The sequence below is a fragment of the Paenibacillus pabuli genome (assembly GCF_039831995.1).
GTDB lineage: Bacteria > Bacillota > Bacilli > Paenibacillales > Paenibacillaceae > Paenibacillus > Paenibacillus pabuli_C.
The window spans coordinates 3633309-3748651 of record NZ_JBDOIO010000003.1 but is presented as its reverse complement, the minus strand read 5'-3'; the positions used below and the strand labels follow the sequence as shown (position 1 = coordinate 3748651).

At 48.6% G+C, this 115343-nt stretch carries 93 protein-coding genes, 3 rRNA genes, 2 pseudogenes and 1 riboswitch (2 of these 99 cut by a window edge); of the genes and pseudogenes, 62 read left to right on the top strand and 36 right to left on the bottom strand.

Annotated elements, in window-relative coordinates:
* Positions 1 to 402: the 5' portion of a CcdC family protein gene (locus ABGV42_RS18790; RefSeq protein ID WP_347382991.1), read on the bottom strand. Its footprint begins 84 nt before the window's first position; 402 of the gene's 486 nt are visible here — the first part of the coding sequence; it begins with the start codon at positions 400 to 402; its stop codon lies beyond the left edge, outside the window.
* 297 nt (positions 403 to 699) lie between these two features.
* On the opposite strand from ABGV42_RS18790, the gene ABGV42_RS18785 reads away from it, so the two are divergent.
* Positions 700 to 1833 (top strand): hypothetical protein, encoded by a 1134-nt coding sequence (locus tag ABGV42_RS18785; RefSeq protein ID WP_347382990.1) that lies wholly within the window; start codon positions 700 to 702, stop codon positions 1831 to 1833.
* Positions 1834 to 1928: 95 nt separating this feature from the next.
* Here the strand turns inward: ABGV42_RS18785 and ABGV42_RS18780 are convergent, their stop codons facing one another.
* From ABGV42_RS18780 to ABGV42_RS18770, 3 genes and pseudogenes are all read right to left on the bottom strand, one after another.
* Positions 1929 to 2321 (bottom strand): TetR-like C-terminal domain-containing protein, encoded by a 393-nt coding sequence (locus ABGV42_RS18780; protein ID WP_347383291.1) that lies wholly within the window; start codon positions 2319 to 2321, stop codon positions 1929 to 1931.
* Between the two features lie 51 nt (positions 2322 to 2372).
* Positions 2373 to 2501 (bottom strand): annotated as a pseudogene (locus tag ABGV42_RS18775) (TetR family transcriptional regulator); the annotation flags it as partial.
* The gene (locus ABGV42_RS18770) at positions 2498 to 3223 is read right to left on the bottom strand and encodes an MBL fold metallo-hydrolase (RefSeq protein ID WP_347382989.1); all 726 of its coding nucleotides are present in this window, start codon (positions 3221 to 3223) and stop codon (positions 2498 to 2500) included. The gene ABGV42_RS18770 and the pseudogene ABGV42_RS18775, both read right to left, overlap by 4 nt.
* Positions 3224 to 3641: 418 nt before the next feature.
* On the opposite strand from ABGV42_RS18770, the gene ABGV42_RS18765 reads away from it, so the two are divergent.
* Both ABGV42_RS18765 and ABGV42_RS18760 read left to right on the top strand, forming a co-directional pair.
* Positions 3642 to 4100 carry an Rrf2 family transcriptional regulator gene (locus ABGV42_RS18765; RefSeq protein ID WP_347382988.1) on the top strand — a complete coding sequence of 153 codons (459 nt, stop codon included), beginning with the start codon at positions 3642 to 3644 and terminating at the stop codon, positions 4098 to 4100.
* Positions 4101 to 4312: 212 nt separating this feature from the next.
* The gene (locus ABGV42_RS18760; RefSeq protein WP_347382987.1) at positions 4313 to 4939 is read left to right on the top strand and encodes a nitroreductase family protein; all 627 of its coding nucleotides are present in this window, start codon (positions 4313 to 4315) and stop codon (positions 4937 to 4939) included.
* A gap of 126 nt (positions 4940 to 5065) precedes the next feature.
* Here ABGV42_RS18760 and ABGV42_RS18755 read toward each other — a convergent pair whose 3' ends face one another.
* Positions 5066 to 5749 carry an S-layer homology domain-containing protein gene (locus ABGV42_RS18755; protein WP_347382986.1) on the bottom strand — a complete coding sequence of 228 codons (684 nt, stop codon included), beginning with the start codon at positions 5747 to 5749 and terminating at the stop codon, positions 5066 to 5068.
* 142 nt (positions 5750 to 5891) lie between these two features.
* A complete protein-coding gene (locus ABGV42_RS18750; RefSeq protein ID WP_347382985.1) occupies positions 5892 to 6743 on the bottom strand; it encodes an AraC family transcriptional regulator in 852 nt (283 codons plus the stop codon).
* Positions 6744 to 7009: 266 nt separating this feature from the next.
* Here ABGV42_RS18750 and ABGV42_RS18745 point away from each other — a divergent pair, with 266 nt between their 5' ends.
* The 6 genes from ABGV42_RS18745 to ABGV42_RS18720 all read left to right on the top strand — a co-directional run bounded on the left by ABGV42_RS18745 (position 7010) and on the right by ABGV42_RS18720 (position 14175).
* A complete protein-coding gene (locus ABGV42_RS18745; protein ID WP_347382984.1) occupies positions 7010 to 8065 on the top strand; it encodes a lactonase family protein in 1056 nt (351 codons plus the stop codon).
* A gap of 334 nt (positions 8066 to 8399) precedes the next feature.
* Entirely contained in the window at positions 8400 to 10208 is a 1809-nt protein-coding gene (locus ABGV42_RS18740; protein ID WP_431523658.1) for a rhamnogalacturonan lyase, read from the top strand.
* Between the two features lie 472 nt (positions 10209 to 10680).
* The gene (locus tag ABGV42_RS18735; protein WP_347382983.1) at positions 10681 to 11760 is read left to right on the top strand and encodes a sulfate ABC transporter substrate-binding protein; all 1080 of its coding nucleotides are present in this window, start codon (positions 10681 to 10683) and stop codon (positions 11758 to 11760) included.
* A 79-nt stretch (positions 11761 to 11839) separates the two neighbouring features.
* Positions 11840 to 12676, top strand: coding sequence for a sulfate ABC transporter permease subunit CysT (gene cysT / locus ABGV42_RS18730; protein WP_347382982.1), 837 nt, complete (start codon positions 11840 to 11842; stop codon positions 12674 to 12676).
* A gap of 162 nt (positions 12677 to 12838) precedes the next feature.
* The gene (gene cysW, locus ABGV42_RS18725; RefSeq protein WP_347382981.1) at positions 12839 to 13714 is read left to right on the top strand and encodes a sulfate ABC transporter permease subunit CysW; all 876 of its coding nucleotides are present in this window, start codon (positions 12839 to 12841) and stop codon (positions 13712 to 13714) included.
* A gap of 221 nt (positions 13715 to 13935) precedes the next feature.
* Positions 13936 to 14175, top strand: a complete 240-nt coding sequence (locus ABGV42_RS18720) for a YezD family protein (RefSeq protein ID WP_347382980.1) — start codon at positions 13936 to 13938, stop codon at positions 14173 to 14175.
* Between the two features lie 132 nt (positions 14176 to 14307).
* Here ABGV42_RS18720 and ABGV42_RS18715 read toward each other — a convergent pair whose 3' ends face one another.
* Complete coding sequence (locus ABGV42_RS18715) at positions 14308 to 15846, bottom strand: extracellular solute-binding protein (protein WP_347382979.1); 1539 nt, start codon at positions 15844 to 15846, stop codon at positions 14308 to 14310.
* 170 nt (positions 15847 to 16016) lie between these two features.
* A complete protein-coding gene (locus ABGV42_RS18710; RefSeq protein ID WP_347382978.1) occupies positions 16017 to 18326 on the bottom strand; it encodes an AraC family transcriptional regulator in 2310 nt (769 codons plus the stop codon).
* Between the two features lie 359 nt (positions 18327 to 18685).
* On the opposite strand from ABGV42_RS18710, the gene ABGV42_RS18705 reads away from it, so the two are divergent.
* Positions 18686 to 21397, top strand: a complete 2712-nt coding sequence (locus ABGV42_RS18705; RefSeq protein ID WP_347383289.1) for an S-layer homology domain-containing protein — start codon at positions 18686 to 18688, stop codon at positions 21395 to 21397.
* Between the two features lie 167 nt (positions 21398 to 21564).
* Here ABGV42_RS18705 and ABGV42_RS18700 read toward each other — a convergent pair whose 3' ends face one another.
* Positions 21565 to 22452: a hypothetical protein gene (locus tag ABGV42_RS18700; RefSeq protein ID WP_347382977.1), complete on the bottom strand. Its 888-nt coding sequence runs from the start codon at positions 22450 to 22452 to the stop codon at positions 21565 to 21567.
* Positions 22453 to 22563: 111 nt separating this feature from the next.
* On the opposite strand from ABGV42_RS18700, the gene ABGV42_RS18695 reads away from it, so the two are divergent.
* From ABGV42_RS18695 to ABGV42_RS18685, 3 genes are all read left to right on the top strand, one after another.
* Positions 22564 to 22989, top strand: a complete 426-nt coding sequence (locus ABGV42_RS18695; RefSeq protein ID WP_347382976.1) for a GNAT family N-acetyltransferase — start codon at positions 22564 to 22566, stop codon at positions 22987 to 22989.
* A 236-nt stretch (positions 22990 to 23225) separates the two neighbouring features.
* Positions 23226 to 23858 (top strand): NAD(P)-dependent oxidoreductase, encoded by a 633-nt coding sequence (locus tag ABGV42_RS18690; RefSeq protein WP_347382975.1) that lies wholly within the window; start codon positions 23226 to 23228, stop codon positions 23856 to 23858.
* 81 nt (positions 23859 to 23939) lie between these two features.
* Entirely contained in the window at positions 23940 to 25610 is a 1671-nt protein-coding gene (locus ABGV42_RS18685; protein WP_347382974.1) for an NAD(P)H-hydrate dehydratase, read from the top strand.
* Positions 25611 to 25755: 145 nt separating this feature from the next.
* Here the strand turns inward: ABGV42_RS18685 and ABGV42_RS18680 are convergent, their stop codons facing one another.
* The 4 genes and pseudogenes from ABGV42_RS18680 to ABGV42_RS18665 form a co-directional block, all read right to left on the bottom strand.
* Positions 25756 to 27408 carry a methyl-accepting chemotaxis protein gene (locus ABGV42_RS18680; protein WP_347382973.1) on the bottom strand — a complete coding sequence of 551 codons (1653 nt, stop codon included), beginning with the start codon at positions 27406 to 27408 and terminating at the stop codon, positions 25756 to 25758.
* A gap of 26 nt (positions 27409 to 27434) precedes the next feature.
* Positions 27435 to 28442: a BMP family lipoprotein gene (locus tag ABGV42_RS18675; protein ID WP_347382972.1), complete on the bottom strand. Its 1008-nt coding sequence runs from the start codon at positions 28440 to 28442 to the stop codon at positions 27435 to 27437.
* 404 nt (positions 28443 to 28846) lie between these two features.
* Positions 28847 to 30456, bottom strand: a pseudogene (locus tag ABGV42_RS18670) (gamma-glutamyltransferase family protein).
* A gap of 192 nt (positions 30457 to 30648) precedes the next feature.
* Entirely contained in the window at positions 30649 to 31548 is a 900-nt protein-coding gene (locus tag ABGV42_RS18665) for a glucose 1-dehydrogenase (protein WP_347382971.1), read from the bottom strand.
* 156 nt (positions 31549 to 31704) lie between these two features.
* Here ABGV42_RS18665 and fosB point away from each other — a divergent pair, with 156 nt between their 5' ends.
* Together fosB and ABGV42_RS18655 are read left to right on the top strand one after the other, a co-directional pair.
* The gene (fosB, locus tag ABGV42_RS18660) at positions 31705 to 32124 is read left to right on the top strand and encodes a metallothiol transferase FosB (RefSeq protein ID WP_347382970.1); all 420 of its coding nucleotides are present in this window, start codon (positions 31705 to 31707) and stop codon (positions 32122 to 32124) included.
* Positions 32125 to 32257: 133 nt separating this feature from the next.
* Positions 32258 to 34069 carry a S9 family peptidase gene (locus ABGV42_RS18655; protein ID WP_347382969.1) on the top strand — a complete coding sequence of 604 codons (1812 nt, stop codon included), beginning with the start codon at positions 32258 to 32260 and terminating at the stop codon, positions 34067 to 34069.
* A 96-nt stretch (positions 34070 to 34165) separates the two neighbouring features.
* On the opposite strand, the gene ABGV42_RS18650 is transcribed toward ABGV42_RS18655, so the two are convergent.
* The 4 genes from ABGV42_RS18650 to ABGV42_RS18635 form a co-directional block, all read right to left on the bottom strand.
* Positions 34166 to 35200: an aminoglycoside phosphotransferase family protein gene (locus ABGV42_RS18650; RefSeq protein WP_347382968.1), complete on the bottom strand. Its 1035-nt coding sequence runs from the start codon at positions 35198 to 35200 to the stop codon at positions 34166 to 34168.
* 17 nt (positions 35201 to 35217) lie between these two features.
* Positions 35218 to 36189 carry an SMI1/KNR4 family protein gene (locus tag ABGV42_RS18645; protein ID WP_347382967.1) on the bottom strand — a complete coding sequence of 324 codons (972 nt, stop codon included), beginning with the start codon at positions 36187 to 36189 and terminating at the stop codon, positions 35218 to 35220.
* 153 nt (positions 36190 to 36342) lie between these two features.
* Positions 36343 to 37374, bottom strand: coding sequence for a ribonucleotide-diphosphate reductase subunit beta (locus ABGV42_RS18640; protein ID WP_347382966.1), 1032 nt, complete (start codon positions 37372 to 37374; stop codon positions 36343 to 36345).
* A gap of 161 nt (positions 37375 to 37535) precedes the next feature.
* A complete protein-coding gene (locus ABGV42_RS18635) occupies positions 37536 to 39869 on the bottom strand; it encodes a ribonucleoside-diphosphate reductase subunit alpha (protein WP_183525542.1) in 2334 nt (777 codons plus the stop codon).
* Between the two features lie 752 nt (positions 39870 to 40621).
* Between ABGV42_RS18635 and ABGV42_RS18630 the strand changes: the two genes are divergently transcribed.
* Complete coding sequence (locus ABGV42_RS18630; RefSeq protein ID WP_095291795.1) at positions 40622 to 40948, top strand: MTH1187 family thiamine-binding protein; 327 nt, start codon at positions 40622 to 40624, stop codon at positions 40946 to 40948.
* Positions 40949 to 41096: 148 nt separating this feature from the next.
* Here ABGV42_RS18630 and ABGV42_RS18625 read toward each other — a convergent pair whose 3' ends face one another.
* The 3 genes from ABGV42_RS18625 to ABGV42_RS18615 all read right to left on the bottom strand — a co-directional run bounded on the left by ABGV42_RS18625 (position 41097) and on the right by ABGV42_RS18615 (position 43507).
* On the bottom strand, positions 41097 to 41624 hold the full coding sequence (locus ABGV42_RS18625) for a stalk domain-containing protein (RefSeq protein WP_347382965.1): 528 nt from the start codon (positions 41622 to 41624) through the stop codon (positions 41097 to 41099).
* A 312-nt stretch (positions 41625 to 41936) separates the two neighbouring features.
* The gene (locus ABGV42_RS18620) at positions 41937 to 43058 is read right to left on the bottom strand and encodes a PsbP-related protein (RefSeq protein WP_347382964.1); all 1122 of its coding nucleotides are present in this window, start codon (positions 43056 to 43058) and stop codon (positions 41937 to 41939) included.
* 47 nt (positions 43059 to 43105) lie between these two features.
* Positions 43106 to 43507, bottom strand: a complete 402-nt coding sequence (locus tag ABGV42_RS18615) for a helix-turn-helix domain-containing protein (protein WP_347382963.1) — start codon at positions 43505 to 43507, stop codon at positions 43106 to 43108.
* Between the two features lie 401 nt (positions 43508 to 43908).
* On the opposite strand from ABGV42_RS18615, the gene ABGV42_RS18610 reads away from it, so the two are divergent.
* The 4 genes from ABGV42_RS18610 (at position 43909) to ABGV42_RS18595 (ending at position 46979) form a co-directional block, all read left to right on the top strand.
* The gene (locus tag ABGV42_RS18610; RefSeq protein ID WP_192262833.1) at positions 43909 to 44013 is read left to right on the top strand and encodes a sporulation protein YjcZ; all 105 of its coding nucleotides are present in this window, start codon (positions 43909 to 43911) and stop codon (positions 44011 to 44013) included.
* A gap of 50 nt (positions 44014 to 44063) precedes the next feature.
* Positions 44064 to 44168: a YjcZ family sporulation protein gene (locus tag ABGV42_RS18605; protein WP_212677023.1), complete on the top strand. Its 105-nt coding sequence runs from the start codon at positions 44064 to 44066 to the stop codon at positions 44166 to 44168.
* Between the two features lie 242 nt (positions 44169 to 44410).
* The gene (locus tag ABGV42_RS18600) at positions 44411 to 44728 is read left to right on the top strand and encodes a hypothetical protein (RefSeq protein ID WP_347382962.1); all 318 of its coding nucleotides are present in this window, start codon (positions 44411 to 44413) and stop codon (positions 44726 to 44728) included.
* Between the two features lie 727 nt (positions 44729 to 45455).
* A complete protein-coding gene (locus tag ABGV42_RS18595) occupies positions 45456 to 46979 on the top strand; it encodes an HD-GYP domain-containing protein (protein WP_347382961.1) in 1524 nt (507 codons plus the stop codon).
* Here the strand turns inward: ABGV42_RS18595 and ABGV42_RS18590 are convergent.
* Positions 46972 to 47625: a phosphatase PAP2 family protein gene (locus tag ABGV42_RS18590; protein WP_347382960.1), complete on the bottom strand. Its 654-nt coding sequence runs from the start codon at positions 47623 to 47625 to the stop codon at positions 46972 to 46974. The two genes, ABGV42_RS18595 and ABGV42_RS18590, sit on opposite strands and share 8 nt — an antisense overlap.
* A 233-nt stretch (positions 47626 to 47858) precedes the next feature.
* On the opposite strand from ABGV42_RS18590, the gene ABGV42_RS18585 reads away from it, so the two are divergent.
* The 4 genes from ABGV42_RS18585 (at position 47859) to ABGV42_RS18570 (ending at position 51791) form a co-directional block, all read left to right on the top strand.
* On the top strand, positions 47859 to 49274 hold the full coding sequence (locus ABGV42_RS18585; RefSeq protein ID WP_347382959.1) for a sensor histidine kinase: 1416 nt from the start codon (positions 47859 to 47861) through the stop codon (positions 49272 to 49274).
* A 205-nt stretch (positions 49275 to 49479) separates the two neighbouring features.
* Positions 49480 to 50640, top strand: a complete 1161-nt coding sequence (locus tag ABGV42_RS18580) for an MFS transporter (RefSeq protein WP_347383288.1) — start codon at positions 49480 to 49482, stop codon at positions 50638 to 50640.
* A 23-nt stretch (positions 50641 to 50663) separates the two neighbouring features.
* Complete coding sequence (locus ABGV42_RS18575; protein ID WP_347382958.1) at positions 50664 to 51344, top strand: oxidoreductase; 681 nt, start codon at positions 50664 to 50666, stop codon at positions 51342 to 51344.
* A 72-nt stretch (positions 51345 to 51416) separates the two neighbouring features.
* A complete protein-coding gene (locus ABGV42_RS18570; protein ID WP_347382957.1) occupies positions 51417 to 51791 on the top strand; it encodes a RidA family protein in 375 nt (124 codons plus the stop codon).
* 110 nt (positions 51792 to 51901) lie between these two features.
* On the opposite strand, the gene ABGV42_RS18565 is transcribed toward ABGV42_RS18570, so the two are convergent.
* Positions 51902 to 52660 (bottom strand): tryptophan-rich sensory protein, encoded by a 759-nt coding sequence (locus ABGV42_RS18565; protein WP_347382956.1) that lies wholly within the window; start codon positions 52658 to 52660, stop codon positions 51902 to 51904.
* Between the two features lie 229 nt (positions 52661 to 52889).
* On the opposite strand from ABGV42_RS18565, the gene ABGV42_RS18560 reads away from it, so the two are divergent.
* Complete coding sequence (locus ABGV42_RS18560) at positions 52890 to 53837, top strand: arsenic resistance protein (RefSeq protein WP_347383287.1); 948 nt, start codon at positions 52890 to 52892, stop codon at positions 53835 to 53837.
* 27 nt (positions 53838 to 53864) lie between these two features.
* Here ABGV42_RS18560 and ABGV42_RS18555 read toward each other — a convergent pair whose 3' ends face one another.
* Genes ABGV42_RS18555 through ABGV42_RS18545 form a run of 3 tightly spaced genes read right to left on the bottom strand, consistent with a single transcriptional unit; the run spans position 53865 to position 57803 of the window.
* A complete protein-coding gene (locus tag ABGV42_RS18555; RefSeq protein WP_347382955.1) occupies positions 53865 to 54332 on the bottom strand; it encodes an AAA family ATPase in 468 nt (155 codons plus the stop codon).
* A 4-nt stretch (positions 54333 to 54336) separates the two neighbouring features.
* Positions 54337 to 55968, bottom strand: a complete 1632-nt coding sequence (locus ABGV42_RS18550) for a response regulator (RefSeq protein WP_347382954.1) — start codon at positions 55966 to 55968, stop codon at positions 54337 to 54339.
* A 5-nt stretch (positions 55969 to 55973) separates the two neighbouring features.
* Complete coding sequence (locus ABGV42_RS18545) at positions 55974 to 57803, bottom strand: cache domain-containing sensor histidine kinase (protein ID WP_347382953.1); 1830 nt, start codon at positions 57801 to 57803, stop codon at positions 55974 to 55976.
* 143 nt (positions 57804 to 57946) lie between these two features.
* On the opposite strand from ABGV42_RS18545, the gene ABGV42_RS18540 reads away from it, so the two are divergent.
* From ABGV42_RS18540 to ABGV42_RS18515, 6 genes are all read left to right on the top strand, one after another.
* Positions 57947 to 58828 (top strand): carbohydrate ABC transporter permease, encoded by an 882-nt coding sequence (locus tag ABGV42_RS18540; protein ID WP_347382952.1) that lies wholly within the window; start codon positions 57947 to 57949, stop codon positions 58826 to 58828.
* Positions 58829 to 59665: a carbohydrate ABC transporter permease gene (locus ABGV42_RS18535; protein WP_347382951.1), complete on the top strand. Its 837-nt coding sequence runs from the start codon at positions 58829 to 58831 to the stop codon at positions 59663 to 59665.
* Positions 59666 to 59973: 308 nt separating this feature from the next.
* Complete coding sequence (locus ABGV42_RS18530; RefSeq protein ID WP_347382950.1) at positions 59974 to 61272, top strand: ABC transporter substrate-binding protein; 1299 nt, start codon at positions 59974 to 59976, stop codon at positions 61270 to 61272.
* A 406-nt stretch (positions 61273 to 61678) separates the two neighbouring features.
* The gene (locus ABGV42_RS18525; protein ID WP_347382949.1) at positions 61679 to 62299 is read left to right on the top strand and encodes a TetR/AcrR family transcriptional regulator; all 621 of its coding nucleotides are present in this window, start codon (positions 61679 to 61681) and stop codon (positions 62297 to 62299) included.
* Between the two features lie 60 nt (positions 62300 to 62359).
* Positions 62360 to 64327: an alpha/beta fold hydrolase gene (locus ABGV42_RS18520; protein ID WP_347382948.1), complete on the top strand. Its 1968-nt coding sequence runs from the start codon at positions 62360 to 62362 to the stop codon at positions 64325 to 64327.
* A 117-nt stretch (positions 64328 to 64444) separates the two neighbouring features.
* A complete protein-coding gene (locus ABGV42_RS18515) occupies positions 64445 to 65392 on the top strand; it encodes an aminopeptidase (RefSeq protein ID WP_347382947.1) in 948 nt (315 codons plus the stop codon).
* Positions 65393 to 65745: 353 nt separating this feature from the next.
* Here the strand turns inward: ABGV42_RS18515 and ABGV42_RS18510 are convergent, their stop codons facing one another.
* Positions 65746 to 67725, bottom strand: coding sequence for a methyl-accepting chemotaxis protein (locus tag ABGV42_RS18510; protein ID WP_347382946.1), 1980 nt, complete (start codon positions 67723 to 67725; stop codon positions 65746 to 65748).
* A 296-nt stretch (positions 67726 to 68021) separates the two neighbouring features.
* Here ABGV42_RS18510 and ABGV42_RS18505 point away from each other — a divergent pair, with 296 nt between their 5' ends.
* The 5 genes from ABGV42_RS18505 to ABGV42_RS18485 all read left to right on the top strand — a co-directional run bounded on the left by ABGV42_RS18505 (position 68022) and on the right by ABGV42_RS18485 (position 74603).
* Entirely contained in the window at positions 68022 to 68465 is a 444-nt protein-coding gene (locus tag ABGV42_RS18505; RefSeq protein ID WP_347382945.1) for a chemotaxis protein CheW, read from the top strand.
* 219 nt (positions 68466 to 68684) lie between these two features.
* Positions 68685 to 71885 carry a DEAD/DEAH box helicase gene (locus tag ABGV42_RS18500; protein ID WP_347382944.1) on the top strand — a complete coding sequence of 1067 codons (3201 nt, stop codon included), beginning with the start codon at positions 68685 to 68687 and terminating at the stop codon, positions 71883 to 71885.
* 47 nt (positions 71886 to 71932) lie between these two features.
* Positions 71933 to 72700: a hypothetical protein gene (locus ABGV42_RS18495; RefSeq protein ID WP_347382943.1), complete on the top strand. Its 768-nt coding sequence runs from the start codon at positions 71933 to 71935 to the stop codon at positions 72698 to 72700.
* Positions 72701 to 73020: 320 nt separating this feature from the next.
* Positions 73021 to 73986, top strand: coding sequence for a M15 family metallopeptidase (locus tag ABGV42_RS18490; protein ID WP_347382942.1), 966 nt, complete (start codon positions 73021 to 73023; stop codon positions 73984 to 73986).
* A 215-nt stretch (positions 73987 to 74201) separates the two neighbouring features.
* A complete protein-coding gene (locus tag ABGV42_RS18485) occupies positions 74202 to 74603 on the top strand; it encodes a RidA family protein (protein ID WP_347382941.1) in 402 nt (133 codons plus the stop codon).
* Between the two features lie 125 nt (positions 74604 to 74728).
* On the opposite strand, the gene ABGV42_RS18480 is transcribed toward ABGV42_RS18485, so the two are convergent.
* Complete coding sequence (locus ABGV42_RS18480) at positions 74729 to 75805, bottom strand: copper amine oxidase N-terminal domain-containing protein (protein ID WP_347382940.1); 1077 nt, start codon at positions 75803 to 75805, stop codon at positions 74729 to 74731.
* 283 nt (positions 75806 to 76088) lie between these two features.
* On the opposite strand from ABGV42_RS18480, the gene ABGV42_RS18475 reads away from it, so the two are divergent.
* Both ABGV42_RS18475 and ABGV42_RS18470 read left to right on the top strand, forming a co-directional pair.
* Entirely contained in the window at positions 76089 to 76565 is a 477-nt protein-coding gene (locus tag ABGV42_RS18475) for a GNAT family N-acetyltransferase (protein WP_347382939.1), read from the top strand.
* Between the two features lie 42 nt (positions 76566 to 76607).
* Positions 76608 to 77678: a Gfo/Idh/MocA family protein gene (locus ABGV42_RS18470; RefSeq protein WP_347382938.1), complete on the top strand. Its 1071-nt coding sequence runs from the start codon at positions 76608 to 76610 to the stop codon at positions 77676 to 77678.
* 84 nt (positions 77679 to 77762) lie between these two features.
* Here ABGV42_RS18470 and ABGV42_RS18465 read toward each other — a convergent pair whose 3' ends face one another.
* Together ABGV42_RS18465 and ABGV42_RS18460 are read right to left on the bottom strand one after the other, a co-directional pair.
* Positions 77763 to 78131 carry a hypothetical protein gene (locus ABGV42_RS18465; RefSeq protein ID WP_347382937.1) on the bottom strand — a complete coding sequence of 123 codons (369 nt, stop codon included), beginning with the start codon at positions 78129 to 78131 and terminating at the stop codon, positions 77763 to 77765.
* A 377-nt stretch (positions 78132 to 78508) separates the two neighbouring features.
* Positions 78509 to 81085 carry a UvrD-helicase domain-containing protein gene (locus tag ABGV42_RS18460; protein ID WP_347382936.1) on the bottom strand — a complete coding sequence of 859 codons (2577 nt, stop codon included), beginning with the start codon at positions 81083 to 81085 and terminating at the stop codon, positions 78509 to 78511.
* Positions 81086 to 81422: 337 nt separating this feature from the next.
* Between ABGV42_RS18460 and ABGV42_RS18455 the strand changes: the two genes are divergently transcribed.
* Together ABGV42_RS18455 and ABGV42_RS18450 are read left to right on the top strand one after the other, a co-directional pair.
* Entirely contained in the window at positions 81423 to 82217 is a 795-nt protein-coding gene (locus tag ABGV42_RS18455; RefSeq protein WP_347382935.1) for a zinc ribbon domain-containing protein, read from the top strand.
* A 67-nt stretch (positions 82218 to 82284) separates the two neighbouring features.
* Positions 82285 to 83088: a TrmB family transcriptional regulator gene (locus tag ABGV42_RS18450; RefSeq protein WP_347382934.1), complete on the top strand. Its 804-nt coding sequence runs from the start codon at positions 82285 to 82287 to the stop codon at positions 83086 to 83088.
* Between the two features lie 242 nt (positions 83089 to 83330).
* Here the strand turns inward: ABGV42_RS18450 and ABGV42_RS18445 are convergent, their stop codons facing one another.
* A complete protein-coding gene (locus tag ABGV42_RS18445; RefSeq protein ID WP_347382933.1) occupies positions 83331 to 83990 on the bottom strand; it encodes an NUDIX hydrolase in 660 nt (219 codons plus the stop codon).
* An 81-nt stretch (positions 83991 to 84071) separates the two neighbouring features.
* Between ABGV42_RS18445 and ABGV42_RS18440 the strand changes: the two genes are divergently transcribed.
* On the top strand, positions 84072 to 84374 hold the full coding sequence (locus ABGV42_RS18440) for a hypothetical protein (protein WP_347382932.1): 303 nt from the start codon (positions 84072 to 84074) through the stop codon (positions 84372 to 84374).
* 155 nt (positions 84375 to 84529) lie between these two features.
* On the opposite strand, the gene mscL is transcribed toward ABGV42_RS18440, so the two are convergent.
* The gene (gene mscL, locus ABGV42_RS18435) at positions 84530 to 85024 is read right to left on the bottom strand and encodes a large conductance mechanosensitive channel protein MscL (RefSeq protein WP_183525444.1); all 495 of its coding nucleotides are present in this window, start codon (positions 85022 to 85024) and stop codon (positions 84530 to 84532) included.
* Between the two features lie 241 nt (positions 85025 to 85265).
* Positions 85266 to 85365: riboswitch (purine riboswitch) on the top strand.
* Between the two features lie 251 nt (positions 85366 to 85616).
* Here mscL and ABGV42_RS18430 point away from each other — a divergent pair.
* Both ABGV42_RS18430 and ABGV42_RS18425 read left to right on the top strand, forming a co-directional pair.
* On the top strand, positions 85617 to 86204 hold the full coding sequence (locus ABGV42_RS18430) for a xanthine phosphoribosyltransferase (protein WP_183525441.1): 588 nt from the start codon (positions 85617 to 85619) through the stop codon (positions 86202 to 86204).
* Position 86205: 1 nt separating this feature from the next.
* Positions 86206 to 87567 carry a nucleobase:cation symporter-2 family protein gene (locus ABGV42_RS18425; RefSeq protein ID WP_347382931.1) on the top strand — a complete coding sequence of 454 codons (1362 nt, stop codon included), beginning with the start codon at positions 86206 to 86208 and terminating at the stop codon, positions 87565 to 87567.
* A 306-nt stretch (positions 87568 to 87873) separates the two neighbouring features.
* On the opposite strand, the gene ABGV42_RS18420 is transcribed toward ABGV42_RS18425, so the two are convergent.
* The gene (locus tag ABGV42_RS18420) at positions 87874 to 88212 is read right to left on the bottom strand and encodes a DUF4870 domain-containing protein (protein WP_347382930.1); all 339 of its coding nucleotides are present in this window, start codon (positions 88210 to 88212) and stop codon (positions 87874 to 87876) included.
* Between the two features lie 404 nt (positions 88213 to 88616).
* On the opposite strand from ABGV42_RS18420, the gene ABGV42_RS18415 reads away from it, so the two are divergent.
* Positions 88617 to 89846, top strand: a complete 1230-nt coding sequence (locus ABGV42_RS18415; protein WP_347382929.1) for a M48 family metallopeptidase — start codon at positions 88617 to 88619, stop codon at positions 89844 to 89846.
* Between the two features lie 111 nt (positions 89847 to 89957).
* On the opposite strand, the gene ABGV42_RS18410 is transcribed toward ABGV42_RS18415, so the two are convergent.
* Positions 89958 to 90239, bottom strand: coding sequence for a transposase (locus tag ABGV42_RS18410; RefSeq protein ID WP_347382928.1), 282 nt, complete (start codon positions 90237 to 90239; stop codon positions 89958 to 89960).
* 399 nt (positions 90240 to 90638) lie between these two features.
* On the opposite strand from ABGV42_RS18410, the gene ABGV42_RS18405 reads away from it, so the two are divergent.
* The 18 genes from ABGV42_RS18405 to rrf all read left to right on the top strand — a co-directional run bounded on the left by ABGV42_RS18405 (position 90639) and on the right by rrf (position 109810).
* Positions 90639 to 90827 (top strand): hypothetical protein, encoded by a 189-nt coding sequence (locus ABGV42_RS18405; RefSeq protein ID WP_017690840.1) that lies wholly within the window; start codon positions 90639 to 90641, stop codon positions 90825 to 90827.
* A 192-nt stretch (positions 90828 to 91019) separates the two neighbouring features.
* Positions 91020 to 91781: a type I methionyl aminopeptidase gene (gene map / locus ABGV42_RS18400; RefSeq protein WP_347382927.1), complete on the top strand. Its 762-nt coding sequence runs from the start codon at positions 91020 to 91022 to the stop codon at positions 91779 to 91781.
* 583 nt (positions 91782 to 92364) lie between these two features.
* Positions 92365 to 93417, top strand: a complete 1053-nt coding sequence (gene coxB / locus ABGV42_RS18395) for a cytochrome c oxidase subunit II (protein ID WP_347382926.1) — start codon at positions 92365 to 92367, stop codon at positions 93415 to 93417.
* Between the two features lie 71 nt (positions 93418 to 93488).
* Positions 93489 to 95339, top strand: coding sequence for a cytochrome c oxidase subunit I (ctaD, locus tag ABGV42_RS18390; protein WP_431523657.1), 1851 nt, complete (start codon positions 93489 to 93491; stop codon positions 95337 to 95339).
* Positions 95336 to 95962: a cytochrome (ubi)quinol oxidase subunit III gene (locus ABGV42_RS18385; RefSeq protein ID WP_347382924.1), complete on the top strand. Its 627-nt coding sequence runs from the start codon at positions 95336 to 95338 to the stop codon at positions 95960 to 95962. Before ctaD ends, ABGV42_RS18385 begins: the two co-directional genes overlap by 4 nt.
* 3 nt (positions 95963 to 95965) lie before the next feature.
* Entirely contained in the window at positions 95966 to 96286 is a 321-nt protein-coding gene (locus ABGV42_RS18380) for a cytochrome C oxidase subunit IV family protein (protein WP_347382923.1), read from the top strand.
* Between the two features lie 106 nt (positions 96287 to 96392).
* Positions 96393 to 97313: a cytochrome c oxidase assembly factor CtaG gene (gene ctaG / locus ABGV42_RS18375; protein WP_347382922.1), complete on the top strand. Its 921-nt coding sequence runs from the start codon at positions 96393 to 96395 to the stop codon at positions 97311 to 97313.
* Between the two features lie 36 nt (positions 97314 to 97349).
* Complete coding sequence (locus ABGV42_RS18370) at positions 97350 to 97814, top strand: DUF420 domain-containing protein (protein WP_347382921.1); 465 nt, start codon at positions 97350 to 97352, stop codon at positions 97812 to 97814.
* Positions 97815 to 97925: 111 nt separating this feature from the next.
* The gene (locus ABGV42_RS18365; protein ID WP_347382920.1) at positions 97926 to 98297 is read left to right on the top strand and encodes a hypothetical protein; all 372 of its coding nucleotides are present in this window, start codon (positions 97926 to 97928) and stop codon (positions 98295 to 98297) included.
* Positions 98298 to 98635: 338 nt separating this feature from the next.
* Complete coding sequence (locus tag ABGV42_RS18360; protein ID WP_347382919.1) at positions 98636 to 99349, top strand: hypothetical protein; 714 nt, start codon at positions 98636 to 98638, stop codon at positions 99347 to 99349.
* Positions 99350 to 99435: 86 nt separating this feature from the next.
* Entirely contained in the window at positions 99436 to 99828 is a 393-nt protein-coding gene (locus ABGV42_RS18355; RefSeq protein WP_347382918.1) for a GntR family transcriptional regulator, read from the top strand.
* A gap of 13 nt (positions 99829 to 99841) precedes the next feature.
* Positions 99842 to 100735: an ATP-binding cassette domain-containing protein gene (locus ABGV42_RS18350; protein WP_347382917.1), complete on the top strand. Its 894-nt coding sequence runs from the start codon at positions 99842 to 99844 to the stop codon at positions 100733 to 100735.
* Between the two features lie 20 nt (positions 100736 to 100755).
* Positions 100756 to 101658, top strand: coding sequence for an ABC transporter ATP-binding protein (locus ABGV42_RS18345; RefSeq protein ID WP_347383286.1), 903 nt, complete (start codon positions 100756 to 100758; stop codon positions 101656 to 101658).
* Positions 101651 to 102949 carry an ABC transporter permease gene (locus ABGV42_RS18340; RefSeq protein ID WP_347382916.1) on the top strand — a complete coding sequence of 433 codons (1299 nt, stop codon included), beginning with the start codon at positions 101651 to 101653 and terminating at the stop codon, positions 102947 to 102949. The genes ABGV42_RS18345 and ABGV42_RS18340 overlap by 8 nt, the downstream gene beginning before the upstream one ends.
* Before the next feature lie 189 nt (positions 102950 to 103138).
* Positions 103139 to 104356 carry a TraB/GumN family protein gene (locus tag ABGV42_RS18335; RefSeq protein WP_347382915.1) on the top strand — a complete coding sequence of 406 codons (1218 nt, stop codon included), beginning with the start codon at positions 103139 to 103141 and terminating at the stop codon, positions 104354 to 104356.
* 530 nt (positions 104357 to 104886) lie between these two features.
* Positions 104887 to 106438, top strand: a 16S ribosomal RNA gene (locus ABGV42_RS18330).
* A 246-nt stretch (positions 106439 to 106684) separates the two neighbouring features.
* Positions 106685 to 109610: ribosomal RNA gene (locus ABGV42_RS18325) — 23S ribosomal RNA — on the top strand.
* A gap of 83 nt (positions 109611 to 109693) precedes the next feature.
* Positions 109694 to 109810, top strand: a 5S ribosomal RNA gene (gene rrf / locus ABGV42_RS18320).
* Together the 16S, 23S and 5S rRNA genes form the textbook arrangement of a ribosomal RNA operon.
* A 719-nt stretch (positions 109811 to 110529) precedes the next feature.
* Here rrf and ABGV42_RS18315 read toward each other — a convergent pair.
* The 3 genes from ABGV42_RS18315 to ABGV42_RS18305 all read right to left on the bottom strand — a co-directional run.
* On the bottom strand, positions 110530 to 111657 hold the full coding sequence (locus ABGV42_RS18315; protein ID WP_347382914.1) for a response regulator: 1128 nt from the start codon (positions 111655 to 111657) through the stop codon (positions 110530 to 110532).
* 39 nt (positions 111658 to 111696) lie between these two features.
* Complete coding sequence (locus ABGV42_RS18310; protein WP_347382913.1) at positions 111697 to 114690, bottom strand: hybrid sensor histidine kinase/response regulator; 2994 nt, start codon at positions 114688 to 114690, stop codon at positions 111697 to 111699.
* A 547-nt stretch (positions 114691 to 115237) separates the two neighbouring features.
* Positions 115238 to 115343, bottom strand: partial view of an MATE family efflux transporter gene (locus ABGV42_RS18305; RefSeq protein ID WP_347382912.1) — the 3' end only. Its footprint extends 1250 nt past the window's final position; the window shows 106 of its 1356 coding nt (coding positions 1251–1356); its start codon lies beyond the right edge, outside the window — the gene reads right to left on this strand; its stop codon occupies positions 115238 to 115240.

The window sequence follows — 115343 nt, the reverse complement described above, 5'->3', positions numbered from 1 at the left end:
GAACAATCCGCCTGTCTGCGGAATGGTAACATACTGCTGAATGACTTCATGCAGGATCAAGCGTACGGCCAGCAAACCGAGCAGGATGAAGGCAAAGCTGCGGGAGCGGGTCGCAAATATCTCTTCGTTTACCTTTTCAAACCGGGTGCTGCGAATGAGAGGATAGGAGAAAATGAACCAGCCAACCAAAAATGCAATGACTGCCCACCATAGCGGAATATGCGTCTCTGGGACAACAAACATTAAAAATCCGGTACTCATGCCCAGCGGGGGAATCAGAATTTTGCGTATGGTCACCGGCCTGTGGCTGGCTTTCAACCGAATGAATATGGCAAGCAATGCCATGATAAGCATACCGAGAGTTGCACCGATCTGAAGGTAAGACGGACTGATTTGAGCCACGAAAGTATCCCTCTTTCTGGAATAATATATGTTCCGGCCATCCGGATCATCAAACAAATCATAGAATTTATTGTTTCTATATATAGTCTCTATTATATCACAAACCTAGAAAGCCGATAGAATGCTTAGTGCATTGTTTGCCCGAATACGTTATAACGAGATTAACACAGTTTGGTATTTAAAATTTGTACTATTTTGTCCAATGTAGGTACATTTATGCGAGCAAGGGCAAGTTAGGTAATCAACCACTATACAAATGCAAGAATAGAGCGAGACACCCTGGGAGGAAGACACAGCATGAAAAGAAACCACAGGCCGCTAACCTTATGGTTGCTGGCTTGTCTGACAGTGATATCGGTCGGTCTGGTTGTCCCCTGGATCTGGTGGCAGTCTCAAGCACCGGTGCTGCTGAACGTCATGATTATAGACAAAACCAATGCTGATGCACCTTATCCAGGATATAAGGGCTTGGTATGGCTGCTGAATCAACAAAAGATTGTACAGAAGACCGGAGAGCGATACGTTTATAACGAAAGCAATGACGAGGTTAATCTATTGGAGAACGCTGCTCCGATAACTCAGACACTCCCGGACGAGGTAACCGAAACAGATCTGATCTATCTGACTTCATCGAAAACAAGCGCCGTACCTGCTGTTAGCCTCAAAATGAAGAAAGGCGAGGGGGACGCAGGATTAACGGTCTACGATGCCCTTAAAATCCGCGAAGCAGCCAGTAGAGGGGTCGCAGTTGTTGCAGAGTATAATACACAATCCTTATGGACGTCGGATAACGTCAGGGAGCAGCTTCAACCCATTTTGGGCTTGAAGAGCAGCGGCTGGCGGGGAAAATATATATCCAATCTGCAGAGCCGAATTCAAGTGCCTGAACAGGTACGTATGGATTATGAACGTATTGCGGGGCAGGATTGGCCGTACTACGGAAAGGGCATTCTCCTGGTACATGAAGATGGCCGGGTCATCGTGCTGCGTGGCGGCAAGGATGTCCAGACAGCGGAGATCAAGCTGTCCTTTACAGAGAAAGGCAGACAGTGGAGCGGCATTCAACAGGAGTTCCAATATACCAGCTGGTTCGATGTGGTCGTGCCGGATTCGACGGATTCCATACTAGCAAGATATAGAACGAGCCTGACTGACGAAGGGCGGCAGAAGTTGGTGAGTGCCGGTATTCCGGGTGATTTTCCCGCCATACTTCGTAATGATGGAGATTATCAGGCGTATTATATGACAGGTTCATTCGGAGAGATGGAGCATTACTCCTTCTGGCGCAGGATCAAGGGGTGGGATGTCATCAGGGAGTGGCTGACACCGAATCAAAAAGAGATACCGGATATGTTTTACTGGAAGGTGTACGTGCCTGTTATGAAACTGATTCTGGAGGAAGTTCAAGCCGAAGAGCAGGTATGGCCATAGAGAAAAGCCAGAAAAGCCGTTCCGAGAGAAACGGCTGCAGGGAGAGGGGAATGCAGCGATGGGCTGCATTCCTTTTTTGCTATTTGGGGCGTGGGTCAGTTCTGATGCAAATGCTGCAGCCCGTTAAGGAACGCCTGGACGGTCAGGGATAGGCTCTCATTGGAATTGAAATCCATGTTGAATCCACCTTGGGCTTCAATGGATGCGAAGCCATGGCACAGGCTTCGCAATCCGCGAACCGCATGCAGTGCTTCGGCTTCGGAGAGCGGGTAGGGCTGCAATGCATGCAGCAGAATGTCCAGCGTAGCTGTGCTGGCTGCGGCAAGCTCCGGTTCATGGATATCCGGCGCGTGGAACGAGGCTTCGTACAGCCCTGGATGCTGGCGGACAAAGCCGATATAGGCTGCGGCGATGGCCTGGATGGCCTCGTCGCCTGTGCGCTCAGCGGCAGCCGCGGCAAGTGCCTGGCTGAGCTGTAGTACAGACATCAGCGCCAGTTCCTGGCGAAGCCCGGGAAGACCGCTGATGTGGTTGTACAGCGACGGGGAGCGCACGTCCAGCCGCTGGGCCAGTGCGGCCAGCGTCAGCGCCTGAAAGCCGTCGCTGTCGGCAAGCTGGGCCGCGGCACTCAGCAGTGTGCCGCGATCCAGCCCCTGCCGCGGGCTCACAGGTGCCCCCCGGCAGGGCGCAGCCGCTGCTCCGCGTCAGCAGCCGCCGCACGCATGGCGGCTGCGGGCTGGCGCAGCATCCGTCCGTGGCCAACGGCCAGCACGGACGGTTCCAGCTCGGCCAGGCGTTTCGCGCTGGCCAGAGCCAGTTCCCGGTTCCACGTCGCCAGCGCGGGGAACGGAAAGAGCGGGCGCATGCGACCGGAGACGGCGAGGCCGCCATGCAGCTGATACGCGTCGCCAGCGAGGAGCACGCGGCTGCGCGTATCCATGAAGGCCATGTGCCCGGGCGTATGGCCTGGAGAGGCAACGGCGATCAGGGAGCCGATGCGATCGCCGTCTTCCAGCAGCCGGTCCGGGCGGGTGCGGATGCCTTTGGGCACACTGCCACGTACCGGGGTCTGTGGTTCTCCGGGAAGTAAGGCAGCATCACCGGCCAGCAGCTTGGCATCCCGGCTGGAAATGGAGACCTCTGCCGAGGGCAATGCGTCCTTGAGGCCATCCAGAGCACCGACATGGTCACCATGGGCATGGGTCAGAATAATCCGGGTGATCGGTTTACCGAGGGACTCGGCGGTAGATAGAATACCCTTCAGACTAAAGGGCATCCCCGCATCAATGACGGTAACACCATCTTCTTCTTCTACAAGATAGACGTTCACGGGGAAAAGACGGGGAAGAAATGAAACTTGAATAACGTCATACTCACGAGTTAATCTCATTCAGGAAGCCTCCTAAAACTAATGGTATTAGTAATATAACTAATGGTCTTAGTTTTTGCAAGATGCCTTGTAAAATAAAAATATTTGGGGAAATGCTTTTCTTTACAAAAAAAGCGTTTTCAAAATGAGGATTACCGATTATAATGATGACGTAAGCCCTTTCATATGTCTATCTTTTTGGAGCCATTCGCGACGCGATTGGCTCACTTTTTTTGTTTCTTCTGAATAGAAATGCAGACGTCTTCGTAAAATGGCCATGTTCTGTTTTAAGGCCATAAATGCTGTTATAACGGGGAATCCTGGGCTTGGTTGACCAGGGAGCAGAAGTTGACAAATATAACTGTTATTCCTATAATAACAGTTGAACTTACCTTGTGTTGAAGCACATCGGTGATTGCTGCCGGGAAGGGAGTAAGTGATGAACAGTGAATTTACCATTGCCGTCCATTGTCTGGTCTTTTTGTCCATGAAGGATGAGTGCATGGCGAACAGTGAAGATCTGTCCCATAGTGTCGGTACGCACCCGGCGAGAGTACGCAAGGTTCTAAGTGTGCTGCGGAAGAATGGTTATCTGACCACGAAGGAAGGCGCTCACGGCGGGTACCTGCTCAGTCGGCCGAGTAAGGAGATTAAGCTTGGGGAATTGTACCGTCTCGTTGCCGGTGGCTCACTTGGTCCCAATTGGTGTTCTGGAGAGTCGGGCTCCAATTGTATCGTCTCCTCCAATATGCAGGATGTCATGGGGAGCATCTACGATGGCGGTGAGGAAGCACTAACTTCCTATTTCGACAGCATATCGATTGAGGATGTGAAGCATCGTATCGGAAATGGGGAAGCATGCTCTTCGTCCAAGAATGAGTTGTCGTCGAACGGTTAATTGGCATGGACGTTGTCCCGGTGAAATGAGATTCATGGATGTTTCAGGAGATTCCGGGCATAACGTGAACACAGATGGGTGCGATCGTCTGCGCTGATGTTATTTTCGGAAGGTGGGTATCTCGTAGAGATCACTGGATATGGCCTTGCGAACATAAATGAAACAATAGGATTGGCAATATATAATAAAAAAATATTTGGGGAGTGGAATGAATGTCCAGCATTGAAAACAATGAAACACTGCGCGTGATTAACGAACGTCATTCAGTCAAGAAATATGAAGCCGGTTTTGTTATGCCAGAGGAGGATCTCACTGCAATCCTGACTGCAGCTTCCGAAGCTCCGTCTGCATGGAACCTGCAGCACTGGAAATTCCTTGTGATTGAATCCGAAGCGGACAAGGCTAAATTGCTGCCAATCGCCTATGGTCAAAGTCAAATTACAGACAGCTCCGTTACGATCGCAGTACTCGGAGACCTCGAAGCCAATCGCAATGCCGTGATCTATGATCAGGCTGTTGAAGCAGGCCACTTGAAGCCTGAAATTCGCGACGCGTTGGTTGGTCAAATCAACGGTGCTTATCAAAGCCCGCAAACGGCTCGTGACGAAGCCATCCGCAATGCTTCTTTTGCTTCGCAAAACATTATGCTGGCTGCACGTTCCCTTGGCTATGATACATGCCCAATGGGTGGTTACAACCCGCAGCAACTGATTGAAACATTCAACATTCCACCTCGTTACATTCCTACATTGTTGATCACTGTGGGTAAAGCGGCACAACCGGCGCGTCCGGCAGGTCGTTTCCCATTGTCTGATGTAGTCGTTAGAGGTTCGTTCTAAAAAAATCCGTATGAAACAAATAGCCGCATGTCCCATGAGGGAGCATGCGGCTATTCTGCGTGAAAGGCAGGGGATTAGTACTCAGGCACCGATCATTACTACTTCCTGTCCCCTTAATTGCACTTCTTATTTCTCAGGTGTTTCCGGGATTTGCGGGGCATGGAAGCTTTCCATGTATTCGATGGCGTTGTACATCATGACTGCCGCTTCTGAGCGAGTGATGGTTTCCTTCGGATTGAAGTTGCCATCGGCATCGAGCGTATTGATTTTAAGTACCAGCGAACGCTGAACAGCACCTTGATACTCCGGAGTAAGCTCCTGTTCATCTGTAATATCCACTGGTTTGATGTTAATCATCGGCAGACCGCCTTTGGCTTCGATCCCTTTCATCAGGAACAGCGTGAATTGTTCGCGTGTCATTTCTTTAGCCGGATCAATATCCTTGGGCATCTGAATTCCATTATACTGGGCACGGACGAAGGCATCACTGTACCATACGCCGTCCTTGACATTGCTGAAGGTGTCACTCGGGAGCGGTTGTTTGACAAAACGCATCGTATCCAGGTTCAGATCAAGTCCATCTGCTATAAGCTGTACTCCTTGCGCGGTATTTAATTGCTGTTCCGGCTTGAACAAGCTGTCGCTCACTCCCTTGACCAGTCCATCCTGATGCAGGGCTTCGATTTTGTCAGCCCCTGCAATACCTTGAAGGTCAGTAAAATTGGCTTGTGCAGCGTTAATCGGACCAGCACTCAGAGAGAGTGTGAGCAGAGCTCCGGCAGTTAGAGCAGCTATCCTGTTTTTTTTCATATTGGCAACGCCTCACTTTTCCAGGGTTATTCCCTTTGTATAAAAGCTATTTGCCCCTATAGACGACCCCTGCCTTCAAAAGGTTGCTGCAATTTTCCAAGCGGTTTAATATTTTTGTCTCGGATAACAAGGAGCTACCCGCCTAACCTTTGGATTTGTTACGATACTCCGTGGGTGAACGTCCCATCATCTTGCTGAACAGCCGTGAGAAATAATAGGGGTCCTTGAACCCCAGCTCTGAGCTGATCTGTTTTACGGTCCAATCGGTAAAATCAAGATAACGGCAGGAATGCTGGATTTTGAGTCGCAGGAAATAATCGATGGGTGAATGTCCGGTTGCCTGTTTGAATAATTGTGAATAATGGGGTGCTGATAATTGGGCCTGTGCGGCGAGCTCTTTCAAAGTCACTCCGCGCTCCAGGTGTTCCAGCATATACTGGACAGACTGTTCTGCCGCTCGTTTGCTGCTGACCATGCTGACACCTGTTCCCTGACCATAAGCCAGCATTCCAAGCATATAACCCATAATTTGTGAGGCGTATATCATGGCTTGCAGGGAGTACCCGGTTTCCAGTGCATCATAACATTCATGGAACAGTTCCAGCCATTTTGGGGCTTTGGAAGGGGCGATGGCAGAGATTTTGTTGGCCAGGAGCGGTTCAATATAGGTAAAAGCGTGTTCGCCACGCAGATGAATCCAATAGATGCTCCAAGGTTCTGCCGCGTTTGCCCCATACACGTGGGCCATATGTGCAGGCAGTATGACCAGGTCGCCTGCATGTACAACATGGGGTTTGCTGCCATCCAGTTCATACCATCCTGTTCCTTGAACGCAATACATGAGAATATGGGAGACACATCCTTCAGGTCGATCCCGGTAATGATGCTGTGCTTCATGGAAATATCCGATATCGGTAACATACAGCCCTGAGGTAACAGGGTATCGTGCTGCTTCTTCGAGCAGCGGATCTGGCAGTACGATGAGTTTTTGCATTGGGAATCCAACGGATTTACGCAGTGTGGTTGTACGGCTGTAAGGTCTCATACTTGTATTATGGTTAGGGAGGATGGGGGAGTCAATGACAGATATGCGAGCGTTCACAACATTAACATGACCTTTAGAACGTTGCGTCTGATCTCATGAAGCAGAAGCCGATGAATTGGGTAAGTACATCATAGTGGAACCATTAATCCAGAGCATGCGCCGACTCATGAAGCAAGATAGACATGGAATGGAAAAGAGAAGGAGAGATGAGAGATATGGAACGAGCAGTAACGAATGAAACATTTTTCTATACAGGGACTTATGCGTCAGCGGATCAACCAGGGATTGTTCTGTGCGCGCTGGATGCAGATACGGGTGAGATGAGGATCGTCAGTCACACGGAGGGTGTGGACAACCCATCGTATCTTGCATTATGTCCGGATGCTAATTGTCTGTACGTTGCGAGTGAAACTGACGAGGGAGAGTTATTGGTATATCGCAGGGATGCGGCAACAAGTGAACTGCATCTGATGGACCGCAAGCTGACCAGAGGGTCTTCTCCCTGCTACGTGTCGGTCACACATGATGGCAAATGGGTTCTTACTTCGAACTACAGCAGTGGTAGTGTGAACGTGTTCCCGGTAGGGGACCAAGGGACGCTTGAAGAGATGAGTGCACTGGTTGAACATACCGGTAGAGGGAAGAACGATGATCGTCAGGAAGGACCACATGCTCATTCCATTCAGCCGGACCCGTCCGGACAGTATGCTGTGGTATGTGACCTTGGTCTCGACCAGATTATTGTTTACCGAATGGAAGAGGGACGCCTGGTCACACACCGTGAAACGAATCAGCCTCCTGGTTCAGGACCGAGACATTTGGTTTTCCATCCGAGCGGTAAGTGGGCATATGTCATTAATGAGCTGAACAACACGGTTACTGCATTCATGTATGATGAGCGGAGAGGCGAGTTCAATACGCTGCAGCATATCTCCACGCTGCCTGAGGGACATTCGGGAGAAGGAACAGCTGCAGATATTCGTGTATCGCCTTGTGGCCGTTTCCTGTATGCTTCCAACCGTGGCGATGACAGTATCGTGCTGTATCATATTGATCAAGAATCCGGGAAATTGGAGGCCGTGGAGTGGACGTCGACGATCGGTCAGACCCCTCGTAACTTCAATTTGCTGCCAGGCGGCATTCTGCTCGTGGCCAACCAGGATAGCAACAATATTGTTGCATTTCAAATGGATGGGGAAGATGGTCGTCTGATGCACAATGGATTCAAGCTCGAAGTATCCCGTCCGGTATGTATTACACCTGTGGTATAAGCTGCAGGATGGCAGGTAAGTGGATAGGAAGATGATGAACCGCAAGGCCATGCATGGATCTGAATCCTGCATGGCCTTGACGTTTTTTTTTTTTAGCCCAACACATCCTACAGAAAACTATGATCGTTATTATAAAATTACTAATTTAGACCTATAGATGGAATTAAATGTTTAATTTAAAATGAATGTATTAAAGCGCTTACATAAAAACGACGCTAATGAATGAGACAACGGGCTTACCAATTCAAATTGGGGAGGCTATTATTCTATGTTGAAACGATTGTCTTGGAGAAGGACCCTGCGGATTACCGGAATATCCCTGCTGAGTTCAGCCATGCTGATGACAGCGTTTGGAGCGGGTAACGCACCGGTAACCGAGGCGGCGGGCACGCGTCAGATGGAGTTTTTGGACCGTGGGTTGGTTGCGGTGAAGACGGGTACGGGTGTATTTGTCAGCTGGCGTCTCTTGGGTACGGAAGGATCCAATGTTTCGTTCAATGTATATCGGGATGGGACCAAAGTGAACGCATCCCCCATAACCAATAGCACAAATCTTCAGGATGCAAGTGGGACAAGCAACTCAAAATACACGGTTCGGGCTGTAGTGGGCGGAACCGAGCAGGCGGCGTCGGCCGCAGCCAGTGTATGGGGTAACAGCTACCTGTCCGTGCCCCTCAGCGTACCCGCGGGCGGGACAACACCGGATGGTGTGGCGTACACATATAGTGCCAATGATGCCAGTGCAGGTGATCTGGATGGCGATGGTGAGTATGAACTGATCGTGAAGTGGGACCCATCCAATTCCAAGGATAACTCTCAGAGCGGATATACCGGGGAAGTATTTATCGATGCCTATAAATTGAACGGGACACGTTTATGGCGAATTAGTCTCGGCAAAAATATCCGCGCAGGTGCTCATTATACCCAGTTCATGGTGTATGACCTGGATGGAGACGGTAAGGCCGAGGTTGCTATGAAAACGGCTGATGGCAGCAAGGATGGCACGGGTGCATTCATTGGCGATGCCAGCAAGGATTACCGCAATTCCAGCGGATATGTTCTATCCGGGCCGGAATTCCTGACCATCTTCAACGGGCAGACCGGCAAAGCCCTCTCCACGGTGAATTATGAACCGGCACGTGGCAATGTATCCGATTGGGGAGATAATTATGGCAACCGGGTTGATCGTTTTCTCGCAGCGATTGCCTACCTGGATGGAGAACGCCCAAGCCTGGTCATGACACGCGGATACTACACGCGTACGGTACTCGTAGCCTACAACTGGCGGAATGGGCAGCTGACGAAGCAGTGGACATTTGATTCGAATACATCCGGCAATTCGGGGTACGCCGGACAGGGCAACCATAATTTGAGCGTAGCGGACGTGGATGGAGACGGCAAGGATGAGATTATCTATGGCGCCATGTCGGTGGACGATAACGGGAAAGGGTTGTACACGACTGGGCTCCATCATGGCGATGCCATGCATGTAAGTGACCTGGACCCCGACCGTGCCGGATTGGAAGTATTCCAGGTCCATGAGACCCCATCCAGTGCAGGAGTTGAATTCCGTGATGCACGTACAGGTCAGCTGATCTGGGGCATACCCACAACGAGGGATGTCGGACGCGGCATGGCAGCGGATATCGACCCAAGATATAAGGGTGCGGAAGTATGGGCAGACGGTGGCTTGTACACAGCCAAAGGACAGAAAATCGGAACAACCTTGCCTTCATCCACAAATTTTGGCATCTGGTGGGATGGGGATCTGCTGCGCGAGCTGCTGGACAGCAACCGAATCGATAAGTGGGACTATGCCAACAGCAAAACGGTTAATTTGCTGACAGCGTCAGGTGTTTCCTCTAATAATGGAACGAAATCCACACCGAATCTGCAGGCTGACCTGTTCGGAGACTGGAGGGAAGAGGTGGTATGGCGGACAAGTGATAGCTCTGCCCTGCGGATCTACACCACAACTGCGATCACGGACAAGCGTATCTATACCCTGATGCATGATCCGGTGTATCGTCTTGGTATCGCATGGCAAAATGTGGCCTATAACCAACCGCCACACACCGGTTTTTATTTGGGTGAAGGCATGAGCACACCTCCGGTACCCAATATTCATTATGCAGGAAAGTAAGAGTGAGCCTGACTTAAGGCAACCAGAGCAAGATATAAAGCTAATCCGTTATGCCTGATCAGAGGACAACAGGGAAAATCCTGTTGTCCATTTTTTGTTTCTCTAAATCGGATTGAAATCGTGTAGAAATCGGAAAAAACGTTTGACAGGCTAGAGGGCTGCCCTTATGATATGCATATAACTTACTAAACAGGTAGGAATAATAAAAATGATTGCTTTAACGATTACGGAAGCAGTCATTACAGTCAGATGAGCGTAACATGAACAGAATAACGTTCTCACCGTATAGACGGAGGAACACCGCAGCACATCATTTCTGGATGAAGCATGCACGACCTTGGGTCGGCATGACTTTGTGAGGAAGAAGTGTGCGGGTGGTTCCTCTGTCTTTTGTTCTTTTTACGGTGCGTTCCATGCTGTTCAGCCTGCCTGAGGTAGTCATTGCAGAACCATTCTGGGGGGAGTGTTGTTTATGAAAAAGAGAATTCATAAGGGTATTCTGGTTGGTCTGGCATTGGTATTAACAGGGGTGCTGGCGGCATGCGGGGCGGAGAGCGGCAGCTCCAGCGCAGCAGGAACATCGGGAGAGCAGGATAGCGGCAAGGAAGCTGTCAAAGCCATCGAGCTGCTGAATGTATCTTATGATCCGACGCGGGAGCTGTATGAGCAATATAACAAGGCGTTTGCGGCATATTGGCAAAAAGAAAAAGGCCAGGAAGTGACGATCAAGCAGTCACACGGCGGTTCCGGTAAACAGAGTCGTTCCGTGATTGATGGCTTGGACGCAGATATCGTTACACTGGCACTGGGATATGATATCGATGCAATCGAGGATAAGGGGCTGATTAATGCGGGTTGGCAGGATAAATACGAGCATAACAGCTCCCCGTATACCTCAACCATTGTATTTTTGGTACGCAAAGGCAATCCGAAAGGCATCAAGGACTGGGATGATTTGATCAAAGGAGATACCCAGGTTATCACTCCAAATCCGAAAACGTCCGGTGGAGCAAGATGGAATTACCTGGCGGCATGGGGATATGCGCTGAAGAAAAACAACAATGATGAGGAGAAGGCGAAGGAATTCGTTGGTGAACTCTTCAAGCATGCACCTGTACTTGATTCCGGGGCACGTGGCTCTACGACAACGTTTGTTGAACGTGGTATCGGTGATGTACTGCTTGCCTGGGAGAACGAAGCGTTCTTATCGGTAAAAGAGCTGGGTCCGGACAAATTCGATATTGTTGTACCTTCTGTCAGCATATTGGCTGAACCACCTGTAGCGATCGTGGATAAAAATGCAGATAAAAAGGGCAGTCGCGAGGTGGCAGACGCTTATCTGAAATATCTGTATAGCGAAGAGGGGCAGACCATTGCCGCGGAGAATTACTATCGCCCGACGCTGGATAGCGTGAAGGAAAAATTCAAAGACCAGTTCCCGGATGTTGAACTGTTTACGCTGAAGGATGTATTCGGCACTTGGCGGGATACGCAGGCCAAACATTTCAATGACGGCGGAATCTTTGACCAGATCTATGTTCCAGGCAGTTAAGGTTGAATACGAATAGAGCTCAAGACCATGTAAGCGGCCAACCAGCCCTACCGGCTGAAGGCAGAGAGGATGAACGTCCATGAGCAAGGTGATGGTGGCCCGGAGACGCACACTGCCGGGTTTCGGATTGACAATGGGGTACAGTGTGTTCTACCTGAGCCTGGTTGTGCTTATTCCACTGGCAGCGCTTATCTTTAACTCCACGGGACTGACCTGGTCCACACTGATTGAAACGGCAAGTAACCCACGGGTGCTTGCTTCTTTCAAGGTCAGCTTCCTGACAGCGGGTATAGCTGCCTTAATTAATCTGGTCCTTGGGCTGCTCTTGGCTTGGGTATTGGTCCGGTACGAGTTCCCAGGCAAACGCCTGTTTGATGCGGTCATTGACCTGCCATTTGCCCTGCCTACTGCAGTGGCGGGTGTTGCCCTTACGGCCCTCTATGCCGGAAATGGCTGGATAGGGCAGCTGGTGGAGCCCTTGGGTATCAAGCTGGCGTATTCACAGGCAGGTATTACCCTGGCGCTGATGTTTATCGGCATTCCGTTTGTTGTACGTACGGTACAACCGGTCTTGGAAGAGCTGGAGGCTGAAGTGGAAGAGGCTGCCGCCACGCTGGGAGCAGGGAGATGGCGCATCTTTCGGACGATATTGCTTCCGGACCTGATCCCGCCGCTGCTGACCGGGTTTGCGCTTGCCTTTGCCAGAGGCATTGGGGAATATGGTTCAGTCGTATTTATCTCGGGCAACATGCCGATGAAAACGGAGATTGCACCTCTGCTGATCATGGCGAAGCTGGAGCAGTTCGATTACGCGGGAGCTACGGCTGTAGCTTTGCTGTTGCTGCTGGTTTCTTTTGTCCTGCTGCTGGTGATTAACTCTCTTCAGCGCTGGAGCAGGAAGGCAGGCCGGGCATAGATTATCGTAGGCTAACCTATATAAGTTAAACTTACATTTACACCATAACGGAGTGGACAGAAAAATCTGGAGATAACAGCAATCGGAAGATGTTCTGGCCGTGCAGTGTTCCAGTGTAAAATTATTAGTTCAACTTATATAAACTAAAAGGAGGTACATATTATGGCGGGTTCCGTTCCATTAACGCCTGCTCCCCAAGCGCGAACCGGTCCGGGGCCAAATCGTGCAACCACGGAAGCTCCATGGGTCAAATGGCTGTTGATTGGACTGGCGAGTCTGGTGCTGCTCTGGCTTCTCATTTTGCCTTTAATCATGGTGATGATGGAAGCGCTGAAGCAGGGGTGGGGTGTCTATATTGCAGCACTTACCGAACCGGATGCCATGTCTGCCCTGAAGCTGACACTGCTGGTTGCGGCAATTACCGTGCCACTGAATACGATATTCGGTGTAGTCGCTGCCTGGGTCATAACCAAGTTTCAATTCAAAGGAAAGGGAGTTATGATCACGTTGATTGATCTCCCCTTCTCCATCTCGCCGGTGGTCGGCGGGTTGATCTTTGTGCTGGTATTCGGTTCCAATGGCTGGTTTGGTCCGTGGCTGGCGGAGCATGATATTAAAATTATTTTTGCCTTGCCTGGTATTGTAATTGCAACGTTGTTTATTACCTTTCCTTTTGTGGCGCGAGAGCTCATCCCGTTAATGGAGGATCAGGGGACGCGGGAAGAGGAGGCAGCAGTAACACTCGGCGCTTCTGGATGGCGAATCTTCTGGAATGTCACGCTGCCCAATATCAAGTGGGGGCTGCTGTATGGCATCATTCTGTGTAATGCCCGTGCGATGGGCGAGTTCGGGGCCGTATCCGTGGTTTCGGGACATATCCGCGGAGAGACGAATACACTGCCGTTGCATGTCGAGATTCTGTACAACGAATATCAGTTCTCGGCATCATTCGCTGTCGCTTCCTTATTACTGATTCTGGCTCTGGCAACGCTGCTGCTCAAGAGCTGGCTGGGACACAGAACGGTTTCAGAGAAGTAATCGAGGGTCCGAATTCCGGCCCTTTTCCAACCTTTAAGGGAGAGTTTATGAGTTCATTACATTTCGGTTATGTTTCTTGAAAATACAGATTGACAGCAACTGGAAGCCCTGCTAATGTATAAACCAAGTATATAGGTTGGATAAGAATGAATTATAAGTCGGACGAATGATCATGTGTCAATAATATAGTGGGCAGCAGCCCGGGAAGAGGAGGCGGCTCTATGGCTAAGCCGTTAAAAGTGGATGAGGTATGGATGGATCGAATTGCCGGACAGCTGAATGACATGGAATTCGGCTCGCTTCACATCGTTGTACATGAAGGTCAGATTGTGCAGATGGAGCGGACTGAACGCAAACGATTTGAAAACACGCCTTCAGGCAGCACCTCCAAATCCGGCAGCACCGCGCGAAGCAGCACCCCCCGCTCCTTACGCGGATCGAACGCAAGTGCGAAGGGGTAGAGACTGAGGCGGCACCAGGGAGCAAGGATGGAAGCATAGAATGGCTTGGCGTGATCTACACATATGTTTCGCAAAACAAACGTACTCCTTCAGAAATTCATTGGGAATTCACAGTGCGTTAATGCGACCAAACTATTTTGTGGGATTTGTCTCCATTTGTCCGTTATACCATTCATTAGCCTCAGTCAGTACCTGTTGTCCGCCTGCTTCCATAAATTCCTCTACGAAGGTATCGAAACTTTCAACAGGCTGATCACCGGTGATGATGGAGATGTATGCTCTGTCCCTCATGCTAATCAACTCAGATGAATATTGAATCAGGGCAGGGGTTGCCACCTCCAGATGATTATAGATACCGTTCTCCGTCAATCCTTCAGATGCAGCCCACTGCTCCCGTTTGCCGGAGGGAGCACCGGGAACAGTCATGCCAATACTGGAGCCGATCATATTGTTGTAATTCTCCATATGGTTATATGGGGGAAGAATGTGAAACTCCCCCTCAGATGCAGCGCTCCAATCCCAGTGTTTGCCTGGAAGGCCATATTCCATTTTGATCTGCTCCACCGGATCGGAGTTTGCACTGACATAATCAAGTATTTCGAGAATTTTCTCCAGTTTACCAGGCTCGTTCACAGCATCAGCCCCGAACGTAATAAAACTCATCAGCAGATTGTAGCCTTTTGAGCCACTGAGTCCATCAGGTCCTGTAACAGGAGGACCGAATTCAATGCCTGCAGTGGCGTTCTTCTGTAGGAGTTCATGGACATTGAACATGGCTCCTACGGGGATTTCTTCGCCCTTTTCATTGAGGACGCTATAGTCTCCTTCTTGAGTCCAATGATAATAGTTACCCATCGAGGTCATCCCAATTCTGCTGTTAATAAACGCATGGGACAAATGCTTATATCCACCTTTATTTTCCCCGGTTATAAACTCAGGATCAATAATTCCATCCTTATACCACTTTTGCAGATAAGCCAGGGCTTTCTTCATCTCAGGTTCCAAAGCCCCGATCACGAGTCGGTTATTTTTTTGGTTAAAATACAGCTGTTCAGTAAAAACGGACTGCCCAAAAGCGCCAAAAACGACATTCAAGCCCTCTTTGGACAACCCGTACGTATCCTGTTTTCCATTCCCGTCAGGATCACCTTTGGCGAAAGCATACATAACCGTTTCAAATTCCTCCAGTGTTTCCGGAATATCCAGCCCAAGTTGGTCCAGCCAGTCTTTTCGATATACGACAGGGGTCCGGTAGATGTTAGTCTGATTGATAACCGGAATGCCATATAAGGCACCGTTTATTTTTCCGTACTCCAAGTAACGTGAATCATAATCACGGATCCGCTTTACAATATTAGGCGCATATTCTTCTAGTACATTCTCTGGAATTTCTGCTAAAACCTCTTGCATTTGATATTTAAGCAGATCATGTGGCTGCCTGATCCGAAGAAGATCCGGTATGTTCCCTTGAGCGAGCTCCAAATCCAGCAGGTCCTCATAGCGCTTGTTCTCAAGGTTCCACACCTCTAGATTCACATCAAAAAGATCCTCAATATAGATAATCATTTCGGCATCCTCAGGAACAGCGGTATTTTGATGCATGGTCCAGGAAATCGTATACGGCGGCTCGGTATCCTTCTCGGGTTTTTCAGCGTGTTTCTGCTGCTTCACTTGTACGCTTGGTTCCCCTAAAACGGTACAGCCGCTCATGCATATGGCAAGGATAACTGTTGTTATAAATAGACACAGAGCTCTTGAAAGGTTGAGGTTCATCGTAGCTCCTTCTTCTTTATTTGATATCTGGAACAATATCCAATTGGTAGGGATGACCTATCGGCAACTCAGTTCATCAGGCTGCGCATGAAGTTTTTCGGTGTGCAGCCATGAATCTCTTTGAACTTCTTAATGAAGTAAGCAGAGGTACGGTAACCGACCGTGCTCGCGACCTGCTCAATGGTAAATTCCTGTTGTGCGATGAGTTCGCGTGCGCGTTCCATTCTCTGATTCGTGACATATTCCGAATAGGCGATACCGGTTTCTTCCTTGAAAATCTTACTGAGATACTTGGGGCTGATAAACACTTGTTCAGCGACATGATCCAGCGTGAGATCGCCCGAAATGTGCTCGCGAACATAGGCTTTGACAGCCGAAATGGTATCCGGGCTCCTTACCTCGCTTCGTTTCTCCATATGCATAACAAATTCGGTTACCAGATGAATCATCCATTCCGAATACCGGTTGATATTGTAGAACGTGGAATATTGCTTGTACAAATTCATCGAGCTCGCCTCGGCGGGCTGCCAACGCACCTGACTGATGCAGTCAGCGTAAATGGAAACCATTTTTAATAAAATAATGCGACTGTATTCGGCTGAATACATGCCTTCCTTGATTGTCGATATCACATCCTGAATGGCCTGGACCGTACCGTCCACATCACGGGATTGCAATTTCTTCTCAAAATTCATGAGGTACGCATCCGGAATTTCCAAACTGCTGTTTTCCCTGTCCAAAAGATCAAGATCTTGAATCGCAGACAGAGCGGGAAAGAAATAGCTGTATTGGATCAAGGCTCTCGCCTCATGATAGCTTGTGTGGATCTTCGTGAAATGCTCTACCCAGCCGCCTAACGATAATGCAAAATCCAGACCGAATCTGCTTCTCGCCTCGGAGTGAATAACGTTTACAATATGATCAGAAAGAGGCTCTTCGAGTTGATTCGTACAGATGATCACTGCTATTTTGTGATCCTGCAATTCTTCCGCGAGCAGCTTTGTCTCAGCAATTTCTGCTGTCTCCAGCTGCTGAATCATGGTGTACAACGTATGCTGCAGCTGTCGTGGCTGCAGTTCCTTCCACTTCTCACTGACGGGATCAATGACGATGCAGCGAAAGCGGGAGTAGGCCATCGAAACCTGAACAGATTGCAGTTGTTCCGTAAGTTCCTCGGGTGTAAATCGGTTATTTAACATATTCAGCATGATACTGTGCTTAATCATCTTGTGATTGGCCTGCAGCGTTTCTTCAAGACTGTCGACTTTAATGGAAAGGCTGCTGATAGCAGAATCAATGAACCGATATTCATTCTGCTTCAGGTTGCTGGGGCTATCCATCCTGCCCTTGATATTATTCAGGATTCGCTTAAGAGGACTATAATTAGCAACGGTGAAGACTAACGACATGGCCATTCCAACCGCAATAGCAAGCAAACCCAGAAGAACAGAGACCTCCTTTAAGCTATCGAGCTTATAATAGAAGCTTTTATTCGGAGTGGTCGTGTATATCCTCCATCCGTTCTCTTTAAATTGATCCTGGGAAACAACATAAGAATCATGATTAAATATTTGCGTGAAGCTCTCCTCTGAAGAAGGAATGGAGAGCAACGATTGAAGCAGATTCTCGTTCGTGGAGCTGCCTAACATCGATTTATCAGCCGCAGAAATGACGATTCCATCCTGATCTACGATGTATGTATTTTCATAGTCGGCAGGGATCATATTTTGAATGATCTGACTAATTGTCGATTCTTTGATATCAATCGCAATCATGACCTTACTGTCTTGTCCAGAGGATCGAAACGGGTAACCGTGGACATAGGAGATTAAAGGACTCATGTCGCTCTGTTCAGGCGATTCGATATAAGCATCCTGAGGAACCATGCGAGTCTGCATCCATAAGGAGCTTTTTTCACTCTCTTTCATTGCTTCAATCCAGTCCGCTGTAGGATTCATGCTGGAAGGAGTGTTCTCATAGAGCATCAGCCCATGTACAGATGAGATCATAAAATGATTCTTTGTATCGTACACATGAATGGCCTGAATCAGGTCGGAATAATTTTGCACCTGACTTTTGAGCAGCTGCTCAATGTCCAGAATTTTGCTGTGGTTTCCTTGTAAGCTATCCAAATGAATGCTGACGGGGCTGCCCAAGGCTAGAGAAAGATAGACCTGATTCACCTTCTGGATAACGGAGCTCTCGATATAATTGACAGTACTTTGCAGCAGCAATTGTTTATTGATTCGAATCTCCTTGCTGTATTGATGGGAGAAGAAGACATATAAGATAGAACCAAAAAGAAGCGCAATGACAAGGACGACAGCAAGATAGGAAAGAACCATCCTGGATCTTACAGACTGGAAGAGCTTGCGCATTCTTTTTCCTCCTTCATCACTGGTTTCTAGACAACTTCATCATTATATAATAGCCCCGGGACTAGAAATCATGTTGATCGAAATTTAACAAACACAACCCAAATAATTTACGCTCCGTTAATCTAAATTTACAAACATCTATACTATAGATAACGATTCTATTATTCACTCTTTTTTGGGGAGAGTACACATGCCAAAACGTACGAATTTGATATAAAACGGAATTTGTTCTATAGATGCCAGGCTCCCCTGGGTGCTAAAGTTAACCCCAGATCAGACACGGAATGAATGGAGACCATCCTACACATTCGCTGATGAAGTCGAAAAATTACGATTATGGGAGCGTGTATTTGCAGGCCATGAGAAAACCACTTAAAAAATCACTGGCATTACTTCTAATGTTGTCTATGGTAAGCCCGACGTTTGCAGATCGGAGTTTTGCAGCCGATCAGAAGATTCAGTTCTCTGATATTAAGGGACACTGGGCGGAAGCAAACATTCAAGCATGGGGTGATGAAGGACTGATTCGAGGTTATTTGGATCGTTCATTCAAACCAAACAACGAGATTACTAGAGCAGAATTTATGAATCTAGTGAATGGTGCTTTTGGATATGCAGGACAAGCTGCTATTAACTTTAATGATGTTTCTGAGGATGCATGGTATTACCAGGCGGTTTCTACAGCTAATGCAGCTGGATATATGGATGGTTATACGGACCAAACAATGAAGCCTCAAAATCCGATCACACGTCAGGAAGCGGCAAAAATCATCGCTGGCATTCTGAATCTGGACCTGAATGAGGGAGCTGCAAATGCATTTAGCGATGCTTCGTCCATTGCGGATTGGAGCAAAGGAGCTGTAGGCGGAACTGCAGCAGCAAAAATTATATCCGGATATTCAGATGGAAGCTTTAAACCTCTTCAGTCCATCACGCGTGCAGAAGCTGTAAGTGCACTTTTTAATGCCTTGGAAATGGATTCCAATACAGATGCTAAACCATCCAAGCCAAAGGGAACGGCTAGTGTGCTGAATGTTGAAGCTCCTGCCGAAGAAGCTCGTTTATCTGCGGTCGAACATGGAGGGAATGCGGAAGACGGCACGTTGAAAAATATCGCGGCAACAAATCCATTTATTGATATTTTGGATGGTTTTGAACAAGTCTGGTCCATGAACCAATCAGATTGGAGAGATGGAACAGCCGCAACGAAACCGGGAGTAAAGGGAGAGGTTGCCAAGTATGGAGATGGACCAACCCCATATTATGATGGCTTTAAAAATGATCAAAAAACAGCTGTAGCAGATCAGAAAACATTCGCGAACGAAGAGATTCGAGATAAAGCGACTTGGGTTGCCAATATCAAATATGTAGAAGATGTTACGCAAAATCGTACCGATGAAGAGGCCTTAGCCGCGTATTATGATGACCAAAGAGATAAGATCTACAGTATGATGGAGGCTTTCGGGCCGCTGGCTAACACGTATGTAGACATCGTCAAGCCAACGACAAGCGTTGAGAGAGACATCAATGACATGGATGTTGTATTGACAGAAGAAACGGCAGAAGACCAAAGCCAGGGAATTGGAAGTGACTGGGCGAAGACGGAGCTTGCAGACATGGTAGCTCTGGTGGATTTGGTTCGATTCAAAATCCCTTCATCCTCCAACCCTTCGAAATACTTCTACTCGTCTCCAAGACCATGGAGAATGAATTCAGACGGAGAAGTGAAAGAGGTAGTCGATGAAAGTGGTTTGGCTGTGTGGGAAACATTAGGTGAAGGTGAAGTGAAAGAAGAACCTTTGGCTTCAGGTGGAACAAAAACAACAGGCGAAAAGCACTTCCAGCAATACGAAAGTAATGTTGAAATTATCCCAGCGTTAAGTTATGTAAGGAGAATAGCTGAGGATGGACGAGGAAAGGACGGAGCTTATCCGAGCGGGCATACGAGTGCTTCGTACCTATCTGTTCTTCCTTTTGCCTACGCTACGCCAGAACGATTCTCTGAATTTTTAACGAGAGCTGCCCAAATGGGTGAAAATCGAATTGTGACTGGGATGCACTCCCCGCTTGATGTAATAGGTGCTAGAATACAAGCGACAGCCATGACTGCATATGCATTCAATAAGGAAGAGAACCAAGAATTGATGGAGAAGGCATATGATAATGCAGGAGAGGTATTTGGAGCATTAGCACAGGAAGAAAATATGAGTTTATATGATTATGCACACACCGTAACAGAGGACTATACATTCAAAAGTGCATACGATGAAAAGAAATGGGAAGATCATGACGCCAACAAAGCCTTCTACAGAGAAAAACTCACGTATGGTCTGCCACAAACAGGGATCAAAGGTTTGGCTCCTGAAGTGCCGCAGGGTGCAGAAGCTCTATTAAAAACACGTCAGCCTTATTTGACCGATGAGCAGCGTAGAGAAGTATTGTATACGACATCCATTGATTCCGGTTATCCGGTACTGGACGAATCAAAGGGTTGGGGCAGATTGGATTTGGTGACAGCAGCGGATGGCTATGGTGCATTCTTGAACAACGTAACCGTGGATATGGATGCTTCCAAAGGGCGTTTCAATGCAGAGGATTGGTGGAGAAATGACATCTCCGGCAGTGGAATGCTGACGAAAAAGGGAACAGGAACGCTTACCATGACAGGGAATAACAGTTATACAGGCGGAACATTGCTGCAAGCAGGAACACTGGTGGCTGAATCTGCAACTGCTTTGGGTCAGGGTGATCTGTATGTGGAGAATGGAAAGGTCATCGTTCATGCGGATGGAGCATTGCAATTAAATAGAAACTTTACTATGGACAACGGAACGTTGGAAATGGTTATGGACGATGATAACAGTCAGATTAATGTTGGCAAAAAGCTGTATCTCGATGGAGGAAGCCTCCATCTGGACCTGTCCAACTATAAGATTGAAGGTTCCAAAGATATTACTTTAATCACGGCTAATGTAATTAAAGGTGAATTCGACCAAGTAACTGCGGATGGTTATGACGTTCAGGTTACTTACGAAAAGGATCGCATCATTGCACATGTTGTAGCCAAATAAGCTAACTCATTTTTGTCGAAGCACTACTATCTTTATAAAGGAAAGGGCTGAACTACGTCGTAGTCCAGCCCTTTTTGCATGCTAAGAAACAAAGGATTCAGTTAATGAGAGTCCCGGCTCATCGATTGGTTAACAAAGGTACTAATACAAAAGAGGATGATCCCGAGTTATTCGCCAGTATGGGTACTCGTTTTACGTGTTGGATTCACTTCCAGCTCAGCAGCGGTCTCCTTCGTTGGTTCCAGCTCGGTATGACCTGCGTAAGGGCGATCACTCCGTGGGCGGGTTCCGGTAAACCCGAATCCTGAAACGAAGAAGATCACCTGTAATCCCAGGGCATAGGGAGCAGCAGCAAGATCAATCAGATGGAGCAATGAGCATAGCACAATCAGTAATGAGAGTATTTTGGTTACTGTACCTGATGTATCGCGGCGCATGCTGGTCCAGAGCAGATAACCATACATTATGGTAATCATTAAGGAAACCGCACGTAACCACGGCAGGACGCTCTCCCATGACGCTGCGGAAACGTCCAACAGTCGCTGATGGAACACGAGATCAGCGAACAGAAACAGTGTAGCAGCCAGTGCAGCTGGTTCGGCTAGAGGCCGAAAGATTGTCCAGATGGCTTGTCCCCAATGATCCGTTCGGGTATCTTGGCTGAGTTCGTCGGATAATGCTGTACACTCTCGTTCCAATGCTCTCTGCATCAGCGAGAGTCTGGCAGGATCATGCTCCTTGATGCAGTCTCGGATCTGATCCTGTAACGGAGAGGAGAGGCCAGATGCCGATTTGCAGGCTAACATGGCCATTAACAGCTCATGTTGTTCATTTTCTGGAAATGGATATTTTTGATGTTCCAGGATGGTGAGTTTTCCCAAGAGGGTTGTGCTTATGTATAATGTATCTCGTATCCTTCGCATTCGCCTTTCGTGGCTGCGGCGAATTTCAGTGGCTGACCATATGTATATCACCAGAAGCAAAGCCATGACTCCAAACAGCACAGCCTCAGCGCCCGGGCGCGATAGTAGATCTTCAATCCAAGGGTGAAACACACGTTTTCCTCCTTTGCACGAACTTGACGTATCTTGAAACACGCTTCACGTAAGCTTTCTCTCACTATTACACAGGAAGTAGATGAATTCAAGCAGAAAGGGGAACTATTCATGGATCAGGTGAATATTGAACACAATCCACCCACAGCAGCGGAGTATCTTGCCTTGCGACAAATTGCCGGTCTCAGTGCGATGAGCAAGGAGGGAGCAGAAATTGGACTGCCGAACAGTCTTTTTGCCGTATGTTTACGTAAAGAGGATGCACTGGTAGGCATGGGCAGGGTTATTGGAGATGGAGGCTGTTTCTTTCAGGTGGTGGATATTGCTGTCCACCCGGATGTTCAGGGCAGGGGGTATGGCAAGTTGATTATGAGCGAGATCATGAATTACTTGCATGAACATGTGCCTGCTCGAGGCTTGGTGAGTCTTCTTGCGGATGTACCTGCAGATCGCCTGTACTCCCAATTTGGCTTCACCTATACCCGCCCGAGATCGGAAGGCATGTGGTGGAAGCAAGGGGAGGATGGACCGATATAATTTAGTCATCCCGATCGTTAAGCCGCCCTAGCGGCTTTTTTGCTGTGTAAAAAATGCAGTGGATGTAGAAGATAGGTTTGATGTGCATCCATGTCGGTTTATTAACGATTGGTTTACAAGTGGATATATAGGGTTTAAGATGGCGTGAGCCGTTTAAGGTATATAACAATAGGATTAAGTATTACAATATAACGGTATGTTGACTAGATGATATCTACTGAAAAGAGGGATTGTATATGAAAGTTGCGATTTTTGGAGCAACCGGAACGATTGGAAAGACAATACTGTGGGAGCTGATGGACCGCGGGCATGAAGTGACTGCGATTGTGCGTGACCCGTCCAAAGTGGAAATGGTTCATGAACGTCTTCGTGTGGAAAAGGGCGATTTGTTGAATCCGGATCAGGTAGCCGATCTAACAGCAGGTCAGGAAGCTGTCATTAGTGCCTATGGCCCGAAATTCGGAGAAGAAGAGGAGCTGCTGGAAGTTACACGTTCACTGATTGAGGGTGTTCGCCGCGGCAAAGCCAGCCGTCTGGTTGTCGTTGGCGGAGCCGGCAGTCTGCTGACCGATTCGGGTGAGATGCTGATGGATACACCTGGCTTCCCGGAGGAAGTTAGAACACTGGCGAAGGCACACTTGGATGCTTATGGCTTAATCGAGGAATCGGATATCCACTGGACGTACATGAGCCCGGCGGCAACAATCACATCCGGACCGCGGACAGGTCATTTCCGTATTGGCATGAATCGTTTGGTGACCGATGATCTGGGAGAGAGCACGATCTCGGTTGGCGACTTCGCCGCAGCATTGGTGGATGAGCTTGATGATCCGCAGTTTATTGGTTCCCGTTTTACAGTAGCCTACTAAGGGAGAATTTTGCCGGGAGCCAGTAGAATCCAATAATGCCAAACGCTGAATTAGAAGTTACTCACCGGGGAGGGATGAACATTGTTTATCGTCACCGCTGAACAGATGCGAGCCGTAGATGAGCATACCATCCACAGGTTGGGCATTCCTGCTGCGAGCCTGATGGAGAACGCGGGCAGGGCCATAGCGGAGGAAGTTATCACCTTGTGCCGGGAAGAGGCAGCGGGCGGCAAGGTGGAACAGAAAGGGTGCCAGGAGCAGAGAGATGCGAAACAGGCACACACCGGGCCTGGTGATCGTGAGGGCTCTGGGGGCGACATCATCGCCGATCCGGCGCTGGTTATGGCGCACCCCGGTGATCAGCATTGGTACATGCTGATCGGCAAGGGCAATAATGGCGGGGATGGGCTGGTTGCGGCCCGCCATCTGCTTGAAGCGGGGCTCGGCGTGACCTTGATCTACGCCGATGCGCCCGAGTCACTGCGGGGCGAAGCCGCAGTGCAGCGGGATGCCGCTGCGCAGCTCGGCATCCCTGCCCTTGTCCACGGCCGTGAAGCCGTGGACTTCAGCCGGTGCACAGGCATCGTGGATGCGCTGCTGGGCACCGGCTCGCGTGGGGCGCCGCGAGGAGCCTACGCGGCGCTGATTGAGGCGGCGAACGACAGCGGCAAGCCGGTCGTGTCCGCCGATGTGCCAAGCGGGCTGAATGCCGACACCGGAGAGGTATACGAGCCCTGCATTCAAGCCAGGGTGACCGTATGCCTCGCGCTGCTGAAGCGCGGGCTTGTGCAGTATCCGGGCGCGTCAGCAGCGGGGCGCATCGTGGTGCGCGCCATCGGCATTCCGGCGCGGCTTGCGCCGGAGCACGGCCCCTCGGTCCGTCTATTGACCGAGGAAGTGATGCGCGGTGCCCTGAACGTGGACACGGACCGCCTGCGGGCACCGGATGGGCACAAGGGTACCTACGGCCACGTGCTGTTGGCCGCAGGCAGTCTGCCGATGAGCGGCGCTGGCCTGCTCTCGGCCAAAGCCGCGCTGCGCGCTGGCTGCGGGCTCGCCACATGGGCGCTGCCCGCGGCACTGCTGCCGCATGTCATCGGGAGCGTGCCCGAGCTTATGCTCGCTGCCGCCGCAGATGGCGACAGCGGCGAGTGGAACGCGGCTTCCGCCGACGCCTTGCTGCGTCTCGCGGAGAGCCGCGACGTGATCGCGACCGGGCCGGGCCTCGGCCGCTTCGAGGGCGACACCGGCTGGCTGCGCCGCCTGTGGCAACAGACGGATCGCCCGCTCGTCATCGATGCGGACGCCCTCAACATGCTCGCAGACTCGGGCCCAACCGGGCCTCGCGACTGGGGCCGGCGAAGTGCGGCGACCATCCTGACGCCGCACCCCGGAGAGATGGGCCGGCTGCTGGGCATGCCGCCCCCCGAAGTGCAGCGTGACCGGATTGGACACGCTGCACGGTACGCCCGCGAGCAGGGCGTGACCCTTGTGCTCAAAGGAGCACGAACGGTCATCGCAACGCCTTCCGGCGAGGCGTACATCAACACCACCGGGCACGCCGGCATGGCGACGGGCGGTGCCGGGGACGTATTGACCGGCATTATCGCCGGTCTGCTCGCCCAAGGGCTCAGCGCGGAGCAAGCAGCCGCTTTTGGTGTATACCTGCACGGCCAGGCTGCCGAGCAGGCTGCACTGCGGCGCGGTGACCCGGCGTCTCTGCTCGCAGGAGACATCATTGATGCACTGTAACCGCACTATCTTAGAAAGCCTTAACCTACGTGAGCGGAATAGTAAGCTGCGAAAATTAAGTCCTGTAATTAAAAACCTCCGCTTCTCTCTTACCAGGAGAAGCGGAGGTTTCTTGTTTCCAGTATTGAGACTGAAGAATTTCCAGCTACAAGCGGAAACGCTGCAGCTCCTGATGCATCTCCTCACTGATGTCACGCAGGGATTTAACCTTAATGCTCGCCTCTTCAAACGAGCGCTGCTGTTCAGTCGTTGAAGCTGTAATCTCTTCACTGCTGGCAGCCGACTGCTGCGTAATGGCACTAATATTTTCGATGGCCTGCTGCACCTGTGTACTTAGCTGACTTGATTGCTGCATATCTTCGGCCAGCTGGTTAATGCCTGTACTGATCTGTTCCACACTGTCACGAATCGCGGAGAAGGAATTCCGGGTTTGTCCAGTCGCCTTATCCTGTTCTGCGAAGAGCTGCATACTTTGCGTCACAGAACCCTTCACCTTGTCCATGGCGCTTGTGATTTCACCCACAGCGGCATAGATATGCTGCACAGATTGTGCAGACTGTTCTGCGAGCTTGTTGACTTCTCCTGCAACGACGGCGAAACCGCGTCCGGCTTCTCCTGCACGAGCCGCTTCAATTGAAGCGTTCAGGGACAGCAGTGTTGTCTGCTTGGCGATCTCCGACACGTAGCCTGTCATCGTGGTGATGCGGGCTGCGCTTTCTTCCAGTTCCAGCACAGTCTGTTCAACCTCGGCCATAGCTGCCCGGTTCACTTCAGCCAGGCGGAGCTGCTCTTCAATGGCAATGTGTCCTTCCTGAACCGTGCTCAGGACCTCATTGCCATGCATGGCTGATTGGGAGGTGGCCTGAAGATTGCTGCCGAAAGTCTGCTGCATCTTGTCTACAACCATAACCGTCTCACTCAGATCCTCCGCAATTTTCTGGCTGCCGATCGACAGCTCTTCTGTCGTCCGGGAGACCTGCTGCACAATGGCCCGCATGGTGTCATTTCCACGATCGATATCCTGAGCCATGCCGTCGACCCGTTTTCCGGCGGTATCGATGGATTGGATGATGTTACGGATGTTTCCCGTCATGAGACGGAAGGAGCGATTCAGCTCATCCAATTCATCCTTGCCCCGAGTTTCAGGCAACGGCTGAGACAGATCGCCGTTTGCGATCTGTCCTGCAGCGATCTTCAACACCCGAATACGTTTGGCCAGCTTCCGTGATGTATACATATTGAACAGCATGGCAGCAACGAGCAGGAGGGCAGCGCCACCCAGCGCAATTTGCCAAGTCTGCTGAATGTCCCGTTCCAGATTGATTGTATGCTGTTCATACCGTTCCTTGGTTATTTCATCAAGCATGTAGATATCATTTTGAATACCTTGCACACGCGTGCTGTATCGTTTGGCTTCCGAGCTGTCCAAGGCCGTCATGGCTTCAGTCGCACCCTGATCCAGCGCGGTCAGTTTTGTTTGGATAGATCCCATCAGCCGAAGCTGTTCATCGGTTTCCAGTAGACCATCGTTAAGCTCTTGAATCATCGCTTTGCCTTCGCTCAATAAACCGAGTACGGCATCCTGATTGCCTGCTGTCATGGAGAAAGAGAACACATCCAGCGCTTGCTGGGTCTGAATCTGATTGGCTTTGAGTTCACTGACCTTGAGCATGGCAGGGACCAGGTTTTGATTTTTGGCGTTGATGCCCAGTAACTGAAAGATGATATAAGCTACCAGCACAAGACATAAAAGCAGTGAAATTAATGCATTAATGATCAGTTTGCCTTGCAATTTCATAAGCATATCTCCTCCGATCCGTCGATTTAGGGTTCAAGTGTAATTTTGGTTTTGCCGGATATGATCTCTGCTTTCCGATCTTCGAAGGTTTGCTGCTGTTCCTCACTGAGTGTGATGTTATGTAGCGCCGTTAAGCCTACGGCATCTTCTGCTAGTCCTTCGACCATGTTTTGCTCCGGGAAGGAGTGATTATTTTCCGTAAACGTGTTAACCGCGTTATAGATAGATACATTAACATTTTTCAACATGGATGTAAGAACGGCCTTTTCCGCCAAAAAGAATTGATCCGTATCCACGCCAATGGCGTATTTCCCCAATTTCTGAATTTCAGTTAGTGAGCCTACCCCCGTGAGGCCTGCTGCAACATAAATGACATCCACGCCTTGCTCCTGAATCATCTTCGCTGCTAGTTCCTCGCCAAGTTTTGAATTACCGAAGTCTCCAGCGTAAACGACCTGAACCGTAGCATCCGGATTGACAGCCTGTACCCCTTGTTCGAAGCCTTGCTGAAAATCGCGGAGAAGAGGAATCTCCATTCCACCCAAAAAGCCTACGTGATCTTCGGTTGTTGCGAAGCCGGCAATCATGCCAGCGAGATAACTGCCTTCTTCACTACGGAATGACATCGAGGTCACGTTTGGCAATTCGGAGTGCCCGTCGACAACAAGAAACTGCTGGTCCGGATATTTTTGAGCGACCTTTTCCAGATCCGGCAGGAGGGTGTCGCTGAGTCCGATAATCAAATCCACGCCTTCTTGTGCGAATTGCTCAAATGCCGTTTCTGCGGTTAATTCACTCCCAGGTTCCTTATAGTCAAACCGAATCGTGTTTTCATTTCTGGCCTGAACCAGTCCTTCAAAAGCAGCATCGTTGAATGAACGGTCGCCAAGGCCGACTTCCGTAAGCACAATACCTACTTTGGTCCGCTCGTCTGCTGCCGTTTCGTTTTGCGTAGATGAACATGCACCCAGCATCAACACCATTACAAGTAAAATCATGGTCCATACAGCTCGGGTGTCCCTTTTTGTTTTCATGTGTCATACCCTCATTTCTATAGAAGTAGTGATGTGTGAGGTGAGGCTTTTGCCCTATATGTATATCGGCTGGGGGGAGGGTGGGGATTATGGTTAATGATGAAAATTTACGAAAATCTTAATCGATTTCATGATTTATACATTCCTGTTACAAAATCTGGCAGGGTTGATTAACATAACGTAATCCATGCCGATCATCTAACCCAAAAAGGCAAAGAAAAGATCAGTCAGATGATCTCTTCTTTGCCTTTATATCTGGTTATCTTGTGCAGTGAGGATAATAGCGATCTTTGAATGATCAGCCATCCTCTATATATCAACGGCGTCTCCTGCTGCCGAAGCAAATGGTCTGCTTACGGTTGCTCCTGCCCAGACACTGCGTACATACGCCTCATTATGCTGTATTACCATGCAGCCACCGATCCGTCTGTCCGGCTTTCGGTGCCAGCGCATAGTACTCCGCTGTGTAGGTCACGCCATATAATCTGGCCGCGTCCAAACATGGATGGGTCGAGAGCAACCTGAATATCATGCCCTTTACGGGCAAGTGCTTGTGCAATATGCTGCGGAAAGCCGGTCTCCACCAGTATCGTTTTGCCTTTTGTCCACTGCCACCTTGGAGAATCCAGTGCTGCCTGCGGATTCAAGTGGAAGTCTACCGTGTTCATGACCACCTGCACATGGCCCTGAGGCTGCATGAAACCGCCCATGACCCGAATGGGCCAACCGCCTCGTCTCCGCGCGTAAGGAATCCTGGAATGATCGTATGATACGTGCGTTTGCCTGGCTCCAGTGCGTTGGCCTGATCCGGATCGAGTGAGAAGTTATGGCCCCGATTCTGCAGGGCGATGCCTGTTCCCGGTACAACCAGCCCGGAGCCGAAGCCCATATAATTGCTCTGGATGAAGGAAACCATGTTGCCTTCACCGTCAGCCGCAGCGAGGTACACCGTACCACTTCCCTTCGGATCGCCTGCTTCAGGCATGCGCGCCACATCCCCGATGAGTTTACGCCGCTCTTCCGCATACGCCTCGGATAGAAGCTCCTTCACCGTCACACCCATCTTCCGCTCCTCGGTAATATATCTCTCCCCATCGGCAAATGCGAGCTTCATTGCTTCAAGCTGTCTGTGGTATCCGAGCACGGATTCCTTTACTTCAAATTCAAAACCTTTGAGCAGATTGAGCGCTGACAGGGCAATCAGTCCCTGACCGTTTGGCGGGATCTCCCAAACATCGTAGCCACGATAGGAAACCGAGATGGGATCGACCCATTCAGGCTGAAATGCCGCCAGATCGTCTTTGGTCAGGTAGCCGCCATGCTCTGCCATAAATGAATGAATGTGCTCCGCGCGTTCTCCTTCGTAAAAGTCACGTGCGTTGCTCTCCCCGATTCGGCGCAGTGTAGCCGCATGATCCGGCGAACGCCACATCTCGCCCGCGGCCGGAACACGCCCGCCTGGAGCGAATGTCTCAAACCATGCACGCCCGGCTGCCGCATCGCCCTGGCGTGCATAAATGTCCGCTGCCCGTGCCCAGTAGCGCGCCAGCCCAGGCGCAAGCGGGTAACCTTCCTCCGCGTAGCGGACAGCCGGTTCCAGCGCTTCCGCCAGCGTGAGCCGCCCGAAGCGGCGACTCAGCTCCGCCCAACCCGCCGGTGCGCCAGGCACCGTCACCGGGATGACCCCAAGCTTCGGCATCTCCGAATGGCCTGCCGCCTTGAGCGCCTCAATGGATATGCTCTGAGGCGCGGGCCCGCTGGCGTTCAGGCCGTGCAGCTTGCCCTCGGTCCAGACGAGGGCAAAGGCATCGCCCCCGATGCCATTGGACGTTGGCTCCAGCAGGGTGAGCGCAGCAGCCGTTGCGATCGCGGCATCAATCGCGTTGCCGCCTTTTTTTAACACATCCAGACCGGCTTGTGCTGCAAGAGGCTGTGAAGTGGCGACCATGCCTTTGTTGGCATAAACGGGCACACGATAAGAGGGATACGGTTGATAGAGTGGATCGTAGTTCATCAGACGGTTCAGCTCCTTGTCCCAAGATGTCAGGTTCCGGTATGACCGGATGCTATACTCCTAACCCACTTCGGAACAAGATCATGAATCTCCTGCTGAACCTGCCAAATCCAACCTGACATAGACGATAAATCGGGTAAGGAAGTACATCATATTTTATTCAATACTTATTGGCTTTCACTACGTTTGAGCTTACGTGGTCACCATATCGCCGCCGTTGATATGAATGCACTCACCGGTTACATACGAAGAATCACGCGATGCGAGATAGACATAGGCAGCGGCCAGTTCATACGGCTGGCCTGCACGTCCCATGGGTGTTTCGGTTCCAAACACCTGCACATCCTCAGCAGAGAAGCTGGAGGGAATGAGCGGCGTCCAGATGGGACCGGGAGCTACGCAATTGACCCGAATTCCCTGAGATGCCAGCGATTTGGCGAGTACGCGTGTCAGGGAGACAACAGCCCCTTTGGTGGAGGAGTAGTCGATCAGCTGTACATTTCCCTTATAGGCTGTAATGGAAGCCGTGTTGATGATGGAAGCCCCTTGGCACATATGCGGGAGTGCGGCCTGAATCAGAAAAAAATAGGAAAACACATTGGTCTGAAACGTATGGTAGAGCTGTTCCTCCGTTATGTCGACAATGCTCGGCTGCACATACTGCACGGCGTGATTGTTGACCAGAATGTCTATTTTCCCGAAGGTTTCCATCGTTGTGCGGATGACAGCATCACAATTCTTCTTCAGCCGAAGATCGATCTCAATGAGCAGGCAGCGCTGGCCCAGCTCCACAATGCGGTCCCGAGTCCACTCGGCGTCTGTCCGTTCATACAGGTAAGCAATGACAATATCGGCACCTTCCTTGGCAAAAGCAATGGCGGCGGCTCTGCCAATTCCACTGTCCCCGCCCGTGATGATGGCTACTTTGCCATCCAGCTTGCAGCTGCCGATATAAGCCGGGTCCTCGCTAATGGGTTCAGGTACCATGAGCGTTTCCAGGCCGGGCTGCTGGTTCTGATGCTGGGGTGGGAATGCCAAATTCTGCTCTTTGCAGACCGTCTTCACACCATAAAAAGGGTAGACAGGATTCATTCGCTTTGCATCCTCCTCGAACATTCATTGATACGCCTAAGCTATGCATTCGCCCAGAAGAAGGTGCGGCGAGGGAAGAAGTCATTTGTTTTTTGAAGGAGAAATATACCATAATAAGGATGTGGGTGATCAAAATAATGGAGGTGTCAGGAGCGAGTGAATATTCAAGGAATCAATCATCTGTGCTTTTCCGTATCCAATCTGGAACGGTCCATTACCTTTTATGAGCAGGCTCTCGGTGCCCGGATTCAGGTGAAGGGCCGCAAGCTGGCGTATTTTGAACTGGCTGGTCTCTGGATCGCTTTGAATCAGGAAGATGTTATTCGCAATTATACTGAACGAACCTATACACATATTGCATTCACTGTGAAGGAAGAGGAGTTTGATAAGTCTGTGCAAGAGCTACAGGCAGCAGGGGCTGATATTCTTCCTGGCAGAGCGCGTGATCCCAAAGATGCAAGGTCTGTTTATTTCACGGATCCCGATGGTCATCTGTTCGAACTGCACACAGGCACCATGAAGCAAAGACTGGATTATTATCGTGAAGATAAACCACATATGACTTTTTATACGTAAAAATAGACAAGGAATCTATGTGGAGGAACCTGACATGAGTATTGTGTAAACAATGGAATTTCCTGTAATATGGACAGGTATACCTTAATTCACCACCGTTAAATAATTTTGTTCATTCCCGAGGAGGTTGGTCATGCTTCAGTTTCCCAAACCGGATGTAGAGCAATATTTCCAGACGTATCGGATTTCGCACTTTGCCGTATCGGCTGACGAGAAACGTTTGTTTTTTGACAGCAATCTGAACGGTGAACCGAATATCTGGGCTATGGATTTGCCGGGTGGATACCCGTATCCCTTGACGTATTTGAATCAGAGCAGTCAGTTTATCAAACCCGACCCGCTTGGACGCCATATCCTCACAGCGTTTGATCGGGACGGCGATGAGAACTATCATCTATATGCCCTTAAACCCGAAGGTGGCGTGCCACTGTCAATTGTGTCTGCAGAGCCGAATGACCGCTGTTATTTCTCCGAGTTGTCCGAGGATGGGCAGCGCCTGTATTACGTAACGAGTGCGGGTAACCCGAATTATCTCAATTCACGTCGAATTGACCTGGAGACGGGAGAGGACGTGCTTTTGCACAGCGGGGAAGAAGCGACGAGCCACTTGGTTGCAGTAAGTTCCGATGAGAAGAGCTTTGTGGTGTTGAAAATGTATTCCAATACGTATCAGACGGCGCAACTGCACCGTGAAGGGGAGATTATATCGATTCTGCCCGACTCGCAGCGACAAAGCCAGGTATCCGATATTCTTTTTGCAGATGACCATCGGCTTCTGCTGACTACCAATGATAACGAAGCATATTCCTATGTGGCTGAATATAGACTGGATAACCGCGAGTTCCGACCTTTGTGCAAAGTCGAAGGGGAGGACGTGGAGATGATTCGCTGGCATGAGGCATCGGAAACACTGTACTTCTGGACGCTCACAGGTACGGAGAACCGGATGTACGTTCTGGGCAAAGATGCTGTGCAGCCTCGGCGCCTCGACATGCCACTTGATACGGTAGAACACGCGCGCGTAACCAAAGCTGGCAATGTGTACATCCTTGGCCGGGGGGCGATTCAGCCACATAATATTTATCGTTTGCCTGCGGGTAGTGACTCTTGGGAATCTCTGACGGCTAACCGGGTAACAGGGCTTGATCCGGATGATCTGGTCTATCCAGACATGGTTCGGTACAACTCATATGACGGGCTGGAAATTGAGGCGCTTTTGTTTAAAGCCAAACCGGAGCAGGCCAACGGTTATACCGTGTTTTGGCCGCATGGCGGACCGCAGGCCTCGGAAGCGAAGTTTTTTCGGCCGATGTTTCAGCTGATGCTGGCTCAAGGTTATCATATTTTTGCACCGAACTTCCGGGGAAGCACCGGGTATGGTGCCGAATTTGTGAAGATGGTAGAGAGGGACTGGGGCGAGGGGCCGAGACTTGACTGTGTTGCCGGCATAAACTGGCTGTTTGACCAAGGTATCTCCTCACCAGATCGCCTGTTTGTGGTCGGGGGCAGTTACGGCGGGTACATGACTCTGCTGCTTGCAGGCCGCCATTCCGAGTTGTTCCGGGCAGCAGTCGATATCTTTGGGCCAAGCAACCTGTTTACGTTCCTGGAATCCGTACCGGAGGATTGGAAGCCGATGATGGATAACTGGCTGGGTGATCCGGTTCGAGATCGGGAACGGTTAACAAAAGATTCGCCGATCACCTATCTCGACCAGATGGTCAACCCCATGCTTGTCATTCAAGGAGCAAATGATCCAAGGGTTGTGAAGGCTGAGTCGGATCAAATTGTGGCGGCGCTCCAGGACAAAGGCGTGGACGTGGAGTATATCGTACTGGACGATGAGGGTCACGGCTTCTCCAGAAGGACGAATGAGATCCTCGTGTATCGGCGGATGCTAGAGTTCCTGCAGAAGCATCAGGAAGCGCCTGTAACGCAAGTCTAAGCTTATCGAATATAAATGAACCGGCCGAAGCAGGGGAGTTGCCCTGCTTCGGCCGGTTTTTTGGTGTTTTTTTCATCGTATTAAAAATAGGCTTCTCTAATCAATCAAGTCGAGTATAGAATCGATATATTGCTGCGCCCAGGCTGCAAAAGGCAGGTCTGCCTCCCATGTGACCCGATTGGTCGCTTTGGCTTCGCCCCATACCAAGATTCGCTGATACAGCAGATGGATCCCTAAGCGAACAGCGAAGTGTTTGCATCGTTCCTCATCGTCCGCGCAGACAAGTTCCCGGTAAGTGTGTAGAAAGCGCTTGGCAAGCTCGGGCTGATTTTTATGTATATACATGGCTGTCATTTTGGTCAGATCTGCCGTACCATCCCCGAAATACGAGGTGGTAAAATCAAACAGGCCGCTAATCCGCCAATCGGAAGCATGGTCACCGCTCTTCTGAATGACAAAGTTCTCCACCTTGAAATCTCCCATGACAAAGCCAGGAACAGGCATGGCCTGGAATGCAGTCTCTGCATTCTTGAGCTGCTCATCAACCCACTCGATATCCTCATCCGTAATGACAGAGTACTTCTGGGCATCCAGCAGCCAGTGAAGGATGGTCCCATACAGCCAGTCGAGATAAGTACCGGCGAAAGGAACGATTCGCCCGGCTATAGGATCATACTCGCCAGCATCTGGTACCTTCCATCGGTACAGTTCGATCAGGCTATGCGCAAGCATGGAGGCAATCTCTTCTTGCTCATCCTGTCCGAGTGCGTTCTGGAGTGACGAATCATACAGGTGTCTTCCTGGTAAACGAGGCATGATCGCGTAACTCCAGCCCAGCAAATCCGTGCTTTTTTGGAGCAGGTAGGGGACGGGGACAGGAATGGTGGTGTGCTCTGCGAGCTGCTGGGCGAAAAATTGTTCTTCCTGCAGCTGTCCGACATACAGTGGGTTGCCTTTCAGAATATACTCCCCTTGAGAGGTACGGACGAGTAGTGTCTGGCCCATTACGCCCTTTTCAGTTTGTTTGTAATCTTCAAGGATTCCTAGGTCGAATTGATGGATTGCTTCTTGAAGTGAAGAGAATGCAACATCGCCAATTTTGTGGGTAGCAAAGTAAATTCGGGTTGTCATAAGGGCCTCCTGCGTGTTTAGTCCTCGTCCTCTTCTTCCAAATCGAATGTATCCTCATCCACCAGTCCACGAACAAATGATTCGAAGCTCGGTGCCAGGTAGGTAATCTCATAATCATCTTCCTGGTCCACATGTACAACGCATGGCTCACCCTGCGGGCCGCAGAAACGATAATCAAGCATCACGACATCATGACCGGCAGATGGACAGTCACAGATCACAATGCCCAGATCAGGGTATCCCCAATCCTCAATCATGAAGCGGCTCCCCAACTCTCCGGTAAGAGAATAGGATTTGATATGCCCAATGCCCATAATGCCGGAAATGGCGATATGATCTTCCGCCCAGGATGTGGCTTCTTCTGTAGGGAAAACCGTACGTGAAGGGATTCCTCCGTTTTGAGTGTTCATTAATTGAATATAGGACGCAGGCAGTTTGTACCCCAGTTCCTGCTCTGTAGAGATGATCTGGCTTTCATCAAAAGGGGGAGAAACATAGCTGCTCAGTGCGTAGTCACTCTGCTCCCAAAACGTGGAGGGATCGTAGGAGCCTGAAGCTGCTCTGAGATGATTCTGCATCCCGCTTTGTTCCCATTCAGCCAGCTTCTCCAGATGACGCTGCCGGTTCCGCTGCATCTTCACAACTTTGGAACGGGTCGAATTCAAAAATTCGAGTGTCGATCCGTCATAAGGCTGAAGCCGGTCTGCCTGTTCAAACGCATGCAGTGCCTGATCGTACAAGGCCATATGGTAATAGGCATAACCCAGACGGAATTGCCACAAGGGATCCCATTTGCCTTGTTCTTCAATGGATTTAAGCTGCTGAATGGCTTCACGGTATAGTGCACTATTGTTATATGCTCTCGCAAGATGACCTGTCAGGTCATAATCCCGATTTGGTACAGGAATCTGTTCAATGTGTTTAATAATGAGACTGAACTGGTCCTGGTCATGCCAGGTATTCAATTGATCGAGCAGTTCTCGTTCCATTCCTTTGCCTCATTTCAATAGAAGATTCAAACCTCCTCCATTATATCCCAGAAGTTTCATCAATGGGGGGAAGGGTACAAAACGTAACAAAAACACTCCCGTAAAGGGAGTGTTTTATGGAGGTATTGTATCTTCTGTACGCTATGATTGAACTTACAAATCGTCGAATCCGTTGTCGTCGCCGACTTTACCATAGTTACGGGATTTGGCTTCGAAGAAGTCCGTTTTCGTTGCATTGAGCGCTTCATCAGAGAAAGGCTTGATCCAAGGCATGCAGTTCACATCCACGCCTTCGTAAGCTTTTTCCATGCCCATGAGACGCAGACGTTTGTTGGCGATGTACTTGATGTAATCTTCCAACTCGTTCAGGTCAATTCCGCGAACATTGCTGAGTGTGTAGTGTGCCCAGTTGGTTTCCAGCTCGACGGCACGGTTAATCGTTTTGTAAACATAGTCCATGTTCTCTGGCGTATTCAGCTCAGGGAAATCAACAAGCAGCTGTTTGAACACTTCTGCGAAGAAGTAACAGTGCTGATTCTCATCACGCTGAATGTAAGAGATCATTTGGCTGGTTGCCATCATCTTCTGGTCACGAGCCAGGTTGTAGAAGAAGGCGAATGTACTGTAGAAGAAAATGCCTTCAAGTACTAAATCGGCTACCATTGCTTGGAAGAATGTCTGTGGAGACGGCTCGTCCCGGAAGCTTTGGTAGATGTCGGCAATGAACCGGTTGCGGTCAAGCAGTACGGGATCATGTTTCCAGTATTCGAAAATCTCTTTCTGTTCCCGGTCGGACACGATGGAAGACAGAACGTAGGAATACGATTGGTTATGAACCACTTCCTGCTGTCCGATAATGGCCGAGATCGCTTCGAGCGAAGAATCGGTGAAGTACCGTTTAACGTCACCCACAAACATCGTTTGCATGGAATCCAGTACAGCCAGCAAGGAAATGTTGATTTTGAATGTACGCTGTTCTTCCGGATCCAATTGGGCAAATTGGGATGCATCCTTGGACATTGGAATTTCGTCAGCGATCCAGTGGTTGAGCAGCAGTACTTTGTAAAGCTTGTACATATGAGGCATGCGAATGTCGTTCCAGTTCAGGATCCCGGAGCACTCACCTTCAATGATTCGAGTGGATTGGTTAGGTGCTTCCGTATTGAAAATTTTCTGTACTTGCATATTCCGTTCACTCCTTAATTCAAACTGTTTATAACAGGCATCTATATCAACATCGCTGGGATGCTGTGATCGTTATTTGGGCAAAAAAGTACCAGGGCAGCGCTATTTTGCAATCAAAACAGGATGCCCTGGTGGTCATCGTGAAACTCGTAATCTATCGATCAGCTTGCGCAGGAGTCACATTCTTCAATCGTCAATGCACGGCTGCGAACATAATAGGTCGATTTCAGACCTGCTCTCCAGGCATGCAGATGCAGTTCAAGGAACTCCGTTGCTTTGATATCAGGACGAACATACAGGTTGAAGCTTTGTCCCTGATCGACGTGACGTTGACGGGCTGAAGCCATGTTGATGGAAGCATGCTGATCCACCAGGAAGGCTGTTTTGTAGTACCAGATAGTTTTGTCCGACAGGTCCGGTGCCGGGTTGGCAATCTTGTACGTTGTTTTCTCTTCATAGGACAATAATTCATAGAGCGGGTCGATACTAGCAGTAGATCCGGCAATAATGGATGTTGAACCATTTGGTGCGATCGCGAACAACCAGGCGTTACGTACACCGTTTTGCTGAACTTCAGCTTGCAGCTCTTTCCATTGTTCGGTTGTTACGAATTCGCCTACGCGCTCACCCGTCGTGTAATCCCGCTGCTCGAAGTACTTGCCGCTCTCCCAGTCGGAACCTTTGAACTTCGGATAGTGTCCTTTTTCCTTGGACAGTTCCATGCTGGCTTTGACGAGCAGATAATTGATTTTTTCGTACAGGTTATCATTATAGGTTACAGCCTCATCGGACTCCCAACGGATGCCTTCAAGGGCAAGCAGGTGATGAAGTCCAAATGTACCCAAACCTACGGCACGATATTGGCTGTTGGTATATTGGGCTTGCAGTACTTCAATGTTGTTGATGTCAATAACGTTGTCCAGCATACGGACCTGGATAGGTACCAGACGCTCCAGTACGTTATGAGGCACGGCACGTGCCAAGTGAATGGAGTTCAGGTTGCAGACCACGAAGTCGCCAGGTACTTTGGAAATCACGATGCGTGTTTGTCCATCCTTGGTTACGAGTTCTTCCTTTTCTACTACCGTTGCAGACTGGTTCTGCATGATTTCGGTACAGAGGTTGGAAGAGTACACCATGCCATGGGCACTGTTCGGATTAGAACGGTTAACCGTATCGCGATAGAACATATAAGGCGTACCTGTTTCGAGTTGTGACTTCATTACGCGTTTCATAATGTCGATGGCTTGTACGGTAATACGGGACAACAGCGGGTGGTTTACCGCTTCTTCATACTTTTCGCGGAATGTGCCTTCGCCGAAGGATTCGTCATAGAAATCCTCCAAGCCGAGTGCGCGGCCATTTTCGTCTTTCCAGCCCATAACCTTTTTCGTTTCATGCGGGCAGAACAGGCTCCACTCGCCGCGGCTCGCTACGCGCTCCATGAACAGGTCAGGCAGACATACGCCGTGGAATACGTCATGCGCACGCATCCGCTCGTCACCGTTGTTCAGCTTCAGATCCAGGAAGGCCAGAATGTCTTTGTGGAAGACGTCCAGATAAACGGCAATTGCACCCTTGCGTGTTCCCAGCTGGTCTACGCTAACTGCTGTATTATTCAATTGACGAATCCAAGGGATTACGCCGGAGCTTGTGTTTTTATGACCACGGATATCCGAACCACGGGCTCTGACTTTACCGAGGTAAACACCGATACCGCCGCCCATTTTGCTAAGTCTAGCTACATCCGTATTGGAATCGAAGATACCTTCAAGCGAGTCGTCCACCGTATCGATGAAGCAGCTGGAGAGTTGTCCAGCCACTTTTTTACCTGCATTGGACATGGTTGGCGTTGCAGCCGTCATATACATGTTGCTCATTGCCCAATAGGCTTCCTTAACCAGATGCATACGGTTCTCAGCAGGCTCCTGGTGCATCAGGTACATGGCGATAACCATGTAGCGCTCTTGAGGCAGCTCCATTACTTTGCCGTCAAAGTCGTGTGCGAGGTAGCGTTCTGCCAGTGTGAGCAAGCCGATGTAATCAAAGAGCAAATCGTTACGGTAATCAATGCATTCCGCCAGTTCGTCAATTTGTTCTTTGGTGTAGCATTCCAATAGTTCTTCACGGTAGATGCCTTTTTTCACGAGGTCTACAAGGAGAGGGTGGAATGCACCGTAAGGCTCGTCCGGATAAGATTTATATCTACGGTTGGTAGCCGCTTTTTTGTAAAGGGAAGTGAGCAGGGAGCGGGCCGCCGCAAATTTCCAGTTTGGCTCCTCTTTGGTTACCAGTTCCAGTGCGCTCATCATAAAAGCGTTACTGATCTCGTCTCCGGTTACTTCGTCCCGACGAAGTTTGCTGTTAACCCCGCGTACCAAACGTTCCTTGTCCAGCATGTCCAGTCCTTCCAGAATACGGTCGGCATATACCGAGATGCGCATATCATCAAAGGCAAGCTGGCGGTTGTTCGGCTTGATCACAACTTGTGGCATGAATATTCCTCGCTTTCGCATGTTTAAGAGATAAATTGGAGAAATTCTTATATAAAGAATTGAGTGTCTTCTTACGGTGAGAAAAAAATAGGTACATCCGATGGACTGCGGTGGTGACAGTTTGCGCATGGAAAGACCCCGTAACATAGGAGCAGCTTCAGAACATGATCATATAAAAAGCACTCCCTGCCTGACGGCCTGAAAATGCCCATGAATGCCCTGGCTTCCTGACAGACGCTAATGATATGTCGACTGTAAGGTGCTATTATGTAAGGTTGTGTCAATATCTAGTTGCGACCGTCATTGAGGCAACCGGGTGCAGTCCAAACAGCCCCGTTAACCTCGGCGTCAGTTCTGTTTCGAGAAAGCGATTTACACCTACAGGGACGTGCCTTTGAAGGTGATTCCATCCTGTTTTTCGCGAGATTGCAGAAGATGACTTTCAGAAGTGGGGAAACGCTTTGTCACTACATTTTGTTGCTGTTACCATACTCTAACCCAACATCTTGTGTTTGTAAACAGGTTCAGCATACTAAAACGTAATTCCGAGTATACCATTTACGCCATGAATCCGCAAAGGAAAAGGACTGGAAGATTTGAAGATTATTCAAAAAAAATTTTCGTTCAAATGGAATGACGTCTTCACGTCAGTTTGAATTGTAACGCCTTCAACTGGTAGAATAAAAATAGTCAAAATTGCACTAAATTTAGCGGCAACGGTAATCTATGGAGCTAAGGGGAGGCGGAGCGCGATGGCAATAGCAGAAGTGACCGTAATTCCAATTGGAACAGGAACGACCAGTCTGAGCAGTTATGTGGCCGACATGCAGGCCGTATTGGAAAACCAGCGTGGCATTACATATCAGCTGACTTCAATGAGCACCATTATCGAAGGGCCGTTGAATGAGGTCTTCACGGCCATAGCGGCTCTGCATGAAGCACCGTTTTTATCGGGAGCCCAGCGGGTCTCTACATCCGTTAAGATTGACGATCGGCGGGATAAACCGGATGCCTCCAGCATACAGAAGCTGCAATCCGTTCAGGATAAGCTGGCATCCCGTGAGGTACGTCCGAATTAGGGATTAGGATGGAAGCTTCCTGCTTTTTGAAGGGAAATATCCTTCCTCTGCGGGAACCTGGCAGTTGCAGTTGTATCTCTGGCAAAAGAATAGCACGGGAAAGAGCCTCGCTGGAATCATGTCCAGCGAGGCTCTTTATTTAAGCGGATTATTTGATCAAACCAGCTTTTTTCAGATCTCCGCGATTCAATACCAGAGAACCCTGCAGTTTTTTGTAACGAATCGTTTTACCTGATGGATCTGCCACCACTTTTTCCTCGTTTTCCTTAAGACCATTTGCATTGACACTCAGGATGGTTTTGAGATCTTTTGAAACGTTATAAACATCCGCTGAGTCTCCCTTGAGCGCAACGTCATATCCATTAGAGGCAGATAAATCAATTAGAGTAATCCAGTCTGCTTGTGTTTGGCTCTTTGCAGAAAACTGGATAGAGCGGGTCGCACTTGCGTAATTTACTTCATAGCCAAGAATTTTGGCAGCTTCACGAAGTTGTAGGTATGTATTGCCTTTATAAAGTAATTGATCCGATGTTACAGATTTGGACTGGCCGTTAACAATAACTTTAAAGTTCGCCAATGTGGCTTGCACTTTTTGGGAAGTTGCAGCTACAGCCATGGAAGAAGAACCAACCAACATTCCTATAGATAAAGCAAGAATAACTTTTTTCATTTTCATCTTTATCATCAACTCCTATGTAAATGTGTTATACCTGAGAATAATACCCTAATTGGGGATGATTGACACGGGTGAAAAATATTATTTTTTTACTTCTTACGAATCATAATGGTGACGCTTTATCGCAGGAAGTTCCACTGAAAATAAACATAAATATATAATCGGAATGTAAAATTGGTTCCTACGATTTGTATTAATTAATTTTGATTATGACGAGAGGACTATGTGGTTTCGTGTTTGTGATAACTAAACAAGATAGGGAAATGGAAAGAACTCAACCTAGTTAGGTTGAGTTCTTGTTTGTGCAAAGAGTTATTCGGCGATAACCAAAGAGGCTCCAATCAACGTGGAATTTGTAAAACCGCCTCCGACATTTTGGAAAGAGTAGTTGGCAATAGGTGCACCAATTACGGTAGCGTAATCTCCATCAAGCAGATCTCCAGTCGTTGCTGGGTATAGTGCAGTAACATAGTTACCGTTATCATCCATAACAAGAACAACTGAAAAAGTAGATCCTAGAGAGCTGTCTTCTTCAACCTGAATTACTTGTCCGCTGACTTTCACAAAATCCTCATAATAGTTAGCCACATTTTTATTCAGATGTCTGGTCGTAATTTTGGAGTTAACAAGACCTTTTGCCTTTTTGCGAAGATCCGCTGTACTGGCAGGGAACAAATCGTTATTATCAGCAATGAAATCATAAGAAGTCTGATCTAATACAGCTGTGTTATCTGTGAGAAATGGTGTTAAATCATTGAAGAAATCGGCAGCTGTACTTTGAGCAACAGTACTTTCAGAAACTGTGCTTCCAGCAGTCTGTTCCAAAGGAGCAGAGATACTTAAGGAGTTAATTATTTCGTTAACTGTATCCTGATTATAGGAGTCTTTGGAAGACGTTATGGTCATGGTGTAGAGTTCGCTGTTAGTCGGGATCATGTATTGGATGAGAACTATATCCGTGCCGGAAGTGTGTGTGTAGTTTCCTTCCAAAACACCTGCGTTATACTCCTTGTAGGGCTTATTCGTATAACTAACTTTCTTGTAATTGGAAACACCGATAGATTCACCATTTTGTGTGTAATAGTCCACAACATTATTGGCAAACTCTTCAGGATTAATTGAACCACTTGGGTTGGATTCAATGGTGAAATTAATGTTATCTGCGAATTGTGATGACGTTGACTGGTCTGAAAATGCTGCTTTAACTGCTGCATTCATTTGACTTGTATCTACGCTTTTCCAATAATCCGGATAGGAAAATGCGAAGCCTTCGCCACTGTATGTAGTGTATTTGGTAGTCTTAGCCTCGGTAGAGACCGTTTCAGTTGCACTTGTTGTTTCTGAAGTTTGTGTTTCTGCTGTTTTGGATGTTTCTGAATTACCGCAAGCACTAAGCAATGCAGTCACTGCCAGAATCGTGATAAGTTTTTTCATGATTTCTAATATCCCCTAATGTGCTTCTCATCGGATGAGATTTTTTCTTAAGTCATCTTGTGTTTACGTTGCTCCAGAGTTGAGCTCTCGTAGTTACTCATAATAAAGTTGAAAAATTGCAGGGTTTCGTTTTTAAGCTGATCAGGTGCATTAAGAAAGTTCTTTAAGAAACTCCCATGTACGGGATGATCTAGATATGAAGTTGATTCTTGATTCAGATTCCTGATCGGAGATGCTAATGACGACTCGGGACTTAGACCGATAAGATAATCTGCACTGGTACCCAACGTCATTACTAAGCGACATAAAGCTTCAGGATCAGGTTTTCTGTGATTAGTTTCATATCGGGACAATTGAACTATTGTGAGATCCGTTTTTTCTGACAATTCCTTCTGTGAATACCCCTTCATTTCTCTTAAATGTTTAATGCGCTCACCCAAAGTAGGCATAAAGACTCCTTTCCACTTGAATAGTAAAATAATAACATTACTAATTAACAGAGCATATAAAATTACCAAAAAGGTAATTTTATACCCATCAATAAATAGGTCAACCTATAAATAATACCATTTTGGTAATATTTGTGCATCAATTTTAAGGGCGTATAGTTTACGTCACTATATAGATAATTGACTTCAAACATGTGCATGTATCCAGAGAACTATTGGTTGTTGAAATATGCAATTTAGAAAACTCGATTAAATAAGGTATTGGTATCTAAGGAGTTATGTTAAACAAACAGGATGTTTACTAAGGTAAGTGGACAGCAGCCTATTTTTGTCTTGAGCCCGGTCTGGGAAAGGACTTCTGCATATAGTGAACTGTACCTCAAATCAAAGGAGGGTTTTACATGAGTGGAGTTGTAGGTGGATACGGCGGAGCATGGACATCGACTGGTGCCATTTTGGTTCTCTTCATCTTGTTGGTCATCATCACTAAATCTTTCTGGGTATAATAACCTTATTAGGCCCTAAACACGAATTCTCTGGTAAAGGAGGGTTCTCCATGAGCGAAGTCGGAGGCGTAGGATACGGCGGCTGGACATCGACTGGAGCCATCTTGGTTCTGTTCATTCTCCTCGTTATCATCACAAAATCTTTCTGGGTATAATATAGCGAACTCTGCCGGTTACCCGGCAGGGTTTTTTTAGGTTATGGACAAGCTGGACGATGGCTGGATAGAACAGCATACAGAAATTCGATTCAACGAACCCAAGGAAAGCAGGCAAACTTCCACGGCAGTCGAAATGGCGCAAAGTGCCCATTTTATCCAAATGAGGGCCATAGCCCGGTCCAGCAGTAGGCAAAGTACATAGCTTAGGGGTGTAGGCAAATGCTAAGGAGGAATGAACAATGAGCGAAGTTAAACCGAATTCACCGAACGGACAGGGACACGTATACGGACATATGGGAGGTAATGAACACATGCATGGTTACCAATACACAGGTCACGAAATGTACGGTTACGGCTGCGGAACAAAGCCGCTTGGATACGGATATGGATACGGGTACGGACACCACGCGAACCAGGCTCCAGTCATGCACGGTTATGGTTACAACCAAGGCTGTGGAACCTCTTATGGTCACGGTGGGGGAAGCTGGGGATCGATGGGCACTATTCTGGTACTTTTCATCCTGCTCGTCATTATCTCCAAAACCATGTTTATCTAAATAAGACTTTTCGATAAAGCGCGGAGAACTAAATTAATAAAATATGTAATCAGACATGGAAAAGCACCCGGAACCCAATTCCGGGTGCTTGGTTTGTGTATGTTTTCAATCTTCTCAAGAATAAGTGACTTCCAAAACAACAAAAGCCCTACCTCTCTTTTGTCCTTGCGGCTCCGATGACCGCGCCAGTGTGAATGGGAAAATCTTGTGAAACTCTGTTATACCGGGTTAATGTGATTCAGGTTCTTCAATCTCCATAGGTTGGTCGTTACATATTCGCTGCGGTCGCAGCATGAAGAAAATATTCCGGGGTTAAAAGAAGATAGAAAATCAGTTGAGGTTTAAATCCAACTTTAAGAGTATACCACACTCTGTAATTTTTTGCAAGATAAAGGAAGGGTGCAGCATGACTATGATACAGTTGCCATTACATTGGAACCGGACGCGATGGGTGACCAGCCTTGGGAGACGATGATTCTGGCTGCCAAGATTAAAGGTTAAATACAACAACCCAAAAAGTCTGTTTCCTGCGAAAAACAGTCTTTTTGGGTTGGGAGCATGACTATAAACGGACATATGCACATCGTGTAATATGCCGGAAATGAATGCTTATGTAGATCATTAATTTTTTAGCGCGGCTTGACCGATAAAAGATAAAGGCAATACCCTGGATCTCCCCCTTCATTTATCGGGAGAACTGGTTGCACATAGAGAGTGAGGGGTTTGGGTGGAGGTATACCGTTCATTTATCTTTCGTCTGGTGCGCAATTATCTGGTAGGCTCACTCGCGGCTGTCTTTGTTGTTGGTACTGTGGTGATGGTCTCTACGCTGCAAATACCAAATATTGAATATGTGCGTTTGATTCTGATTGTGTTCATTTCCCTTTTGTTTATGCTCGTTGCCGAAGGCATTGCCTTCCGGGTTCAGCTTAGGCCAATTAGGCAATTTTTCGCTCAAGAGCGTCACGAGCGGGCTGAATTGAGCCAAATGTATGAGGTTATTCACCATTTTCCGGGGCGAACCATCTACCGGATCATGGGACCGCATCTGCTGGGATTTTCATTGCCGGCTGCCGGGTTAACCCTATGGATGCTTACAGTGGGTTGGTTGGACTTCCCAACAAACTATGTTGCTGTAGCAGCGGCTTGTGCCATGTTGATTGCCATCATGCATGCGTTAATTGAATATTTCCTGACCGTTCGGGCGATCAGACCACTTCTGATGGAGGCCCGCCGCCGAGGTAAACAGCAGTATGGCACCGAGCCGTCATTGGGAGGACGTGTGCTGGTATCCATTCAGCGGAAATTTCAGCTGAGCACAGCCCTCATTGGACTATTTCCACTGTGTTTATTTTTCCTGGCTACGTTTATCAGGCTTCAGTATATGGATCAGGAATTTGCGAAAGAGTATATCCTGTGGGGAATCATCGTTGTCGTGCTGGGGGCGGGCTTTGCCCTGGTAGGCAGCTGGTTGCTGATCCGGGATGTGCGTGATCCGGTCGCAGAATTAACAAAAGAGATGAACCGAATTCAGGAAGGGGACCTGGGCAGAAGAGCACCCGACCTTTATGCGGATGAATTTTCGGCACTTATTTCCGGGTTTAACATGATGATCAACCGGCTGGAGATGAGGCAGGAACGTAATCGGCAGCTGCTGCAGAGTTATTTCTCCATGCTGGCTGCTGCACTGGATGCGAGGGATAAATACACGGCCGGACATTCCATGCGGGTGGCCGAGTACTCGCTCATGATCGGCAAACTGAGTGGCATGAGTGAGGAACAAGCGGATTTGCTGTACAAATCTGCACTTCTTCATGATATTGGCAAAATCGGGGTGCCTGATGAGGTTCTGCTCAAGGACGGCAAACTGAGTGAGGAAGAATTCGCTATCATTCAGACCCATCCGGTTCTGGGCGAGAGCATTTTGTTGCAGATCGAACCCATGGATGCCATGGCAGACTTTTTGCCGGGTGTGAGGTCTCATCATGAACGTTACGATGGAAAAGGGTATCCGGATGGCAAAGCAGGCCTGGATATTCCGCTCTTCGGGCGGATTATTGCAGTTGCTGATGCCTTTGATGCCATGACCTCCGATCGTCCGTATCGAAACGGCATGAGTCATGAGAAAGCGCTATCCATCCTGGAAGAAGGAAAAGGGACCCAGTGGGACCCTTATTTTGCAGGCTTGTTTATAGAAGAGTGGAGAAGGAAAGAGCACCTCCATGGTTCGTCGGAGCGAGGGGTCAGTTGATCCCCTCTGTCCACTTCGAACCTTTTCGGCGCCGCCGGTGTAAGGACAGTCCGGTGATAATGGTGAAGACGCACTCACCCAGGATGATTGCACCCAGAGCATCATAGATCACATGCTGTTTAATCAGCAGGGTGGACAGCACAATCAGTGCTGCTCCAGCGGCTACGAGCAGTTTGACATAACGGCGAATGCTCTGTACCGAGAGGACCGCTCGCATAACGAGATAGGAATGCAGTGCATGAATGCTCGGGAAGCAGTTAAAAGGACGATCCTGACTATAGAGCCATCCCAGAACGGATGCGCCAAGGCCTGTGCCTGTGATTTCGGGTCTAGGAACACTGGTCTGAAAGTTGAAATAAATCAGATAACAGATCCAGACACAGATGTTCATGGACAATAGTACGCGATAATAGGTAAACCGGTCTTTGGCACAGAGGTATGCGAGTACACCAAATACAAACGGATACCAGCCCAGGTACGGAAGGGACATTCCGGGTACGAAAGGAATGAGCCGGTCAATTGGTGAACTGAGCACGGCGAATCCGCGCTCAGGGCTGTTAAGAACATCATATAACAGTCCCATGACAGCCAGGGAAAGCATCAAGCTTAATGACAGCCAATAGGATTTACTTTTTAACGATTGCACTACCACGTTTCTCCTTTCAATCCAAACCCGTCAAGGAAGTGGATCACAGCGATAAATTAAACAACACTATATTCTACTATGTTTTGAACACAAATTGAATCGAGATTTGTGTATTTTTGTGTATTTTTTTGACGAGCCAGGAATGTCGAAGGCAGTAGGGGCATGATATGATAGAAGTATATGCGGGCAAAAGGTGTGTCTACGAACGAAGTCGGGACAACAGGAGTGAGCGAATGCAATTTTCTAAGATGTTCGTATTAAATATGGGGATGCTTATAACCATAGCCTACTTGGCTAGTGTGTTCTATAAATACATTGTGATACGTGCTTCCTCCAGGTTTAAACAATGGTGCTCCGTGCTGGTTCTTATTTTTGCGGGTTGGATTAGTACGGTATTTGGCTTTCAACTAACAGATGAAGTGATTTTTGACCTCCGGTTTGTTCCATTAATCATTGCTGTTCTGACCTTCAGGCAGTCGTATAGTTTGATTATTATTGGTGCTGGGATAGGCTTGTCCCGATTGACCTTTGGTATTAATGAGGCTACGCTGGCGGCTCTGGGTAACATGGCCATTCTTGGTGTGGTATGTGCTGGGTTAAATATATGGATGAGACGCAGTGACTATAGACTTATTATCAAGGGTGTGCTGGTTATAGTGATTGTTAATGTCGTCAACAGCATCAATATTGCTCTGCTTGGCGTCTTTTCTCCAACATATTTTTTCTCCCATATCATGCCCTACACGCTTCCTACCGGTATTGTACTTAGCCTTATTTTTGCTTTTATCCTGCGGGACTTTCAGAATGAACAGAATCGGATTCTACTTATCCAAAGTACCAACCGCTTATTGTCTGTGCAGAAGGAAGAACTGCAGAAGGCCAAAATTGTACTCGAAGAACGAGCTAAGCAGCTGATGCTGGCTTCACAGTACAAATCCGAATTTCTTGCCAACATGTCGCATGAGCTGCGTACACCGCTCAACAGTGTGATTAACTTTGCACAGATGATCAGTGAGAGCAGCGATACGATGGATCAGGAGGATATCGCTCGGTTTGCATCGATGATTGACCAATCGGGCCAGGAACTGCTTACGTTGATTAATGACATTCTGGATTTGTCAAAAGTGGAGGCTGGGCGGCTTGATATCGTATATGAGGATATTAGTGTGTCACAGCTCGCTGAAGACGTAATGAGTCACTTCCAGCTGGTGGCTGAGAAAAAAGGAATACAGCTGCTGATGAAGAAGGCACCTGACGCACCCGAAACGATGTGGTCTGACCCACAGCGTGTACAGCAAATTCTGCGTAATCTGATGTCCAATGCCATCAAGTTTACGCATAAGGGAGCCGTGCAGTTGACGGTGAGCACCGAACAGTCGGACGAGTCTGAAGGATCAGGAAAATGGTTGGTTTTCTCGGTCAAAGACACGGGAATTGGCATTCCTGAAGATAAGCACCACTCCATTTTCGAAGCTTTCCAGCAAGCTGACGGATCGATTAGTCGCAAATTTGGCGGCACAGGACTTGGCCTGTCCATCAGCCGGGATTTGGCGCGTTTACTGAATGGCTCGATCCGTCTTGAAAGTGTTGAAGGCGAGGGAAGTACCTTCCGGCTCTACCTTCCGCTAAACCATGAAAAAATGAGTTGACAACCATCTTGCTGGGAGTAGAATTTGTGGTGATAACTAGCATCGACCGGCAGTCACAACCCGGTCTAAGGAGTGTATCCACATACAGAAGATGGTCAAAGTTAACCCTCCCTCGTTTGCTGGCAAACGTCGCAAGGGTTCGACACAACGCATCAACTTATCGATCGCAACATGGGAGGGTGTACCGGCAATTATATTGCAAACATTGCTGGGGGGACCATTCTTAACGGGATTTCTGCTTTATCTTGGGGCCGGGTCAAGACACATCGGTTTTGTACTCGCCATAACCACGTTTGTGAATATTGCCCAGATTGGAGCAGCCTTCTGGATGCAGCGTATTCGCAGTCGGAAACGTACGCTGTTGTTATTCGTTGGGGTACATCGCATATTGTGGAGTGCGACGGGATTAATCCCCTTCCTCTTCCCCAAAGAGTGGTGGGTGGGCGTTTATATTGGAATGTACACAGTTGCATTTATATCCAATACCATCGGGGGCATGATCTGGACTTCCCTGATTGGGGACATCGTACCTGCCAAGGTTAGGGGGCGTTATTTCGGCATTCGGAATACGATCCTGAATGCACTTGGAAGCGTATGCTTGTTTGTAGGAGGCATCGTTTTGGACCGTTTTCCGGGCGGGCCGGGCTTCCTCATTCTGTTCATTCCGGTATGGATCTGTGCGATAGCAAATATCGTTATCTACTTCTTTTATCCGGATGTTCCCTTTGAACGTTCAACCGAGACGGTTTTCTGGCGAATGCTGAAGAAGCCTTTTCAAGATCGGTCTTTTCTGAAGGCGGCACTATTTCTGGCCGTTTGGTTATGGATTCAAACTCTGATTGTTCCGCTGTATTCTTATGTGATGCTTGATTTGCTTAACATTAATTATCAGATGGTTTCTCTCATTACGGTGGTTCAGACCATCGTCATGATGGCCGGATTCTATATTTGGGGTAATCTGAACGCACGATTCAGCAACAAAACCTTATTATTTTGGACACTGCCGATTATAGCACTCTCCTGTTTGTCCTGGGGTTTGATGTCGTTCATGCCCGTTTTGGTAGCGCTCTTTTTGTCTCATATCTTTCTTGGTATCGGTGTGGGAGGCTTTAACCAGCTTGCCTTCAACTTTACGATCGGAGATACGCCCAAAAGTGAAAGACCGATGTTTGTCGCCGTCTACTCAGCCTTAACGGGGGTAACATCGTTCCTCGGACCGCTGATTGGCGGTTGGTTGTATGAGAAAATGGAAGAAATGCCGGAAGCGATGACCTGGATTTCTACCTATGGGTTTCAGGTAGGGATTGGTGTTGCCATGCTGCTACTTGCCTTTACGCTGGGACGCCGAGTGCTTCTGAAATCATAATCGCAGAAAATGGAGGGATGAGTATGGAGATTAGCGGGCGAAAGGCCATTGTAATCGGAGCCACAGGTCTGGTGGGCAGCCTGCTCGTCCATAGCTTGCTTCGGCAACCCGAATATGGAATGGTTCGTATTCTGGTCAGGAAGCGACTGGAGCTTGAGCATCCCCAGCTTGAACAATATGTGGTGGACTGGGATCAACTGGGGGATGCCAAGGATTTGTTTCACCATATGGATGACTTGTACTGTTGTTTGGGCACGACGATCAAAAAAGCAGGCAGTCAGGAAAATTTCCGCAAGGTCGATCTTCACTATCCGGTTGAGGCGGCTAAACTTGCGAAAGAGCAAGGGGTATCCCAGATGCTTGTGATTTCCTCCATGGGGGCGAATGCGGGCTCGCGAGTGTTTTATAGTCGAACCAAAGGGGAGATGGAGGAAGCTCTATCCTCCGTTCGTTTCCGTTCCTTGCATATCTTTAGACCATCTCTAATCCTGGGTGACCGGGGGGAGAAGCGTTTTGGTGAACAGCTTGCTGCCCACCTGATGACGTTCATGGATCGCTGGATGAGGGGGAAGGCTGCCAAATACCGAGCGATACATGCTTCAACCATCGCCAGAGCAATGATTAATATGGCGCTCGTCAGGGCCCAAGGCGACCATGTGTACTCCAATGAAGTGATTCATGCCATCGGAACAGAGAATTCCTGAGATGTTTCTTGCCAAGAGGGGATCATGGTATAATAGGCTTCAAAACTTGAGAACATGAAGGAGAACCAGCCCATGAAGAAACCAATCTCTACAGAACAGGCTCCAGGTGCTATCGGTCCATACAGCCAAGCCGTTGCTGCAGGCGATTTCGTCTACACATCCGGTCAGCTTGGCCTGAATCCCCAAACGGGAGAGTTCGGCGCAGATGTACAGGAACAGACCCGCTTATCCTTAAGTAACGTAAAAGCGATCTTGGAAGCGGCAGGCACCAGCATGGATAAAGTCGTAAAAACGACGGTATTCCTGAAAGATATGAACGACTTCGTTCCTGTGAATGAGGTATACAGCACATTTTTCGAACAGCCTTACCCGGCACGCAGTGCAGTTGAAGTAGCTCGTCTGCCGAAGGATGCGCTTGTAGAGATCGAAGTTATTGCCCTGAAGTAGGTCGGGTGTATCTCTTTTTGAGAATTACAATACATAAAAGGCCGATTCCGAATCATGTTGACCGGAATCGGCTTTTTTAAATGATATTACATAGAGTGGGCTTTCCCCACTTAATCACGGTCTTGATTACGGGCAAAGAAGAGCCATACGGCATAGATTGCAAGGACAATTGCAATGATAATCGCCGTATAATAGACGGAGGAAACATCTTTCTGTTTGAGTGCGATGGCAATATATGCCCACGTAAAGACAAGCGGGTAGATGCTGTCCCGATAAGGGAAGCTCACCAGTACAGCCAGCACAAGCCCTACAATCAGCATGATGATCGTCCAGACAGGTTCGCTGATACCGAAACCATCCCAGCCGATTTTGTATAATAGAACAGCCGCGTTAATAATGGTCGCCACACTGACCCAACCGAGATAGATGCTGAACGGCAGCTTAACCAGCCAAATCTCCGCCGTTGTTGGGAGGGTGATGGCACGCGTTTTAAGATACAGCATGATAAGGCACAGCAGAAGCAATACAATAATAAGCAGGGCGAGGCCTGTTTGAAGATTTTGAAAAGCAAAAATCCATGCTACGTTAAAGACGCAGCTTGCCAGAAACCAGTAACCGAGACGGGTGATGGAATCCCTTTTCCACGATGAAGGAAGAAACTGATAGACCACGAAGCCTGCAAGCAGCAGATAGATTAATCCCCAGATGGAGAAGGCGTACCCTGAGGGGGTAAGCAGCACGGGATACATATCGGATACTTCCTTGTTGGTTCTCCCGCCGATGGGTAGGGAATTCGACAGATAGTTCACAACGATAACTGCGATAAAGCCAATCGCGTTTAGCCATTTGTACGGATTGTTACGAGACATTGTACATCCTCCTTGGTTTACAAAAGAATAAATGAACCGCGGGTCAGTCTACAATGAATATACCCAATTCTTCCACATTCTAATTAGGAGCCGCAAAAAATTCACAGGATGCATGACAGGATAACCTGCATTTCCTTCACAGGCTGAATCATGCTCTGTCCAATGTACGCTTAATGAAAAAGGAATATGCTTCAAATAAGGAGGTTGAAGTTTGCTTACGAGAGAGACGATGGAAAAGCAGCAAACCTGGTTCTATGTTGCAGCACTGCTCATTGGTGCAGCAATTGGCCTGGGAAACGCTGAGTGGGGATCTGCTTTGCATTACACAGTGTCACCCGTGCTGGCCATTTTGCTATACAGCATGTTTTCACAGATTCCTTTTTTGCAGTTAAAACAATCGTTATCCAACCTCAGGTTTATCGGCGCTGTTCTAACAGCCAATTTTATCGTTGTACCTGTGATTGTATCGTTGCTAACGTGGATATTCCCGCAATCGCCTGCGGTTCTCATCGGTGTGTATCTGGTTTTGTTAACCCCGTGCATCGATTATGTCATTGTTTTTACCCAGCTTGGACGTGGGAATGAAAAGCTTATGCTGGCTGTAACGCCAATCTTGTTTGTGGTGCAGATGCTGTTACTGCCTTTGTATTTGTGGTTACTGATCGGGAAGGAGACGGCCCAGCTGATGAAGGTGGGGCCATTTGTGGAAGCATTCCTGTTTCTCATTGTTATACCACTGATTCTCGCAATCCTTACTCAGGTGTGGGCGAGGGATAAAGCCGATGGAGAACGGATAATGAATGCAGCAGCGTGGCTGCCTGTTCCGATGATGGCGCTGGCATTAATGGTGGTGGTTTCATCGCAGATTGGCAAGGTGTATTCAGACTTCTCCATTATTGTGAATGTAATTCCTATTTACGTGGCTTTTCTTATATTGATGCCTTTTCTGTCACGCTTGGTGGCGCTTCTGTTCCGATTGGACATCGGTGCCGGACGTGCGCTGATCTTCAGCTCGGCGACCCGTAATTCACTCGTCGTGCTGCCGCTGGCACTTGCTCTCCCGGGAGAATGGGCTACAATAGCTGCTGCCGCCATCGTAACCCAAACCATCGTCGAATTGGCGGGGGAGTTAATCTACATTCGTTTGGTGCCTTCATTCTTCATAAGAGATAAATGAGATATTCATTTAGGTTGTGCTTTACTTCTAAGGTGAGGTCGCTATTCGCTCAAGCTCAAGGGTCACTTCCGCAATGGATTTGCGCGTGTCGATTTCAAACGTAGATCCGGCACGCAGCAGTGGCTCCACCGTATGCACATAGTGAATAATTTCTTCTCGTTCAGCCATGGTCTTTCCGTAAGGATTATTCTGACGGGAAGACACCCGTTCCAAAATAACTTCAAGTGGTGCACTTAATAAGACAATTGCATCAAACATGGGGTAAAACTTCCCTTGATTAGAGACCGTACCCGAAATAAACAGCGCTCCTTCGTTATGGCCCGCAAGAAGTGCCGTGATCCGTTCTTCGTTCCATAACCAACCGGTTCCATCTGGATTTTCACTCCATCCCCCGTAATCCGTATCCACCACATGATGTCCTTTCCTGGCCAGTTCGGCCAAAGCCGTTGACTTTCCCGTACCCGACATTCCTGTAATCAAAATCAGCCTTTTCATTTTGCTAGGTATTCGCCTCCGTTAATGTTTTACGGTATTCTCCGGGTGTTAAGCCTTCCATCTTTTTGAACACTTTGCTGAAGTACTTCTCATCCTGGTATCCAACCATTTCCGAAATTTTAGCGATTCGCAGCGAAGGATTCTGCAGGAGCAGTTTGGCATTGTTAATTCGCAGTTTCCCCAGATATTCGGACCAGTTCAAACCAAACTGCTGTTTAAATTTGCGTGATATATACTCTCGGCTGAGAAAGAACCGTGCAGCGATCTGCTGCAGGGACAGATCCTCCTGATAATGGGCATCTGTGTAGCGTGCAATATCGGTCATGGGATCAGAATGAGTATTGGGATGGAAAGTAAGGGCCTTCCCGGCTGCGAGAAGTCGCTGTTCAAGCAAAGACCGAAGCAGGGGCAGGGACAGCAGTCCTTCCGAGTCCAATGGCAACTCGGCAAAGGGGATGGACTGTTCCTCCACGGCATCCTCATCGGTCGCTGGCGGAGAGTCTGCCGCATCATCAAGCCACCGCCCAAGGATCCATTCCAGTTCTTCCATCCACTGTAGAACCTGTTCAGCAGAGATGCTTTGAAGCTGCGTTATGGGCTTGATCCACTCTGCCACAGCAGTGGCTACACTGGAAGCGCGCCCACTCATCGAAGCAAGCCGCATGGGTTCTTCAAAAGTATTTAAGCGTAAGCCTTTATTCCCTGAGGAAGTCTCGAACGAATCATGGAACCGTTGAGCGTTCTGAAGCGTATTGCGCCGCCATAAACGGAGGCTGGCTTCCTGATAGGCAGCTGAAATTCCGGAAGGATAAGATTTGCATGCAGAGACACCGAAGTGAAGCCGGCGCTGGATGGTCTGCTGCAATCCATCGTTTACCTTCTCGAGCAGGGGCTGAAGAGTGGTGCAGCTTCCCCAATGTAATAATACGATCTCATCAGGTTGATCCAAGTGGCGGAATGCCACGCCTTCTTCTGGTGTGGATAACATCTCGGCACAAATATTCAGAACGGAGAATACAAGAAGATCAGGATGGCTGCGGTATTTCGCCAGACATTCAGCGTCCAAATGGGACAGGCTGGTGACAGCAATATTGCAATTTCCAGCCTTAACCGGGAGATTTAACTCATCCCGCAGCCGCTGAATCTGAGCATGGCCATTGCCGCGTCCAGCGACAAGTTCTGTCAGCAGCCTGTCATGATAGTGGGGGCGCATGCGATTAACCACAATGGACTGGCGTGTTGCCTGCAAACGGACGGATTCTTCTTCCTGCCAAGCGCTCACTGCCTTGGATAGGGAAGCATTTAGTTCATCCGCTTCCACGGGCTTGAGCAGATAATCCATGCCGCCATAACGAATCGCATGCCTGACAAGCTCAAAATCATCATATCCGCTGATCACCAGTACCTTGCTATGCGGAGCGTGGACCGATATCCACTCTAGCAGAGCCATGCCATCCTGACCGGGCATGCGCATATCACTAAGAACAATTTCCGGTTGGTGGGAAGAGATTACTGCTGCGGCTTCATGACCGTCTGCGGCTTCAAGGAGGGTATCAATTCCTAATTCGTCCCAATGCCCAAGCAGCCGAATGGCGTCGCGGACGTGCTTTTCATCATCGACAATAAGTGTTTTCATGTTGTTCACTCCCCCGCGTAAATGTTGAGTCTGATCAGGACACCGTTTGGTTCCAAGTTGCTGATATCAAGAATAGCCATATGCTCCGGCGGCGAGTTCAGTTGGAGCCTTCGCATCACATTCCGAAGGCCGATGGACTCCGATGGATCGGAATCTTGAGCGGCAAGTCCGGAAGACGTGTGAACCAGACTTAGCCATCCCTGAATTTCGGATAACTTGTCCTCAGGTATGGGCGGTCCGTTATTCTCCAGTTGAATTTCGACCCAGTGGTCAGATGTCCTGCGGCTGCTTATACGAATGAAACCTTTACCTGGCTGAACATCCGCTCCGTGCTTGAAGTAATTCTCAATCAATGGCTGCAGGGTCATTCTCGGCAGTTCAATGCGTAACGTATCTTCGGCAAAATCAAGCTGTACTTCAAGGCGGTCGCCAAACCGCTCTTGTTGAAGTTCCAGATACAACCTTGCATGCTCCGCTTCCTCCCGCAAGGTTACACGAGTTTGGTCCCGCATGCTGTAACGCAGCATTTTGGACAGGGAAGAGAGGAGCACGTACACCCGCTGCCCTTGATGCTGGAGGGCGAGTGTGCCTATGGATTGCAGCGTATTGTACAGAAAATGCGGATGGATCTGTGCCTGCAATGCTTTGAGCTGGTTGGTTTTGTTGGCAATTTCCAGTCGGTATTCTCTCAAAATCAGGTTATTTACCGTATCCATCATATCCCGGAAATGACGCGCAAGTACTCCGATCTCATCCCGGCTCTTTAGCCGAATGTCCACATGCAGACGTCCCGCCTGAATCTGGTTCATATAGCGCATTAATTGCTTGAGTGGTCCAGTGATGCGGATCGAGATGAACAGGGTAGCCACGATCACGAGCAGAAGTGCAGCGATGGCAATCATGGCGTTATTCCATGTCAGTGTGGTAGCCCTGGCATATAGCGTCTCATTCGGAATTTGTTTAATGATCGTCCAGTCGGCAAAGGTGCTGCCCATCTGTTGATAGACATACATGGAATGCTCCTGTTCGAAATGTCCCGTTGCGGTTGTACTTATTCCTGTTCGGGAACGTGCTGTATCCAATTCCATGGTTGCTTCCTGCCTTAATTGATCTGTTCCACTGATCTCAGAACGACCTTGGTATATGATCTGATTCTGACCATCCACGACATAGATCTGTTCCTTCTCCGGATCGTATAGCCTGCTGCAGATTGCCGCAATGGTATCCATGTTCAGGTCTATGGCGAGCACACCCAGGCGTTCGGTTGATGGAACATCCTTGATTACACGATGTAATGTAATTACTGTCCGTGCAGGATCATCGGCGGAAGCGGCCTTGAATCCGTAAGTGTGACTCATATGCGCCGATTCTACCCATATATCCGGGCTGTCACTGCCTGTTTCTCCATGAAGGGCGTCGGAATAGGCCTGTTTGCGCTCCTCGCGCTTCGGAAAAGGGCTCATAATTAAAGTGGATTGATTAGCTGCAAAAGAGTGCAAGTAGAGCTGGAATACATCTGGTACAGCTGAGCGAATGGTCTGCAGCGTGGTATATACCTCTGCTACAGCGCGGTAATCCCCAGGGATTTTCGCCAGATTACGCAAAAAGTTGGGATCACTGTAAACCGCAAGTGATGCCCGTGCAACGTTATCCACATAGTTATTGAGATTCGTGGATGCCTGATAGATAAGCCGTTTGTTCTCGGCAACGGCTTGCTCGCGCAGGGCTGTTTTGGTCTGGATGAACGTCATGCTGATGGAAGCCAGCAGTGGAAGGGTGGTGGCGATGAGCATGAAAGCAATTAACTTGGTGCGTATGCTGTAGTATTTTGACATTCGGACACCCCTTCTGGTTGCAGGTTAAGAAAGGACAATATTTTACACCCAACTGTTCACGAGGGTCAGTGTTTCCAAGTGGAATATTGGGGTTTAATAGAAAAAGAGACCAATTCCATCCATCTATAGAAGGGGAGAACGATATGAAGCATCGCAAATCTTCACAGCTGTTACAGCAGCTTGTGTTCGTGGGTCCCTCCATCGTGTTTTTTATTCTCATCATCGTGGTCCCTTTCCTGCTGGGAATGTATTACTCCTTTACAGATTGGAACGGGGTGTCGGAGAATATCAATTGGGTAGGGTTCGACAACTTCCTGCATATTTTTACGAATGACCCCAAGTTCCAAACGGCGTTTTGGTTCACGGTCCGTTTTACGGTGGTCGGTGTGGTATTAACCAATATTATTGGTTTTTTCCTGGCGTACTTTCTGACCAAACCGCTCAAGACGAGAAACATTCTGCGCACGATCTTTTTTATGCCTAACGTGATCGGTGGACTGTTGCTCGGCTTTATCTGGCAGTTCATATTTGTGAAAGGGTTTTCAGCAGTTGGCGACGTAACCGGGTGGTCCTTCTTCAACCTCCCTTGGCTGGGAGACGAACCGACCGCCTTCTGGGGAATCGTCATTGTATTTGTCTGGCAGACTGCAGGGTATCTGATGGTCATCTATATTTCGTCCCTGACCAATGTGTCGCCGGATCTGCTGGAAGCTGCTGAAATTGATGGAGCAAGCCGCTGGCAGGTACTGCGGAGCATTATTCTACCGCTCATTATGCCTGGGGTAACGATCTGCCTGTTCCTGGCGATCTCCTGGTCATTCAAAATGTTCGATCTCAATCTGTCACTTACCAAAGGTGGACCGTTTGGATCGACGGAGTCCGTTGCACTCAACATTTACAACGAGGCATTCGTGAACAACCGTTACGGGATCGGTACGGCAAAAGCACTCATTTTCTTCGTGATCGTTGCGATCATTACGATGATTCAGGTTCGTCTGACGAAGAGCAAGGAGGTAGAGGCATAGATGGAAACGACGAAAAACTACCGCTTCAGTACAATCGTAACCGAGATCATTATGGTATTGATTGGACTCCTGTTCCTGGTTCCGTTCTACTTCCTGTTTGTTAATTCGGTCAAAACATTTGGTGACCTGCTTACCAATTCGGCAGCATGGCCGGAAGTATTTCAATGGGGCAACTATGCAAACGCCTGGGAGAAAATTAAATTCCCTTCGGCACTGATGAACTCGCTTGTCGTCACGGTGGTCAGCAATCTGCTGCTCGTATTGATCAGCTCCATGGCTGCCTACCGGATGGTTCGAAGTGATACCCGATTCAACCGGATTCTGTTCGGCATGTTTATCGCCGCCATGGTGATTCCGTTTCAGTCTATCATGATTCCGCTTGTTACGGTAACCAGTAATCTTGGTCTGATTGACAGTCTGGGTGGGTTAATCATTTGTTATCTCGGATTTGGCGCACCGATGTCTGTCTTCCTCTTCCACGGATTCGTCAAATCGGTCCCACTGGAGATTGAGGAGGCAGCGCGTGTGGATGGCAGTTCTGTATACGGAGTGTTCTTCCGAATTGTATTCCCGCTCATGAAACCGATGTATGTTACGGTCATTATTCTGAACACCCTCTGGATTTGGAATGACTATCTGCTGCCGTCCCTGATCTTGCAGAGTTCCAACCTGCGTACGATCCCGATTGCGACCTTTGCGCTATTCGGTCAATATACGAAGCAATGGGATCTGGCACTGCCTGCCCTTGTGCTGGGCATCATGCCAATCATTATCTTCTTCCTGCTGATGCAGAAGTACATTATTCAGGGCATTACCGCTGGATCAGTTAAGGGGTAGGAGCGAGGGTGAGGTGCTCCAGGATCATGTTGCGCCATCCATCGCTGTTGCTCCCCGGTGGCCAGGATGAATTGAGACAAGGAAGCCACCGGGTATCAAAGGCGAACGCTTCGCTTCTCCGTCGCATCATGCTCCCTCCTACACCTCGCATGGAGGTGTAGGAGGAGAAGGCGCCCGCAGGGCTTGGCACCTTCTCGGAGGCAAGCGTAAGCAAGAAAAGCTAGAAAGACAAGGGTCGAGAAGAGAAGATTATGAAATAAAGAGTAAGGAAGCTGCCAAACAGAAACTACTATAGGGAGAGTGTATGTATGAAAAGAATGACAAAGTTGACGTTGCTCATGCTGATTGCTTTTTCGGTAATGCTCGCAGGTTGTGGCAACGGGGACAAAAGCGGTAGTCCGGTGAATACAGATGCTCAAACGGGCGGAGGAGAGGCTGCAGGGGACAAAACTATCAAAATCTTTCAATTCAAAGTCGAAATTGCGGAAGCGCTTAACCGCCTTAAGGCAGAGTATGAATCCTCGCATCCAGGCATCAAGCTGGACATTCAGACGGTTGGTGGTGGCAGTGACTACGGTGCAGCACTGAAAGCCAAGTTTGCCGCAGGCGAACAGCCGGACATTTTCAACGTTGGCGGATACCGCGAACTGGACACTTGGCTTGAATATCTGGAAGACCTGTCAAATGAAGCTTGGACGAAAGACGTGCTTGAGGTAGCTAAAGAGCCAATGACCAAAGATGGTAAACTCTATGGACAGCCGCTAGCACTGGAAGGCTACGGATTCATTTATAACAAAGACCTTTTTGAAAAGGCAGGCATTACTGAAATTCCAACAACATTGGAACAGTTGGATCAGGCAGCTCAGAAACTTCAGGCAGCCGGCATAACACCGTTTTCGAACGGATATCAGGAGTGGTGGGTGCTTGGCAATCATAACGTAAACGTTGCATTTGCGAATCAGGCAGATCCGGTAAAATTCATTCAAGGCCTTAACGAAGGTACAGAGAAAATTCCAGGCAACCAAGTGTTCACAGACTGGATGAACCTGCTCGATTTAACGCTGAAATACAGCAACAAAAACCCACTTACTACCGACTACAATACACAGGTAACCCTGTTTGCAAGCGGGGAAGCAGCGATGATGCAGCAAGGGAACTGGACTCAAGTGCAGATTGATGGAATCAACCCCGACCTGAATCTCGGTATTCTGCCAATGCCAATTACGAATGAACCGAATGATAAATTGTTTGTAGGTGTACCTAACTATTGGGTTGTGAACAAAAACTCGCAAGTGAAGCCGGAAGCGAAGGAATTCCTGGAATGGCTCGTGACATCGGATATCGGGAAACAGTACATGACCAAAGAGTTCAAATTTATCCCGGCGTTCAGCTCCATTCAAGCCTCGGAAGAGGATCTGGGCGATCTGGCGACAGAGATCATGAAGTACAGTCAGGAAAACAAAACGTTAAGCTGGAACTTTAACCGCTTCCCGGAAGGCGTTCCGCAGGAATATGGCAGCACCATTCAGGCATATGTCGCAGGCAAATCGGATAAAGCGGGATTGCTTGATGCTTTGCAGCAAAACTGGGACAGTCTGAAAAAGTAAAAAAACAGAATGACGTTTATACGTAAGGTGAAGCCGGGAAATGGGCCAGTATCACAAATGTTATCCACAGAAAACAATATCCCCAGGCCATCTAATCCTGTTCGACATTCCACTACAATGACTCATTCCATAGGTCAGCCAGAATATCGTTCTGGTTGGCCTATTTTTTTTATTTTGAAAACCATCCTGAAAGGATAACATGGCTATCTGTATTTCGATTGTGGATAACAACAATGATTATGAATAGGTAAGCTAAAACTTAGCCTAGTACTGGATACTATATGTGGATATCCTTTGAGCATAAGTGTCTACATATGGATGAGAGCTGTGTATAAGTCAGGGCTCGTGTCCAATTCTGCAAAAAGAAAACTTGCAACGAAATAGTTAGTACTATATAGTTCTAAATATGACAAATCAAACATCAAGCTCAGGTTCTGCCAAACCGAGAAGTGCCAATCCGGTCAACCGGACCAAGGCGGTCGAAGTGGCAGCGCAGTTATTTTTGCGTCAGGGATACAGCTATGTCAGCATGGATGAAGTTGTGCGGGTGAGCGGGGTGTCCAAGTCCAATATTTATTATCATTTTAAAAATAAGGAGGAACTGCTTCAGGCAGTGGTACAATACTGGATCGCTCAGTATGAGTCACAAGTCTATTTTTTGCTCAGTCAGCGGGAAAGAAGCGTCGAAGAGCGCGTTAACTCGTTTATAGCCACGTTATCGGCAGGAATTGAAGGGCGCAATTTCGAAGGCAGTTGTCCTTTTATAACGCTCTATATGCAGACACCCGCAAGTGCCCCCGACGTGAAGGCCAGTATCTCCCGATTCTTCCGGGAATTGCAGCCTATGATCGAGAAGCTGTTTCAGCAGGGAGTGGACAGTGGAGAATTCCGTGAAGGCATGGATGCAGGGGCGGTTTCTTCGCTGTTTGTCGCCGCACTGGAAGGATCTCTGGTTCTGGCTGAGACCGCGCGGGATACCGGAATTATAGAACAATCCGTACGTACATTTTGTCAGATGCTTCGTTAAGCGAAGCTCTTTTTTTAGATTAAATTAGTACTGTATAGTTCTAATTAGGAGGAAAGAATAATGAACATAAATTCTACATACTTAAAAACAACTGACATGATGCTTACCCATAAGGTGGACTCAATGGCTGCATCCATTATTTTTATGACAGGCAGTACCGGCTTTATCGGCAAGGAGGCAGTAAAGCAGCTGATAGATGAAAATGTAAAATTGCTACTGCTTATCCGTTCTGAATCGAAAGCCAGAAAGGGCCTGACTTCGTACGGAATAACGGATTTCAGCAGAATTACGTTTGTGCAAGGAGACTTGTCAGTGGAGGGGCTCGGTCTTACTGCAACGGATCGGAAGCGCGCGCTGGAAGCAGACGTCATTATTCATGTTGGAGGAACGATGGACGTGACTCTGGAGCGTAAAGTCGCGGAACAGATATTCATGAATGGGGCACGAGAGGTTGCCGGGCTTGCTGAAGAGATTCAGCGGATAAGAGGTCTAAGACATTTTATCCACGTGGTTGGATTCATGAGTCCTTACGGCCTGCGTAATGAGAAGGGAGAAGGCATGCCCGCGGTCAACGTGGCCCCGAATGAAAGTGCATATGAAGAAATGAAGTTCCACGCTGATCTGTACCTCCGCGAACATGCAGAGAAATACGAATATCCACTGTCCGTTGTGAACCCGAGCACAGTCGTTGGACCGCGTCCCACAGGCGAGACCGAGCAAACAGGTGGTATCGGTCTGCTCATCCAGGCGATGCAAAAAAGGCTTATGCCTGTTGTACCCGGAGGTGCATCTTACTGGCTACCGTTAGTGGAAAATGATGTGGTTGGGCGGACTCTGGTTTTCCTAACCAAAGAGAAAGCCCCAACAGGCGGGACCTATCCACTTCTGGCACGCAAGGAGAACAGTCCCAACATGACGGACCTTCTTCATCTTCTTGCGAAGCAGCTGGACGTGCCAAATCCCAAATGGGCTGTACCATTATCATGGATGCAATTTGCAATGAAATCAGGAGGGGCAAGGATCAGCGGTGTCCCTGCCGAATCGGTTTCCTTTATTACAGACAGAATATGGCATGTGGAAGAGACAGAAGATGTATTTAAACGCATGGGGCAAACATGGCCGGATATCCGGGAGCAGCTTCCGTTCATTACGGCAGATCTGGATTATCGTCTTAGCCATAAATCTTATGAAAGTCTGCCTTCCGGTTGGACCCGCACCCGGGTTGGAAACTTGGCAGCGCTTGGCCGGAAGGGCGAAGGTGAACCGTGGCTAATTGTGCATGGAATGCTGAATTGTGCGGATGAAATGCTGCCTCTGGGAGAACAGCTCCATCAGTTGACTGGCAGCCCGGTCTGGCTGGTTGATCTGGCGGGGTTCGGACGTTCTCCTGTACATAATGGGGAGGAGGCTTTTGAAGGTCAGGTTGATGCACTGCTTACGGCCATTGGCGAGTTTGAAGGTCCGATGAAGATGGTAGGCCATTCTATAGGTGCAGCGATTGCATCTGCGGCGGTGCTCCGCAGTGGACGAACGGATATCCGTCTTGGTTTGCTGCAGCCCGTCGCTCACAATACGAATCCAAACATGCTGCGGTGGGTTTCCCGTTTGCCAAGAGGAACGATCCGTACCCTGCTCAGTCGAAGGGCAGAGAAAAGCTGGAGGCACATGTTAGATGTACACCGTACCCAAGAAGAAGGTACCATTACGGAGTCCACACTGGCTGGAAAAATCAAGTCAAGTCTGCAATCCCCGCGAGTAGCGGGAGCACATGCCGACTTGTTACGATGGATTTACTCCGGCAAAATAAAAAGTGATACCTCAACGTCTTGGATAAGCCCATGGAAGCGGGCAGATCTCGCCAATAGTACATTGGTGGTTTGGGCCAATGAAGATCGGGAATATCACTACCCTGAGGACATGAATCCACAGTTTAGTCGGATTGATATCCCTTACGGGCACTACTTTCCGGTCTTTCAATACAGGGAAACGGCGGCGATTCTTGCCAAATGGTCAGAACCGATACGTTGATTTCGAATTTCGGTCCGAGTTGGGAATGTGCAGGAATTCCGTACAGATTGTCGAAAGGGTCAATTCAAGCGTATAGGAGTACAAAGGGGTTTACCAATGACAGGAGAGATTAGTGAAATGAATCAGCAACGTGTGGAAATCAGTAAAAATGTCTTGATCGAATGCCTGGGGCTGCGTGAAGGTGAGAGTCTCGTGGTTGTGGCGGACGATGCCAAAAGGGAACTCGCAGAATCCATTTATGAGGCGGGAAAAGCACTTGGAGCGGAATCCGTGCTGATGATTATGGCGGAACGGAGCAGATCCGGAGAAGAACCGCCTGTACCTATTGCACAAGCCATGATCCAAGCCGATGTAGCCGTATGTGTGACGAGATACTCCTTAACCCATACACAGGCCCGGAAACAGGCCGCTGCTTCAGGTACACGGGTCGCTACCATGCCTGGCATGACAGAGGATATGTTCATGAATGGTGCCATTACAGCCGAATATCCTCAGGTGAAGGCACTGACCGAGAAGGTAACAGCTTTATTAACCGAGGGCAGCCAGGTCCGGATTGAAAAGGAAGGGCACAGTCTGTCTTTCTCCATCAAGGATCGAAGCGGAGTACCCAGCACGGGAATGTATTTGAACCCTGGTGAATCGGGGAATTTGCCTTCAGGTGAGGCCTTCATTGCACCGGTTGAATGGACAGGTGAAGGTAGCATCGTCGTGGATGGATCTGTTGCTGGCATTGGCGCACTCCGCGAACCGATGACTTTAAAGGTAGAAGAAGGACGGCTGGTTTCAGCCGAGGGTCCGGATGGACAACAGCTGCTGACGATACTGGGCGAAGGGGATGGCCGATACCTCGGTGAATTTGGTATTGGCACCAACAATAAGGCGCGAATTACGGGCGTCGTTCTGGAAGATGAGAAGGTATATGGAACGATCCACGTTGCCTTTGGCAGTAACAACACATTTGGAGGGACGATCGCGGCAGGAGTGCATATCGATGCCGTTGTGCAGAAGCCGGATGTCTATATTGATGACAAGCTGATTATGAAACAAGGCGAGCTGGTTAATTAATAGGATAAAAGAATAGAACTTCTGCAGTCCACAGTGTGTCCACAATGAGGGATAAATGAATAGGTGTTTAAGGCTTTACGTGAGATTTACAAACAAGTACACAACATGTCCACATCAAATTATTGTATATCCACATACGTATACCCATTTATCCACAAACTGTGTGCAATATGTGCACAACTTATCCACAAACGGGGTATAACTTAACCTTTTTCGGGTTAATTCCACTCTCTTTCACCCATATGGATAGTTATCCACAGCGTGACACGCAAAAAAAGACCAGAGATTTGGTGTATAGCCAAACTCTGGTCTTTTTCATGTCGTGTATATTCGTTAGTTTACTTTATTTTATCTCATTTTTCTGCCGTATTGAAACGACTGACTTCACGCAGCAATTGATCTGCATGATCGGACAATGCTTTGGCTGCTTCCGAAATATTGCTGATTGAAAGGGATTGTTCCATGGTGGAAGATGCGGCTTCCTCGGTTGAAGCGGCACTCTCCTCCGCTACAGCAGCGAGCCCTGTAATAACGTCCGATACTTGGGCTGCACCTGTTTTGATCTCATCCATGCCCGAAGTAATCGAGCTGATTTTGTGTATGATTTCATCTACGGAACCACGAATCAGATCAAAGGAAGCCGAAGTTTCTGCCATGGATTCCGATTGGGCCGAGCTATTCAGTCGGAACTGTTCCAATTCGGCTGCGCTTTGCCGGCCTGCTGCATTCAGGTCGTTCAATAACTGGTCAATCTCAGCAACGGAGTGCGAAGATTGTTCGGCAAGCTTGCGAACTTCCCCGGCGACAACGGCGAATCCTCTGCCATGTTCTCCGGCACGTGCAGCTTCAATGGATGCATTCAGGGCCAGTAGATTGGTCTGTGCCGCAATGTTCTGAATACTGCCTGTAATGGCGGATATTTCACCAATTTTGCTAAGCAGCAGCTCATTGGATGTTTCGACCCGACTCGTGGATTCCTGTCCTGCCTGGGACAGATCTGACTGGCGAGCGATTGCACTTTGGCCACTCTCCATCGCGTTATTAACGTCCAATATCGTTTCGGAGGCCTGCCGGGCCTCGTCTGTAATCTGATCAATGATTCCGTTAATTTCGGACACCATTTCGGCTCCGGCTTGAATCGATTCAGCTTGTTCTCCCGCACCTTTGGCAATTTCCTCAATGACCGTCGAGATCTGTCCGGCAATTTCGTTACTGCCCGAAGCATCTTTGAACATCGTCTGGGAAGAAGCTTGGACCTGTTGTGCCGATTGATCGACCTGTCCGATCAAACTGCGTAGTGAAGCAGACATTTCATTGAATGATGAACCCAGTTGTGCAATTTCGTCTTTGCCCTTTACAGCAACCTGAACGGTAAGATCTCCGGCTGCCAACTGCTGGGCACTGTTTTTCATGGCAAGCAAAGGCTTGATTGTTTTTAGAGCAAAGAAGTAGGCGAGAGCTGCCAGAATCAGTGTAAATACAATGATAAAGGCCAGATACAACGTTCTTGTCTTCGTAAACTCGGCCAGGGCAGCTGCCTTGGAAATGGAAGTGGCAACAATCCAATTGGTGTTAGGAATTTTCTCATAATAGATTAATTGACGATCATTATTGTAGGTATATTCGGATAATCCGCTTGGCTCCTTAAGCATCGTGCCCACAATATCGGTGTAGTCGCTTTGATCAGCAAGTGGGGTGTTCAACAACTCCTGATTGGGGTGGGAGAGCACGACACCGGCCTGGTCCAGCAAAAAGGTGAATCCGTTCTCGGTCTGGATGGAGTTAATCTCATCCTTGATAGAATCCAGTGCAATATTTTCAGCGATCGCGCCCTGGAAGTTCCCGTCTGCATCATGGAGAGGCACGCCAATAAAAATGGACTGTACACCGGCTTTGGTCACATAAGCATCACTGTATGTAAGTTGATTGGAGGCTTTGGTTTGCACGTACCAAGGACGTTCGCGAGCGTCGAAGGACGCATCGGGGATAAAGCCTGCTCCATCCATGTATGTTCCGTCCTCAAGGCCGAAATAGATGGTGGCGATATCTTCTTTGTTGGACGGCAGTTGGAATGCCTGCAGATGGTCCATCCCGATCTCATTCAGGGGCACTGTATCTTCAATAACCTTCCCGAGTGTCTCAATCACTTTAGCTTGGGCAATGGCCCATCCGTTAACTTCGGCTGCAGCATATTGAACGGTGCTCTGCAGTTGGTTATCCACAGACTCCGTAGCTTGCTTTTCGATCACGAGAAGGGCGATGTAACTTAGTGGGGCTGCGAGCAAAATACAAATGGCGGTGACGATGACGATGACTTTTGCTTTAAGCGTCATGTTATTCCTCTTTTCTTAAATAAGGTCGTTACAGCAGGTTGTTTCAAATAAGAACTTATAGGGTATATCGACATTTTTCGAGTTTTTTATAGAGAGATTATAGGAAAATTGAACTATAAGAGAAAAAGTCATATGTTTTCAGATTGAAAAGAACTGATTACTACTTCCCAGACCCCCGTTTCGGGCGTTTGGTCGTGATTAAGCAGCTTGTTAAATTGAATGAAGCTCTAAATATTTCGTGGAAAATTGCCGATACACCAAGTAACCTTTAAAAGTGAGAGGGTATGGAGACAACTATGAATGAGGAAGCTCAAGTTCAATACATTAATTTTACGGTCGGAGATCAGTTTTTCGCGCTGCGCATTGAGGAAGTACATGAAATTATTAGGATGATTCCCGTGACCACTGTTCCGTTCGGCAGTCCGGAGATCAGGGGCTTTGGGTCTTTGTACGGCAAGGTGGTTTCCGTCGTTAGTCTTCGGGTTCTGTTGGGCATGCGGGATAAAGAAGATGATGCTTCTACACGTATTATTGTCGTGCCATATAAAGGGGGATTCGTGCCTTTGATTGTGGACACGGTCGATTCTGTGGTGACCTACGATCGGTTTGAAGAACCTGCGGAAGAGCATAAGCGCTTTATGACAGGTGTATTCAAGGAGATCGGACATGCCCCGGATCATACGGCGGGTATTTTGAACCTGGATGTATTGTTAGGCATGCTGACGAGTTTGGGCGAATAAATAGTTTGATGTCATTATATTGGCAGGCGAGTACCTGCACAAAATTCTAATGTTCCTAATCCCATACAGGGGAGAAGGGACATTTTTTTATGCGGATTGAACCTATGAAGAGCGTGTCAGGAGATGGATAAAGCAATTTTTGTGCGTAAAGGTTTTTAAATCCGGGCATTTTCGTATATGATGGAGAGTAACAATGCGAAGGGATGACGGGAGACTGTAATGATGCAATCGCTGTATGGAGTATGGCTTGGTGACGTATTTTTTTGTTTTTCCGGTGAAACATCGGAGCCGCGTGTGGATGCTTGGACCCACGTGGTAAGGAGGCTGAATTTTGGCGACGGAGGTCGTCTGTTTCAGCCTGCCGCTCTGCGCCTTGCGGAGCTGCGCTGGCCCAATCCGATGCGTAATGCTGCGGAAGCCAAGGGTACGAAGCGGCGCCAATTGCTTGGACGGACGCTGGAAGGGCTTGCGATCTCGCCCAAAGATACATTTAAACTGCTGCTCCATTGGGATGACAGCATATTGAAGGCTGCGGGGATTCAGGCAGGTGAGGAGATCCGCTACTGGATAAAAGCAGCACAGTTCACACAGGAGCTGCTGCTGCGCGGAGAGATTGCGCCTTCTGCCCAATTCGCGGCCAAAACCGGGGCGCGGCGACGTACGGGACAAGAAACGCTGACAGGTGTCTGGCGTCCCCGTCTGTCTCAGGAAGCAGATGTGGAACGCTTCCGTGAACTGGCGGAAGCCATGCCGCCGATCGGTTTGTCTGCACCTGGTGCATACGCTTCCTCTGAGCCGGAATCTCGGGAGGAGGCAGGAGCTGCTGTCCTGTTTTCATTCATGAGCGGCATGATTCATGCTGTCGTGACAGGAGAACTTGAAGGGATGGACAGTGACTTGTCAAGATACCGCACCCCGTTTCGGCGCGGATCTTCTCCTGTAGCCGAACTGTGGTGGAACAGCCTGATCTCGATGTTCCGCCCTGTGACTGTGCAGGGGCCGACGGAGGAAATGGCAGAGCTGATAGAGACATTGCAAGAAGCAGGGGGCACAGGAATGCCGGTGGTCGGCAGTGAGGAAACCGCACCTGCGGAAGGTGAACTGAAATTGGTGCTCCGGCTTGAGCCGCCTCTTGGCGAGCATGAAACGTTGTGGGGAATAACCTTTTGGGCAGATAGCGCACAGGAGGCTGGTCTGAGATTGCCTGCACGTACCATCTGGGCTCATCCGGATCGGGACCTGGATCGAGGAAAGGTGCGTTACGTATCTGCGGCAGAGCAGCTGCTCATGGCCCTCGGTCAAGCCAGTGAATTGGCACCTGAACTGGAAATAGCCCTGCTTCAGCCCCGACCGGAAGGGATAAAATTGGAGCAGCAGTCCTTTTTTGAGTTTTTGACTCATGCGGTGCCGCGTTTGCAAAAGGCAGGAATAACCGTGCTTATGCCATCCCGCTGGAGTCGTGCGGGCAGGCGGAAAGCCGGGCTGCGTCTGCAGATGCTCAATCGTGGCACGGAACGGGCACCTGGCGCTCCGAATGCATTGGGGATGGAGCAGCTGGTTGCTTTCAAGGCAGAACCGATGCTGGACGGCAAGCCTGTTACGGCGGAGGAGCTTGCTGCGTTGGCCGAAGCCTCGGTACCTTATGTGATGTTCCGCGGCGAATGGATCGAAGTCGATACCAAAGAGATTCGCCAGGTTCTGCGTTATATGAAAAAAGAAGAAGAACAATACATGCCGTTATCCGAATGGCTTCATCTGGCTGCAGAGGAAGGCGAGGATGCAGCATGGAAGGGACTGTCTGTTTTTGGAGCCGAATCCGAAGGTCTGCTCTCCTTCCTGCTGGATGGACAGGTGCTTCGCAGTATCGAGCCGCGTCAGGTGCCCGCAGAGCTGCATGGGGAACTCCGGCCATACCAGGAGCGCGGGTACCAATGGTTGTCTGCCATGCGTGAGCTGGGGTTCGGCGTATGCCTCGCGGACGATATGGGTCTCGGAAAGACCATTCAGGTGATCACATGCCTGCTGGACCTGAAACATGAGGAACAGCAGGCAGCGGCTGAAGAAGCGCGTGAAAATGAGATATACGGTTCGGGTGATTCATTGGAGCCTGGCGAGATTGCGCCTGCAGAGGCTGTCCACTTGCCTGCGCTCATCGTCTGCCCGACTTCTCTGCTCGGCAACTGGCAGCGTGAGCTCAAAAGATTCGCCCCAAATCTGTCCCTGTACATCCATCATGGGGGACAGCGGCTGCATGGCAGCGCATTTCAGACCGAGGCACAGGCACATGATATCGTACTAACGACCTATCATCTGGCTGGCCGGGACGGACCGGACCTTGCCTCATTGCATTGGTCAACCGTGGTCCTTGATGAAGCCCAATATATCAAAAACTATCGCACCAAGCAGGCGCAGAGCGTGATGCGTTTATCGGCGCCTCACCGGATTGCCATGACCGGTACCCCGGTCGAAAACCGCCTGAGCGAGCTGTGGTCCATTTTCCAATTCCTCAATCCCGGATACCTCGGAACGGCTTCATCGTTCCGTCAGCGATACACCGGAATGGGAACCTCCGAAGAAAACAGCACGTCCCTGCGTGAGCTTCACCGGCTTGTCTCGCCGTTCATGCTGCGCAGGCTCAAAAGTGATCCGGACATCCGCAAGGATCTGCCTGAGAAGCTGGAGCTGAAATCGTACTGCTCGCTGACACCGGAGCAAACGATCCTATATCAACGTGTGGTGGATGATCTGATGGGTGGACTTGATGGCAGGAACGGCATTGCCCGAAAAGGGATTGTATTATCGTCGCTCACCAAACTGAAGCAAATCTGCGACCATCCGGTACTGGCCGACAGCAGTCGTAAGGATCATGCCAAAGTGGAGGCATCCGGCAAAATGGAACGCCTGCTTGAATTGGTTGATGCGATCCGTGACAACGGGGAATCGGCACTCATTTTCACTCAATATGTGGCCATGGGCGAGCTGTTGGTATCACGCCTTACGCAGCGATATGAGGAAGAGCCGTATTTCCTGCATGGCGGCGTATCCAAGGCACAAAGGGATGAGATGGTGGAAACGTTCCAAAAGGGCGAGGGCCCATCACTATTCGTTCTATCCCTCCGGGCTGGTGGGGTAGGCCTGAATCTGACGCGTGCCAGCCATGTCATCCACTATGATCGCTGGTGGAATCCGGCGGTGGAGAACCAGGCCACGGACCGGGTGTTCCGAATTGGGCAGAACCGAAACGTGCAGGTTCACAAATTGATCTGCCAGGGTACGCTGGAGGAACGCATAGATGAGTTGATCGAGAGCAAAAAGGCACTTTCCGAACAGGTGGTTGGTTCCGGGGAAAACTGGCTGACCGAAATGTCGGATGACGAACTGCGTGGACTGATCTCGCTTCAGGGTGAGACGTGGTTATAAGCTTGACAAGTATATTGGTGGGCGACCATATGAGAAGGGGGAAGATTATGAGCGAAAAATGGAATGTGGAGCTGCATATGTCCCCCGGTGGATGGACAGCGGAGGTAAGTGAGGCTGCTGAAGCGCATCAGAACGCCTCAGCAGCCGCGGAGCAGGCGGGCACAGCCAACGGCCTGGTCACGGTAACAGGCACGCTGCCGCAGATCAGCGAAGCCGCACGCGAGGCCGTCCTGGCCGAGCTGCGCAAACGGCCGCTGGCCCTGTACGCGCTGCTGCGCGGCGGCCCTGCCCCGGCGGAGCTCGCGGGGCTGCTGCCTGCTGCGCCGGCCGCTGCGGCATGCACCTGCGGCCGTGCAGACTGCGCGCACGCTGCGGCTGCGGAGCAAGCCATCGCTGCGCGCTTCGCGGCCGAGCCGCTGCTGCAGCTGGCGCACGCCGGCCTGCCGCGCGAAGCGCTGCTCGCCGGCGTGCTTGGATCATGGGCGGAGGAACTGGCCCATGATCCAAGCGGCGCGGGCCGCGCCGCGGAGACGGCGGGCCGCCCGCAGGCACGGGGCGGCGAAGGCGGCGCTGCCGTCGGCGAGTGGATCGCCGAGGCGGCCGCAGACGGCGCAATGCACCAGCCGGGGCCTGGCTTCGGCGCCGTGAAAGTGCGGCTGGCGCAGCCGGGCAAGCCCCCGGCAACGCCGGAACTGGCCGCGCTGCTGCCGGGAGTGCCCGTAGCAGCAGGCCTGACCATGATCCGCGAGCGTGTAGCTGCGCGGATCTGGCAGGCTGTCCAGAAGAAGAAGGACAGCCCGGCAACCAAATCATAACAGGCATGAAGCGGGGGAGATCTTAGATCACCCTCGCTTATTTGTCTGTTTGAGATATGGCCTCATGGCTACCAGTTGGAAAGGATATCAACTCCAACTTTAATCTGGATCTGTTGATTAAACGTTGGGATGATGCCCTAAAAGTCCGAAAAACGGCCGAATAAGCCGCGCACCCTACTTCGCGCGAAGGTCATTCCCTGCCAGTGAGCTCTGGAGCGGTGGAGCTTCCCTGCAATTTGATGTATACTGTCGCAGGGGAAGGAATGCCCCGGAACGTATTCTTTTTTTGTCATGATTATATTGCGATAGGAGTTTTTTTAATGAAATCACGAACAGGAAGACAGCGCCATATTGTGGTATTGCTGTCCTCGCTTATGATATGCGGAGCTTTGCTGTCCGCCTGCCAGGATGGATCGGGATCAGAGGAAAATCAGAATCTGAATGCAGCAGGTGATACACAGCAGGAATCGGACGGGACTACGGTGCATTTTACTGAGGACAATGGAGATGACGGCGACAAGACAGGCGGCAGCGAGACAGATCAGTCATCAACTGGTGAGAACGGGGATTCCGGCGATGCTTCTACAGATGAAGAGCAAGACTCTCCGGATGCTGGCAATGAGACGGCAGCCGATGACGAACTGATGGAGAAGCGCAGCGTCAGCGCGATGCAAAGTACGATTGACAGCCAATCCGTCGTTACCAATGCGGAGGCCATGACGGTCATTGTAAACAAGCAGCGCAGCCTGCCCGAAGGCTATGAGCCAAACGATCTGGTAGAGCCGAATGTACCGTTTTCCTTCGATGGTCCTCATGAGAAGCGTCACATGCGGAAGGAAGCCGCAGAAGCGCTGGAGAAGCTGTTTGCAGGAGCTGAGGCGGACGGCATCGAGCTGCGCGCGGTGTCTGGATACCGTTCATATGAGCGCCAGGTATCTATCTACAACAACAATGTGCAGACCAAAGGTCAGGAATATACGGATCGTGTGAGCTCTAAGCCGGGCAGAAGCGAACATCAGACGGGTCTTGCGATCGATGTATCCAGCCCGAGTGTAGGGAATGCGCTGGAAGAAGTATTCGGAACCTCGAAGGAAGGCGAGTGGCTGGCGGAACATGCTGCAGACTACGGCTTCGTCATCCGCTATCTTAAAGGTGAGGAAGACATCACCGGTTACGTCTACGAGCCTTGGCACATCCGGTATGTCGGAACCGATTTGGCACCTGACATTGTGAAGAGCGGGTTGACATTGGAAGAATACTTTGATGAGGCCAATATTAAACTGTAAGCAGAATGCGTGCAGCGTATTTCTATTCGTGCCTCATGAAACTAAAGTCCCGTGAACGTTACTGGTTGCTTCGCAGCTGGTTTCGCACACGGGGCTTTTTTTTGCAATTACAATTACAACTCCGACTCACCTAATTTTTGGTATTCGAAATGTGACCGGCCTGTTATAATCAGAGATTATTCAAGAAAATGACAAGCAGAGAGAGGGAGGACCCGATGAGTAAACAGCAGGTTTTTACCGGTTCCCCATGGGAACCGCTTGTGGGCTATTGCCGGGCCATTCGGGTAGGAAACCGGATAGAGGTGGCAGGAACGACAGCCATGCAGGATGGCATTGTAGTGGGAGCAGGTGATCCTTACGCCCAGACCAGATTTGTTTTGCAAACGATTGAGAAGGCGTTGAATGATCTCGGTGCAAATTTGTCACATGTGATAAGAACACGCATGTTTGTGACCGATATCTCCCGTTGGGAGGAAGTAGGCAGGGCTCATGGCGAATTCTTTGGCCAGATCCAGCCTGTAGCCACGATGGTTGAGGTAAGTGCACTCATTGATCCCCTGTTAATGGTTGAGATCGAAGTGGAAGCCATGATTGAAAATGATCCTGAAGCCGAATGAACATAGGAAAAACGGGAAATAACCTTATCCATGACTGTACTAGAACAGCCTGGATAAGGTTATTTTTGCAATTTGAACGTTTAGAATCAATCGGTTTACGTCAATAAACCTGTGACAACCCTTGCTTATTGAAACGGTACAACCTGTGCACTCGAAGTATCCACTACCACTTTCCAGGCGTTCCCGATTGGAGGCAGGCTGCGAGTCAGCACCGGACTATAGAATCCAATGACTTTTGCGTCTTTCGTCAGTTCCTCTGCTTTGATGGCCTCACCATTCTGGTTGACCAGCTTCGTGTCGTCCGAAATATTGAGGATAACGTGGTCAGGCGAGGTTTCCGTCAAGCGGAAGCCGGAGATCTCGATCTGTGTACCTTGATCCTTTGTTGTTCTTACATTTTCAATGGTACCCGAAGTACCCAGAACATCTTCCGATTTCGTAACGGATTCCTTAGAAACACTATCCAGAACAGTCACTTCGTAAGTCGGTGTTTGCGGTGGAAGGCTCATGGTCATGATTGGTGCGTGTACTGCTTCGACTGTCATGCCAATGGTCAGATCGGTGAGTGCGATCTCCTTGCCATCAGCAGATTTGATGAATGTATCCTCACCCAAATTAAGCACTAGACCTTCAGTACCTGTGCCGCCGATATGAATGGATGGATATTTCGTATCCGGGTTGATTCCTGTAATGACGCCACGCTCAGTAACGTTTTTCACGTCCTCTTCACTTGAAATCGTGATCTGATTACCTTTTGTTGTTACCTGGGTATGTAGCACCTGATCTGCAAATGAAGCAGGCACGAACATTTTGCCATCGGTGATTTGAGGTGCTGTTCCCAGTGTAATCAGCATTTTATTGAACGAATATTGATCTTTGTCTGCCGTGACTAGTGTCCAGAAATTCCCTTTAGTTAGCTCGGCCGACTTGTTCTCCTTATTCCACTTCAGCTCAATACCGAGTGCATCCGTAAGATCGCGCAGTGCAATCATGGCTTCCTTACCATCTTTGTTCCAATATCCATCCGCTATCGCTGTACCGTTGACGGACACGTTTACGGATGTTGACAATGCACTATCCACAGCTACGGAAGTTGGACTGCTAGACTGGGTAGTTTCCAGTGTCGCTGCGTATGCAGCTCCTCCGCTCAGGGCCATGGACAGGACCATTAGGGCGCTTACTTTTTTCATGTTGTTGTTCATTGTTGATCTTCCCTTCTAATCTTGGATAGTTCGCGGTAAACTCCTAATTAGGGCCGCGTTCATTCTTATAGACGGAACAAACCGTCCGATTGTTGCAGCTGAACGATGAGTCATGTAAGTGGCGTGTCAGATTATTATTTGCCCAATGTGAGAATTTCCGGGTTACAGGCAGCGGGATACGGTTAAATTTCAGATGAGTGGTACAACCTTTTCTCCGTTCCTGTTCGCTTGGAAGTTTGAAAAAAAACGCCATAACATTCAATGAGAGAGAGGAATGGATCAGATGAGTGATATGTTGGTAGCGCTCTACAATTTGCCGGAGCAGGAGAGTGGTTTGAAGAAACTGGAGCAATCATCCATCGTAATCCGAAGAGCCATTGCACCGGAGAAGCAGCTTGTGCTGGACTGGGTTAGATCGCATTTTAGCCAGCCTTGGGTGGATGAGTGTGATGTATCCTTTGCACGCCAGCCAGTACCCTGTTATATTGCTCTCGAACATGGGAAAATAATAGGCTTCGCCTGTTATGAAGCGACATGCCGCAACTTCTTCGGTCCGACAGGGGTGAGCCAGGAGGCGCGGGGCAAAGGTGTGGGTACTGCTCTGCTGCTGGCTTGCATGCACGCCATGAAGGCAGATGGATATGGCTATGCGATCATAGGATCGGCAGGGCCAGTGGATTTTTATGCCCGGACGCTGGGTGCCGTGAAGATCGAAAATTCTACACCGGGTATTTACAGAGGCATGCTGCGGGCAGACTAGAGAGATTATGAAGCTTCCGGAAAAGAGGAAGGGAGGATGAAGATGAGTACAAGCAAAATGCTGCACATCGGAATGATCGGCACCGGATCCATCTCGGATCTGCATATGAGGTGTTATGCCAAAAACGAGAACGCTGTCATTTATGCCATCTGTGATCTGAACGAACAGCGCGCCGCAGCCGCGGCTCAGAAATATGATGCACAGTCGGTCTACACCGATTATAGGGAAATGCTGAAGGACCCGCATGTGGATGCGGTCAGCATCTGCACATGGAACAATACACATGCCGAATTTGCCATCGCTGCACTGGAGGCGGGCAAGCATGTGCTGCTGGAGAAGCCTGTGGCAACGAATGTGGAAGATGCATTACGAATCGAGGAGGCCGTGAAGAAAAGCGGCTGTACCTTCATCGTTGGATTTGTGCGGCGCTACGATAACAATATGCAGATGCTGCGGAGATTTATCGATGCAGGGGAATTTGGTCAGTTGTATTATGCCAAGGCATCCATTCTCCGGCGTCTGGGCAATCCGGGCGGCTGGTTCGCGGACAAGAACCGCTCTGGCGGAGGTCCTCTTATTGATCTGGGCGTACATATCATCGACCAATGCTGGTATCTCATGGGCAGGCCGAAACCTGTTGCGGTAAGTGGGAACACTTATCGGAAGCTGGGCAACCGTGCTCATATCGAAGAACTTTCTTTCTATAAGGCGGCAGATTACAGTTCAGCTGTGAATAACGTGGAAGATATGGCGAACGCGCTGATTCGCTTCGAGAACGGAGCTTCGCTCGCAGTGGATGTAAGCTTTACATTGCATGCTCGCGGGGAGGAATCCTATGTCAAATTGTACGGTGAACGCGGCGGCTTCGAAGTCGAACCCGAGACCCTGATTATAACGGAAAAACACAACACCATCCTGAATATCGAGCCGCAGACAGATCATACGGGGCTGCATATTCATAGTGCATTCCAGAATCAGATTGATCACTTTGTGGACTGCTGCTTAAACGGGACCGGACCGATCAGCCCAATTGCGGACGGGGTAGCTTCTACCAAGATGTTATGTGGCATCTATGAGTCTGCTGAGAAAGGGCAGGAGATTCGTCTGGATTAATGTAATCGCAGGGTTTGGTGGAGTGTTACGGTCATACAAAAGCATGCGGTCCGCATCGTGCGGCATCGCATGCTTTTGACTGTTTCATTTATTCAGTGGAGAGTTTTCATACCCGGGGTCATCATAATCCGTATCCTGCAGCCGTGGCAGCACATTCATGCTCTCAATCGCCTGCCGGGTATCTGGGGTCCCATGCTCGTACAGAAAACTGTACAGCAATGTCATGCCATCCGAAAACTGTTCGGTTGCTTCGTCATGATCTGCTGATTTGTAAGGTACAGGTGCGCGCTGCAGTGTATAGGTATCGTCGTCCTCCAGCACTTTCATCAAGTCTTTCAGTTGATTCAACTGCTCCTCATCCACGACAATCTCAAATGGTGTCGATTCGTTCTTGGTTTGTTCAATGAGGTTATGGGTTACGGATACAAAAAAATGAGTACTACTGTCCTGCATAATCCAACCTCCATTCTAAAATGGAAAAAAGACGCTTCTACTGTTAATAAACAGCAGTAAGCGCCCTGAAACGATCACGGCAGTAGACTCGTGCCTATTCGTGAGCGTGCTCAATTACGTAAAATATCATAGCGTTCTTGGATCCGCTCTCTGATTGCCATCTCCAATTCCATAAGACACCTCTTTCGTTTCAATGAATCTGTATATAAGATAACTGAAGAATATATTGTAAAAACACTGCTGTAGCAATATTATCCCAATGAAGGCATATATTACGGAATTTTTACATAAAAAAGCCTATCCATCAATACACCATTGAGGATAGGCTGTACTGCCAATCTGGCATTTCATAGAGATTTTATTCCACCTAGTGTTGTTTACCGCCCTGCCCGTCCAGTTACAGGCACCTCGCGTGTTCCGGCTACCATGGATCCTGAACACAGGGGGCACGGCGGCGGTCCAGCTGCTGCTTGTTTGGCTGCTTTTGCAGAAGGTACGGCTGGTTTCTGACGGAGCCATGCCTTACAGGTAGATGAGCTGCATTTCCAGATCGCTACCGTCTCTGTGCGTTCAGAACGTCCTGAGGACGGTGATCCTGAACCCGATGAGGTGGAAGCAGCCTGGCTTCCCTGACGAACACCTGTAGTGCTGAACGCCTTGTGGTTGCGAATTTCTCCGCTGCCACGACGTTCACTGAGGCGATCCTCATCACGTTCGCTGTGGACGTCATGGTCACGATCACTGTAACTGATTGCACGACGATGTACCATATCCCGGCCCTCGGATCGAGTACCAGAACGGGCATATTGTCCATTCCCTTTGCCATATGAAGCTGAATGGCCTGTTCGACTATCATCGCGCTCTTTACGTTTGTCTGGAACCTCCAGCCCAAAGGCTTCGAGCAAAAAGCGGGATACGTCTGCCGGTTTCCCGTGATGACTGGCCGGTGAAGTGACGTATAAGTACTTTTTCGCCCGTGTAATCGCTACATAAGCGAGCCGTCGTTCTTCTTCCAAAGCCATATCCAGCTCCGCATCGGTCTGTTGGACTGCCAGAGCTGCCTTCTGATCTTCAGGGATATCCTGCCGCAGAGCTGTGCTGTGAGGCACAATGCCCTCACTCGCACCGATCCAGTATACGCAAGGGAATTCAAGTCCCTTGGCCCGGTGGATGGTCATCAGCTGCACTGCATCACTGTCCTGGGAGCGGCGCAGGGACTCCATCTCGCGGTGTCTGCGGGAGAGCTCATCGGCGAACTGGATAAACTCTTCTACCGTTTCGAACTTCTTGGCAGCGGCTTCGAATTCGTCCAGTGTCTCCAGCATCGTTTCCTTGTAGTGGGTAAAGATGCTGGGATCGCCGCTTTCCATATACTTGTCGTAAAATTGGCGGCGCATCTCCTGGATGGCCATAACCGGTTTCATTTTGTACAGCGACTTGATCAGCTTGATGCGTTCCTTGACCTGCTCCTGCTGGAAGGGCTTGAGCTTGTCCCACTTAGCCAGATGGATCAGCGGATACTTTTTGGCTTGCTGTTGTTCGCTGCGCTGAATCCACTCCAGCCCGGCATCACGGGATACGTAGAGCGGTCCAAGTGCACTGGGGAGAGCATCTACAGCGCGTGGATTCAGGGAGAGACGCATATGATCCATCAGGGGCCTGATGAGTGACTGGTCATAGAACACAGGAGAAGCCCCATGCTGAACAAAGGGAACATCTTTTAATACCAACTGCTCAAATACGGCCCGACTGCTGCTGGCTGTTCGGTGCAGGATCGCAATATCGCGATAGGTGTGCAATCCTTCCTCCACCTGCTGACAGAGCTGGTTCACGACCCAAGCCGCTTCCTCCTCTGCGTTCGAAGGCGTGGCGAAGCGTGGCGCATCCCCGCGATGTCCGGCTGCACGCAGCCGCTTATCCCGTCTTCGCTTGTTGCGGGCGACCAGTTCGCTGCCAAGTCCGAGGATGCGTGCATCACTGCGGTAATTGATGTCCAGCGTCACGATGCGTGCTCCAGGGTAAACTTTATCGAATTCGAGAATCGATTCCTGACGCGCTCCATTGAACGTATAGATCGTCTGGTCATCGTCACCCACAACCATCAGGTTGCGGTGGGCCGAAGCGAGCATTTGCACGATTTCATATTGCAGCTTATTCGTATCCTGGAACTCATCGACCATAATGTACTGAAAACGCTGCTGAAGCGGCTTCAGCACGGCTGGATCACGAAGAAGGGCTGCAGCACGAAGTAATATATCGTCAAAATCCATTTTGTTACGCTCTCGCTTCCAATTCTCGTAACCGAGGAGGACACGTTTGGCATCCCGTTCCTCCTGCGATTTCTCGGGAAGGTCGGTCGTTTCGGAGCCCTGCATCTTCCATGCAGACAGCATGGACAGCAGACTTTCGGGTTGGAAGGCTTCACTCATGCCGTATTGACGCAAAAGCATTTTGATAACGGTATGCTGGGCACGTGGTTCCCCAAAAATTTCTTCCTGTACACCATAATGACGCAGCAGTGTCAGAGCGAAGGAATGGAACGTGCGGGCCTGTACCGCTCGTGCGGCTGCAGGACGAATGCCTGGCAGTGATGCGATCCGGTCTTTCATCTCGGCAGCGGCCTTATTGGTAAATGTCACGAGCAAAATACTGCCTGCATGAACGCCGCTGACTTCCATGAGATAACCGGCTCTGGCCGCCAGTACGGTCGTTTTGCCGCAACCGGCACCAGCGAGTGTAAGCAGGGGGCCTTTGCCGTGACGGACGGCTGATATTTGTGGCCCGTTCAGACGGATGCCTGCCTCCTCCAGCGAGCGGAAATAGGGTGCATCCTGATGATCATCCCCCACGAGCTGCCGGCTGGTCTCCAGCGGTGCAGACGGGGATTGGGGTAGGGAGGCCGCCGGAGTAACACCGAGCGGACGGGCGTAGAACGTTGAGTTCGGACTTAACATGTTTCATCCACCTCTGTATGCATTCAGGGATAGGACTATCCCGGTTAAAAGTAAACCATTTGCCCTTTTCACAATCACAATGTAAATTGGTATGATAGAGTTAGTCGCCTAAACCGGCGGTTATGCAGGGCCAAAGCTTCATTATACCGAACGTATGGTCCTGACGAAAGCCCCCGAATTCATCCAGCATCGGCAGAAAACGGGCACTCACGCGCGAATGCGCAACTTTTTGGCATGATATCGTATAAGTTATATACTATGAAAATTGAAAATTAAAGAACAAATTGCAGTTGAACCCGAAGGGTTCAACGTCTGACGGGACAGAGGAGGAGATGTCATGAAATTGCTTCAACGAATTAAGAATGGAGCGAACAAAGCAACGGAGCGTGCACAGCATGCTGTGGAGATTGGGAAAATCAACAATCAAATCGTGGGCTTGCAGCAGGAACAGGAAGTCCATTTTACAGATATGGGTCGCATTTTCTATGAGGGTTACCGTGCACAGGATATGACGCGCGCCGAAAAAGAAATGGTTGATCTGTCGCACCTGTGCGACGAACTGCAGGATGAGATTGATGGTTTGCGCAGCAAAATTGCCGAACTCAAAAATGAGCGGTTGTGCGAATGCGGCCACGTTGCTTCACTGGATGCGAACTTCTGTCCGAAATGCGGACGTAAACTGGGTGAATTCAAGTCTGCAGCATCAACTGCAGGTCCGGCATCTGTGCGGCAAGAAGCGGCAGTGGCTCAAAGTGCGGAACGCCCTTTCTATGAGGAAACAACAACGATTCAAAATGATGTGGATGAAGACGAGCCGTATCACACGGTAATTCCGTCCATCGCAGATCTAGAGACCGAATCTGAATTCAACAGTGCGGAGTTTACCCAGGAAGAGAAGGAAGCGTTTGATGCAGAATGGGAACGACGCCGGGAAGAAGAGATGCTTCGCGAACGGGAACGGCAGCAGGAACTTGATGAGCGTATCCGTTACTGGAAAGAGAATAACCCGATCGTAAACACGGTTGACGTACAGACTGAAGTACCACGGGAGATGGTGAAATGCCAGATTTGTACATCCGAGCTGCCCAAAGGCTCCAAATGGTGCCCACGCTGTGGTGCGGAACAGATCTGATGTAGTAGGACCACTGCCGCAGTAAGATAGGGCAGTGTGGTTGCTGACAGCATGGGGGGACGGGAATATGGACCAACTGCTGCATCATCTGAATCATCTTGGGTTTACCGAGATGGAATCCAAAATTATGGTGGAACTCGCGCGCCAAGGTTCAGCCTCCGGCTATGAGGTTGCGAAGCGCCTGGGCGTGTCCCGTTCCAATGTGTATTCCACCTTGCAGCGGCTCTCTCAGCGAGGATTTCTGCGCTGCAGTGCCGGAGAACCTGCGAAGTACAGTGTGCTGAAGCCCGAGGAGATGACTCGAATGATCTCCGGACAGATGCGCGCTTCTCTTGATTATGTACAGAGCAGCATGCCGCAGCATGAACCTGAGAAACCGGTCTTCTACAATATCGAAGGTGACAAAAACGTATTCGATAACCTTAGCCGCGAACTGGCCGAGGCCAAGCATGAGATCGTCGTGGATGTTTGGCGTGAGGAAGCCGAATTGCTGCATGATCTATTGAAAAAGGCAGAGGATCGGGATGTCAGGCTGTTATGGTCATGTGATGGTGGCGAAGGGATGCTCGATCAGCCGACACCGTGGCTGGGAATGCCTCTCTATGGTAACGGAAACGGGAGAAAGTTTTCCATTGTCGTTGATCGGCGCTGGTGCATGCTCGGAATGCGCGGGGAATCCTGCGCAACTCAGGCTGTTGTAACAGAACATCCGGTCATGACAGGTTTGCTGTTGAACCATTTTGCACAGGAATTGGTACTGTACGAACTGGAACAGGATATGGGGGAAGAACTTGAGTCCCGCTATGGACGCCGGTTTGAGCAGCTGTCTGCACGTTATTGGTCTGTTCCTGCGGCAGGAGATCAGGGCTGAGTCAAGGGTACTGGAGTATCTGCCCTAGTAAAGCTGGAACAGAGTAAATATCTGTAGATTTGAATATGTTGAAACAGAGCAGGCGCTGCCTTGAGGCAGTCGCCTGTTTTGCGTTTTGAAGTAAATCAGTGATGTTCATCACAGCATCGTTGCCCTGCTGAGTTAGAGTTAAGGTATGAAGTCATGCTATTTTTGAGAAACTGGAGTTAAAAGCGCAGAACTCGATTTTAGGTGGAGATGAATCAGCCTTTGGGCACGTGATATAGAGCTTCGAGTACGTCAATGTAATACTCCGTCCCATGGGGGACGAACTCGGAAGCATGGATTGTGCGAGCATGACGTTCTGGAATGGGAGATGAAGAATCCAGGTTAGAAGTCTGGTCCGCATTTACCCCAGTGGCCTGGATCGTATCCGTCTCACCACGAAACAAGGCGAGCAGATCATGCAGGGGCACTTCATACAGGCTGTCCACTTCACTGGCCTGCAAGGTGTAAGCCTCGAGTGGCTGGTTGAGACTTAGGCCGTATACCGAGCTGAATTCCCGGTCCATAAAGGGTACACCGCGAACCTCGCCTTGCAGCTGCTGCTTGGCAGTCAGAAGGTAAGACAGGGATTCAAAAGAAACATGTACGCCCAGTTCCTCCTCCAGCTCACGACTTGCCTCCTCAAGCTGCTCACCCGCAGTGAGATGTCCTGCTGCCGTAATGTCGTAACAACCCGGGAAGGTATCCTTGATATCACGTCGACGTTGAAAAAGAACCATTCGCTGATTACCATCGTCACGCACGATCCAGCAGTGGAATGAACGGTGCCAATATCCTCTGGCATGCACCTCACTGCGAAGCTCCGTGCCGATCCAATTTTGCTCATCATCATAAATGTCGAAACGTTCTGGGGTCATGATACGTATCTCCTTATATAGCAAGTTTTAAAGTTCAAAATTTCACAAAGTATGTTTTTTAAACGAAAGGGGAACAAACGTATGGAATGCATTGTACACTTTCAGGTCATCTATCCGCAACCACAGGAACGTAAAAGTCTTAGAGGACTTATTTTTGTCGGGCAAGGCCAGGAACCGGCGAATCATCAGCTAACGACCATGTTTAAGGATATGGGATTCAACGTACGTCTTGAAGATGAGACGCAATTGCTGTTTAAACCGGTGGATGCCTCGGCAAACTTTGAATATATTCGGGTAAATGAACTTGATACCGGGGAAGAAGTATACAAGGAAGATAAGGATCTGAAGTCGATTTTGGAGCATCTGTTGCCACGCCGATTTTAAACCATAGGGATGATATAAGATAGTAATAAGTATCAGCAGTATTCATTTGCTCATGGTCTAATGAAAAAAAAAGGCCCCACCTTTAGGGTGAGACCTTTCAAGCCGGAGCGGTTTCCTTACATAAAGATGGGCATGGACAGGAGTAAACCTGTTGATTATGCCGGAGCGCCGCTGCCTTCTGCCTCCAGCTCTGAAGTACAGTGCGAACAGCGGGTAGCTGCAGCCGGTATTTCGGAGAGACAGTACTTGCAAGCCTTGGTTGTTTTTTTCGGCTCGGGCTTTTTGTGCTCTTTGCTTTTAATATAATTGACGCCCTTGACGAGCATGAATATGCAAAATGCAACAATCAGGAAATCAATGAGTATGTTGATAAATTGGCCGTAGGCGATGACTGTAGCGCCTGCCTCATTGGCTTGAGCCAATGTTGTGATTTTCTCTCCGCTGGCGGTTCTCATATCCCCATCCAGATTAAAGATTTTCTGACTGAAGTCAATGCCTCCAAGCAGCTTCCCGACAGGGGGCATGATGATATCATTCACGAGGGACGTGACGATTTTGCCAAAAGCAGCCCCGATGATGACACCGACTGCCAGATCGATCACGTTGCCGCGTACGGCGAATTCCTTAAATTCTTTAAGTATGCCTTTCATTTCTGCAATCTCCTTTAACCAATAAATTCATAGTGCAGGCCGCGCTTCCGTTATCATATTGTACAAAAAAAACACGCTCCTATCACCCCCTTTCTACAGATTAAGACATGTTTTCACAATTTCCATGAAAATACTTCTTTATTTCACGCCGCCAATTCGGTATACTTCTAACATTGTCAGTTACGTTTACACTTTTATATTCAGGTTCGCGATCATAAATTGGAACGAATCTTGGAGCCAAATAATTAAATATGCCGTTACTCGTATATGTGCAGGAATAGGCCTGCATGTCTCTACCCGATCACCGGAATGATCGGACTACGGGAAAGATCTGCATGATCGCTATCATTGGGCACCCTCTCGAGGTCAAGGACTGAAGGTATATACCGAGATTGGTTCTCATATATGGATGTCCAGTTTATCCATGCGTACGTGCAGCATCCGATACGGCTTGTCCTGATAAGTACAAGTCCGTTTTTTCCCGTCTCCGGTTTTTCCGCAGCGTGTGAAAAGGCGGGCTTTTTGCTTTTTTAACATCGGAAATGGACATGCTGGCTGGCTGTATAGAGGGCACACAGGGGGAAGAATCACGATGCAATTGTTAAAAGACAAAGTGAGACAGGAAGGAATTGTCCTGTCTGAGCAAGTACTCAAAGTGGATTCATTCCTGAATCACCAGATGGACCCGGTTCTCATGAAGGAAGTGGGCAAGGAATTCATCCGCCGCTTTGAAGGAGAGAACATTACGCGAGTGCTTACCATTGAATCGTCCGGGATTGCACCAGGCATTATGACTGCACTGGAACTGAATGTGCCGCTGATTTTTGCACGGAAACAGAAGTCGCTCACACTCACAGAAGATATTCTGGTTGAGAAGGTGTACTCATTCACGAAGCAGGAAACGAATGAAATTACGGTAGCCAAGAAGTTTATGCAGCCTGGAGATCGTGTGCTGATCATAGATGATTTCCTTGCGAATGGTGAGGCGGCCTTTGGTCTGGCGCGTATCGTTGAACAGGTCGGAGCTGAAGTGGTCGGTATAGGGATCGTTATTGAGAAGGCGTTCCAGCCGGGAGGCCGCTTGCTGCAAGAAGCTGGATACCGCGTGGAATCGCTGGTTCGTATTGGAGCTCTGTCGGATGGACAGGTAACATTTGCGGATGAGGAGGGCTCGAATTAATATGGCACGCGAGCGTATTTTCCAGCGGCACCGTCATCCCATCAAAACGTTCTCGCTTGGTCTGCAGCATGTCCTTGCGATGTACGCGGGAGCGGTAGTCGTTCCACTTATCGTTAGTAATGCACTCGGCTTCACCCAGGAACAACTGACGTATCTGATTGCCATTGACTTGCTCGCCTGTGGTGTGGCAACGCTGCTGCAGGTATGGGGTAATCGTTATTTCGGGGTTGGACTGCCAGTTATGCTTGGCTGTGCATTCCAAGCGGTATCTCCAATGATCTTGATTGGTCTGAACAGCGGGGTGTCTGCCATTTACGGGGCGGTCATCGCCTCAGGGATTTTTGTAGTGTTGTTCTCGGGCCTATTCGGCAAACTGATCCGTCTGTTTCCGCCCGTTGTGACAGGTTCGGTCGTGACCATTATTGGTCTGACTCTGATTCCTGTAGCATTTAGAGATCTGGGGGGCGGCCAAGGAGCGGAAGACTTCGGCAGTGGGACGAATCTTCTGCTTGGCTTCGGCGTATTGGTGTTTATTATTCTAATGACCCGTTTCACGACAGGATTTATCCGTTCAATCGCCGTTCTGGTCGGTCTTCTTGCGGGTACGGTAGCAGCCGGATTTATGGGCGAGGTTAATTTTGCCCCGATTCGCGAAGCAAGCTGGTTCCATGTGGTGAAGCCATTTTACTTCGGTACGCCAACGTTTGAGATTGTTCCGATTCTGACGATGATCCTGGTGGCGATTGTGAGCGTGGCTGAATCGACAGGTGTATTTATGGCTCTCGGCAAAATATTGGACAAGGATCTGTCCTCCAAGGATTTGGCCCGTGGTTACCGGGCGGAAGGGCTCGCCATCGTACTTGGAGGGATTTTCAACTCATTCCCGTATACCACCTATTCACAAAATGTAGGGCTTGTACAGATGACCCGTGTTAAAACTCGGGATGTCATCGTGGTAGCAGGTGGACTGTTGGTCGTCATCGGATTTGTACCGAAAATCGCAGCACTCGCACAGCTTGTGCCCGGTTCTGTATTGGGCGGAGCGATGGTTGCGCTGTTCGGAATGGTCGTGTCATCCGGTATTCGTATCATTGGCAGCCAGGTCGATCTGAATCGGCATGAGAACCTGTTTATCATTGCTTGTTCCGTAGGAATGGGCTTGGGTGTTACGGTTGTACCTGAGTTGTTCGCGGGTGCACCGGACTGGGCACAGATTATGCTCGGTAACGGAATCATTGCCGGCAGCTTCACCGCCATCTTTATGAATTTGCTGTTTAATGGTCTCGGTACGAAGGCAACAGCTGCGAAAATGGCTGAACAGCAGGCAGATGTGATTCTTGGAGAGTCTGACAAGTCGGCATAAATAGGTACACGTGGTTAAGTGGTATCCGGAATGGATGCTATGTTAACTCACAGGATGAATCAATTACGTCATGAATGAATAAAGTTAATGGCATGATTGATTCACGGAATAAATGATATACCACCTAAACATCCGGATCGCTGCACGAGAGCAGTAGTTCGGGTGTTTTTTTACTTTGTTTTGGGAGTAATAGTCAGGGAAATGACATGTTGGATGGGAAAGGCGACTCAAACCTTAGTTAGGTTCGGATCGCCTCCTTTTGTTATTATGTTTAGATTTCGGAACGGGGCTCATTTGTACAGTAAGCTACAGATGTCTCATCTGTTTCTCTGCAAAGTCACCAACCCAAGGCAGCTTCAGCCATTTTCCTTGCAGACTGGTGACGACCATGATAATCCATACGACTACTCCCAGCAGCGATAATAAGGATGCGACCATGGGTCCGAAGAGAGGCAGAAATGCCGATAGTACATGACCGACCATGATAATGCCAAAGACCGTGACGGATTGAAGCGCGTGAAACAGCACAAACCGGCTGCGTTTTTCCACTGCCAGGAAGACGATTCCACCTACAAAGGTAAACAGATAACAGAGCATGCCGGCGATATTCTCATCCAGACCGCTTGAGGATTTCATGGGGGACATCCGGTCCAGCCTCCTTTGTCCTTTTTCTATACGTTATGAAGAAGGTGGACAGAACTGAACCGGGTTTAATTAAGAAAGTTACCAGAAAACACACACAAGGCACGGTAACTTAGGGTGGCGTAGGAAGCGTATTTTAAAATGAGATTAAAGTGCATAGTTGCACATTACAGTTTGATACTTTCTTCATATTCAAGAAATTCCATAATATTCCGAGTTATATATTAGAGTTACAAGCTACCTTAGACATTTAATAAAGGAGGATCAGGCTGAATGAGTCTGCATTACGGAATGCTCAGGGAAGGAGATTAACGCCCATTGGAAACAAGAATAGGAAGCTAGAGATAACAGCACCAAATGATACAAGATATTAGCCTACATAGTGAAGCCGAGGAGTGAAAGTGATTTTGGGTGAAACCGAATATGAGAAGTGTCCGGAATGTGGGCACCAGATGAAAGTAAATCCAGGGTATGTCACCTGGTGTGAGAAGTGTAACTGGAACATTGACGAGGAAGAAGGAAATACGGTTGAGGAACCTCCTCATAAAGGACTAAAGAAAAAGTCCACTGACCGATTATTTGAAGAATTCAAATATAGCGTTGATCGAAGGCTTCCCTTCAACAAACAGAGGATATATACCTATCTGTTGGCAATCATCGTTCATGCATCAACTCTAGCTATTCTGGGTGTGGCCATCTTTTTCTATTCAACTCATTCCTCATGGCTATTTATATTAGCGAATGTTCTGGTACTACTCTGGATCACGATTATCTTACCTTATCGCAAGCGTTTGCCAGGTAGGGTAATTCGAAGAGGTGAGTATCCCGAATTATATGGCATGGTTGATGAAATTGGAGATCGTATGAATGTACCGCCTGTTGATATGATTATCCTTAATGAAGAATACGATGCATATGTACTGCATCTGAAAAGAAACAAGAGAGCCATTGTGCTCGGTGTTCCTTTTTTTGCAGCGTTAACACTGCAGGAGAAAATAGCAGTAATTAGTCACCAAATGAGCCACTTTGCTCACCCAAATATTTCAAACAGCTCATTGGTTGAGCGAGCCAGGCATGTGTTGAATTCGTGGTATGACACCGTAGATCCTCAAGGAAGTGGACTTTTATACTGGGTTGTATTTCCGCTCATCATACTTCGTCTGCTGTTATTTGCTATGATCAGCAGTATTTATGCATTGCTGATCAAAAGTATGCGGCAAGAGATGCATCGGTTATTCTATATTGCAGATCATGAGGCTTCAGAGACAGCGGGAAGTGAAGCAGTGGTGTCCCTGTTTCTAAAGTTTGAAATGGGAGGACTTTTTTCCCTTACTGCTGAACAGGTTGCGGAATATCAATATAATAAGGAACTGTATGACGAGTTCAGAAATCGGATTGCGGCTGTTCCAAGTCAGGAGATCCTTCGGTTTCAGCGTCTTCAGAAAATGCGTTATTCTGAAAATCGTTCTTACCATCCTCCGATGAAAAAACGAATTGATTTGATTCAGGAGCATTGGGTGATGGTTCCTGCGTACAGACCTGATCCAGCCACAGAACGAAGGTTTAACGAAGAGTTTCGTGATCTGGAACAACGTTCTCAGAGAATTCTGTTAAATGATCTGAGAGGCGCAGGGTAGCCGGGTTACTTCGTGTGGGGGACTTATATGAAAAACAAGGGCGCACCAGCCATAAGTATGGCGTGATGTGCCCCGGTTATGTTTTCGAGATAATCAACAGCTTAAGCCAATTTAAAGATCTTTTCGTTGAAAGTTTTTGCGTGGATGAGTAACTTTGCCGATTTTGTCGGTATCGTTCTCTTTGGGTACCAGGCGCTCATCCGTGCGGCCTTCATGATGATTGTCAAACATAAACTCGGTGAGTTTCCACTCCGATTTGCCCAGAACCGGATCAGCCGGGAAATGTTGACCACGGTGCAGGTGTTCCTCGCGTCCCGCTTCGTTGATGTAAACTCCATCGACTTCCACCTTTTCATGCGAAAGGGGCAGCATATCCTGTTCTTCGCGGTCCATGAAACAGCGCCTCCTTTGGATACCAGTAATTTAACTGTATGGGTTGTCCGTGATAATATCCCCCGAATAGTTCCGTGTTATGCTGGATAGAATTAATTCCGTACAGAAGGGGCATATTCATATAATATGATTCGGAATTAAACTTTTTGGGCGTAAAAACCGTTATAAATAATAAGTAAAATCGTCAAGTCGTAACATACTCCCGAATATGCTACAATAAGATTATGATTCAAACCGAATCATATCGGGTATTTATAGTGTCAGGTACTTGCTTTAAGCGAGGTTCCCGACCTAAAGCTTGCTTTAAGCCGCGCACACAACTTCATGGATGGCATTTAAGACTTATTCGGCGTTCTCTAAACGGAGCATTCACTTTCAACGTTTTGGGAGGGAATTACAATGGCAACGAAAGGTCACAATGAGGTCAAAGAAAGTTTGAGGGAAATGACTCGGATTTTCCGTCCTAAGGATCCAAAAAAATTCGTGAAGGAGTACGTGAGGAAATACCGGATTACGGGTGGATATGAGGAAGAATTGACTTCTGTGGTCGAGCACGAGCTTGTCAAGATGGATTCTTCCGTGTCCTGAAACACATCATTGAATTATACTGTTCCGATATGAATAGAACCGTCTCCCGGGCGATATGCTCCGGCAGGCGGTTTTTTTTGCTGTCCTGACATTTACTCGTGAAATGAAAGGATATGAGGCATTGCACCACTTTTGGGCTGTGTTGCATTCCTTCTGCATATACATGGAAGTACACATAGGCAGGAAGGATGAATGCATGTGGACCCTATTTTGAAAACGAGAGAAGAGATTGACTACATGCGGGAAGCAGGCCGGATCCTGCGAAGCTGCCACGAGCATATCGAACAATGGCTCACCCCTGGCATAACCACAGGTGAAATCGACAGACGGGTAGAGGCATTTCTGGCCGATCGAGGAGCCACACCGGAGCAGAAGGGATATAAGGGCTATCCTTATGCGACCTGTGCTTCAGTTAATGAAGTTGTCTGTCACGGCTTTCCGGATGATCGGGAATTGGCTGCAGGGGATGTTGTGACCATTGATATGGTGGTAAATAAGGATGGCTGGCTTGCTGACTCGGCATGGACTTACGGAATCGGAGAACAACGCAGATCTATTCGCAAGCTGATGAAACGCACGGAGAGGGCTCTCCATCGGGCTATAGCACAAGCCGTGCCAGGAAATACGCTGGGGGATATCGGTAACGCCATTGAACGGACTGCGAGATTGTACCGCTATGGCATTGTAAAGCCACTCATCGGTCATGGGATTGGTCAGTATATTCATGAACCACCCAATGTACTGCCTTATGGTAAACGCAGGACGGGCATGATGCTCACCGAAGGCATGGTTATTACAATTGAGCCCATATTTACGAGAGGTAGTTCTGGAGCCGTGTTCTGGGATGAAGATGGATGGACTGTCAGGACGGTAGATGGAACTTGGGGAGTCCAGTATGAACATACGATAGCGATAACCCGGGATGGACCGCTTATACTAACCGATGGAACGTAAGTCCTCTGACAGGGGAATTTGGTGTGTACAATTGGTAGTTTAGGAGAGAAGCTGAATTACAGGGTCAAGCGTCTAAGCCAGCTCATTGATGTGTATGAGAACAGAATGGAGTATTTGGCCCTGTAGAAGCTGGAAAAAAGGCAGCTGAGAAAAGCTTTATCTTTTTGCATAATACTGCATGTTTTTCATGTGAGAAAAGTCACTAATAATCCACGATAAATCACCGAAATATGGCAAATATTTTCAAATTAAGAGGTTTACATTTATAACTGAAATCGTTTGCAAACTAAGTTGTGGTGCGGTTTTTATACATAAGTGAACAATTTGTGAACATGTGTCCAAAGATTGACAAAATCATACCCTCAACTTATATTTAATAAGTGATTGAACCATATAGAATGAATTGGAAGAATGCGCAGACATGCCCTTGGAAGGAAATGAAGGGGGTTCTGGAAGCGTTGTTTTTGTAAGCGTTCTGTATGACGGACAGGATTATACGTATCGGGCTGAAGCGACATAATTGGGCTGAATCTTCGAGCGATAACGGTAATCTACGAAAATGTTAAAAAAGTGGGGTAGATCAATGATGAAACAGTGGCAGGTTGCAAAGCGAATTCTCCCCTTGCTGGCGGTGTTCTCTTTACTGCTATCCGCATGCGGGCGGGAAGACTTGTCGGTAATGAAACCTCAGGGTCCTGTGGCACAAGGCCAATATGATCTGATGAAGCTGTCCATTGCGATTATGATCGTGGTGCTCATCATTGTATTTGCCATTGCTGCGTATGTGCTGATCCGGTTTCGCAGGCGTGCCGGGCAGAATGAAGTTCCCGAACAGGTTGAAGGCAATTTCAAGCTAGAGGTCATTTGGACAGCCATTCCGCTATTGCTGGTTATTGTACTGGCCGTACCGACGGTTCAGACGATCTTTGCCCAAGGCGAAGATTTGTCCAAGGACAAAAATGCAATTCAGGTCAAAGTTACCTCACATCAGTATTGGTGGGAATTCACTTATCCTCAATATGATGTCACCACCTCTCAAGATCTTATCATCCCGACCGGCAAAAAAATCGCATTCGAATTGAAAACCGCAGACGTGCTTCACTCCTTCTGGGTGCCGTCTCTTGCGGGCAAAATGGACACAAACCCGGATGGAACAGTGAACAAATTTAGCTTCTCAGCTCCAAATGAAGGCGTTTACCGCGGGAAATGCGCGGAATTATGCGGAAGGTCGCATGCCTTTATGGAATTCAAAGTAAAAGCAGTCAGCCAGGAATCCTTTGACAGATGGGTCAATGAGATGAAAGCACCGGCAGTGCTGCCAGAAGACACACAACTTGCTGAAAAGTTCAAAACGAACTGTCTGTCTTGCCACGCAGTTGGCGATCAGGGCGGACCTGTTGCGCCGAATCTAACCGGAATCGGCGGCAAGGAAGCTGTGGCAGGTATCCTGCTGAACCAGCGTGAGGGACAGGAAGAAGGCAATCCGGTGCTGGATAACATGAAAGAATGGCTCCATGATCCGCAATCCGTGAAGCCAGGCAATACGATGCCGAATCCAAAAGATCTTGGACTTACGGATGAAGAAATCGACGGAATTGCCGAATATCTAGCCAACTACAAATTGGACTATGAATAGAACAGCAAGGACGAAGAAGGGGGTACACTACCTTGGCTCATGCTCATAGCGTCAAGCGGTACAGGGGCTTGATGGATTGGATCACCACCGTCGATCACAAAAAAATTGCGATTCTGTATTTAATAGCAGGTGGATTTTTCTTCGGAATTGGCGGGATTGAAGCGATTTTAATCCGGATTCAGCTGATGAAGCCGATGAATGATTTTGTATCGGCACAGGTCTTCAACGAATTGATTACAATGCACGGAACAACGATGATCTTCCTTGGTGTCATGCCAATCATATTTGCCATCATGAATGCTGTTGTCCCTTTGCAGATTGGTGCCCGGGACGTCGCCTTTCCATTTGTTAATGCACTGGGTTTCTGGACGTTCCTGTTTGGCGGACTGCTGCTCAACCTGAGCTGGATTATGGGCGGGGCGCCTGATGCAGGCTGGACGTCATACACGCCGCTCTCCAGTAGTGAGTACAGCGGGACCCATGGTGTGGATTTCTACACGATCGGTCTACAGATTGCCGGTCTAGGAACACTCATCGGGGGCATTAACTTTCTCGCCACGATCATTACGATGCGTGCACCAGGCATGTCCTATATGCGGATGCCGATGTTTACATGGACGACGTTTATCACATCAGCCATTATCCTTTTTGCATTCCCTGCCATTACGGTAGGATTAGTACTGCTAACATTTGACCGTATTCTGGGAGCCAACTTCTTCGATGTTGCAAATGGCGGTAACCCGGTACTCTGGCAGCACATTTTCTGGATCTTCGGACATCCGGAAGTGTACATACTCATCTTGCCAGCGTTTGGAATTATCTCGGAAGTTATTCCGACGTTTGCACGTAAGAGATTGTTTGGTTACAGCTCCATGGTGTTTGCAACGATCCTGATTGCCTTCCTGGGATTCATGGTATGGGCACACCATATGTTTACAACGGGTCTGGGTAATGTGGCCAACGCACTCTTTTCCATCTCAACCATGCTGATCGCTGTACCGACAGGGATCAAGATCTTTAACTGGCTCTTTACGATGTGGGGTGGACAGATCCGCTTTACGGCTGCAAACCTGTTTGCCGTAGGATTCGTTCCAACTTTCGTCATGGGTGGTGTCACAGGTGTCATGCTCGCATCTGCACCAGCTGATTTCCAGTTCCACGATACGTACTTTGTCGTGGCCCACTTCCACTACGTAATCGTTGGTGGCTTGGTTCTTGGATTGTTCTCGGGCCTGCATTACTGGTGGCCAAAGATGTTTGGTCGCATTTTGAGCGAAACACTTGGGAAATGGACATTCTGGACATTCATGATCGGTTTCCAATTAACGTTCTTCGTACAGCATTTTCTGGGTCTTATGGGGATGCAGCGCCGGATCGTTACATACTTGCCGAATCAGGACTTTGACCTGCTTAACCTGGTCAGCTCCGTTGGAGCATTCCTGATGGGTGTCGGGGTAATCATGTTCCTCGTGAACATCGTAATTACAACGAGAAAACCGGTGAATGCACCAAATGACCCGTGGGAAGATGGCCGAACGTTGGAATGGTCCATCCCGTCTCCACCACCGGAATATAACTTCAAGCAGACTCCGCTTGTTCGCGGAATCGATGCATATTGGAAGGAAAAGATGGCCGGACACACGGAGATGACACCGGCTGAACCGGTAGGTTCGATTCATATGCCATCTGCGACGCCGCTGCCGTTTGTCATGTCTGTCGGTATTTTCATTGCCGGACTGGGCCTGATGTTCAGCAAAGATGATTTCGGCAATGCCTTTATGAACGGACTATTCAATAACTATATCGTGGTTATTATCGGCCTTCTGATTACATTTGGAGCGATGGCACTGCGGTCACTTTATGACGATCATGGCTGGCATATCGAGCCGGAGGATCAGGATGAGAAGGGGGTTAGAACATGACAACTTCACATGCCGAACCGGTAAGTGGCCAATTGCCGCACGAACCGGAGAAAGCAACGCTGGAGGGACGTAATAAGCTCATTGGCTTCTGGCTGTTCCTTGGCGGCGAGACGGTATTGTTCGGAACACTCTTCGCAACCTTCCTGGCGCTTCGCGGCCAGACGAATGAAGGGCCATCGGCAAATGAACTGTTTCATCTGCCGCTTGTGGCAGCAGCTACCTTTATACTCCTCGTCAGCAGTCTGACAAGTGTATTTGCGATCCAGGCCATGCATCGGGGCAACCGAAATGCGTTGGCACTTTGGCTCGGAATTACGGTAGTGCTGGGACTTGGATTCCTCGGTATTGAAATTTATGAGTTCTATGAATATGTGGTGCACAAAGAGTTCGGGATGACCACCAGTGCATTCAGCTCCGCTTTTTACACATTGGTTGGATTCCATGGAGCCCACGTTGCATTTGGTATTCTGTGGATCGGACTTATTATCGGGCAGCTGTTCAGAAAAGGATTAACGGTCGTAACTGCACCAAAGGTATACGTCTCCGCAATGTACTGGCACTTTATTGACGTGGTCTGGGTGTTCATCTTTACGGTCGTCTACCTGCTCGGAAAGGTGGGTTAACACATGTCGGTACAGGATAAAAGTGGTCAACAACCTGTGAAACATCGTCACCGGACAGAAGGACCGCAGAAGCATGTCGTTGTGTTTATATTCTCCATCATCCTGACACTCATTGCGTTTGCAGCCGTTAAGGCAGGGGGCGTTAATACGTCCTTTACCATTATCCTTTTGGTGGTCATGGCCATTCTTCAGGTGTTTGTCCAGCTTGGATACTGGATGCACATGAAGGATAAGGGTCATCTGATGCCCATCCTGTTCATGGCTTTCGGATTTTTCGTAGCATTCACGTGCATTATCATGGCACTCTATTGGGTTTGGTGGTAAATGAGATGGCGGCGGCGCAGTGCCGCCGTCTTTTCCCCTTTTAGGCGATGGAATGGAAAGTTGGTTTCAGGCTATAACCAAATCAGGTCACCGGGAGGTTTCCCGTATGCTCGGGTTGCAATACTTTAGTTTTAATGATTTATGGAGTCCCTTAATTCTTGCATTATTTCTGCTCATTGCAGCTGTATATCTGTTTGTCGTAGGTCCGTTAAGTGAAAGGGTTACTGATGCAGAACCTGCTACTGCTGCTCAGAAAATCATGTTTATCATCGGTCTCGCCGTGTTCTACCTTGCCCAGGCTGGGCCATTTAATTTGCTGGGGCATGTTATGTTCAGCTTTCACATGGTAAGCATGGCTTTGTCTTATTTGGTTGCTCCACCTTTATTAATGAAAGGACTGCCGATCTGGGTATGGCGAAAAGTAATTCGGTGGCTGCCAGCAAGGCAGTTATCCTTTTTGGCTCATCCGATTGTCGCTGCATTACTCTTCAACGGATTATTTTCGCTGTATCATCTGCCTGTTGTCCATGATTATGTCATGCTTCATTTTACGGTCCACCGACTGTATTACGCGGTTCTCTTTATTACCTCCATGCTTATGTGGTGGACACTCCTTAATCCGCTGCCGGAGGCAAGACAGGCATCAGGGCTGTCTAAGATTGGATTCATCTTTCTTAATATGGTGCTGTTAACACCCGCCTGCGGCCTGATTATTTTTGCGTCCGAGCCATTATATGAAACGTATAGCAATCCTGCCGTATGGGCGGAAGCCATGAGATATTGCGTGTCGGGAGACTCTTCGGCATTATTGCGTACGTTCGGAGGTCCGGGCTTCTTCAACTTCCTGTCCTCCGCCAAGGAGGATCAGCAGGTGGGTGGTATTGTCATGAAATTTATTCAGGAGGGTATCTTCGTATCCATGCTGGCGTATGTTTTTTTTCAATGGTACCGCAAGGAAAAACGCGAAGATGATGATGATCCATATCCTGTAGAACGTTCAGGTGGACCGCTTAATCCTGCGAAATAAGCCTAGGTTATGTTCAGACAAGAGGGGGAACACACGATGGATATGCATTTTTTGCTGCCTACGATCAGTACTTCTTTCATTGTGATTAGTGCTGTACTGGTTGGGATTGGATGGGTATTAATTGTTCGCGGCAAAAAGGAGGCTCATCAATCCATGATGGTAGCGGGGGCCGTCGCGGCCCTGCTTTTCTTTATCATCTATATGTCCCGAACGATATTTGTTGGAAATACCGCTTGGGGCGGTGATCCGGAGATGGAGATCTTCTACCGAATCTTTCTGATTTTTCATATTATTCTCGCTACGGCAGCTGCGGTCTTCGGAATCTCTACTCTGGTGCTGGGATTCAAAAAAAAATTTGCTACGCATCGCCGCTGGGGACGGTTTACGTCCATGATCTGGTTCAGCAGCGCGCTGACAGGCGTCATAGTATATGTACTTCTGTATCTCCTGTATCCTGGCGGGCATACACGTCCCGTATGGGAAGTCATTCTCGGGGTGTAGAAAAACCAAATTCTTTGAAAATATGAAAAATGGATGAATCGATTTGTTCAATCGTCCATACCTTCTCTCGCATCCTTTCATAGAATGAGATCGAGAGGGGGGAAACAACAAATGAAAAAAACAGTTCAAGTCAGTCAAACGTATCCACGTCTCACGGTGTATTCAGAAGAGAACTACAGAGGAAGAAGCCGGATCTACCGTGGTAATACGGGTCTTCGCAATCTGGACAATATTCTGGATGGAGTAGAGAGCCTGCGCTTTTTCTCGACAAGTTCGAATGCAACGCTGGTTGTGTTTACGAGACCAAACTTTCAGGGTGGATTCCGCGTCTATCGTGGCAATACCAATCTGAGGGATTTGGATGATCTGATTCGCGGTAATGATGTGGAATCCCTGATCTCCACCAATCAACGGCTGACACTGGCCCAAATCCGTGCCATCCGCAGTAATCGCAGTTTGCCAAGCGGCTACAATTTAGTGTAAAAGATTGACCTCTTCTGCATACAGGTGCCGGAAAATTGAAAGAGTTGATTCCGATTTGTGTTCGCACAATATCGGAGTCAGCTCTCTTTTTTTTGTTTACCTGCACATTTGCAGCTCAAAGCTGAACGATCACAGTGGGATCCGCCGTGCTGTCTTCCTTTCATATCGAATCATCTCCATGCGTAAGGGAATAAATTTCCTGTTATATTCCTGATTCAGGAAAAAAAGGGTTGACGATACGAAGTGAAGGTCTGTATACTGTGTATATTGATATATACAGTAAACACAGTGAACACAGCTTGCACAGTAAAGCGTGAGATGGAAAGGCAGGCAAAGTTATGAACAATTGGAAGCAGGCGTGGTGGCTTACCCGCAGCGAATGGAGCAAGGATCGTCTTCAATGGTTATGGTCTGCAATGTTTATGATCTACGTTGGAGCTATGGGTGGTGTCATGTTACATGGACAGAGGGAGGAAAATGTGCTTAACACAATTTCCGATTCCTACTTCATGCTGATGATTCCATTTCAAGGATTTATCTTTTCCAGACGTTCTTTTCGCTACATACAAGAAGATTCGTATACACAAATGCTGACCTACTATCGCAGACTTCCCATCTCGGCAGAGACCGTCATGTGGGGACGCATTCAGCAGGCATTGCTGGCCTTTATCTATAATGGCATATTCTACTATGGCGCATTGTATGTCTCCGTGATGCATCTGGAAGGATTCCGATGGGATCAATATCTAGCTTTTGCCCTAACCTGTACAGGATATGGGGTTCTGATCACAGGGTTTTATATCTTTGGGGAATTTTTACACACAGGCAAAAAGTATTTGTTAATCAGCATGCTGTTTATACCTGTGATTGTCCTCATTGCGGTCATTATTCGAATCATGGGTGGAAACGGAATGCGATATGCCGTAGAGATCAGTAAAACCTGGGGGTTGTTATCACCTTTCATGTGGGGTTCGTTAATCCTAGGTTTTGCAGTATTGTGGTTGCTTAGTCGCATCACACTAAGGAAATTAGCGAAGCGAGATTTGAGTTGATGGTAGGTCAATATAGAACGACATCGAGGATGACCGGCACTATCGTGCAAGTGAACTGAAGTGTACGCGAGGGTGAGGTGCAGGGCTTGAATATACCGATTCAAATTAATGAGAACAGTGCTGAACCTTTATATCACCAAATTGAAAACCAGCTAAGATCTTTAATTATAACGGGTCAATTGGGGGAGGGAACGCATTTGCCGTCCATTCGCGAATTTGCAGGATCGTTGAACTGCAGCGTGATTACTGTTCGCCGGGTCTACCAGGATCTGGAGAATGAAGGATTGCTTCGAACGAAGCAGGGTACTGGGACGTTTGTAGCCAAGGTTGAGGCAGGAGATCGGGAAACTTACAAATTGACAGCAGCAAGAGAGGCGCTGCAGGCAGCTGTGCTTTCAGGTAAATCGGTTGGCTGCAGTGAAGAAGAAATGGCAAGGTTGTTCCAAGAGATTCTGCAGTTGATCTACTATCCGAAATAAGGGGTGAGTAAACATGGAACCACTAGCGGTTCAGCTAAACGGTGTATCCAAGATGCGCAAGCGTAGAATCATTGGCCCGATTGATCTCGAAATTCCCGAAGGATACGTGGTCGCCATATTGGGACATAACGGTTCGGGAAAGAGCACGCTGCTGAATATGCTTCAGCGGGTCGTCCTACCGGATTCCGGTCAGATCATGTGGTTCGGTCAGCATTACGAAGGCGAACTTCCCACAGAACTGAGAGAGCATATTGGCTTTGTTGCAGATGGTGGAGGTTCGGAAGAAGACAATATTACCGCTGTTGAAGCTGCCAGATTCCGGGCACATTGGTATACCCGTTGGGATGCGAAGCTGTTCAACCAGCTAATGGATGATATGGACGTTCCCTATGATGTGAAACTGAAGAAGTTGTCCAAAGGAGAACGGCGCAAATTCGAAATAGCAGCAGCGCTTGCGGCGCGGCCGAGATTGCTCCTGCTGGATGAACCTTCATCAGGACTAGATCCGTTTGCCTGGAAGGTCATGGTTGAGCAGTTCCGCAATTTCATGGCGGATGGGGATACCACCATTTTGATAGCAACACATATTGCAGATGAAGTGAAGCGTTTGGCTGATTACATCGTACTGATGCACCGGGGACAATCGCTTGGAATGGCGGAGAAAGATGTCGTGCTCGACCAGTGGAGGGAAATCTGGTACGAAGGCGATCTTAGACCTGAAAGTATTCCAGGTGTAGTTGAGTCGAAGCAGGAGGATGGTGCCATCCGGGTGATTACGACCCGCGTAATTGAAGCACAGGAGAGACTGGAGCTTGCGGGTAATCGCATCATGAAAATCCGAAACCTGGAGCTGGATGAAGTGCTGCAATATTGGATTGCGGGGTATGCTCCGACACTGTGGAGATAAACGAAGGAGGATGATAGATGATGAACAGATTGGAACTGAAGCAGGTAGTCAAGCAATATGCAGATAAGACGGCTGTTAATGGTGTAACGCTTAATGTGGAAGAAGGGGAAATCTATGGATTGCTGGGTGCCAATGGTGCTGGTAAAACAACAACGATGCGCATGGTACTTGGTCTGATTCATCCTGATGGTGGGGAGATACGATATAACGGCAAGCCTTATAGCACCGAGCTGCAGCAGATCATGGGTTATCTTCCGGAAGAACGGGGACTGTATCCCAAGGTGAAGGTCAGTGACCAGATCAATTATTTGGCCCGCCTTCGCGGCATGAATGGCAAGGATGCAGACAAAAGCCTAAGATACTGGCTTGATCGATTCGAGGTCCCTGAGTATTACGACAAAAAGATTGAGGAGTTATCGAAGGGTAACCAGCAAAAGATGGGCTTTATCGCTGCGGTGGTGCACCGTCCTCAGATTCTTATTCTTGATGAAGCCTTTAGTGGCTTGGATCCAGTAAACGTCGAATTGCTCAAATCCACTGTTAAGGAATTGCGTGATGAAGGAACGGCTATCCTGTTCTCGACACATCGCATGGAGCATGTTGAAGAACTATGTCGTCAGATAACAATCCTGCATCGCTCCAACACCGTGGTTCAGGGAGAGATCAAAGAGATCAAGAACCGCTATCCGCGTGAACAGGTATCCCTGAATACCACTGGCAAAGTGGATGGTTTGGATCAATTGGCCGGTGTTAACAAGGTGGAGCGAAACGAGCGTGGATATCTTATTCATATTGCGCAGGTTGAGGCTGCCCAGGAGATATTGAAGCATGCAATGAATCAGACTACTGTAGAGCATTTTGAAATCAAGGAACCAACGCTTAACCAAATCTTTATTCGTGAGGTGGGTGATTCGAATGAATAAAATGGGAACAATCACCGGATTTACGTTCAAAAACAAAGTCAAAACAAAATCATTTGTAGTTACGACCATTGTACTCGCACTTTTAATCTCGATCGGACTTAATGTGCCCTATTTCATTACCTTGTTTAACGGTGGATCAAGCGGTGGTGGGGCTGCAGGAAGCAACCCTGTAAATATTGGGCTTCTGAGTGCTGGACAGCCAGAAGTATCGGAGAAGCTGGAGAAGTTCTCGTCCGCACAAGGAGATCAGGCGTACCGATTCATTGCTGATGGTACTAAAGATGAAGCTGCGCTGAAAGCAGACGCTGAATCCGGACTTACTGATGGGTATCTGAAGTTTGAGGCGGCCCAAGGACAAGAGTTCCCGCAGCCGATTCTGTATTCAACAGAAGAGGTATCCCCTCAGATTATTGCTTCTATAGAAGCTGCACTGCAAAGTGTGAAGCTGGATGTCGTTGTGAAGGATGTACTTACAGCTGAGCAAAAGGAACTGATCAATACACCTGTTAAGGTAAGTGAGCAAAGCTTGAGTGCTGAAGGAGCGGGAGCTGAGGCGGGGTCTGAGAATGGCATGAGCCCGATTAATTATATTGTGGTATATCTGCTGATCATCCTTTTGTTCACATCGACAATGATGACAGGGAATATGATCGCATCTGAGATCACGGCTGAGAAGAGTTCGCGCATTATGGAGATTTTGATTACCAGCGTGTCTCCACTGAGTCAGATGTTTGGCAAGATCATCGGTATATTTATGGTAGGTATGCTTCAAATCGGTATTTTCGGTGCGGTGGTCGCAGGGAATGTGCTGCTTCCTCATAACCGTGATGTTCTGAGTGATTTCAGTTTGAACCTGAGTGATGTAAATATCGCCGTTATTGTATACGGACTGATCTTCTATATCCTTGGTTACTTCCTATATGCGGTGATGTTTGCTGCGATTGGTTCGATGGTTAGCCGTACGGAAGAGTTGGGTCAAGCGGTGCTGCCAATTACGATGCTTTCGCTAGTTTCGTTCTACATTGCAATTTTCAGTATCGCAACACCGAACATTCTGTTATTAAAAGTTGCCAGTTTCATACCGTTCACCTCGCCTACGGCCATCTTGGTACGAATCGGGGCTGGGGTTGCTCCAACATGGGAGATATTAGTGTCGTTAGCCATTCTGGTCGTATCGATCTTGATCTTCGGCTGGCTGGCTGCCAAAATCTATCGCACGGGTGTGTTGATGTATGGTAAGCGCCCAACCTTCAAGGAATTGTTCAAGGCAATGAAAGCTTACAAAATTTAAGCCTACTACGAGCTAACTAATAATAATCTAATACTGGCTTTTAGAAAAAGAAATCATTATAAGGGAAGAGGGGACCATGCTAGGAAAAAGGTGGAACCCCTCCCAGTCTATTATCGTAATATTGATGTATGTTCATTCTTTGAACTAATAGATTTTATCTACTATATATCTAAAAGGAGATTACATAATATGAAAAACTGGAAACGCATGCTTTTGTCTCTCACCATATCGGTTGGTTTGCTCGCTGCAGCTGCGCCAGCCATGGCTGCGCCTCAAGGGACTTCCGTTAAAGTTAATGACCAGGCGGTAGAATACACTGTAGGGGCACCGATCAATGATAAGGGAACAACATTGGTTCCACTTCGCTCCACTCTTGACGCCATGGATGTGAAGCTGACGACTGCGACGGATGATACGATTACGGCAGTGGTAGATGGAAAAACGATTACACTCAAAAGCAAGCTTACACGTATTAATGGCGTAACTTATGCGCCAATCCGTATCGTTGGAGATGCCGCAGGGTATGAAGTAAACTGGGATGCGAAGACGCGTACAGTTCTACTCGTCTCCAAGGGAACAGAAGCAGTCGCACAAACGGGTGGCCGCGGCTTCATGTGGGAAGTGGAGAGTAACGGAAACACGGTATATCTGGTGGGATCCATGCATATTGCAGACGATAGCTTCTACCCATTGCCTAAGGAGTTTGAAGAAGCTTTCGCTGAAGCAGATTACTTGGGCGTAGAGATCGATATCAGCAAAGCGGCTGACGAGGCACAACAGAAGCTGATTCTGGATCTGGGGTCTTACCAGGATGGAACAACGCTGAAGGATCATATTTCAAGAGAGACGTATACCAAGCTAGGGGATATTCTGAAGAAAAACGGTCTGGAGCCTAATGCGCTGGATGCATTCAAGCCTTGGGTTGCGGAAAGTACACTCACTAGTCTGAAGTCAGCGACGGCTGGATATGAAGCTTCGGCGGGCGTGGATCTGTATTTCATTCAAAAGGCTATTGAGAGCAAACTTCCTATTATTGAGCTAGAATCTTACGAGTCCCAACTGGGCATGTTTAACGACTTCTCCAAAGAGCTGCAAGAGGAGACGCTGAAAGCAACACTGGACAACTTCGATGTACTGGACGATAGTGTGAACCAAATGGCTGTGATGTGGAAAACAGGTAATGATGAGCAACTGCTTGATCTGACCAATAACTTCTCTGATAACGAAGAGTACAACAAAGCAATGCTGATCGACCGTAACATTGGCATGGCTGACAAGATTGATGGATACCTGAAGAGTGATAAGAAAGAGGAGTACTTTATCGTTGTAGGTGCAGCCCACTACCTTGGTGAGCACGGCATCGTGAAGTTGCTTGAAGATAAGGGTTATACTGTAGAACGTAAGTAACAATATATCATTTCTGGATACAACCCTCTCACTTCTGAGTAGAAGCGAGAGGGTTGTTATTCTTTATATAGAAGAAAGACTAGATATATGGAGGCTAAGAAACACTCGTATCCAAGTTATTAGAGAATGAGAACATGGAATTTGAAAACCTCAGGAAATTTGACGAACATATTATTTTTATAAAACACTTTACAAGATGTTGCGATATATGATATATTAATTTTCCGGCCAAGAAAACACGAGAAACACGGTGCCGTAAGCTACTGAAAAGCTTCGAAAGAAACTTAAAAAAAGTGCTTGCTAAATTGGTTTGGACGTGATAATATATAAGAGTTGCTGAAGAGAATAACGCTCGGATGCAAACAACGTTTGATCTTTGAAAACTGAACAACGAGTGAGTAATCATTCTGCTTGCAGGATGAACGTGAAGGTTTTTGGTGCATGCCAATTGGCTGTATGAAAACTGGAACAACAAATGAGATTTTTAATCTCGTCAGATTCAAAATGAGCTAATCGCTCTTTTCAATACTTTATTGGAGAGTTTGATCCTGGCTCAGGACGAACGCTGGCGGCATGCCTAATACATGCAAGTCGAGCGGAGTTGATAGAAAGCTTGCTTTCTTGATACTTAGCGGCGGACGGGTGAGTAACACGTAGGCAACCTGCCCTCAAGCTTGGGACAACTACCGGAAACGGTAGCTAATACCGAATACTTGCTTCTTTCGCCTGAAGGAAGCTGGAAAGACGGAGCAATCTGTCACTTGAGGATGGGCCTGCGGCGCATTAGCTAGTTGGTGAGGTAACGGCTCACCAAGGCGACGATGCGTAGCCGACCTGAGAGGGTGATCGGCCACACTGGGACTGAGACACGGCCCAGACTCCTACGGGAGGCAGCAGTAGGGAATCTTCCGCAATGGGCGAAAGCCTGACGGAGCAATGCCGCGTGAGTGATGAAGGTTTTCGGATCGTAAAGCTCTGTTGCCAGGGAAGAACGTCCTTGAGAGTAACTGCTCAAGGAGTGACGGTACCTGAGAAGAAAGCCCCGGCTAACTACGTGCCAGCAGCCGCGGTAATACGTAGGGGGCAAGCGTTGTCCGGAATTATTGGGCGTAAAGCGCGCGCAGGCGGTCATTTAAGTCTGGTGTTTAATCCCGGGGCTCAACCCCGGATCGCACTGGAAACTGGGTGACTTGAGTGCAGAAGAGGAGAGTGGAATTCCACGTGTAGCGGTGAAATGCGTAGAGATGTGGAGGAACACCAGTGGCGAAGGCGACTCTCTGGGCTGTAACTGACGCTGAGGCGCGAAAGCGTGGGGAGCAAACAGGATTAGATACCCTGGTAGTCCACGCCGTAAACGATGAGTGCTAGGTGTTAGGGGTTTCGATACCCTTGGTGCCGAAGTTAACACATTAAGCACTCCGCCTGGGGAGTACGGTCGCAAGACTGAAACTCAAAGGAATTGACGGGGACCCGCACAAGCAGTGGAGTATGTGGTTTAATTCGAAGCAACGCGAAGAACCTTACCAGGTCTTGACATCTGAATGACCGGTGCAGAGATGTACCTTTCCTTCGGGACATTCAAGACAGGTGGTGCATGGTTGTCGTCAGCTCGTGTCGTGAGATGTTGGGTTAAGTCCCGCAACGAGCGCAACCCTTGATCTTAGTTGCCAGCACTTCGGGTGGGCACTCTAAGGTGACTGCCGGTGACAAACCGGAGGAAGGTGGGGATGACGTCAAATCATCATGCCCCTTATGACCTGGGCTACACACGTACTACAATGGCCGGTACAACGGGCAGTGAAGCCGCGAGGTGGAACGAATCCTAAAAAGCCGGTCTCAGTTCGGATTGCAGGCTGCAACTCGCCTGCATGAAGTCGGAATTGCTAGTAATCGCGGATCAGCATGCCGCGGTGAATACGTTCCCGGGTCTTGTACACACCGCCCGTCACACCACGAGAGTTTATAACACCCGAAGTCGGTGGGGTAACCGCAAGGAGCCAGCCGCCGAAGGTGGGATAGATGATTGGGGTGAAGTCGTAACAAGGTAGCCGTATCGGAAGGTGCGGCTGGATCACCTCCTTTCTATGGAGAATCGTTTCCCGTAGCGGAAACATTCAAAACCAAAATCTAGCCAGGTCGGCTAGTTGCTCACTCGTTGCTCAGTTTTGAGAGCTCAAACTCTCAAAACAGCTTGCTTTTGCATGGAGCTTGTTCTTTGAAAACTAGATATCGAAACGAAAAATGCGAATTAGAACATTCCTTTTAGCTGAACTTGTGTTAAACAAGTTTCAAATATTAGTGATAACTGCATTGCTCACTTGAGCAATTGGTTAAGCTACTAAGAGCACACGGAGGATGCCTAGGCGCTAGGAGCCGATGAAGGACGTGGCGAACAACGAAACTGCCTCGGGGAGCTGTAAGCAAGCTTTGATCCGGGGGTGTCCGAATGGGGAAACCCAGCTGGGGTAATATCCAGTTACTCATAACTGAATACATAGGTTATGTAGAGGCATACCAGGGGAACTGAAACATCTAAGTACCTTGAGGAAGAGAAAACAATAGTGATTCCGTCAGTAGCGGCGAGCGAACGCGGAACAGCCCAAACCAGAGAGCTTGCTCTCTGGGGTTGTGGGACGTCTCACATGGAGTTACAAAGGAACCGGTTAAACGAAGAGGTCTGGAAAGGCCCGCCAAAGAAGGTAAAAGCCCTGTAATTGAAAGTCTGTTCCCTCCGAGACGGATCCCGAGTAGTGCGGGGCACGTGAAACCCCGTATGAATCCGGCAGGACCATCTGCCAAGGCTAAATACTTCCTAGCGACCGATAGTGAAGCAGTACCGTGAGGGAAAGGTGAAAAGCACCCCGGAAGGGGAGTGAAATAGAACCTGAAACCGTGTGCTTACAAGAAGTCAGAGCCCGTTTTAGGGGTGATGGCGTGCCTTTTGTAGAATGAACCGGCGAGTTACGTTCCCGTGCAAGGTTAAGGTGAAGAGCCGGAGCCGCAGCGAAAGCGAGTCTGAATAGGGCGATGTAGTACGTGGACGTAGACCCGAAACCGGGTGATCTACCCCTGTCCAGGGTGAAGGTGCGGTAACACGCACTGGAGGCCCGAACCCACGCACGTTGAAAAGTGCGGGGATGAGGTGGGGGTAGCGGAGAAATTCCAATCGAACTCGGAGATAGCTGGTTCTCCCCGAAATAGCTTTAGGGCTAGCCTCGGAAAACAGAGTCGTGGAGGTAGAGCACTGATTGGGTGCGGGGCCCGCAAGGGTTACCAAGCTCAGTCAAACTCCGAATGCCATAGACTTACTTCCGGGAGTCAGACAGTGAGTGCTAAGATCCATTGTCAAAAGGGAAACAGCCCAGACCATCAGCTAAGGTCCCCAAGTGTGTGTTAAGTGGGAAAGGATGTGGAGTTGCACAGACAACCAGGATGTTGGCTTAGAAGCAGCCACCATTGAAAGAGTGCGTAATAGCTCACTGGTCGAGTGACTCTGCGCCGAAAATGTAACGGGGCTAAACACACCACCGAAGCTATGGCTTGATGCTTTGCATCAGGGGTAGGGGAGCGTTGTATAAGGGTTGAAGGTGTACCGTAAGGAGCGCTGGACATTATACAAGTGAGAATGCCGGTATGAGTAACGAAAAGATCAGTGAGAATCTGATCCGCCGAAAGCCTAAGGGTTCCTGAGGAAGGCTCGTCCGCTCAGGGTAAGTCGGGACCTAAGGCGAGGCCGAAAGGCGTAGTCGAAGGACAACAGGTCGAAATTCCTGTACCACCGTAAATCGTTACGAGCGATGGGGGGACGCAGTAGGGTAGTGACGCAGGCTGATGGATGCCTGTCCAAGCAGTAAGGCTGGTTAGTAGGCAAATCCGCTAACCATAAGGCTGAGCTGTGATGGGGAGTGAAAATTACAGTAGCGAAGGTCATGATCTCACACTGCCAAGAAAAGCCTCTAGCCAGATGAAGGTGCCCGTACCGCAAACCGACACAGGTAGGCGAGAAGAGAATTCTAAGGCGCGCGGAAGAACTCTCGTTAAGGAACTCGGCAAAATGACCCCGTAACTTCGGGAGAAGGGGTGCCCCGGTAGTGTGAATAGCACGAGGGGGCCGCAGTGAAAAGGCCCAAGCGACTGTTTAGCAAAAACACAGGTCTGTGCGAAGCCGTAAGGCGAAGTATACGGGCTGACGCCTGCCCGGTGCTGGAAGGTTAAGGGGAGCGGTTAGGAGTAATCCGAAGCTGTGAACCGAAGCCCCAGTAAACGGCGGCCGTAACTATAACGGTCCTAAGGTAGCGAAATTCCTTGTCAGGTAAATTCTGACCCGCACGAATGGCGTAACGACTTGGGCGCTGTCTCAACGAGAGATCCGGTGAAATTTTAATACCTGTGAAGATGCAGGTTACCCGCGACAAGACGGAAAGACCCCATGGAGCTTTACTGCAGCTTGATATTGAATTTGGGTACGATCTGTACAGGATAGGTGGGAGCCTTTGAAGCATGAGCGCCAGCTTGTGTGGAGGCACCGTTGGGATACCACCCTGATCGTATCTAGGTTCTAACCTGGTGCCCTTAGCGGGTACGGGGACAGTGTCAGGTGGGCAGTTTGACTGGGGCGGTCGCCTCCTAAAGAGTAACGGAGGCGCCCAAAGGTTCCCTCAGAATGGTTGGAAATCATTCGAAGAGTGCAAAGGCATAAGGGAGCTTGACTGCGAGACCTACAAGTCGAGCAGGGACGAAAGTCGGGCTTAGTGATCCGGTGGTACCGCATGGAAGGGCCATCGCTCAACGGATAAAAGCTACCCTGGGGATAACAGGCTTATCTCCCCCAAGAGTCCACATCGACGGGGAGGTTTGGCACCTCGATGTCGGCTCATCGCATCCTGGGGCTGAAGTAGGTCCCAAGGGTTGGGCTGTTCGCCCATTAAAGCGGTACGCGAGCTGGGTTCAGAACGTCGTGAGACAGTTCGGTCCCTATCTGTCGTGGGCGTAGGAAATTTGAGAGGAGCTGTCCTTAGTACGAGAGGACCGGGATGGACGTACCGCTGGTGTACCAGTTGTTCCGCCAGGAGCACCGCTGGGTAGCTATGTACGGACGGGATAAGCGCTGAAAGCATCTAAGCGTGAAGCCCCCCTCAAGATGAGATTTCCCAGTATGTAAGACCCCTTGAAGACGACGAGGTAGATAGGCTGGGGGTGGAAGTGCAGTAATGCATGGAGCTGACCAGTACTAATCGGTCGAGGGCTTATCCAAATTGCAGGTTTTAATCGCACATTTCGTTTCGGATCTAGTTTTCAGAGAATGATCTCTGAACGCATTTGTTCCACAAATGCTCGTTTGGTGGCGATAGCGGAGGGGTTCCACACGTACCCATCCCGAACACGACCGTTAAGCCCTCTAGCGCCGATGGTACTTGGACCGAAGGGTCCTGGGAGAGTAGGACGCTGCCAAGCAAAGAACCACTGCCGATGAAATTCGGTGGTGGTTTTTATTTTATATTCAAGCAAGATAAGACTAAGAATACTCTGTTAAAAGTTTCTCTCAATAAATGCTTAGTAATTAAATAAGGAAGATTGCTTTGAAAGCGAAGAGAAGGCACTATTCATTTGAATAGTGCCTTCTCTTCTTATGATTCATAAGAACGTTTATGGTTAGAATTACATATAGGTAAATCCTTCTGGTGGTTATGTTAGATTAAATTTAGTGAGATCTCTTATCTATTTACCATTATTATTTATTATTTCTAGTATGTTTAAGACCAGTGAGAAGCCTGAGGAGCGCTCTTCTTACGAATATTCAATAATCGGGCGCGCTTGATGCGTTCCTTTTTCTGATCTTCTAATAGCTGCTTTACCCCTCTAATGAGAAGTTGATATCTTAGTTCATCATCATGCCCCAGCTTATGCATTTCCTCGAAATATGCCTTGTTCATTTGTTCGTACACCATCCAATCATGTTAATGAAACAACTTTAACATAGTGAACTTAACAAATTCTGAACAGTCGGGTCCAGATGAACGAGGTGAAAACCGACTAAAAGCAGGATGGGAATCAAATCAAGGAGCACAAAGATAGGCCAATACGAAAGTAAACGTAGACAAAGGAATTGTTCAAATTAGGAAAACTAAAACCGTAAGAATATCCCATATCCTAAACTCAAAAAACGGAGATAACTAGGCTCTGTCTTTCCACTGCTCATACCAGTTACGAATTTCGGGTGTCGGAGCTGTATCCAAATCTTGCTGAAGCAGATGGTGAAGAGATTGATATCGGGCTTCTACGGAACCATAATCCCCCAAGTGGTCATATATCTCCATTTGTTTTAAGTATGCTTCTTCATAATACGGTTGGACATGACACAGACGCTGGTACAAAGCCAGGGCTTCCATCCAGTTTTCCTTTTCTGTATAATAAGCCGCTAATTTGAGGGCATGATGTACAAAAAGATTACGAAGCCTTTCCCGTTCAGCGAAAGCCCATAAATAATCAAATTCTTTCAAGTAGTCATCCTTGTATATATCTAAAATGTCTCTGGCTTGCTTTTCGTTATCAGGAGTAATGTACTCCAAGCTACGTAGGGATTGCTCCCACTCACTCGTTAGATTGACATTGCCCCCCAGTCGCATACAGTATCCTTCTGCACCGCTTGTTTTTTCAATGGCAAGCTCTACATTAACCTGTTTGAGACAACGGCGAATATGGTAGACGGTTGTATATAGGTAGCTGCGGGCTTTCTCGATATCTATATCCGGCCATATTTGCTCAATGAGGGTATGATTGCTGAGAAATTCGTTGACATGCTGAAACAGCAGTGCGAACAAAACTTGAGTTTTTTGGGTTCGCCATTTAATCGGCAGCTCTTCAGATCCTCTATATAATTTTAATGAACCGAACATGCTTATGGTTACCTCTTCGGGTTCTTCAGTGGCAACAGCATAACGTATTCGCTTCTGTATACGATTTACCGTTTTGGAGAGCCGATCCAAGTTAAGGGGTTTAAGTACGTAATCCAGTGCATTTAACTCAAATGCTTCCAGCGCATGATTATCATAAGCCGTAACAAACACGATTTCAGCCGAGGGGCACAGAGAGACCAGCCTTTCGGCTGCCTCCAGGCCATTCATTTCAGGCATTTGTATATCAAGAAAGATAATGTCTGGACTTAAGGCAGGGATCTGTTCTAATGCAGTTTCGGCATCCATAAATACGCCGGCTATCGTGATCGGAACTAACTTTTTGAGCAGGCTTTCCAAGTGAAGTAGAGCCAGTTGTTCATCATCAATCAACACGGCACGAAGCATGGTTATGATCTCCTTTCTTAGTGTGGTTTCACATTAAGACTATTGGTTATAAGGGAAGTGAACCTCATCAGGAATGAAGAAGGAGACTGTCGTACCAACCCCAGTCATGCTGGAGATGGTTAATCCTGAATCATACAGCTGCAGGAGCCGACGATTGGTATTTCTCAGTCCTATTCCGCCCACAGAAGAGCCAAAACGAAGGCCAAGCACTTTATCAGCTTCATCGGGACTCATTCCTTTTCCGTTGTCAGAAACGCGAAAGTAAACTCCTCCATCTTGACGTTCCACGTCTATGGTGAGCGTGCCACCACTTCTTCTGCTCAGCAATCCATGACGAATCGCATTCTCAACAAGCGGTTGCAGAGTAAGAGGAGGCAGCTTGATGCTGTTAAGGTCGGCTTCAATGTTACGTTTGATCTCGATTCGTGGACCGAATCGTTCCTTCTCAATGTACAAATAGGCATTGACTAGGTCCAACTCATGAGACAGAGGCACAAGTTGCTGCAGGTTAATGAATTGGAAACTGTATCTTAAATATGTTGAAAAGGCATCGCCTAATTTTCTCATTTTCTCAGTATCTATATCGCTTAGTGCCATTAAGGAATTAAGGGTGTTAAACAAAAAATGTGGCTGGATCTGTGCTTGAAGATAGGCAGCCTCCATCCGCAGATGCTCTGTGAACGATTGCTTGAGCGTAGTGAGCGCTCCTACACGATACTGCAGCTCGAGTGCATTTACCGGTTTGCTCACATAGTCACTTGCCCCTGCGGCAAAACCGTTATAGATATCCTCAGGCTGGCTCCGGGCTGTAAGTAGGAGAACGGGGAGTTCTGCAAGAGTGAACCGCTCTCTGATTCTATGGGTTAATTCATATCCCGACATGTGGGGCATCATCACATCTGCTATCACCAGACTCCAAGGTCTTGAAAAGAGCTGATCGAGCGCGTCCTGACCTGATAACACGGGTACAATCTCATATATATCTTTGGACAAGATGCGCGCAAGGACTTCCAGGTTTACAGGATCGTCATCGACGGCCAGAATGCTTATTTTAGTTGCCGACGAGGAATCATCCCACTCAGCAGCAGCGGCCAGATCATAGGCCGGAAGCGTATCAGCCGACCATTCAAAATGGTGGTTTGGAACATGTACTTCATGTTGAACCATAGAATTGGCTGAGATGATGTGCTGGCTTGATAACGGAAGGCTGAAATGAAAATCAGATCCCCTGCCTGGTGCCGATTCAACCTCAAGGTCAGACCCATGTAGCTGCAGCAGCTGAAGTGAAATGCTTAGGCCCAGCCCGAACCCACCACCATCCTTCATTCCATCATCGCCTTGCTCATATCTTCCCAATACACGGCGGGACATCTCCTCATCCATGCCAATTCCCGTGTCCTTCACATGCACTGAAACGGTATTACCATAATGGATGGCCTGAATGGTGATTTCACCATGCGGTGTGTATTTGATGGCATTATGCACCAGATTGAACATAACTTGAATAAGTCTCTTCTCATCTGCCCAGACCGGAGGCAGTTCTTCCGAAATGTCTACCTTAATCGTGAGCAGTTTGCCTTTAATCATAAACCTTAGCATGTCCACTACGCCAAAAGCGATGGACTGCAGCCGAACTGGTTCCGGATGCAGAGCAATACGTCTTTCCTGCAGCAGGGCGATATCCATAAGATCATTCAGCAAGGTAGACATGCGGCGTCCAATCTGGACGAGCAGTTTCATATCCTGCACGCTAGTTTCCTGGAGTGTTGCCTTTTCGTTGCTGATGACGTTCTCTGCGATATTGATGATGCCATGCAGTGGCGTACGAAGCTCATGAGAGGTATTGGCCAAAAATTCGTCCTTCATCTTGTCACTGCGTTCCAATTGAAGAGCATAACGTGCATTTTCCATCATATGGCGTAAGTACTTTTTGAACCAGTAGGATGAAAAGCAGATAATGGCTGCAATCATATCCAGTGGATAGAATGTTGCAGGCAAATGGGTTGCATGCTGTACTATGCCCCACAGACAGCTTGACAGTATGGCCAGTGCGGCCATGATTAGGAATAAGCCGTCTGGCAATTTTTTAATTTTTATCTTAAGGATCATCCAGAGGGCCACGGCTAATTGCAGATTAAATAAGGTGTAAAATAACCATGCCGATTGGGTTACGGCCAGAAAGGGCATAAAAGCCAGACTGGCAATATATAAACTGCTAATTCCGTAGAGTACTTTGCAGACTTTGGTATATTGTTTAAAAAAGCTGTGCGTCAAACTTAGAATCAGGGTCGACAGAAGAATATAAGCGGCTAGCCTGATCTTGACTGTCCAGGCATAACTGAATGGTAACCACTGAGCGAACAGATTATCATTATCCGTCGAGATCGTAATGGCAGCAATTAACAACAGCAGCGCGAACTTCAAAAACTCTTTTTGACTTGGTTTGAACAAAAAAAGGATAAAGGCATAGATCATGTGCAGAAGCATAATAACGATCGTAAATAACTGGAATCCAATGGAATACCAACGCTTGCTATCAATAGCAGCCTGGGTGCCAAACTGAACGGAAGAAATGATTCCTCCATGGACCTGCTCTGCATAAGGGTGGATCTCCACGAATAGTTCAATTTCAGAAATGCCCTGCGCATGCTCAGGTGCTACATATGAAGCCGTGTATGTACTATACTCTGGATAACCAAAAGCTCCGGAAATATAAGCAGGATCAAACGCCCCGAATTCGGCTGCTACCTTGCCGTTAATGGTGACACGGGAGGCCGATTGAATCTTGTTAAACCAAAACGTATACACCTCATCGGGTTTAAGGTCAGCAAGTATTCGCAGCCGATACGTACCTGGCTCAGACGGATTACCGTTTTCGTTGACATCTTGCTCTTTCCAGTCTCCGGGTACCTGGATGGATTGTGAACTCCTGAATGTTTCGGGAGAGGTTCGTACGTCTGCTTGTCCCTGATAAAATTCCCACTCGCCATCCAGGGTAATCGGCTTGGAAGAACTCAAATCCAGTGATGACAAATTAAGAACACCATGATGTATTACAGGTCGTTCAGCTGGTTGTGAGTAGTTATACCACACGAGCCTGAAGGCGGTGAGAATGGTAATAAAAACAAGAAGAAGCGTTATACTTTTCGGATTGATATACCATTTTGTTCTTTTCATAACTTCTCATATTCGACAAAATTCTCGAAAAACCTCTATAAATCATAGGTATGACGTTCAGTAACCTTTCAGTTGAAATTAACGTTAGAATCATCTCAGTGGGATATAGTGGAATGAAGAAAGAGAGGAGAATGAATATGAATATTTCTTCAACAGCAAGCTCAACAGAATCCTACATATCGGCATCTTCAAGCTCTACCAATACCAGTGCGCTGGAGAAACAAAAAGCGAAACGGCAAAAGAAATTGCGAATGCAACAACGGCCGATTCGATATTCGAATATAATTGGGATAATGGGTTGATTCATTGATCACTCTATAGCGTTTCAGCCGAATTAGAGTATAAAAACCTGCCGAATCCTTTGTGGACAGGCAGTTTTTTTGTCGTTTGCTACGGTAACATTCTACTCAATAGTTAAACTGTGTATCTTCTCTGTAACGGAACGTTTCCTATAATAGACGGCGATCGTCACGAGGACAAACATCTCAGAGAGAGGCACAGCAAGCCAC

Excerpts from the sequence above, each read along its gene's own strand:
- ABGV42_RS18785 (WP_347382990.1), top strand. The coding sequence starts at position 700 with ATGAAAAGAAACCACAGGCCGCTAACCTTATGGTTGCTGGCTTGTCTG.
- ABGV42_RS18780 (WP_347383291.1), bottom strand. The coding sequence starts at position 2,321 with ATGTCTGTACTACAGCTCAGCCAGGCACTTGCCGCGGCTGCCGCTGAG.
- ABGV42_RS18770 (WP_347382989.1), bottom strand. The coding sequence starts at position 3,223 with ATGAGATTAACTCGTGAGTATGACGTTATTCAAGTTTCATTTCTTCCC.
- ABGV42_RS18765 (WP_347382988.1), top strand. The coding sequence starts at position 3,642 with ATGAACAGTGAATTTACCATTGCCGTCCATTGTCTGGTCTTTTTGTCC.
- ABGV42_RS18760 (WP_347382987.1), top strand. The coding sequence starts at position 4,313 with ATGTCCAGCATTGAAAACAATGAAACACTGCGCGTGATTAACGAACGT.
- ABGV42_RS18755 (WP_347382986.1), bottom strand. The coding sequence starts at position 5,749 with ATGAAAAAAAACAGGATAGCTGCTCTAACTGCCGGAGCTCTGCTCACA.
- ABGV42_RS18750 (WP_347382985.1), bottom strand. The coding sequence starts at position 6,743 with ATGCAAAAACTCATCGTACTGCCAGATCCGCTGCTCGAAGAAGCAGCA.
- ABGV42_RS18745 (WP_347382984.1), top strand. The coding sequence starts at position 7,010 with ATGGAACGAGCAGTAACGAATGAAACATTTTTCTATACAGGGACTTAT.
- ABGV42_RS18740 (WP_431523658.1), top strand. The coding sequence starts at position 8,400 with ATGCTGATGACAGCGTTTGGAGCGGGTAACGCACCGGTAACCGAGGCG.
- ABGV42_RS18735 (WP_347382983.1), top strand. The coding sequence starts at position 10,681 with ATGAAAAAGAGAATTCATAAGGGTATTCTGGTTGGTCTGGCATTGGTA.
- cysT (WP_347382982.1), top strand. The coding sequence starts at position 11,840 with ATGAGCAAGGTGATGGTGGCCCGGAGACGCACACTGCCGGGTTTCGGA.
- cysW (WP_347382981.1), top strand. The coding sequence starts at position 12,839 with ATGGCGGGTTCCGTTCCATTAACGCCTGCTCCCCAAGCGCGAACCGGT.
- ABGV42_RS18720 (WP_347382980.1), top strand. The coding sequence starts at position 13,936 with ATGGCTAAGCCGTTAAAAGTGGATGAGGTATGGATGGATCGAATTGCC.
- ABGV42_RS18710 (WP_347382978.1), bottom strand. The coding sequence starts at position 18,326 with ATGCGCAAGCTCTTCCAGTCTGTAAGATCCAGGATGGTTCTTTCCTAT.
- ABGV42_RS18705 (WP_347383289.1), top strand. The coding sequence starts at position 18,686 with ATGAGAAAACCACTTAAAAAATCACTGGCATTACTTCTAATGTTGTCT.
- ABGV42_RS18695 (WP_347382976.1), top strand. The coding sequence starts at position 22,564 with ATGGATCAGGTGAATATTGAACACAATCCACCCACAGCAGCGGAGTAT.
- ABGV42_RS18690 (WP_347382975.1), top strand. The coding sequence starts at position 23,226 with ATGAAAGTTGCGATTTTTGGAGCAACCGGAACGATTGGAAAGACAATA.
- ABGV42_RS18680 (WP_347382973.1), bottom strand. The coding sequence starts at position 27,408 with ATGAAATTGCAAGGCAAACTGATCATTAATGCATTAATTTCACTGCTT.
- ABGV42_RS18675 (WP_347382972.1), bottom strand. The coding sequence starts at position 28,442 with ATGAAAACAAAAAGGGACACCCGAGCTGTATGGACCATGATTTTACTT.
- ABGV42_RS18665 (WP_347382971.1), bottom strand. The coding sequence starts at position 31,548 with ATGAATCCTGTCTACCCTTTTTATGGTGTGAAGACGGTCTGCAAAGAG.
- ABGV42_RS18655 (WP_347382969.1), top strand. The coding sequence starts at position 32,258 with ATGCTTCAGTTTCCCAAACCGGATGTAGAGCAATATTTCCAGACGTAT.
- ABGV42_RS18650 (WP_347382968.1), bottom strand. The coding sequence starts at position 35,200 with ATGACAACCCGAATTTACTTTGCTACCCACAAAATTGGCGATGTTGCA.
- ABGV42_RS18645 (WP_347382967.1), bottom strand. The coding sequence starts at position 36,189 with ATGGAACGAGAACTGCTCGATCAATTGAATACCTGGCATGACCAGGAC.
- ABGV42_RS18640 (WP_347382966.1), bottom strand. The coding sequence starts at position 37,374 with ATGCAAGTACAGAAAATTTTCAATACGGAAGCACCTAACCAATCCACT.
- ABGV42_RS18635 (WP_183525542.1), bottom strand. The coding sequence starts at position 39,869 with ATGCCACAAGTTGTGATCAAGCCGAACAACCGCCAGCTTGCCTTTGAT.
- ABGV42_RS18630 (WP_095291795.1), top strand. The coding sequence starts at position 40,622 with ATGGCAATAGCAGAAGTGACCGTAATTCCAATTGGAACAGGAACGACC.
- ABGV42_RS18625 (WP_347382965.1), bottom strand. The coding sequence starts at position 41,624 with ATGAAAATGAAAAAAGTTATTCTTGCTTTATCTATAGGAATGTTGGTT.
- ABGV42_RS18620 (WP_347382964.1), bottom strand. The coding sequence starts at position 43,058 with ATGAAAAAACTTATCACGATTCTGGCAGTGACTGCATTGCTTAGTGCT.
- ABGV42_RS18615 (WP_347382963.1), bottom strand. The coding sequence starts at position 43,507 with ATGCCTACTTTGGGTGAGCGCATTAAACATTTAAGAGAAATGAAGGGG.
- ABGV42_RS18610 (WP_192262833.1), top strand. The coding sequence starts at position 43,909 with ATGAGTGGAGTTGTAGGTGGATACGGCGGAGCATGGACATCGACTGGT.
- ABGV42_RS18605 (WP_212677023.1), top strand. The coding sequence starts at position 44,064 with ATGAGCGAAGTCGGAGGCGTAGGATACGGCGGCTGGACATCGACTGGA.
- ABGV42_RS18600 (WP_347382962.1), top strand. The coding sequence starts at position 44,411 with ATGAGCGAAGTTAAACCGAATTCACCGAACGGACAGGGACACGTATAC.
- ABGV42_RS18585 (WP_347382959.1), top strand. The coding sequence starts at position 47,859 with ATGCAATTTTCTAAGATGTTCGTATTAAATATGGGGATGCTTATAACC.
- ABGV42_RS18575 (WP_347382958.1), top strand. The coding sequence starts at position 50,664 with ATGGAGATTAGCGGGCGAAAGGCCATTGTAATCGGAGCCACAGGTCTG.
- ABGV42_RS18570 (WP_347382957.1), top strand. The coding sequence starts at position 51,417 with ATGAAGAAACCAATCTCTACAGAACAGGCTCCAGGTGCTATCGGTCCA.
- ABGV42_RS18565 (WP_347382956.1), bottom strand. The coding sequence starts at position 52,660 with ATGTCTCGTAACAATCCGTACAAATGGCTAAACGCGATTGGCTTTATC.
- ABGV42_RS18560 (WP_347383287.1), top strand. The coding sequence starts at position 52,890 with ATGGAAAAGCAGCAAACCTGGTTCTATGTTGCAGCACTGCTCATTGGT.
- ABGV42_RS18555 (WP_347382955.1), bottom strand. The coding sequence starts at position 54,332 with ATGAAAAGGCTGATTTTGATTACAGGAATGTCGGGTACGGGAAAGTCA.
- ABGV42_RS18550 (WP_347382954.1), bottom strand. The coding sequence starts at position 55,968 with ATGAAAACACTTATTGTCGATGATGAAAAGCACGTCCGCGACGCCATT.
- ABGV42_RS18545 (WP_347382953.1), bottom strand. The coding sequence starts at position 57,803 with ATGTCAAAATACTACAGCATACGCACCAAGTTAATTGCTTTCATGCTC.
- ABGV42_RS18540 (WP_347382952.1), top strand. The coding sequence starts at position 57,947 with ATGAAGCATCGCAAATCTTCACAGCTGTTACAGCAGCTTGTGTTCGTG.
- ABGV42_RS18535 (WP_347382951.1), top strand. The coding sequence starts at position 58,829 with ATGGAAACGACGAAAAACTACCGCTTCAGTACAATCGTAACCGAGATC.
- ABGV42_RS18530 (WP_347382950.1), top strand. The coding sequence starts at position 59,974 with ATGAAAAGAATGACAAAGTTGACGTTGCTCATGCTGATTGCTTTTTCG.
- ABGV42_RS18525 (WP_347382949.1), top strand. The coding sequence starts at position 61,679 with ATGACAAATCAAACATCAAGCTCAGGTTCTGCCAAACCGAGAAGTGCC.
- ABGV42_RS18520 (WP_347382948.1), top strand. The coding sequence starts at position 62,360 with ATGAACATAAATTCTACATACTTAAAAACAACTGACATGATGCTTACC.
- ABGV42_RS18515 (WP_347382947.1), top strand. The coding sequence starts at position 64,445 with ATGAATCAGCAACGTGTGGAAATCAGTAAAAATGTCTTGATCGAATGC.
- ABGV42_RS18510 (WP_347382946.1), bottom strand. The coding sequence starts at position 67,725 with ATGACGCTTAAAGCAAAAGTCATCGTCATCGTCACCGCCATTTGTATT.
- ABGV42_RS18505 (WP_347382945.1), top strand. The coding sequence starts at position 68,022 with ATGAATGAGGAAGCTCAAGTTCAATACATTAATTTTACGGTCGGAGAT.
- ABGV42_RS18500 (WP_347382944.1), top strand. The coding sequence starts at position 68,685 with ATGATGCAATCGCTGTATGGAGTATGGCTTGGTGACGTATTTTTTTGT.
- ABGV42_RS18495 (WP_347382943.1), top strand. The coding sequence starts at position 71,933 with ATGAGCGAAAAATGGAATGTGGAGCTGCATATGTCCCCCGGTGGATGG.
- ABGV42_RS18490 (WP_347382942.1), top strand. The coding sequence starts at position 73,021 with ATGAAATCACGAACAGGAAGACAGCGCCATATTGTGGTATTGCTGTCC.
- ABGV42_RS18485 (WP_347382941.1), top strand. The coding sequence starts at position 74,202 with ATGAGTAAACAGCAGGTTTTTACCGGTTCCCCATGGGAACCGCTTGTG.
- ABGV42_RS18480 (WP_347382940.1), bottom strand. The coding sequence starts at position 75,805 with ATGAACAACAACATGAAAAAAGTAAGCGCCCTAATGGTCCTGTCCATG.
- ABGV42_RS18475 (WP_347382939.1), top strand. The coding sequence starts at position 76,089 with ATGAGTGATATGTTGGTAGCGCTCTACAATTTGCCGGAGCAGGAGAGT.
- ABGV42_RS18470 (WP_347382938.1), top strand. The coding sequence starts at position 76,608 with ATGAGTACAAGCAAAATGCTGCACATCGGAATGATCGGCACCGGATCC.
- ABGV42_RS18465 (WP_347382937.1), bottom strand. The coding sequence starts at position 78,131 with ATGCAGGACAGTAGTACTCATTTTTTTGTATCCGTAACCCATAACCTC.
- ABGV42_RS18460 (WP_347382936.1), bottom strand. The coding sequence starts at position 81,085 with ATGTTAAGTCCGAACTCAACGTTCTACGCCCGTCCGCTCGGTGTTACT.
- ABGV42_RS18455 (WP_347382935.1), top strand. The coding sequence starts at position 81,423 with ATGAAATTGCTTCAACGAATTAAGAATGGAGCGAACAAAGCAACGGAG.
- ABGV42_RS18450 (WP_347382934.1), top strand. The coding sequence starts at position 82,285 with ATGGACCAACTGCTGCATCATCTGAATCATCTTGGGTTTACCGAGATG.
- ABGV42_RS18445 (WP_347382933.1), bottom strand. The coding sequence starts at position 83,990 with ATGACCCCAGAACGTTTCGACATTTATGATGATGAGCAAAATTGGATC.
- ABGV42_RS18440 (WP_347382932.1), top strand. The coding sequence starts at position 84,072 with ATGGAATGCATTGTACACTTTCAGGTCATCTATCCGCAACCACAGGAA.
- mscL (WP_183525444.1), bottom strand. The coding sequence starts at position 85,024 with ATGAAAGGCATACTTAAAGAATTTAAGGAATTCGCCGTACGCGGCAAC.
- ABGV42_RS18430 (WP_183525441.1), top strand. The coding sequence starts at position 85,617 with ATGCAATTGTTAAAAGACAAAGTGAGACAGGAAGGAATTGTCCTGTCT.
- ABGV42_RS18425 (WP_347382931.1), top strand. The coding sequence starts at position 86,206 with ATGGCACGCGAGCGTATTTTCCAGCGGCACCGTCATCCCATCAAAACG.
- ABGV42_RS18420 (WP_347382930.1), bottom strand. The coding sequence starts at position 88,212 with ATGTCCCCCATGAAATCCTCAAGCGGTCTGGATGAGAATATCGCCGGC.
- ABGV42_RS18410 (WP_347382928.1), bottom strand. The coding sequence starts at position 90,239 with ATGGACCGCGAAGAACAGGATATGCTGCCCCTTTCGCATGAAAAGGTG.
- ABGV42_RS18405 (WP_017690840.1), top strand. The coding sequence starts at position 90,639 with ATGGCAACGAAAGGTCACAATGAGGTCAAAGAAAGTTTGAGGGAAATG.
- map (WP_347382927.1), top strand. The coding sequence starts at position 91,020 with ATGCATGTGGACCCTATTTTGAAAACGAGAGAAGAGATTGACTACATG.
- coxB (WP_347382926.1), top strand. The coding sequence starts at position 92,365 with ATGATGAAACAGTGGCAGGTTGCAAAGCGAATTCTCCCCTTGCTGGCG.
- ctaD (WP_431523657.1), top strand. The coding sequence starts at position 93,489 with ATGGATTGGATCACCACCGTCGATCACAAAAAAATTGCGATTCTGTAT.
- ABGV42_RS18385 (WP_347382924.1), top strand. The coding sequence starts at position 95,336 with ATGACAACTTCACATGCCGAACCGGTAAGTGGCCAATTGCCGCACGAA.
- ABGV42_RS18380 (WP_347382923.1), top strand. The coding sequence starts at position 95,966 with ATGTCGGTACAGGATAAAAGTGGTCAACAACCTGTGAAACATCGTCAC.
- ctaG (WP_347382922.1), top strand. The coding sequence starts at position 96,393 with ATGCTCGGGTTGCAATACTTTAGTTTTAATGATTTATGGAGTCCCTTA.
- ABGV42_RS18370 (WP_347382921.1), top strand. The coding sequence starts at position 97,350 with ATGGATATGCATTTTTTGCTGCCTACGATCAGTACTTCTTTCATTGTG.
- ABGV42_RS18365 (WP_347382920.1), top strand. The coding sequence starts at position 97,926 with ATGAAAAAAACAGTTCAAGTCAGTCAAACGTATCCACGTCTCACGGTG.
- ABGV42_RS18360 (WP_347382919.1), top strand. The coding sequence starts at position 98,636 with ATGAACAATTGGAAGCAGGCGTGGTGGCTTACCCGCAGCGAATGGAGC.
- ABGV42_RS18350 (WP_347382917.1), top strand. The coding sequence starts at position 99,842 with ATGGAACCACTAGCGGTTCAGCTAAACGGTGTATCCAAGATGCGCAAG.
- ABGV42_RS18345 (WP_347383286.1), top strand. The coding sequence starts at position 100,756 with ATGAACAGATTGGAACTGAAGCAGGTAGTCAAGCAATATGCAGATAAG.
- ABGV42_RS18340 (WP_347382916.1), top strand. The coding sequence starts at position 101,651 with ATGAATAAAATGGGAACAATCACCGGATTTACGTTCAAAAACAAAGTC.
- ABGV42_RS18335 (WP_347382915.1), top strand. The coding sequence starts at position 103,139 with ATGAAAAACTGGAAACGCATGCTTTTGTCTCTCACCATATCGGTTGGT.
- ABGV42_RS18315 (WP_347382914.1), bottom strand. The coding sequence starts at position 111,657 with ATGCTTCGTGCCGTGTTGATTGATGATGAACAACTGGCTCTACTTCAC.